Origin of the sequence: Paenibacillus sp. NPDC058898 (genome assembly GCF_049316025.1) — a bacterium.
Lineage (GTDB): Bacteria > Bacillota > Bacilli > Paenibacillales > Paenibacillaceae > Paenibacillus_AQ.
Window position 1 is genome coordinate 173,015 of the sequence record NZ_JBMOSM010000007.1, and the last position, 115,343, is coordinate 288,357.

Genomic DNA, 115,343 nt, shown 5'->3' on the forward strand with positions numbered 1-115,343 from the left:
TGTTCCATCATGGCGCCAATGACCTTTTTGTCCGGAAACCCCATATATTCGCAATGCAGCTCCAGGTTCTCCCGGGCCGACAGGCCGTCATAGAAAAACGGGTACTCGATCACGCTGCCCATGCGTTTCAGCACTTCGTATGAATGAGGCGTCAGCCTCTCTCCGAACAGTTCGATCTCGCCCGCGGTCGGTTTGACCAGGTTGGTCAGCATCCTCAACACCGTCGTTTTGCCCGCCCCGTTATGCCCGAGAAATCCGTAGATTTCCCCCTGCCTGATATTCATGCAGACGTTGGACACTACCTCCGTGCCCCCGTATGCCTTCGTTACTCCAATCGTTCGCGCTATGTATGTCATCGCCCCGTGCTCTCCTTTGCTATGCGGACTTTAGAACAACCGTGAACACGGTCCGCTCGTGGGGTACGCTGTGCAAGCTGATCGTGCCTCCCATGCGCTCAACCAGCCGCTTCGTAATTGTCAGGCCGAGGCCGCTGCCTTGGTAGAGGCGATTGCGCGAATCCTCCAGCGTGTACATTCGCTCGAAGACTCGGTGGTGCTCTTTCTCGGGGATGCCTTTGCCTTTATCCCACACCTGGATGGCAACCTTCCCTTTTTCCAACCGCTCCAGCGTCAATCCGAGCAGCTTGCCATCGGCCCCGTATTTCATCGCATTCGTGATCAAGTTATCCAGTAGGCGCGTTAGCGCCTCCTCATCGGCCATGACATACAGGTCTTCGCCCGGCATGGACAGCTCTAGCCTCATTCCCAGACTTTCAAGCATTTCGTAAAAGGACAACAACTTCAAGCGGCACAGCTCGCTGGCATTCACGCGGGTCAGCGCCATCTCGGTATCGCCCGCCTCCAGCTTGGCCAGGTCAAAGAAGGAATGCACGAGACGGAGCACCTCCTGCGCCTTGCCATGGATATTGGTCATCATCGCTTCCCGCTCGCGCTCAGCCAGACCGCGATCATGAAGAAGAATCTCGCTGTAGCCCAGCACCACCGTCAGCGGCGTCTTCAGGTCATGCGAGATGTTGGACAGCATGCGGCGAATCTCGATCTCCTGATTGGCGTAGCGCGCTCCCGCCCGATGCGCGTGGTCGAGCAGCCGGTTCATGTCGGTCAACAGTTGCCCTACCTGAGCGTCGCTGTCGAATATCAGCAGCCGCTCGTTCGTGCCTTTATCCAAAATAACGTTCAGCTTGCCGTGAATGTACGCGAACTGGCGGCTTCGTTTACGCTGCCTTGCCCAAAGCACGATCACCGCAATGCCGAGCAGCGCGGTGGACGTCACGAAGAACCAAATCATGACCCATTCACTTGCAGCTTGTACCCGAGGCCCCACAGCGTCTTGATGTATTGAGGGTCGGACGGGTCCGCTTCCAGCTTCTCGCGCAAACGGCGCATATGCACGTTAATGATGTTATCGTCTCCATAAAAGGTATCGTTCCAGACCGACGCGTAGATCTGGGCCTTCGTATACACCCGACCCGGATGCTCCGCGAGCAGCCTCAGGATGCCGAACTCCTTGGAAGTCAGCTTCACGTGCTGACCGTCCCGCTCGACGCCGTATGTCTCCAAATTCATGACGATACCCCCGGCCCGGATAATCTCGCCTTGTTCCGGCGAATCCGCAGCCTGGCGGGAGCCGGGTGGCACCGCATAATTCGAGCGGCGAATGGCCGCTCTCACGCGTGCGGTCAGTTCGATCAGCGAGAAGGGCTTGCTTACATAATCGTCGGCGCCCAATTCAAGGCCCAGCGCCTTGTCCACCTCACCATCCTTGGCCGACAGGATAAGAACAGGCACCAAGCTGGTGCTCCGGATCGCCCGCAGCACCTCTATGCCGCTTCGGCGCGGCAGCATGAGATCCAGAATGACCAGATCGTACCGGGGAGGCTCCACCGCGAACAGCCGCTCTGCCTCCATACCGTCGTATGCATACGAGACGCGGTAGCCCTCTTTTTCCAGATAAGGTCCCACCATTCCACTGATGGATCGATCATCCTCGACAAGCAGTATATGATTCCCCGACATGATTTCCCTCCGCGAACATTTTGAATCTATTAACTCACAGATTTAGACCGCTGGCAACCCGGCACCCTTCCACACTTCAACCGTAAGCTTTTTGTAAGAAAGGATTAATAAAAAAGCAGGATTCGGACGCTACAATCAAGTTATATCGGATGATAGCATTCATTTCTGCGAGGAGGACAAACAAGATGAGATTAACGAGGAAAATGCGCAGCTTCAGGAAATCCCTGTTAGGGTTCATGGTATTATTGATTGCGTTAGCGGGAGGTACAGGTATCGGTTATGCAAGCATTGAGCCCGCGACTAGGCAGACGCTGGTGCTTCAGCATGCGACGATCATAGACGTAAGGTCCGGAAAGTTAACCAACGATCAGACGATTATCATTAAAGATAATAAGATCAGTCACATTGGAAACAGCACACAAACGGCGATTCCCGATTACGCGCAAGTACGGGATGCTTCGGGCCAATACGTCATTCCCGGTCTATGGGACATGCACGTCCATCTGGAAGACAACTATAAAGACGCTTTCCCGCTACTACTGGCTAACGGAGTGACCGGAGTAAGGGAGATGGGGGTGGCGCTTGCCAACGTCGATCAGTGGAAAACGAGTATTCAAGCCGGTATGCCGGCCCCACGTCTGGTATATGCAGGTTCGACTCTAAATGGAGGTCCGGCTGACGAGGCCCCCCATATGTTCTACTTAAAAACAGAAGAACAAGCGCGCGAAGCTGTCCGTCTTAATGCGGCAAAGGGCGCGGATCATATCAAGGTATACTCTTGGTTGCCACGTCCACTGTTTCTGGCGGTCATGGATGAAGCCCAAAAGTACGGTTTGCCGGTGGTCGGTCATTTGCCGGTAGAGGTGCGGGCCAGCGAAGCCGCTCAACTGGGATTCAAGAGCATTGAACACCTGCACGGTTTGTTTATTGCCACCTCGAGCATCGAAGACGATATTTTCAAGAATGCCGACATGAGCGATTTGCTCGGTTATTCGCTGGCAGAGATCGAAGCCTCCGAATCCTATGATTCCGTAAAGGCCAATAAGCTGTTCCGCAAATTCAAAGAAAAGGGAGTCTGGCCTGTACCGACCATAGTTACCTATTTGAATTCGGCCAAAACCGAAATTGATCCTCGGTCCAAATACGTACCTACTGCCGTGCAGAAGCAATGGGCCGAAGTGATTCGCGCCATTCCCCCCGAACAAACGGAATTAATGGCGGCCATCAATTCCACAACGCCGGGCATGGTCAAAAAGTTGAACGATGCCGACGTGCCTATGCTTGCAGGCACCGATTCCAGCTTCGAAATGACGAACTTTATATACGGCGTTTCCTTGCACGATGAACTCGAACTTCTGGTTAAAAGCGGTCTTACCCCGTTGCAGGCCTTACAGGCGGCAACGCTGAATCCGGCGCGATATTTGGAGAGAGAGCAGGAACTGGGCACCGTAGAAAAAGGAAAGATCGCCGATCTCGTGCTCCTTGACAAGAACCCGCTCACGGACATTCGAAACACGACAAGCATTTCTGCAGTTGTGTTGGACGGGAAACTCATGGAGAAACAAACCTTGGACCGAGCGGTGAAAACATACCCCGTGATCAAGGTTGCCGATATGAAAGATGAACCGGAAGGATCCGGGCCATCTGCCAATAAACATCTCCTTCCTAATCATTAATGCGGCCAAGCCCTTCCCTTCCCGAATACGAAGCGGAGGGGCTTTGTTTATACTTCGGAACACCTACAGGGGAGCCGGCAATACGAAAAATCGTCAGGAACGCCCTGACGATTTTTTTGAGATAGAGGAATATCCAAGGATTGTATTTGTATTCCTGTCCGCGCATATTATTAGGCTCGTTATCTGTAGATTCCCTGAATCAATTCCACTTCACTTCCCTGCTTGTTCGTTCCCAATTAAAGGCTTATCCGTTCTTTCTCTTCTCTCGTCCATAGGAAGAGTTGTTCCCGCTAAGGTGAGTTTAAGCACGAGAAACATGCCGTACCCAAGCACACCTCCAGCCGTATTCAGGATTAAATCATCCACATCAAAACTTCCCATTGAAAAAAAGAGCTGGGAGCATTCCAGTCCCAGGCTCAACCCCAGGGATGTCGTGAAGGAGCCAATGAATCCGAGGAACTTGTTCCTAAGCATAAGACCGACGAATAGGCCATTGGGCATGAATATGGCGATATTGCCAAAGAGATTGACCACGTCATGCGTACTCGAAAGGTGCTTGATATTCATACGAATGGATTCAAAGGGCGTGAAATTGGCAAATTGCAATCGATTTTGTACATAATCCGGGATCTCGGTGGCTCGATGCAGTTGCTGCCACAGAACTGATATATCTACGGAACCGAACTTGAATAAAATCACCTTGAGTAAGACATAGAGATACAGCGCATATAGTAATACAAGCATCCATTTATACGATAATTTCATTCCTCATCATCCTTGTTCAGCAGTACCGTCACAATGATTCCGTCGATATTGTTTCCAGATATCTCATACTCGCTTCCTGCCGGTATCTCAATCTCCATGTCTTTGGATGTCACGGGTACATACTTTATTTCGTATTCCTTCCCCTCTACGGTTGTTGTATAGCTGGATTGTTCCTTCAGGTAATCCAAATATTCCTCCAATGTAAGATTCAGTTCCTTCATGATCATGCTGTGCGGCTGCCCAACATAACGAAAATGCCACGGTTCATACTGAATGCCTGTAATCTCTGTTTTGTCCTCAGGATATCGCAGAATGAATCCGTGCGCCCATGCATGCTCCTTCAGCCACTTCCCTTCGGGCGATCGATCAATCGACTGCTGCGTCGATCCGATATCCATCGAGAGCCCGAGATTATGTTCGCTGTAGCCTGGAGGCAAGGCGTAATCGGAACCTTTTTCACGATAAAGCTGTTCTTGCTCGCCCTCATCCCGATACCCGCTGCTGATCATGAAGCGATTGACTCCGTCTTCTCCGGCGGTTTCAACCATATCACCGAATTTCTCTGCCACACTGCGCGATAACCGGATCGTGTTGTCCAGAACCACATAACCATGCATTAAGTCTTTATTCTCAAACAATGTTACGATATCCTTCGGCACCGCTCCCTGATCAAGCGGATGATCCTTGTTGACCAGGACCAAATTTCCACGTGTCACTTGTTCATCTGTTACACGGATCGTTTGCACAGCTGATGGAGGATTCGATTGCGTATCGGAACCCGCTTTTGATTCCTGTCCATCTCTACTCTCTACCCTATCATTCACGTTAGGCGTCTCCGTCATTATCGACTCGCATCCGACTAACAGAAATATAACGAGCATGATCAAACCCTTTTTCAACTTCAACAACTCCCTCTAGCTTGGTTTATCCAGATTAATAAATAGAGTTTAAGGAAAAGTAGGGAAAAGATAAAGTTTATCTTAAGAGATGCAAGTTGCGCTTATCCCTTTTCCCTTTGACAAGGTTGAAGCCTATGGCTTAACTTGGTATTTAGACTAAAAAGAATAAAGAAGGTGCCATTATTCTTGCTCAAATTATTTCGTTATTTACGTCCCCACTGGGCAGCGGCCCTGCTTGCGCCGCTGCTCATGCTGCTGGAGGTCGCCATGGATTTGCTTCAGCCCATTCTCATGGCCAGCATTATTGATCAAGGTGTCCTGCAGAACGATACTTCACACATTCTCCATACAGGTCTTATCATGCTGGGTGCGGCTGCCATCGGGCTGCTTGGAGGTCTCGGATGTACGATCTATTCTTCCGTTGCCTCGCAGCGTTTCGGTGCCGACCTGCGCCGGGATTTATTCCGCAAGGTTCAAACTCTCTCGTTCCGAAATCTGGACGACATCTCGACCGGTTCACTTATCACCCGGCTGACGGGCGACATCGTTCAGCTTCAGACCATGGTCCAGATGCTGCTGCGCATCTTCGTTCGGTCTCCGTTTCTCGCGATTGGAAGCATTATTATGGCGGTGATCATTAGCCCGAAGCTTGCCATCATTCTGGCCGTTGCCGTTCCATTGTTGTTCGTGGTGATGTTCTTCCTGATCCGCGCCACCCTCCCCTTATTCGCCACCGTTCAGAAGAAACTCGATAAGGTGAATACGGTCCTGAAGGAGAATTTCGCTGGCATCCGGGTATCCAAAGCATTCGTGCGAGCCGGGTATGAGAAGGATCGATTCCATCAAGCGAATACCGACTTCACGCAAGTTTCGGTTAAAACACAACGGATCGTTGCGCTCAATATGCCCATCCTCACCATGATACTGAACATCAGTATCGTGGTTGTCCTATGGCTTGGCGGGAAGAACGCGATCGATGGCTCTTTCGAGGTGGGAAGCCTGGTAGCCTTTATCAACTATGTGACGCAGGTGCTATTCTCCGTATCCTCCGTCGCGATGATGCTGGTCCGAATCTCTACAGCTAAGGTTTCCGCTGATCGTATCCAGGAAGTCATGCATACGGAATCCGAGATTGTAAACGTTGCTCAGCCGACGATGAATGTATGCAAGCAGGGAGAAATCGTATTTGACCAGGTGACTTTTTCCTATAAACCGGAAATACAGAAGCCCGTTTTACATAATATCAGTTTCAACGTTCAGCCAGGGCAGACCGTCGCAATTATGGGAGCAACCGGTTCGGGAAAAACCTCGCTGGTATCCCTGCTCCCCCGCCTGTATGATGTAACATCCGGGCGGATATTCATCGATGGGACCGATGTGCGACAGATCGACTTATCGGCGTTACGCGAACGCATTGGCATCGTCCTTCAAGAATCCATCCTCTTCACAGGCACGATCCGGGACAATATCCGCTACGGGAAAGCGGATGCTTCCGATGAAGAAGTGGTGGCAGCAGCTAAGGCTGCGCAGGCGCATGAATTCATTTCGTCCATGCCGGAAGGGTACGACACCGTGCTTGGACAAAGAGGCGTGAACCTCTCCGGCGGCCAGAAGCAGCGGATCTCCATTGCACGGGCATTATTGCTTCGCCCCGCCATTCTTATTCTTGATGATAGCACAAGCGCCATCGATATGGGGACGGAGTCCAGGCTTCAGAAAGAGTTAGCCCAACTGATGAACGGTCGTACCTGCCTCATGATTGCCCAGCGGATCTCTTCCGTGATCGATGCCGATCTTATACTGGTGCTGGATGATGGAAAATTGGTAGCGGAGGGTACGCACAGCGAGCTGCTTGCTTCCTGTGAGTTATACCAGGATATTTATCAATCGCAATTCGGCAAGGAGGTGTCTTCCCATGGTTAAAGCGGATCAGGAAACCAAGCAAGGCCATGCGGACGCTCCGGACTTTAGCATGCGCGGCGGCAGCCCCATGCGTGGAATGACGATGGCCAAGGCGAAGCCCAAAAATACGATGGCAACGCTTCGCCGGATCTGGGGTTACCTTCGTCCATTTAAGAGCGGTATGATCGCGGTATTCTTATTCACGCTCATCGCGACGATTCTGTCCCTGGTGGCTCCTTTCCTGCTGGGAAATGCGGTGGATCATTACATCATTCCAAGAGATTTCGAGGGACTCATGGGGTTGTGTGCGGTGCTTCTTGCCGTTTACGCGGGTACCGCGCTCACGGCATGGCTGCAACAGCATGTCATGGTTAAGGTCTCCCAGCTGTCTATTCAGGCCATGCGGAGGGATATTTTTGCAAGACTTCAAATTCTTCCGCTGCGATTCTTCGACAGCAAGACGCACGGCGAATTGATGAGCCGCACGACCAATGATATCGAGAACGTCTCCGGGACATTGAATCAGAGCGTAACCCAGCTAATCTCAAGCGTATTGTCCCTGGTTGGATCACTCGCCATCATGCTGTACCTGAACATATGGCTGACGCTGCTCAGCATGGTGACCATTCCGCTTGTTATGCTGTTCACGAAGACGGTAGCAAGCCGGACAAGGAAGTATTTCTCCAAGCAGCAGAGCACGCTGGGGGAGCTTAATGGCTTTATCGAGGAAACCGTCTCGGGTCAGAAGGTTGTACAGGTATATCGCCGGGAGAGGCATGCCGCTGCGCAGTTCGATGTCATGAACAAGAAGCTGACCGATGCCAGTATTCAAGCTCAGATCTATTCGGGTACCGTCGGTCCGGTTATGAACGTGCTGAATAACGTCAGCTTTGCTTTAATTGCGGCGGTTGGCGGGTATATGGCATTCAAGGATTATACTACCGTGGGTGTTGTCGTTGCATTTCTAAACTACTCGAAGCAGTTTCAACGGCCGCTGAACGATCTGGCGAATCAATTCAACCTGGTGCAATCTGCTGTGGCCGGTGCTGAACGGGTCTTTGAGATTATCGATACCGAGTCCGAGTACCAAGACAACCAAGACGATAATACAACGGATGACATGTATGGCGAGGTACAATTTGACCGTGTCTGTTTCAGTTATAAGGAGGGCGTCCCGATTCTGGAGGATGTATCACTCACCGCTAGGCCGGGCGAGACCATTGCGCTCGTCGGTCCGACAGGTGCCGGCAAAACCACCATCATCAATCTGCTCACCCGTTTCTATGAGATCGATTCTGGCGTGATCACCATTGATGGGGTCGACATCCGACAGCTTGATAAGGACAATCTGCGGAGCAAGCTGGGAATCGTACTGCAGGATGCCTATGTATTCTCGGCATCGATTCGAGAGAACATCCGCTACGGCCGGCTTGATGCCTCGGACGAAGAGATAGAAACTGCCGCCAAGCTTGCCAATGCGCATGACTTCATCATGAAGCTGCCCGAAGGCTATGATACGCAGCTTCTCTCGGGCGGAGGCAACCTGAGCCAGGGCCAGCGGCAGCTCTTGACGATCGCGCGTGCGGTGCTTGCCGATCCGGTCATACTGATTCTGGACGAGGCTACCAGCAGCATCGATACGCGGACGGAGATGCATATTCAAACCGCCATGCGCACCCTGATGCAGGGCCGAACGAGCTTTGTCATCGCTCATCGTCTAAGCACGATCCGCGAGGCTGACCAGATTCTCGTCATGAATCAAGGCGGTATCGCGGAGCGTGGCACACACGAAGAACTGCTGGCCAAACGCGGCTTTTATTACGAGTTATACAACAGCCAGTTTAAGTTATCCAGTTAAGATGGCCTTCGACATTTTTCTTACAGGCCGCTGACAGAAAACAAGAGAGCGGGTTCCATGGAACCCGCTCTCTTGTTTTTCTGCTATAAGGATAAATGATCTGCGTAAGACGAACACGGATTATTCTTCCCATTTGGCACGACCGGACCCGAACGCCTTCATTTCCATCAAAATCGCTGAATTCGCCAATCGAGCGGACTCCAGGTCCGTTATTTCGTTCAGAATTGCTCATTTCGCGAATCGAACGGACACCAGATCCGTTATTTCAGTTAAAATAGGTCGATAATCACACTTTTACGGCGAATAACGTATCTCATGTCCGCTAAACTAGTTAAACTCATCTTTTTTAACTAAATAACGGATGCTCAGTCCGTTAGAAATGCAAATATAATAAAATGCAATTCGACGCAAAACAAATACAATGCAATGCAATACTACGCAATACAAATACAATGCAATGCCATACAATGCAATATAAATGCCTTTCAAATGCCTATCGCAATACTAACGCCCTTCCAATGCTCTTTAAACGCCCTCCCAACGCTCTTCAAACGCACTTCCATTGCAATACAAAGCAACCATCTCGCACGATTTCATCATTCCAACTCAACTCGACTGGCATTACTCACGATCCGTTTGACGGCACCGATAATCCATTCCATCTCCACATATTGGTTGTGCGGCGCATTGTATTCAACGCCCCAGTAACCCTTGTATCCGCCTGCGAGCAGGCTCCGTACCTTCTCCTCCGCATCGGGATGGACTGCTGTTTTTGCATCAAAATGAGTATGTACCGTCCATGGGGCAACCATCTCATCACCTTCAGCCTCATCTGCCTTCCATCTGCCAAGATGAAGCAGAAAACCAAAAGCCGGATGTTGGACTTCCTCGGCAAGCTGTTTCATTTCTCGCGGAAGCAGCGATGCGCCCATATGATTTTCCGGACCAATGGTATAACCGCCATCCGCTGCACGATCCGCATATTCCCGATAACGTTTAACGGTATACTCGAACTGTTCGTAAGTCATCGGCTCCGATTCCTTATAACTGCCGCCGGTGTCGATTCGCACGGTTTCGGCGCCCAGGATTTCAGCGGCATCCAGATGAACCAGCGCGTTCTCGTACAGCTTCTGCCGGATATCCGGGTCTGGATCCCATAGGTGCGCTCCATCCACAGCAAAGTTAACCACCCTCATCTCTTTCTCATCCAGTGCCTCTCTGATTTTCCGGATGTAACTCTTATCAGCAAGCTTATATACGCTATCGCTCCGATCGATGAAAAAACCGTTCCACAAATCAACCGCATCCATTCGGTACCGGTACTTCACCGTCTCCAAATAACCGAACACATCCATTTTTCCATCCAGAAACGTATTATAAAAAGAATAGCCGCCAATCGAAATATTCACCTGAATGCCCCCTTAGAGAATAGATCAAAGCACGATCTTCCGTTTATCACACTACCAAACACCCTGCGCAGCATATCTTACTCGATGGTGTATTTAAGATGATGATATTCCCCGCCGGAGAGAAAACCTTTCTTCCTATACAATTGCTCCGCTTGATTTCCCGCCGTTACAAAGAGTCGCAGCACAGGATAATCAGGCTCCAAGACGGTTAATGCCCTATCCAGCATCGCGCTCGCCAACCCCAGCCCTCGATGTTGGGGTAATACTGCGATGCTATAAACGAGTGGCAGGCCCTCCCATAAATAGATCAAACATACACCGACGATTTCTTCCGTTGTTCGGTCATATACTACTGAAGAGGCTTCCAACAGCTTGGGGTCCACTATGTCAAAATATCGGGCCGCATCATCCGCATAAACCTGGACTTCCCGCTCATCCGGGCCATTTGCATACGCTTCCCTAAACACCTCTACAATCTTAGACATATCTTCTATAGTGGGCCTTCTATCCATATAATGGAGATCCATCGATGTTTCCAGCTGTTCGGTAGGCCGCATCATGCATTGCCTGGATTCAACCTGAACGAAACCATTTTCACGAAAAGCGATCTCCTGCTCAACCAGAACATTATGAGCATGCAGAGACTCTGTCAAATTCCAGGATTTTAAGGTATAGCTCTTCACGTAATCAATCATCTTTGTGGTAATAGAATATGGGGGGATACCAAACACAAGTCCGATGGAATGGTCAGTCAAATAAACTCCCGCCACTTTATCGTCACCTAAGACAACCCAGTAACCGTCGTCCGAATCCGCTAGAACCTTGGTTGAATCACCCCAGCTCGGTCTAAACCAATTATTCTTATAATAGGTAGCAAAATATTTCGAGAACATCTTGGGATCCGCCTTTATTAATCTGTATTCCATAAGTCCCCCTCCTCATACCCTTTTGAATTAGGCCCATTATATAGGTTGGAAGAGGAGTGGGCAAAGGGATTTATCTTCTATAATAAAAAAATCACACATACCGTTTCGGCTAGGATAGAATCAGGCTAACCCCCAGATACCCCGCTGTTCCCCACATAATCAACGCCGATATTCGGTTCAACGTGGACAACCATTTCCCTGATGGATCCATTCTTCCCGCTGTCCTGCCCGCTATTCCAAGACCCAAGAACCACAACCACGAAACTGCGATACATACAACGGCAAAGACCACTTTGTCGATCCCTGTATATTGGAGCGAGCTTGTGCCAATGACCCCGATCGTGTCCAGAACAGCATGCGGATTTAACAAGGATACAGACATGGCAAATATAATTTGCTTTTTCGGCGTAAACGAACGAGTCTCTTCTTGCGCTTGACCCGAAGGTTTACTCTTCCAGGTTACCCTTCCCATATAGACCAGGAAACAGATCCCCAATGAAAACAGCACGGTTCGGATCCATTCATATTCCAGAACAACAACGGATACCCCCAGAACCGCTAATGAGATCAGCAGCGTATCACATAGCGATGCGGTAATCATGACGGGCAGTGCCTTGATGAAGCGGGGATGTACCGCTCCCTGATTAAATACAAACACGTTCTGCACGCCCAAAGGAAGAATAAGACCCAAAGCTAGAATGAATCCATGAACGATGACACCTATCATATGAAACCAAACCTCCAGCGAATATTTCCACCATTGTAAAGGAGGGTATCGGCTGCGTCTCCAACCAATTGGTTGGCACTTGACCCAACCAATGAGTTATACTGAGGCATATTCCTACATGAAAGCGGGTTTACCTATACCTATGGCTGAAGAATGGAAATTGAATAAGCACTCCAATGTGCCGCTTCATCAGCAAATTTATGATGTTATCAAGAGCAGAATCATGAACGGGGAATGGCCGGTCGGAACCCAAATTCCCACGCAGCGAGATCTGGCTGCCAAATTTCAAGTGAACCGCAGCACCATTGTGTATGCACTCGGGGAGCTCGCCGCAGACGGTTTAATCGAATCTCGCGTGGGACAAGGGACCGTAATTATTAACAATACATGGAGTTTACTTGCTGCCACACCTCCGCCTGATTGGAATCAATACGTGAAATCCGGCTCCTATCAGCCCAACATCCATTTGATCCAGCAAATCAATCGTGCGGAAGCCGATGCTAGCATGATCCGTCTCGGAACAGGCGAGCTCTCTCCTGATCTCCTTCCGACTAACCAAATGCGGGAGACGTTTAGCGGCAGGATATCCAGCCGCTTCACCTTGGGCTACTCGGAACCGAAAGGGAGCCTATACTTAAGGGAAATCATCAGCGATCATCTGAAAAAGAAAGGGATTATGGCCTCCCCTGCTTCCATACTCATCGTCTCCGGCGGGCTGCAAGGCTTACAGCTGATCTCGCTTGGACTGCTGCATCACGGTTCCTCCATTTTGGTAGAGAATCCCTCTTACCTGAACTCGATCCATGTGTTTCAATCCGCCGGCATGCATCTGCACGGCATCCCTATGGATGAGAACGGGATCCGAACGGAAGCCTTCGGGAGACTTAAGCGCCAACACAGGGCTGCTCTTCTGTATACCATCCCTGCCTTTCATAACCCTACCGGAACGCTAATGTCTTCCGACAGGCGGGCAGAACTGCTCCAGGTTTGTGCTCAAGAAAGGCTGCCCTTAATCGAGGATGACGTGTATGGGGATTTATGGTTAGACACCCCCTCACCCCTCCCTCTGAAAGCTTCGGATAAACAAGGCCTGGTGCTCTATATAGGCAGCATGTCCAAGACCCTGGGTCCCGGGCTGCGCATCGGATGGATCGTCGGGCCTGAGCCGGTCATCGATCGGCTGTCCGATATCAAAATGCAAACCGATTACGGCTCCAGCTCCCTTTCCCAGCATGCCGTCGCCGAATGGCTCTCCAGTGGGTTATATGAGAATCATCTCGCTCAGATCCGGGCAGAGCTGATGAGACGCCGAGACTTTACCCTGTCGTTACTGGAGCAATATTTTCACGATATTGCACTCTGGAATACACCCCAAGGGGGATTCTATATTTGGCTTTGCATCAAGAACCCCCTCTCCATTCGCCCTTTATTTGAACAAGCGCTGAGGGAGAGCATTTTGCTTAATCCCGGAAATATATATGATCGTAACGACCAGCAGCATCTGCGCCTATCCTATGCTTACGCCTCGTACGATCAGCTGGAGAGTGGGCTTATCCGGCTTGCGGAGCTTATCCACCTCCATGCGGTATCATAAGAAAAAGGGCCCTCCCCCGACTTTGATCCACAGGGAAGGCCCATTCCTATTGTCAGTGTGCCACTTCTGCTATCTTATTTCGGAGGTACGGCGATTTTCCGATTTCTACAAAACGACATTCTTCTTGCCGACGATCCTCTTTTACACATGACGCCGTTCCATCAGATTAATTCCTATGCCCATGCACAACACCCCGATGAGCAGCAATTTGGAAATTGGGAGCCAGAGATCCGCGATGCCGTAACCGTACACGGCTATTCCCGTCAATGCTTTCATGGCATGGGTCAGCGGAATGACCTCCGCGATGCCAAGCAGAATCGGATTCGTGATCGTGCCTGGCGGCATATATACCCCGCTGATGAGCGGCATGATTGGAATGATGGACGGAAACAACGTCCCAAATTGCTCAGGTGACTGCAATATGCCGACCAAGAGCATCGATAAAGCGACGATGGTAAATGTATAGATTACAATGACTAGCAGCAGCAAGCCATATTGGTCGCCTAAGTTGAAGCCGAAACCATAACGAAAGATGAGCAGCACCATGATGATCTGCAAGACGCCGATCAAAGAGCTGTACAGCAGGTGACCCATATACATCTCTGTTTTTCGGACAGGAGACAGAATGAGCCGGTTCCAAACGCCGGATGCTTTATCTTTCGTAATCGTATTCACCTTGAACCCAACGGTAAACATCACTAGGAATAACGAAAATCCAAACAGCAGCTGAAGTCCCATATCATGACGAACGAGTTCTCCCCCATCCTGCGACTCGGATTGGAGACGCAAGGGCGGTTTCTCCATATAAACATGTACGTGCTCGCGGAATTTCGTTTCATCTTGCACGTTCGCTGCTGCGGCCCGAAGCAACATCTCTCGTTCATAAACCGTACGGAGATGCTGATCAGCTAACTGGACATATGGGTTATCCATTGCGGCTATGATGCGATAATCGTCAGAAACCAGCTTCACGGCGAGATCTGCGCGTCCCTCGCGCACTTTTTTTCTTGCCGCCTGTTCATCCTGAATTCGAAATTCGAACGTATCGTTTTGATTCAGCAATTCGATCCACTTGGCCTCAGACTTTTCCACCGCCCCGTCTTCGGTGAAGATGTCAATCTTGATCTTGCTGTCAACGTTCGCTCCGAACATAAGCGTAGCTAATATGCTCAGACCGATGAACATGATGATCATCCATGGATTCCGTTTTTCTTTCATCCATTGCGATAATAAGATGGGAGCCATCAGATCCGCCCCCTTCTTGGAAAGATCCATAAACTCGCAGCTAGAATAACGACGAAGAATACCCCTTGGTACAGGATCGGCAGCCATAGCTCTTGAAACGGACTGCCCTGAATCCACTGAATCATGGACATTAAGGCCAAGCCGTTGGGGGTAACGCTGCCGATGTTCATTAGCCAATCCGGCAAAATATAGATCGGCACCAGATTCCCTCCGATGACGCCGAGCACAACAAGCAGTATGAATGAAATGCCGGTTGCGACATCAGCGTCCTTCATTCGGAATAGCATGGCTGTATAAAGCGCGGATAACGCCGCGACCGTTAGGCACAGCATGAAGATGATGAAGGTCAGACCGATCCAGAAGATCAGGGACTTGCCCGGAAAAAGCTGAAACAGAAAGTGTGAGATCATGATCAGTACCGAAGATTGAAGCAGAGACATACACAAGGTCGACCCAACCTTGCCGGACAAGTAGCGAAATGGATGGGTTCCGGCAAGAAGAAGACGCATAAACACCATCTCTCGCTTTTCCGTGATCGATTTGGACGCCGTCGTTGTGGAGACGGACAGCGCAAAAAATATACTGACCGCCAGTGCGTAATATTGGAACGAGGTGATCATGTCCACACCTTCGATTTGTTCCAATCCGCCGACAGGGCTGTTCGCCAGCGCAAGCTCGCCTTCACCCTTGCTTTCCTGTCCTTCCATTCCGCTGTCCAGAGCAGCCTGATAATTAACGGTACCCAAAAATCCATCCAGCATATTTTGCAGAATATTCACTTGCATTGAATTCTCTAGCGCCGTTAAAGTCAGAACCGCGCCGTCCCCCTCATGCAGGAGAAGCTTGTTAAGTGCAGCCAGCGTGTATGCCTCAGGAACTGTTATGATGGCCTCCACTTTCTCTTCCTTCAGCTGTACTTGGGCAGTCTGGTCATCCAATGCAGCAACTTGAAGGAATTCTTCAACCTCATCGTCCCCGAACATATTCATTAATAGGGCTTCCAGTTGGAAATTTGCGGCTGCTTTACTCAGTTCGTTCTTCTGTTCCGTACTGATTGACATACTCTTTAGGCTTTCTTGAAAGGCATGGACTCCCTCTTCATGTCGGTCCTTCACGACCAATGCGACTCTCATCTCAAGAGACTCATTCGAATTCTCTACCCAATTCGGCAAGGCAAATCCGAGAACCAGGATTAGCGCTAATGGCATAAACAAAGCAATCAGCATCTCTTTCCGGTCTCTCCAATAGACGAGAAAGTCTTTTTTGAAAAATACGCCCAAGCGTCCGTCCCTCCTCTCAATCCCGAAGCTTGCGGCCGGTCAAATGAAGAAATACATCCTCAAGACTTGGCGACTGGATATGAATATTCTGAATCTGTACCCCAAGGCGTTCCGCAGTCTGCACGATCCCGGACAGAATGTAACTGTTCTTCATGACAATGAGCTTCAAGCCATGATCCGTCTCCTCAACCTGCCTGACGCTTTCTATGGATCGAAGCTCCTCGGCCAGCTCCGGATTCGGGCGATTCAGCTGGATGATCAGCGTATCCTCACCGGATAAGATGTGCTGCAGCTCCTCCTTGGTGCCCGAAGCGATAATCCGCCCGTGATCCATGATGTACATCCGGCTGCACAGCTGCTCCACCTCTTCCATGTAATGGCTTGTGTACAGTACCGTTGTCCCTTTGTCCCGGTTTAAGCGCCGGACTGTTTCAAGAATATGATTGCGGGACTGCGGATCAATGCCCACGGTCGGTTCATCCATGATGACGATTTGCGGATCATGCAGCAGAGCAGCTGCGATATTGATCCTTCTCTTCATGCCTCCGGAATAGGTTCGAATTAACTCCTTCTGGCGATCCCGAAGGCCGACCGTCTCAAGCAGCTCCTGAATTTTTATCTCCAATTCCTTTCCGTTCAATCCATATACGCGCCCGAAAAATTTAAGGTTCTCATACGAGGTCAATTCCTCATATAAGGCAATTTCCTGAGGCACCACGCCTAATACGGTGCGAATGTCCTGCGGATGCTTGAGCACGCTTTTGCCGTTCAGGCGTACATCGCCGCCGGTCGGTTTCAGCAAAGATGATATCATGGAGATGGTTGTCGATTTCCCGGCGCCGTTCGGACCGATCAATCCGACGGATTCCCCCCGGTCCAGATACAGGCTGACTTCCTCCACAGCAGTCTTGCCCTTAAACACTTTTCGAAGTTCTACGGTTTCCAGCATCATGTCTCCCCCCATTCTCGAAATGAAACCTAAGCTGCCTTGGCGCCCTTCGTTCATATCGTCCACAGCTACAAGTGTATATGCAAAAAGGCAGTGCCATCACTGCCCTCGGTCATTGCTTTGATTCCGAACCATGACTTCAGTCATGTTAGATTCGGATTTAACGGGTCATCGCCTTTTCTCGCGAATCAAACCACATTGTGCCGTATGGCATAAATCGCCAGCTGTGTCCGGTCTCTTAGATCAAGTTTGTCCATAATCTGGCTGACGTGATTCTTGACCGTTCCGATCGACAAACCCAGCTCGTCTGCGATTTCGCGGTTGCTTCGCCCTTCCCCTACCAGACGTATGATGGACAGCTCCCGCGGGGTAATCGAAGCATCAACGACGGGCGCTTTCTTCTCTTCCAGCAGTTTGGGGATCACCTTGGCCGCCACATCCTCCTGGAGCGACAATCCGCCGCTTAAGCAGCTTCGAATCGAGCGGATCAGGGCCTCTGGCTCGGCCTCCTTCAGCATGTACCCGCTTGCCCCGCTCTTTAACGCCTCGACCGCATACTGGTCGTCGTTAAACGTCGTCAGCATCAGCACTTTGGTTTTCGGCCATCGTGAACGTATAATGCGGGCAGCCTCCAATCCGTTCATCTCCGGCATTCGGATATCGAGCACAACGACATCAAAGATATGGTTTTCGCATAAAGCCACAGCCTCTTTGCCGTTACCAGCTTCACCGGCAACCAGCATATCCGAATCGCTTTCGATCATCATTTTCAGACCTTGACGAACCATGGCCTGATCCTCTGCCAATAATAAACGTATCAGCGGACTCCCTCCTCTATGAACTTGGACATGAATAGCGTTCCGCGAACGATAAATTGGTTGTCGTACTGGGAGATTTGAAGCTCGCCCCCAGCCTCTTCCATTCGTTCTCGCATCGCTTTTAAACCATAACCATCCCGGTATGTATCGCGTTTCCGGTGATACGGATTGCTTACCTCAAAACGGAATATCCCGCCTCCCGGCGCTTCGAAGATGATATGCACTTCTCGGGTGCTCCCATGCTTCATCGCATTGGTCATAGCTTCCTGAACCGCTCGGTATACCGCAATGGATTGGATATTGTTTAAAGGTACGGTAAGTGCTCCATGCCGCGCCGTTAGCGTTACGCGCATAAAGCTCTCGGATTCCAAGCGCCGGAGAAGTCCAATGATCGCAGGCAATCCGCTGGTCTCCTGCTGTTTCATGGATTTCACCGCGTTCCTGGTCTCCTCCAGACTTTCTTTGGCCAGGGCTTTAAGCCCCTTCAGAACTTCAGCGGTTTCCCCGTCCGCCTGCATCCGGTGCATCTCAAGCTGCATGAGCAGTGCCGTTAATTTATGCCCGACGGAGTCATGGATATCCCGACCGACTTGAGCCCGCTCCTCCTGCCTGGCATGCTGCTCATCCGTAATCAGGCGGCGTTTCATATTACGATACTCACTGAGCAGCGTTTCATATCGAACCGTTGACTCTTGATTACGGGACCAGACCGTGCGAAATAAGGCAAGACCCATCGCGAGCATAACCGAGTATAGAACGAGGAAGAACCATGGAAACTCGGCGTATCCGAACAAACCTGGCACCATGGCACCTGCGGCCAGAACAAGACCTATGCAGGCAGCATGGATGAACGGAAGCCGATATACGGCTTTTCCTGCCAGAATGGAATAAACCAGTAGTATGTATGGGTTTGATGCACTTGTGCTGGTTGGCCATAAGGAGATCATGGAGAATAAAGACGCAACGAGCAGTGTGACAAATAGCATTGCGGGCTTGGCGCGGTATAACGGCGATAGAAAAAAGGCCGTGAAGAAAATGGCGCTGCTCCCCAATCTCCAAGGCAATTGGTCAGGATTGCCATGTTGGATCACAGGGAGGAAGGCAAAAATCCAGCTCAAACCAAGAAATATAAACCATATCCAGAACGACCGCACATCGTCCCCTCTCTTTCCACTCAAGCAAACTCAAGGCTCCCAGTATAAAATAACGTTCCAAATTTTAGTTATATCATATCACAAGCCTCTTCGGTACTTTTGGGGAAATAAGTAAACTGGAAATAAAAAAATCGCATCGATATTATTGTGAAAAAATATACATACACACTTAAACCCTTATCAATACTGGGATTTATTCGGCAAGCCCAGAAGGGAAATACAGCGAAAAACAGGCCCGGAATTGTGACGAAACTGGTAACTCTCGTGAATGTTTGAACAAAGTATGAACTGCCCCAGAACCGCGCCACTACAATGATTTCGCTCACAACCCTCCCCTTTTGTAACAAATTGAACACATAAAATTACATACATTGACACGAATGTGGGTTTATCTGTTAATTATACAAATTTATGTGTTTTGCAAAGCCGACCGGAACTTTCTACTATAGATGTGTTAGTAACATTGAATCGAACGAACGTTTCAAGGAAAGGGGTACATCATGAACAAAAGAGGGCCGTTATTTGCATTGTTTTTATGCTTTACCTTGCTCTTATCGGGCTGCAGCTCGATCACGGTATTAGATCCGAAAGGACCGGCTGCGAGAACCCTATCCGATACAATCATATTCTCCATTCTCATGATGGTCGGAATACTAGCGGTTGTTTACGCGCTCTATATCTACATGCTTACCAAATATCGAGCTAAGAAATCCAACGAAGGTTACGAACCGCCTCATGAAGAGGGCAACAAATGGCTGGAAATTCTGTGGACTGCCATTCCGATTCTGATCGTTGCCGTGCTCTCTGTGGTAACCGTCAAAACGACGGTCGCCGTCGAGAACGTTCCTGAAGGATACGAAAACCAAAAGCCTTTGGTCATTTACGCTTCCTCTTCGAACTGGAAATGGCACTTCAGCTATCCGGAAGAAGGAATTGAGACCGTCAATTACGTCAACATTCCAACCAACCGTCCGATCGAATTCCGTCTCTACTCTTTCGGTCCGATCACAAGCTTCTGGATCCCTCAGCTTCACGGGCAGAAATATGCGATGAGCGACATGATCACCAAGCTGAACATGGTTGCCGACGTACCAGGTTCGATGATGGGCCGTAACGCGAACTTCAACGGCGAAGGTTTTGCCCATATGGAGTTCGAAGCCCTTGCCATGACCTCTGCCGAGTACGATGAGTGGGTTCAGGATGTAAAGGATACCGCGCCTGAACTGAAGGAAGATGAGTTCAAGAAGCTTCTGGATACCGCGCATGTCGGACGAATGACCTTCTCCAACACGCATTTGGAATTCAGCCCGCCGCCATCCGAAGACCATCACCATGGCGGTGATGTCAACGGCAATGAGGAGCATCAGGACCATAAAGACGATGATCCGAATGAACAACTGCCGGACTCCCCGGCTGAAGAAAGTCCAAATCATCAACATGAAGGACATTAAATCGGTGAGGAAAACGTTCTTCACCCGATCTACTTCATACATCCAGAAAGGAGCTAGGCCTTTATGAAATGGGACGAATTTTTCGTTACCGGTGATCCGTTAATTTACGGTGCCATGGTGAGTATTGTTCTCGTCTCGCTTGCAATCCTCTTCGGTTTAACCTTTTACAAGAAGTGGGGTTATCTCTGGCGGGAATGGCTCACAACCGTGGATCACAAAAGAATTGGGGTCATGTACATCATCTGTGCATTGATCATGCTGTTCCGCGGAGGCGTGGACGCGATCATGATGCGTGCGCAAACCGCTGCGCCGGACATGAAGTTTCTGAACGGTCAGCATTATAATGAAGTATTCACGACTCACGGGGTCATCATGATCCTCTTTATGGCGATGCCGTTTATCTTCGGTCTGATGAACGTCATCATTCCGCTTCAGATCGGTGCCCGTGACGTAGCTTTCCCTAAACTGAACGCAATCAGCTTCTGGCTGTTCTTTGCCGGCGCGATGCTGTTCAACATTTCCTTCGTTATCGGAGGCTCGCCGGATGCCGGCTGGTCCGCCTATTTCCCGCTGGCCAGTATCGAATTCAGTCCGACGGTCGGCAATAACTACTACTCGCTGGCGCTTCAGATTTCAGGGATTGGTACCTTGCTGACAGGTCTGAACTTTATCGTGACGATTCTGAAGATGCGTGCTCCGGGCATGACCCTGATGCGCATGCCGATGTTTACGTGGTCTGTATTGATCACTTGCGTCATTATTATCTTTGCTTTCCCTGTACTTACGATTGCGCTCTTGCTTATGATGTTCGACCGCGTCTTTGGTTCGCAATTCTTTACGATGGCCAACGGCGGCATGGATATGCTATGGGCCAACCTGTTCTGGGTATGGGGACACCCTGAGGTATACATTGTCATTCTGCCAGCTTTCGGTATTTTCAGTGAGATCATCTCGACTTTCTCCAGAAAAAACTTGTACGGTTACAGCTCCATGGTATTGAGTATGGTGATTATCTCCGGGTTGTCCTTCCTGGTATGGGCCCACCATTTCTATACGATGGGTCAAGGGGCTATGGTTAACGGCTTCTTCTCCATCACGACGATGGCGATTGCCGTACCGACCGGAATCAAAATATTCAACTGGCTCTTCACGCTTCGAAAGGGTCGAATCAGTTTTACGACGCCGATGCTCTACTCGCTTGCCTTTATTCCGATCTTCACGATCGGTGGCGTTACCGGCGTCATGCTGGCGATGGCCAGTGCCGACTATCAGTATCACAATACGATGTTCCTGGTTGCCCACTTCCACTATGTGCTTATTCCAGGCGCCGTATTCGCCGTCATTGCCGGTTTCCATTACTGGTTCCCTAAAGTGTTCGGCTTCCGTCTGAACGAAAAGCTTGGCAAAATCGCATTCTGGTTCATTGCCATCTCATTTAACGTTACGTTCTTCCCGATGTTCTTCCTGGGACTTATGGGGATGACCCGTCGTACGTACACCTATTCGGCTGAAACCGGCTTTGGCCCGCTGAATATGCTGTCGATGGTCGGCGCAATTGGCCTCGCGATCGGATTCATCATTCTGGTATACAACATCTACTGGAGTACACGTTACGAGCCGCGCGACAAAACAGGAGATCCATGGGATGCACGTGCACTGGAATGGTCTACGCCAAGTCCGGTTCCTGTATACAACTTTGCGGTAACGCCGAAAGTCAAAGGCCGCGACGCCTACTGGTTCTCGAAGAAAAACAACGAGCCGCTTTCGGATGAGAAAATCACGAAGATTCACATGCCAAGCAACACCGGAAAACCATTTATACTGGGTATCGCCTTCTTCTTCCTTGGCTTCTTCCTGGTATTCAGCTGGTGGATTCCATCCATCGTTGCCGGTATTGCGGTATTGATTATTTTGGCAACCATGTCCTTTGACCGTGATCACGGATACTACATCCCGGTTGAAGAGATTGTTCAAACCGAACAGAAACTGCGGGGTGATACGGTATGAAAATAGATGCCACTCAGCCGCTGGAATATGGAACAGAGGAAAACCGTAATCGTATATTTGGCTTCTGGCTGTTCCTTGGAGCTGAAATTGCGCTCTTTGCAACCTTGTTTACCGTCTACTTCGTTCTCGTGAACCGCTTTGCCAGTGGTCCGAGCGGAGCAGAAATCTTTGAAATTACACCAGTATTACTTGAAACGTTCCTGCTCTTAACGAGTAGCTTCACCATTGGTTTGGCTGTTCATGCGATGCGTCTGGGACTGAAAAAGCAGATGATGATCTTTATGGTCATCACCCTGCTGCTCGGTGCAGGATTCCTTGGGATCGAGATCTTCGAATTCTTCACCTATGTGCATGAAGGAGTAACGCTCTCTACCAGCGCCTTCTCCTCCAGCTTGTTCACATTGCTTGGCACCCACGGAGCTCACGTTACCTTCGGTCTCCTGTGGGGAACTGGCATTCTGCTTCAAATTAAAAAGCATGGACTGGATCATTCCACAGCCAACAAGTCCTTCATCTTCTCGCTCTACTGGCACTTCCTGGACGTTGTGTGGATCTTCATCTTCAGCTTTGTATACTTGAAAGGACTGATGTGACATGTTAAAACAGCTATTTCCAATTAAGCATGTAGCGGGTTATATATCGTCTCTCGTCCTTTCAGCGGTTGCACTCGTCGTTCTGCTGGATATGCCAGCAGCTTCGAAATTGGCCGTTCTGCTGGTTACCGCTATCCTGCAGGCAACCGTTCAGCTCATGCTGTTCATGCACGTCGGGGAAAGTGATGACAAAAAATCCGTTTACATCAACATTGCCTACGCTCTGTTCGTTGGCCTTGTCACGATCTTCGGAACGCTGTTCATCTTCGTATGGGGCTGGTATGCTTAATCCCTGCGAATATCTTTGAATTTAAAATATGGCGATGAATGTTCGCATGCTGAACCTATCATCCAATATCAAAGAGGGTATCCCAAAAGATCGTAGATCTAGCGGGATGCCCTCTTTCTTTTATACGACGCTTCGTGTACGAATCGTTCCTCCCATCGCTGTTGTCCCCAAATTTTCTTGGAACGGTTTTAAGCAAGGAAGAAATTCGGGGACAAAGGTGACCGCTCTCTTCACATTCAATACACGATAGATCAACTTTACCAGCCACTGGACTTGGAGGACGACATTAGTCACGCCCTGCATCCATGTCTAGAATTTCATCAATCTCACTTTGGAGCTTCGTAGTCAGGGTCTGTTCGTCTCCAATAATCCAGGCGTGATTATAAGGAGCTTCCTTAGGGGACGTGCCGCTCTGACGCCGTATCGAGTCTACATACTTCGTAATGGAGCGTGGCACCCCGTCGCGGTCCGTAAACAATAAAGGTGCATGCTTACCCATATGGGACAATGGAGCGGCTGCAATGGACAATACGGGCGAATCTGGGGTTGAGAACGAGAGGCTGTAACCCGGCGATTGAACGCCCCAACCAAAGCCTGTAACGGGATCATTGAACTGAGCAAAATGTAAGGCATTCTCGAACGGGTCATCCCCGGATATCCGCGTCACCTTCCCATATTGCCGCAGCTTGTCCTCGACTGCCCGGGATACCACCTTTTCGGGACCGATGATATAGATATTCGCTTTCCCTTTCCGCTTATGAAGCGCCTGTGCCGTCACTTCAGGCACATTCTTCTCGCGAACATACAGCATCGTTTCCGGCATATGGGCAATCCAGCTTACTGCAGGAAGCGTATAATCCGGACGATCCATCGATCCGACAATAACCGAGGTGGGTACAGATCCGGATACCTTAGCAGCGTATTCATCAATAGCGGCGGCTGCTTCTGCTGGCTCCCCGGCAGCAATGTGATCGGTCTTATATTCAAGCCCATGTAGCTCCTTCATCACCCTATCCGAAATCGGGCCGACAGTAATAATCTCAATGCCCTTGTTATGCTCCGCTCCCCTCGGCTTCAGCCGTCGCAGCTCTTCCAGTGTCTCCTTGGGAATCCCCTCTTCTTCCACAAACAGTAGAGGTCCTTCGCTAAGCTGGGTCAGATCGACGCTAACAGCCGCAATGGACCATTGAGCCAAATCCACCAGAATCACCGCCTGCGGACGACTATGCTCATTCGTGGACTGCCACAGCGTCTTGGAGGTCAGTACAGCCGCACTTACTGGATCGGATGTATTCAATCGAATGGTGTTCTTCGTAGCGGACCAAGGTACATGAACATCCTTCAGCAGCTCCTTGCTGTGAACAGCCGAGGGAATGGAGGGCTCGGAATGACTTTGAGTCTGACTCCATGCGAGGATGCCTGCCGTTAACAGGGCAAGAGCCCAGCCGGCGATCATTTTTTTCACCGTATATTCCTCCTGTCTCACAATAAAGCGTCTCTAGGATAGATCTCCTCCACCCTTGATGCTGTTAATTCTACAGATCTTCCATTAACTTCTCCTCATCCATATCCGGCGGCAGTCCCGGCCGGTCATTGGAACGGTTTCTCCTCCATTGCTCCTTCAGCATCTTCACAAACACGTCATCCCTGGAGAGCCAGGCGCCATACTGCCGCTTCATGTGCCGCTCCGCCTCCTCGAACGATCTGAACCGGAATGGGAGGGGGTCCCCGTTCCACTCGACAATCCATTCCCCGGCGTGGGCATAAACAAACAACAGATCCTCACTCCAGCTTTCGTATAGAACACCGGACTCCGTCCCCTTTATGTTGAATTGATTCCGTGAAGCGTCGAACCGGATCGGTTCCAGCTCAAACGAGTCAGCAGCAAATAATTGATACACTTCCTCGTTAATCGTGCACCCCGCTGCTTTGGGATGACCGCCTCCCCCATATCGCATCGCCACTTCGGACACATCCACGTGATCATGAATCGTACGAAGGCTCATTTTCCTTCCCCCCATGTTCAAGATAGAAATGTAATCCAGGTGAGGATATGTCGTTCCCAGCTCGCTGGCAAGCTCAGAATGATAGGATTCGGCATATACAATGCCTACGCAGTGCTCCCCCACGAAGGTCTGAATGAGTTCCCGCTGCTTACGGCGGATGTAACGATCGATTTTATTCTCTTCCATGTCCAATATTTTCTCTTCAAACTCATCAAAGAAGAAGCCCCCCTGCTCCCGCAGACGCTGCGTCATCTTGCTCTCAAATTCGTCAAGGGACAACATATAGAACAAATCATTCAGACGTTTAGCCTCAATCTTCTGATTCTCTTCCCATTCCCATGTATCATAGAGGCGGACCAGCTCTACGAATTCGTCCAGTGCCTCGCTTCTGCCCAGATGTCCATGCTCAATTAAATATTCATAGAATAGTGAGGTTGCCGATGCTGGGCGGCCGTCCCGATGCGTGACATCCACTTGCCCCCAGCTATATTCATTCAAGTGAAGAGCCGTTTTGTGGTGATCAATAAGCTGCACCTGCCCTCCCTCTTCGACAAACACGTTCAGTTCCTTCTCCATATCCGGAGCGACGGACAAATCCGTAATAAACAACACATCATACGGATTCTCCTGCACGGAATTCCGGTTCAGATACCTTGCGACTTGCTGATTCAAACCGTGAATGGAGTTGTAACGGACATCAATTCCTTCGGCGAAAGCGCATTTGGCGATAATGCCGCATCCGACACCATCCAGATCATTATGGCTGTATAGATGATACATTGGTGACTTCCTCCAAACAGTAGGTGGAATGATTAGCTGATCCTGTCTTTCATCCATTTACGGTTCCCTAAAATCTATCGCTTTAACCCCTGATAGCCCCATCCGACGTTACAATGGGACAAAAAAAGAAGCGGCTTTAGCAGCCGCTTCTTTTTGGGATAATAAAATATTATGCCTGTTGAACAGGTCTCGGTCCTTTGGATGCCATAACCTCATACATGCCGTGGCTGGAGCTAATCACATGCTCAGGCTGCGGCTTGCCGCGTTTATCACGATGTCCTTGAATATGTGCGGGACTGGTTTCCCAGCGTTTCCAAGCCCCCTTGGATTCCCAGCGAATCATGACGATGACTTCTTCCGTTTCGTCGGTACGCTTTGCATTCTTAACAAGGACATTCAGATCGATGAAACCTTCAATTTCTTCAATGGGTCCCGGCTTGCTAAAACGCTCAACAACCAAATTGGATGTGCCTGCTTTAACAATAATCGTTTTCGTCTCAATCAACATATTGAACGAACACTCCCTTAGCGAAAATAACCGTAAAATGAACGATATTCTTTCATTCTAAATGATAACGATTATCATTGTCAAATCTTATCCTTTCACCGGAAAAACAAAAAAAATCTGACCAGCATCAGCCTGCTGATCAGATCATTATTAATTCAGTGAAACATGTTGCATGGAATTACAAGCCGTGCAATCCTCCTGTAAATAAAAAAGCGAAGTAAAGCCAGCCTTCTTCAGCTTGCGCGCAGCCAAGATTCCATCCGAACGCTTAGGTGTTACAATGACCACGGAGTCATCGGGTCTGAGCTCCTGCTCCCACACATACGGCAATCTTCCGAGAGAGATGTTAATCGTCTCTTTCTGCGGACAGGCCATATATTCGGTTACATCGCGTACATCAAGCACTTTCAGATTCGGACATTCCTTCTGAGCCTGTCGAAGTTCACTGCACTTCATGAACCGCAGGCCAGTTATAGGTACATACCTCCGGTAATATATACTGAATATAAATATAATCAGAGCGGCAGATGCAATCAGCACGCAGCATTCCCCCATCATTGTCATGTGCATCAGCTTGATGCTTGGTGGAAAGAGCATGGGACATTCAACCCCATTCCCTACCCCTACGGGTATATAGTATGTGCTTCATGTTTAAATGTCAATACATCATGACAAAGCGCATTCTTCAATTTCAAAGCCCAGGTCTTCAATCAATCCCCAGTCTGCGGTATGCGCCTGGCCTTCTGTCGTTAAATAATCGCCGATGAAAATCGAGTTGGCTGCGTATAATCCCAGCGGCTGCAAGGAACGCAGATTGACTTCGCGTCCCCCTGCAATTCGAATCTCCTTCGTGGGGTTAACAAACCGCATCATGGCAAGAATCTTCAAACACATCGTCGGGGTCAATTCCTTGCGCCCTTCAAGAGGAGTGCCCTCAATCGCATTCAAAAAATTGCAAGGAATCGAATCCGCTCCAAGCGATTTCAGAGCAAACGCAATCTCCACCCGTTCTTCCAGGCTCTCGCCCATCCCGAAGATAGCTCCGGAACAAGGGGACATTCCGGAAGAGCTTGCCTGCTTCACGGTATCTAACCGATCATCGTATGTATGCGTGGTCGTAATCTGTTCATAGTTATCTTTGGAAGTATTCAAATTATGGTTATATCGATGTACACCGGCATCGGCGAGCTTACGCGCGTGGTCCTCATTCAGGAAGCCCAGACAACAGCACACCTTCAGCTGAGTAGTCTGTGTAATCTCCTTCACCGCTGCGACTACATGATCAATCTCTCGATTGGTAGGACGGCGACCGGAAGCCACGATGCAGTAGGTGCCCGCCTTTCGGCGAATCGACTCACGCGCGCCTTCGAGAATTTTGTCTTTGGTAAGCCATGCATATTTATCGATAGGCGCTTCCGAAACGATGGACTGGGAACAGTATCCGCAATCTTCAGGACACAAACCGGATTTAGCGTTTACAATCATGTTCAGCTTGACCTTATTCCCGTAGTACTCGCGGCGGATGCGATATGCAGCCTGCATAACCGTCAGCAGTTCCTGATCCTCGCTGTTTAGAATTGCCAAGGCCTCAATCGGCGTAATATCATGCCCTTGCACAACATGGTCAGCCAGCGTCGCCCAATCATAATGGATTTGAGTCGTCATATCATCATTCTCCCTCTCTTTTTAATGTCAACCACATTTATATATAATCAGGTTAACAATATGGGTAATAATAGCATAGATGACGAAACAGAGGCAATCCTCCAGCGCAGCTTTTGCAAGAAAAAAAGGACTGCTTCATCCATGCCTGCGTCAGGCTTGATGAAACAATCCTCATCCTCGTTAACTACTCGTTGGCTTTACGGCGCTCGCTTGGGCAGCATTTTCACATATTCATCGGACAGCTTCATCAACTGCAGAATATAGTCATAATCGCTGCGATACTGCGAAATGTCCGTTACGGGCTCGAGTGTCTTCAAGGAAACCGCCGTGCCGTCCTCAAACCCGTCCCCAGGCACAAACAGAATGTCATTATTAAAGAAAGACCCTGTCGGTAAATAATATCTCATCCCGATTACATTACGGTCCACATTCAGCAGGTCATGGCCAAATGCGTTAAAACCTTCATTGTCCAGCGATACACCTAAAAGGTTAGCAACGGTTGGCAGAATATCGACCTGCCCCCCCACCTGCTCGATGACCTTTCCTTCCTTCATCCCGGGTACATGAATGACAAGCGGGATGTTAAATCGGCTGACCCGCTCATGGTAAGGAATCCCTAGCGTTGACGAGATCATATTGGCGTCGGCTTCTGCCGGATTAATGCCGAAGTGATCCCCGTACACAACCAGTACGGTATCCTCCCACAACCCGTTCTGCTTCAGACGGTCAACCAGTGTTCCGAGTGCATAATCAGAATAGTTCACCGACTTCAGGTAATTCCCCAGATGGGTCCCTTCCAGCTCAGCCGGCAGGGTGATCTTCGCGAATTCATCCTTCACATGGTATGGAGAATGGTTGGATACCGTGATGTAATGGGCATAGGTAGGCTTGTTCTGCTGTTGATTCTCCAGCAGCTTGTCCACGCCGACACGGAACAGCTCTTCATCGGAAGGTCCAAATTCATTGAAGTTGTCATTCGTGAAGTAAGGCTTGTCGTAATAATGCTGAAAATCAAGGGCCGGGTACAGTTTGCTTCGATCCCAGAACTTCACATCATTCACGTGGAATGTCGTAGTAATATACCCGTGCTTGTTCAAGAGCCGCGGCAGACCCGGCAGCTCTTTATTGCCGAACCCGGTGGACATCGCCACCGTTCCGGTCGGATAAATCGATGTATTGACCGCAAACTCGGCATCCGATGTGTTGCCTTGCCCGATCTGTTGGAAGATGTGCGGGAAATACAGGCCGCCATCCGCAAGCTGGTTCATCACCGGTGTCAGCTCCTGGCCATTCAGGGATTGACCCACCGGAAAGTTCTGCAGCGATTCCATCTGAACGATGATCAGATTTTTTCCTTTGGCAGCGCCGAAGTAGTCCGGCTTATCCTTTGCTTCCTTAACGTAAGGATAGGTCGCCAGCAGCTGCTGGGAGCGCAGAATGGTGTCCTGCAGACTCCCTTCGGCCAGCGCACGGTTCTCCTGCGAATTCCGGATCACGGCCGATACCTGATAATTCATAAAGCCCATCTGCTCCGCACGCACGATTTCATTCTCGATTCCCCATTCTTTCCGGATGATAAGTCCGGACAGAACACCCGTAATGACCATCACAACCGTCATGGAGATGCGCCACTTCATTCCAGGTCTGCGCGAATAGGATGCGGAATAACTCGAACGGACTCCACCAAAATGCAATCCTCTTCGGGAGCGCGAACGAATTTTTCGAACCGCCCATATGATCAACAGGACCAGCAGGTCCAGAAAGAAGAGAAAGTGCTCCGGCTCTAATAAAGCCGTAATGCTGGCTCTCACCTGGTTTACTTGACCGATACCCGCAAGCGCGGTATACGTCGGTATGGAGCCAAAATGAACGTTATAAACCGCGGACGCAAACATGATAAAAGATAATACGACATCTAGGATCACATAGACCATCTTTTTCCCTCTTACCGGCAGGATCAGCTCCAGTAAGCTAATCAGGACCAACAGGGATAGCGCGTCAGTAAGCACCTTACCCCATAAGACCCCATTAAACAGAAACACTCTTAGAAGAATCAACTTCAATAAGAGCGTCAAAAAAACGAGTATGCTTAATTTCAACCTTTGTTCAAGGTAGCGTTCCATTTTCCATTCCCTCTTTTGTGTAAATATAATGTTAAATTGCAGCTTCCATTATAACAGGAATGTAAACATCAATCTAATCTGCCCATTCCTTCGCCCCCCTGGTCAATTGTCCAATGCATGATCCTTACGTATCACGTAGGATAAAGCATCCCAATATAAAAGGCTGGAGGGTTTAAGACATGAAGATGGTTGTAACCGGCGGAGCTGGCTTTATCGGCTCCCATCTGGTGAACGGACTCGTTAATCAAGGCTATGAAGTCCATGTGATCGATAACCTGACAACCGGAGATCCAGGTCGCCTGCACAGCGAGGCGATTTTACATGTAGCCGATGTAAGCAGTCAGCAGACAACTGCGTATATCTCCGTGCTGAAGCCGGATGTCGTGTTCCACTTGGCCGCACAGGCCGACGTGCAGCGATCGATCAAGGATCCTCGACTTGATGCGGATGCGAATGTTATGGGCACCATCAATATACTCGAAGCATGTCGTAAGTCTGGGGTCCGTAAGATTGTGTTTGCTTCGACGTCAGGCGTATATGGGGACCTGGAGAAATCTCAGCTGACGGAGGATGATCCAGTTAATCCGATCTCCTTCTATGCACTTTCCAAAGTGGCTGGTGAGCAATATATCCGTTTATACCACCGCTTCTTCGGCCTGCAGTATACCATTCTTCGTTATGGGAATGTCTACGGACCGGGTCAGACTGCGAAGGGGGAAGGCGGTGTTGTGGCGGTATTTGGTGATCGCCTGCGTCAAGGTGCTCCGTTTCATATATACGGCGATGGCGAACAAACCCGGGATTTTATTTATGTTAAGGATGTGGTTGAAGCGAACCTCGCCTCCATCCAACACGGGGATGAGAGCGTTCTTCATGTTAGCACCGGCACCGACCATACCGTCAATTCACTCGTCGATCACATCAGCAGGCTGCATCCTGACCGCATTGATGTCAACTATCTGCCTGCGAAGAACGGTGATATTCTGCACAGCTGCCTGAATAATGAGAAAACTCGGGCATTGCTGCAGTGGAGCCCGTTATTTAGCCTGGAAGAAGGAGTGGAAGAAACCTACCGCCACTGGCTTGGCACATCCTAGGTTCCCAAATGAACGGTAGCAAATGAACATAAAAACAGCCTTATTCCTCGTCATTCCAAGGGATATGGCTGTTTTTAAGCGTTCCGGTTAGGGACACGAAAAACATCCCAAACACAGCGCTTCGTTTTGTCAGAAAAACAAGCGGAGTCCCACCAAAGTCAGGATCCCGACGATGACGGTGGCAAACAGGCTTTTCGTGAGAAAAGCGGTTAGGAAAGCGGGCACGGCTGCAATCAATTCGAGTGTATGCCCACCTGGATCTACATGTCCATCCGATAGGAGCAGCTCCTGGGCTAGCAGCGCTCCCATGACGGCAATCGGCACATGATTGAGCCACCGGATCATCGTCTCCGGAATGCGGAGCTTGCTCAGAATCATAAGCGGCAAAACCCTTGGAATGAGAGTTACGACAGCACAACCGATAATCAGTAAGGCGATATGCCATCTTATTTCCATCGTTCGATCACCATCCCTGCAGTAGCCGCAACCATTATCGCAACAATGACCGCCGCGCTTCCCGGCATAACTGTACTGACAGCTACCACTGAAACGGCTGCAATCATAACCACCATGAAGTCGAGTTTATACTTCTTCCGGCTGATCCATTGCAGAGCAAGCAATCCGATAAACATCCCCGGTAATGCGAAATCAAGGCCAAACTTCTCGGGCTCGGGAATCCATTCCCCGACTAAACCGCCTGCTACGTTGGCTGCGCACCAGAACAGATACGCCGTAATATTCAAGCCGACCATCCATTGATAGCCGAGTCTCTTCTGCTCGGTGGCCTTGGCTGCCGCAACACCAAATGTCTCGTCGGTTAACAGGGACCCGATAAAGAAGCTTTTTCCGGAGGAAAGCCCTTTAAAGTACGGGGCAATCGCGGCGCTTAACAGCAGATGCCTGGCATTAACAAAAAATATCGTAATAATGATCGATAGGATCGGGCTAGCAGCCGCTATCATCCCTGCAGCAATAAATTGCCCGGAGCCCGCATAGAGCAGCAGCGAAATGAGCGCAATCTCGAGCAGGCTGAAACCTGCGGTGCGCTCGACAACACCTGCCGCAAAACCGATGCTCAGGTAGCCCAGAAGGGTTGGAATACAATCTTTGAAGCCTTGAAGGTAGGTGTTTCCCTGGTTTCTCTCTAGACCTGCGGGAAGCTGTTCTGTCTTGTTGCTCATCTGTGTTCGATTCCTCTCTTACTCTACAATTCTATTTTTAATTACTATGAATTCTTCCTGCTGCCTTGTCAACGCTGTTACACCGTTTTTTCATCAAAAAAAGCGTCCCGGGAATGCTCCTCATTCGCCAAGAACGCTTCTTCATTCGGTTTATTTAGCTGCTTAAGGCTTCAGGATGACTTTGATACAGCCATCCTTTCGTTCATTGAAGATATCGTAGCCATGGGCAGCCTTCTCCATCGGGAGGCGGTGTGTGATGATATCCGAAGGATCTATAGTCCCCTCTTTCAACATTTGATATAGGTGCGACATGTAATGAATGACGGGTGCCAGCCCCATTTTTAACGTAATATTGCGTTCGAACAGCTCTCCAAGCGGAAATGCATGATAAACAAGCCCATACACGCCGGTTAGCTGGATGGTCCCGTATTTACGAACCATACTCACAGCCATGCGGAAAGCACCCAGTGAGCCTCCCTGGAGCCTCAGCATGCTGGCCAGCATTTCAGCAGGGGTCCGTTTGGCGTCCAGACCTACACAATCAATGACAACATCTGCGCCTCCCTTGGTGATCTCTCGGACATAATGCTCGATTTCGGGGATTTTCTCAAAATTGTAAGTTTCCACAAGATTGGTCCGTTTCGCATGCGCCAGCCTGTAATCCACATGATCAATCGCAATCACCCGCTTCGCACCTTTTAGCCAGGCAAACTTCTGCGTCAGCAATCCAATCGGACCGCAGCCCAGAACAATCACGACATCACCCGGTTTAACCCCTCCGTTCTCCACGCTCCAGATGGCTGTGGGGAGCGCATCGGAGAGCATGAGCAGCTTCTCATCTTCCATCTCGGCGTCCTCAGGAATAACAAAGGGCATGGAATTTCCGTAAGGGACGCGCAAAAGCTCTGCTTGCGCACCTTGAAAACCGCCGAACGCCTCACTATAACCAAAAAAACCGCCGGTATTCTTGGCTTCATTCGCATAATCGCATTGGCTCTCCATGTGGTTCTGGCAGAAGAGGCATTTTCCGCAAGATATGATAAAAGGAATAATGACACGGTCACCCACTTTGACCCTGCTTACTGCCGGACCTGCATCCACAACGATTCCTAAAGGCTCATGGCCGATAATGTAATCATCGGTCAGCTGTTTTAATCCACCGTTATATAAATGCAAATCCGATCCGCAGATGGCCGTGGTGGTGACTCGGATCAGAATATCCTCGCTGTGCTGAAGAACGGCGTCCTTCATCTCCTTCACTTGGATCCGATGTCTGCCTTGATAGGTGACTGCTTTCACGAACGAAACTCCTTTTCGAGTCAATATCCATTTTTGTAAGGATTTGACTTTTTAGGATCAGTCTACGCAAATTCAGTCATAACTACTCCGCCAGGGCAAAAATAAAGAAGTTCAGCCCAGCGCTTCGGGTTGAATGTCTACTGGCTGCTTTTTTGATTTCCCGACTTTCAAGAATAATACCAGCCCTAACAGCACAAGCGCTCCCCCTGCCGCCTGCAGGGAATTCATCGACTCATTCAACAGGAGAAAAGCCAGCACACTCGCTCCAACCGGCTCTCCGAGAACACTCATTGATACGGTTGAGGCTGTGGCATACTTCATCAACCAATTAAATAGCAGATGACCGAATACCGTTGGCACGACAGCCAATAAGGCAAATATCCCCCACTCTCGTCCGGAATACCCTGTCATTGGAATGTTCATACCCACGTTATACACCGCCAATACGGACGCTGCTATCGCAAAGACAAGCCAGCTGTACAGGAAAGAAGGCAGACGGCGCAGCAGCAATTGACCCAGCAGCATATGGACGGCGACCGCAGCCGTCCCCAGCAAAGACATGATATCCCCTGTCAAATGTCCCTTGCTCCCACTAAGCCCACTGCTTCCAATGAGAAGAAAGACGCCGAGGAAGGCGATGGCCATGCCTCCGATTGCCGCCAGCGATGTTTTCTCCTTAAACCAGAAGTAAGCACCCATCATCACGAATACCGGCTGAAGGGCAAGGATAATCGTGGAGCTGGCTACGCTCGTCCACTTCAAGGAGCCCATCCATAACAAAAAATGCAGAGCCAGCATCGTTCCGGATAGAAGAAGCAGCAGCAGATCTGTTCGCTTCAGCGATTTGATATCCGGCACGTATTTTACCGCGAAGGGCAGCATGATCAGGAACGTGATCACCAGTCTGTACATCGCTTGAATGGATACGGGGCTGCTGGACCATTTTACGAAAATCGAGGAAAAAGAAATAGCTATGATGCCGATAAATAGAGGAATAAATACGGGAATCGGTGCTCGGTTCGAATTCATGATGGTTAAATGATTCACCTTTCGTGTTATATTAGAGAATGATTTTAAAATTATAACATTCGGAAAAGGATAATTGGCATGAAAAAGAAAGACCTTCGCAACCAAATGACCCCTCCCAAATTTCTGGCGATCGGCTTTGCCTCGATTACACTGATCGGGACATTCCTGCTTAAACTTCCCATCGCTACGGCGGACGGGAGTTCTACCTCGATTGTAGATGCTCTCTTCACAGCGGTTTCCGCCATCAGTGTAACGGGTTTAACCGTTGTGGATACAGGGACTCATTGGTCCATGTTTGGACAAATTGTTATGCTCATGCTCGTTCAGCTTGGCGGATTGGGTTTTATGACCTCAGCCACCTGGATTGCATTGATGTTCAATCGCAGAATCTCGCTTCGCGAGCGCATGATCCTTCAGGCGGCGATGGGACAATACCAAATTCAAGGGATTGTGGATCTCATCCGCAGAGTGCTCATATACGCTCTGATCATTGAGGGTGCAGGCGCCTTGCTGCTGACGCTCAGGTTCTCTGCCATTATGCCGCTTGCAGATGCGGCATACTTCGGCATATTCCAGAGCATTTCCATATTCAACAATGCAGGCTTTGACCTCTTTGGCCAAATTCACGGCCCCTTTTCGGGGTTTGCAACCTATGTAGCGGATCCATTTGTCAATATTATCTTAATGCTCTTAATTTTTCTTGGAGGAATCGGCTTCATTGTCATCTTTGATCTTATCGAGTATCCGAAGTGCAAGAAACTGTCTCTTCACTCCAAGGTTGTATTAACCGTGACATCACTGTTAATCGTAGTTGGGGCTGTCATGATCTTTATTCTGGAGCACGGCAATCCCAAAACATTAGGGCCGCTCTCGTACCCGGTAAAAATCATGGCCTCTCTATTCCAATCGATCACTCCGCGTTCCGGCGGCATCAGCACCTTGGACATCTCGAGCCTGGAGCAATCCTCCCAGTTCTTCATGATCCTCCTGATGTTCATCGGCGCAGCTCCCGGATCAACAGGAGGCGGAATTAAGGTAACCACTTTCGCCGTGCTCATCGGTGCTGTCGTTACGATGATCCAGGGAAAACGTGATGTTGTTCTCTATCGCAATCGAATCTCCCAAGCCTTGGTTTACCGTTCCATTACGCTGACGATTCTATCGCTGCTGCTATTGGTGGGAGCTTCCATGTTTCTGTCCGTTACGGAATCTGGTGAATTCTTAAGAATTCTGTTCGAAGCCGTATCCGCGTTCGGTACAGCCGGGTTATCCATGGGACTTACAACCGAGCTATCCGGAGTTGGCAAGGTCACCGTTGCCCTGCTCATGTTCCTTGGCCGGTTAGGTCCGCTAACCCTTGCTTACGCGCTTAGCCGCAAGAATAATAAAGAACTGTATCGCCATCCGGAAGGCCGAATTACGATAGGGTAAGTTGTTCTTCTCCGCTGAAAACTTATAGATTCTATAATCTTAAACAAACCGTACCCTTCCCTTCCATGGGAGGTGTACGGTTTGTTTTCATTGGAATCCATTTCTGATTCGTCTTTTATTCGCCAAACTCGCTGGCATCGATGGCTGCATCCAGCAAATCATCAAACAGCTCGTTGTCGGCTTCAATCCGCTCGTCAATCTGAAGAAACTGCTCCTCAATTCCCGGCTCGCCGGCGAAGTTCAGGCTGTAGTCCCAGTCCCGGCCATTCTTGCTCAGGAATGTGATCTCGTAGGCTGATGCATGTCCATCTATAGAAAATACGGTATATCCTACGAACTGATCGCTATCATCCCGCTTCATATCCGCACGCTCGATTCGGACTTCTGACACGTTTCCACGCTCCTTCATTACGTTGTAAAGCACTCACAAGACTCAGTATATCACTTTTCTTGGCAGCTGATTATTGTTTTTCTTATACGGCTTGATCTAGTATAATATGGGTTGGTAAATTAAATTGCATTGGAGGGTACCAAATGTCCGATTTCAATACATACTTGGACAAATATGCCGAGTTGGCTGTAAAGGTTGGAGTTAACATACAGGAAGGACAAACTTTAGTGGTTCATGCTCCTGTTGATTCCGCCGAGTTCACTCGCTTGATTGCCAAAAAGGCATACGAAGCGGGTGCCCGCCTGGTTAAGATCCTGTGGACCGACGAAATGATAACAAGACTTCAATTTGAAAAGGCTGCGGATGATGTCTTTACCGAAGCCCCAAAATGGTATGCCGGCGAAATGACGGAATTGGTGGAGAACGGCGCAGCCATTCTGCATGTGCTTGCCGAAAATCCCGATTTGCTCAGCGGCATTGATTCCGAGCGTATCGGAAACTTCTACAAAGCGCGCGGCGAGGCATTGAAGCAATACCGTGCCTATCAGCAGTCCGACAAGTTTAGCTGGTGTCTGATCGCAGTTCCTTCGGCATCTTGGGCTGCAAAGGTATTCCCGGATGCGCCGGAGTCCGAGCAGGTTGGCAAATTGTGGGATGCCATTTTCCACACTGTGCGCGTGGACCAGGATAACCCGGTGGAAGCCTGGAACAAGCACCTCAAAGTGCTTGAAGCGAAATCCTCCGTGCTGAACGCTAAGAAATACAAGAAACTCCACTATATCGCACCGGGAACCGATCTTACCATCGAGCTGCCGGAAGGGCATATTTGGGCACAAGGTGACAGCATTAACGAGCGAGGACATTCCTTTGTGGCGAACATGCCAACAGAAGAAGTATTTACCGCTCCTCTCAAAACAGGCGTCAACGGAACCGTGCACAGTACGAAGCCATTGAGTTATGCCGGTAACATCGTGAACAATTTCTCCCTTACTTTTGAAGAAGGTAAAGTGGTCAGCTTCACGGCAGAGCAAGGTTATGAGACCCTTGAGCGTCTCCTGAACATGGATGAAGGTGCCCGTTATCTTGGAGAAGTGGCGCTTGTGCCGCATCAATCCCCGATCTCGGAGTCAAACATCCTGTATTACAATACGTTGTTTGACGAGAACGCTTCTAACCACCTTGCCCTCGGAAGTGCATATGCTTTCTGCTTAGAAGGCGGAAAAGATATGAATCAGGAGCAATTAATTCAGAACGGTCTTAATACGAGCGTAACCCATGTCGATTTCATGATCGGCTCCGGCGAAATGGATATTTACGGAGTGACGGCAGATGGCAAGGAAGAACCGGTATTCCTGAAAGGAAACTGGGCATTTTAAGAAACGATACAGAATAAGCAGCTATTTCTTATGAAGTAGCTGCTTTCTTGAACTTTTCCGGCCTTTAATTGACCTGAGGTTGATTTACAAACAGAATAATTGTGCGATAATCAAGAAAGCGAACGAAGATACTTAAAATGCGTGTTCAAACGACAACTTTTTGAACAACCTTTAATGGTAGCATAAAAGAAATGGAGGGTCTGTCATGTCCAGCTTTGAACAAAAATTGGAACGCTATGCGGAGCTTGCAGTCAAGGTGGGTGCCAATGTGCAGCCGGGACAAACGCTTGTTGTTAACGCAATGATCGATGCCGCGCCGCTAGTACGTCTTATCGTGAAAAAAGCTTATGAAACGGGCGCCAAGCAAGTTAAGGTGAATTACAGTGATGAGGTTGTGAACCGCATACGGTATGATCTGGCACCAGACGAAGCTTTTCTGGAGCCGCCGACATATTATGCGGAGGAAGTGACCGAGCTTGCCGAGCAAGGAGCTGCTTTCTTGACGATTCTCTCTTCGAACCCGGACCTGCTTAAAGACGTGGATCCGGAGCGCATTTCTAATTACCAGCGTACATATGGCGCAGCCATGGCGAAATACCGGCAGTATCAGCAAGCCGATAAAATGAGCTGGACCGGCATTGCCTACGCTTCCCCTGATTGGGCTGCCAAGGTCTTCCCTGACGTTCCGGCCGACCAGCAGGTGGACAAAATGTGGGACGCGATTTTCCACGCCGTTCGCGCGGATCTCGAAGATCCCATTGGTGCATGGGAGGAGCATATCACGACCCTCCAGCACAAATCGGATGAGCTCAATGCCAAGAAGTATCATAAGCTCCGCTTCACATCACCGGGTACGGATCTTACGATCGAGCTTCCGGAGGGGCATATTTGGGCCCAGGCGGGCAGCCACAACGAGAAAGGTGAGCGGTTCGTTGCCAACATTCCGACGGAGGAAGTATTCACCGCTCCGCTCAAAACCGGCGTGAACGGCACGGTACGCAGCACGAAGCCTTTGAGCTACGGCGGCAACATCATCGACAATTTCTCGATTACGTTCGAGAAGGGTCGCATCGTTGATTTCTCCGCGGAACAAGGCGAGGATACCTTAACCCGCCTGATCTCCATGGATGAAGGCTCGCATTATCTTGGCGAAGTTGCGCTTGTGCCTTATCGCTCTCCGATCTCGGAAAGCGGCATCTTGTATTACAACACGCTGTTTGACGAGAATGCCTCCTGTCACCTGGCCATCGGCAGCGCGTATGCCTTTAACCTTGAAGGCGGCAAGACCATGACGTCCGAACAGCTTCAAGCAAGCGGTCTGAACACCAGCATTACCCACGTCGACTTCATGATGGGCTCCAAAGAGCTTAATATTACCGGAATCACTCATGATGGCACGGAGGAACCCGTATTCATCGACGGGAATTGGGCTTAAACCGCTACAATTCCGCTATGTGCACGACAAGCACATCGTAATGAGATCGGAACTATACTACAGAGCAGCCCTTTAAACAGAGGCTGCTCTGTTTTTTATCATAATGGACTTTCTACGCCCTTCCTGATACAACTTCAATCCCATTTCGATTAATACCGATAGGTTGCCGAGCATATGATGAAGAGATGGACGCATGTCTATGACTTGCCATTTTAACTCATAAGCTAAAGCGCTTCAAACACATGACTTCATAAGGATAGACCCATTTTCCGGAAACAGTCTTCAGAGCTGGCTGTTATTAGAATTAATAGGGCTTTTTTACCCGAGATGTTGTAAAATGATGAGAGAAATAGGATGGTTACACCAGAGAGGGGATTATCGCGTGTCCAACCGATTACAGCTCCTCCTTGCAGCAGATTTCGCTGATCTGAGCGAACCTATTCAGGAAGAAATCTATTATGAATTTTATGACCTCGTTTATGGACAGATACTGTATGTCGTACGGGATCATGCTGCTGTTGAGGATATCATTCAGGAGTCCTTTATAAAAGTGATCACAAGTAAGCCGAATTTTGAAACGGAAAGCAAGATGCGGGGATGGCTCCGAGTCGTCGCCAAAAACTCAACCATGAATTATTTAAGAAAAAATAAAAAATACCGTAACCAAGTGGATGTTGAGAGTGTTTTTATTAATGAAGAGGACGTGGCAGTTTCTTCCACAAACGTGGAACATCAGGTGGAGTCGAATATGCTGGAGGAATCCATCGAGCATTACCTCGACCAATTGAAACCTGAATACAAGCTATTGATTGAGTACCGTTGGAAGCATAGTCTGACGTACAGGGAAATCGCGGAGCTGCTGAATACTCGTGAAGAGATCGTGAAGCAACGCTTGTTTCGAGCCAGAGAATCCGTAAAAAAAATGCTGTATAGAGAGTGGGGTGAATTGGATGAGCAACGAAAAATACGATGATTGGTTTGATGAAGCCTTTGACGAAGCCTTTGATCGTTCAGCATCACGCTCCTCTCTCCCGACTGACAACGAATCCAAACGTCAATCCTGGCAGCAGGTGCAGCAGCAAATCAAACAGGTAAACAAAAAGAAACAGCGTCGACGCAGATTTCAGTTAGCCGGAGTCATCGCCGCATCGATGGCCTTTGGTGCGTTGATATTCTCTCCATCCTCGGTAACTCAAGCGGTAACACCGGTTTATCAGGAGATCAAGGATTGGGGAAATGGTGTGGTTACTCAAATATTCGGCATGCGAGAGCCTGTTGATGAGGGCAAGGCATTAACTGCCCCCCCACCGGAACAAGGAATAGAGCCAGAAGAGTATGTACCGCCAGCTGAATTAGTGGACACCGAATATGTTCCTTTCACAGATACCGATGAATCTCTGACAGAGTCACAAAAGCGTGCCGTATTTAAAATACCAAAAATCAATTATCTTCCGGAAGATTACAAATTCCATGAGGCTACCGCATTAACAAAGGATGAAAATGCAGATTTTGACGAGCTTCATCTTCAATATAAAAATTCGGACGATAAGTTTTTCTATATTGATCTCATCGGGATGCAACTTGGCAAAATGATTAATCTCAATGGAGATATCAAGAAGACGATTGTTCTTGAATCCGGAGCGAAAGCCTATTTAACCGAGAATAACCTGCGCTTCTTATACGATAATGATCAAGTGGTTGTATCCATTAGCGGCTTCTTCACGGAAGAAGAATTCATTAAAATCGCAAACAGCATACAATGATTTTTAGATGATCTGAAAAAAGAACTGGCTGCCCCCAAAGTATATGGTTTCTTTGAAAAACAGCCTGGATTTTCACTCATGCACCGTAAAAAGGTCAAAGACAGGCTCAAATTGAGGGCTGGTCTTCGACCTTTTTATTTTATGATTGTCCCCATGAGCAGATGATAAGCCATCGATGGGTGAGACAATTCTTCACGGAGCGTCTTTCAACGAAAAAAAGAAAATGTCCCGCAAGATCTATGATCTTTTGGGACATTCCTTCATAAATCCGTATTCGAATTATAGCTCCACTAAAACCGAATTCGTGTGATAAGTCCCTTCTTCATATGTACCGCTCTCATTGACCCAGTGAATCGTCTTAGCTCGGTAATAATAACCCGCCTGCACATTGAAAGTTTTGCTTCCGCTCAGCGAGGCCTTATTCGTTCCGTTGTCGTATGAAGCTCCCGCATCAACCCAAGCAGAGCCCGTCCAGCGTTGAAGAACATAATTGATTCCCAGAGAATCAACAGCTTGAGAAGCACTGGTAGTACCGCTTATGCCTACTTGAGTACTGCTTACTTTCCCAATTGAAGAAAAATAATTCATCAAATATTTATTGGCTAAAATATGGATAGAAGAATTCAGATTCAATTCCACTGGAGGCGGAGTTGTTAAAGCACCGGGTGCAATGTCTGCAGCGGAATCCGCGTATGCCCCTCCCGCTAGAGATAAACTTAATAGAACACTGACTGCAAGCGCTGAAGCTATACGTTTAGGACTGCGTACTTTTGACATCATATCACCTTTCTTTCAATATATTAGGAACATCCATATTTTAACACATGGTTTCGACATAAAAGTATCTAATTTTTCACAGTTTGATATAATTATTGAAACCTCTTTGCAAATAAAAAGAAGTAGCGGCATAATATGTCGCTACTTCTTCTAATATCCAATTTACGCGCCTGCTTCTTCCTGAATCAGCTGCTGCTGCTGCCTGATCAGACGAATCCGCGAGATCCGTTTATTCTCGGTCTCCTCAATCACAAAGCGATAATCCTCATACATGACAGATTGACCTTTGTGTGGGAGCAGCACCTCAAGACGTGAGGACAGCCATCCACCGATAGTATCATAGTCTTCTGTATCCACGTTCAGACCAAATTGGTCATTAATTTCATCGATCAGCATCAATCCATCAATGGAGTATTCATCCTCCCCCACCTTTTCAATGCCCGGGCGCTCTTCGTCAAACTCATCTTGAATTTCACCGACGATTTCTTCCATAATGTCCTCCAGGGTTACGAGTCCTGAAGTCCCGCCGTATTCATCAATAAGAATGGCAATTTGCGTCTTGCTCCGCTGCATTCTTCGCAGCAGATCACTGATCTTGATCGACTCAGGAACAGCAATGATCGGGCGAATCAAGGAAAGCTGGTCATGAACGAATCCGCGCATCAGATCTTTAATGTGAATAAAGCCAATGATATGATCCTTGTCTTCGTCACAGATTGGATAACGGGTTCGCATCCCCTCGCTTGCGATCTTCAGATTTTCTTCCAATGAGAGATTGTTGTATAAGCAGATCATTTCTGTTCTGGGGATCATAATCTCCCTTGCCGTCGTATCGGCAAATTCAAAAATGTTGTCTACCAATACCATATCCGTGCTATCCATCAGACCGCTCTCACTGCTCTCTTTCATCATATCCCGCAGTTCTTCCTCGGTATGAACATTCCGCTCAACCACCGGTTGCATCCGGAATAGGCGGAGAACGTTATTGGAGAGCCCATTGGCAAACCAGATAAACGGGAACATGATGGTGTAAAATACCCGCAGTGGACCTGCTGATAACAGCGTTATTTGTTCCGCTTTACGAACGGCCACCGTCTTAGGCGCCAATGCACCAAATACAATGTGCATGAGTGCAATCAAGATGAAGGCTAATACCAAGGACATGGCATGAACAGCTGTATTGTTCCAGCCAATGCCATTAAACCAAGGTGTAATCATGGCGGATATCGTTCTCTCGCCGATCCATCCGAGTCCAATGGACACGATGGTAATACCTAACTGGCATGCGGATATATATCCGTCCAGGTTCTTCAGTATGTTCTGCGCAAATTTTGCACGTCTATGTCCTTCTTCGACCAGAGCGTCAATGCGGCTGCTTTTCACTTTAACGAAAGCTAATTCAGCCGATACAAAAAATCCATTTAACAGGACGAGAATCAATACCAAGGTTAAACTTATCAAACTCGGTAAGGGGTCACTCAATCGATCTCCTACCCGCCATACAGCATGCTATGACGAATAGGAACACCTCCTTCGGTTATTAAAAATGTGTGGTGCCATCAAGCATAACAACGTGTTCGGACTACGCATCAACTTCCCAATGGTCTCATCTCCTTATCTTATTCCGACTTCATCAAGCTATATAAGTAATTATATAGTACTACGATACACAGTCAAACGTTGTCTTATGACATTAATCAGCGTTGTTATAAGCTTTAATTTGATTCTCAGCCGTTAGCACTCGTTTTTCGATGAATTGATATATTCTATGAATAAACATTCAAAATGTTAATAGAATTCGATGGTTTTACGCACCTTTGTGGAAAAAAACGCACAAAATTGAATATTTTCCATCTAAAACATAATGAAATAACCCCCGTCTACGCCTAAGTAAACGAAGGTTATTATGCATATGCAGGCTGCTAGAAGTTATCTTCCAGTCGGAGGCGGGTTGCCGATAACACCCGGATATTGATAATGAAGCGGCTCGTCGAACACGACATAATCCAGGTTTACCATCAGCAGGATGATACGGCGTCCTGTCGTCCGTTCGCTGATAATGATATGATCGCGTCCAGCGGCTTCGACCACGCCTGTGAACACCTTGGCATTCCATTGCGAATTGTTTTCATATGTCATGTAGAAGGTTCCCTGTTTGCCCAGGTTCAGTCGAAGAATATTCTCAACGTAAGATTGTTCGAATTGCGGGGCCGGAACAACGGTGCCTCCTGGAGTCATTGGGCTTCCGCTAGGCACCTGCGGTGGAACATTCGCCATATAACCAGCCGTCCCGCGGCCCGGCACTCCCGGATAACGGACTCCATTCATGAAGTTCACAGGCGGCACACCTTGATTGTACATAAGTAATTTCCTCCTTTAATTTATATCTCCCGCCTAAGCGGTTGTATAACATGAATCAAAAAACTGACGGGCAATCGGCATATGTCGGAGTGAAGAAACAGTGTGCTTTGAATCGGCCTGTGTTCTGCTGATTGTACCAGGTTGCCGGGCAATCCCCGGCCGGGCGGAAAAACCAAAGCGCATTGCTTGCCGGCCATATGCGCTCCCCGCCAATAACTCTTCGGGCAAGCTGACGATCCCGATCCCTGGCCCGTTGATAAAAATAGCCCTTTTGTGTTGCTTCAAACCCTCCTGGGCTCTGGAACACCATATCATTCATATTCCGGACGTTTCGAAAATCCAGGCAGTTGCCCAGTATCCGATTCACGCCGACATTCCCGACCATGAGCATGCCCTGCTCGCCTTCACCTTCTGCCTCTGCGCGGATCAATCTTGCCAGAAGATCCACATCACTCGAATTCGTTTTGATGACTGCCACAGAGTTCCCCTCGCTTCCTTAAGATCACTTTGTATTTGTATGTGCATTCGCCCATAAATGTGACTATGTAAGAAGAAAAAAAGTTCCTTGCCGTATTCACCACGGTAAGGAACTTTAGCTCCCTGCATACTCATTACTTCACTGCGTGATAGGAATAAATATATCTAAACGCATACTCTCCTGAGCCCACTTGAATCATAACTCCTGCCTCCCCATCACACACAGAATGAATCCCGCTCGCTTGGTCTAGAGCTACCGCCTCTCCTTCTGTAACGCTTGAGGCATCAGAAGCGCCCGGCAGACGGATTTCCGCCGTTGTATTTGGCGGGATGGATACCTCCAGTTGAAACGCTCCACCACTTTCCATTCTCCAACTTGACCGGACGGTTCCGTACAGCGTATCGATTTTGCCTGCAGCCCACGTCAATCCTTCGCCCGGCACAGGCGCAATCACAATATGTTTATAACCCGGCGCTTCCTCTACGGTCTGGATACCGGCAACCGTACGATACAGCCACTCGCCAATGGCTCCGTATGCATAATGATTAAACGAATTCATGTCACGGCTCCAGAAGCTGCCGTCTTCCTTAATACCGTCCCAATGCTCCCATATCGTGGTAGCGCCTTTCGTAACCGGATACAGCCAAGATGGATAGTCCCGTTGCAGCAGCAGCTTATATGCCGCGTCATGCATGCCATGCTGGCTTAATACATGGTTCATATAGGGTGTGCCCACAAAGCCTGTCGTTAGATGAAATCTACTCTCCTCCAGCAGCGAATAGAGACGTTTCGCTGCCCGTTTTTCTGCCTCTTCATCCAGCAACCCAAACATAAGGGCAAGCACATGCGCGGTCTGAGTCGAAGCCGCTAGCCTTCCGGACGGGGTCACAAATTCATTACGAAATGCAGCAACAACCTTTTCTTTAAGCTCAGTATACAGGGCAGCATCTTTTTCTTGTCCCAATACGACAGCTGTTTTCTTAAGCAGCTCTACCGAATAACAATAGAACGCCGACGCTATTAAATCCCGTTCCGTAGCACCCACGTAGTCGCCTGATTTTGCATCCAGCCCCAGCCAATCGCCGAAATGGAAACCGGTATTCCACAAATACTCATTCTCTCCCTGAGCCTGAATGTAGGAGACCCAGCTCTTCATGCTCCTATATTGACGCTCCAATATCCGTCGATCGCCATAATTGACATATACCGTCCACGGGCATATGACTGCCGCATCTCCCCATGCGGCCGAAGCATATGCTTCATCGCCAAGCACATGCGGGACAACGAATGGAACGGCTCCGTCATCACGCTGTTCTGCAGCCAGATCCGATAACCATTTTGTGAAGAAAGGTGCCACATTGGCAAGATAGGCCGCCGTACCAATAAACATCTGTGCATCACCGGTCCAGCCAAGCCGCTCATCACGCTGCGGGCAATCCGTGGGCACATCCAGGAAATTCCCCTTGAGTCCCCACCGAATGTTGCTCTGCAATTGATTCACCATGGGTTCCGAGCATTGGAATGTTCCGGTCTCTTCAAAATCCGAATGAAGCACAACCGCTTCGAAAGCCCCCGGGTACAGCTGCTCCTCCGTGAAACCGTCTAAACGGACATATCGGAAGCCTTGGAATGAAAAATGAGGCTCATAAGTTTCTTTCCCGCCGCCTTTTAACGTGTACTGAATCGTTTGTTTAGCGGTTCTGAGGTTCTCCGTATAAAAGTTACCATCGGAATCCAGTATCTCCGCATGCTGCAGCGTCACCATGGTGCCCTTCGCACCGGACACGCTAAATCGGACCCAGCCCACCAAATTCTGTCCGAAGTCGATGACGGTTTCACCTTTTGGCGTGATCCGACATTCAACGGGCCGCACCGTTTGAACGGCTCTCACGGGCTCGTTAATCTGAGGCTTCAGCATGTCAAACCCGTGATCTATCGTTTCGACGCCATGCCATTCACTTGAGTTATATTCTCCCGAACTGAACCCTTCCAGCTCCAACCGTGCATCGTAGGTTTCTCCATGATAGAGTTCCGACATCTGGATCGGGCCTTTGGCCGACTGCCAGCTTGAATCGGTTGCAATGACTTCTTCGCTCCCGTCTGCATACGTAATGTGCAGCTCCAGCAGTAACGCTAAACGATCCCCATAGATCGCACTCCGTTCCTCCCATCCCAATTGTCCCTTGTACCATCCATTTCCGAGCCATGCGCCGATTGCGTTTAGGTCAGTGCTCAGCATATCCGTCACGTCATAGCTTTGCGTCTGAATCGTATGTTCGTAACTCGTCCAACCGGGTGTGAAATAACCATCTCCCACCCGCTGCCCGTTCAGCTCCAGTTCATAAAGCCCTAAGGCCGAGGCATATATTCTTGCCTTCGCAATGGGCGACTTTAAACTGAAGCTCCTGCGAAGCAGCGGTAGATGAGCAGAGTCAGCAGGCAGCAAAGACCTAGGTGCCGAAATCCATTTCCCTGCCCATTTCTCCCCTTGCAGTTTCCCCGTCTCCCAATAGGCTGCATCCGACCATTCCGATAGTTCCCCGGCTTGATTCCATGCGCGGACTCGATAAGTATAGCGCTTACAAGACGATACACTCCATTCGCTTAATTCCACATGAACCGATTGCGTTGAAGCCACTTTCCCTGAGGTCCAAAGGGGCTTGGCAAAGGTATCATCATTCGAAACCTCAATCTCATAGGCCGTTTGACTGACTGCTCTTTCGTCCGAGACCAACTTCCAACAAAAACGCGGGTGCTTCTCGCCGATTCCTATCGGATTATGCTGATACTCACATCGTAGATCCGTTACGCTGAACATAGAACATTCCTCCGTTCACCTTCATTAAGGGTTAACTCAACAATCAAGTTTTATAGGTCGCAATCCCGGATATGCGCTTCCCTAACCGTGCCTATTTCAACTATTATTATAAGTGAACCTGAACGTGGAATTATGGGGATAACGGACAAATCGATGTGGCATAACGGACATCTATCCTACGATTAACGATAAGGAGCATGTACGATGAAACGACCGATGGAAACCTATTACGGAGATACCTTTTTCCAGGACGACACCTTGATGTATGTGAATCGCAACGTGGAGAATTTTACAGGCTCTTACCATAACCATGATTTTCTGGAGATTGCTTATATTGCGGAGGGTGAAGGCTTTCATCACCTGGAGAACTCGGTACAGCGCGTACGCAAAGGTCAAATGTTCTATATACCGCTCGGAATGCCTCACGTATTTAGACCCACCGCTGCGAACGGGAAACCGCTTATTGTGAACAATTGCATATTCTCCGTACAGCTGCTGCCCAAACTGATTGCTTTTGCATCAGGTTCGGAAACGGCAGCCTTTTTGGAACGTATGGAAGATGGATCCCTTGGATACCACGCGATTATGGACCGTCATGATCGCTTTGAGAGGCTCTTTGGCTCCCTTTATGAGCAAAATGCCATGCCAGGCAGCGGTTCTGCCATTTATCTGCACACGCTGCTGCTACAGCTGATCATAGAGTTCAACCGGGCCATTGAACATTCGCAACCCATGACATCAGAGCCTCAACACCACTCCTTTCATGATGTTCTTCAATACGTGGAGGGGCAGTACATGCAAGAGCTCACTTTGACGCAGCTTGCACAGATCAGCGGATTCAGCGAACGCCACTTGCAGCGGTTATTCCGCCGGTATACAGGCCAGAGCTGGCATCACTATCTGCAGACCGTACGCATTCGAATGAGCCGCGAGCTGCTGCGCACCACCCCCGACAAAATCAGTACAATTGCCGAGAAGGTCGGTTATAAGGACATGCATTCTTTCCATTCGGTGTTTAAGAGAAATACAGGGCTCACGCCTGGTCAATACCGGAGCGATGTTCATCATCCTGAGTAAAGCGATCAGATATTCCAGCAAATAAAGAAAGCATGATGATCCTGATGTAAGCTAGGGTCAACATGCTTAAGATGGATAAAATCCATAATTTCACAGTCGTGCATCATTTTACTCCAGCTCTTTCTCCAGAAACACTTCATCCTCCCGCTTATAACCCGATTTCTCATAAACTCCAATGGCCGCATGATTATCATGACCCGTAAGCACCTTTACGGTCTTAACCCCACGCGCAATTAATTGTTCTTCCAGGAAAGCGATCAGCAAGCCCGCCAGCCCCTGCCTTCTCGCCCGCTCTTGAATATACATTTCCGTAATCTCACCGATCAACTCCCGGTAACAGAAGGATTGAAAAGACTGGGCACTTTTAACAATAAAAAAGATCCCGCTGCATAAACAGCAAGGACCTTGTTAACTTCCAAAATATTAAACAGCGGTAACCGAGAACATCAGGCCGCAATAGATCAACACAACTGCGCCTAAGCCGCTTAACAGTCCGACGGCAGCTGCCCGGTTTCTGCGAAATACGTTCACGACATTCCACAGAAGAGCAAGTCCGAGACACAGACTAAGAATTCCTATCCAGCTCCACGTAAATGCCAGTTCACCAATCGTAAACCCGGGATGGAACCAAACAAAGGTTGCAGCAGGACCATAGGAGGCCAATGTATCGATTACCTCATGCGGAGCCGGCTGCTGGTTCATATATCCGGTGACGATATAGATCAACCAGATCAGAATTCCTTCACTTCGTGCCCATGCCGCTGGACGATAACCGGAATCCCGGCGCAGCTTGCGCTTTACGAGATAACCATTAACAAAGGCAAACACCAATAGCGGCAGAATAAGAATATGCTTAACCAGCAGAGCTTGCCCATAGGACAGCGTCCAGCTGTTTATGGGCTCCGGCGTCACCGCCGTCATCAGGAACAGACCCGATCCGATCACAACGATGACGCAGGTGACCGCTAATGGATGAAACCATCTGAGAAACGCGCTCCAGCGCTCCTGATCCGCGCTGAACCATCCTGTAAGCAGCAACGTCCCCGTCCATATCGCCATCGCGGTGAAATGGCCGAAGAAGGCAAGCTGCCCAACGCCATCGAACAGGGATGCCGCATGGTTAAACGAGGACATGGCCACCGCAATGCCCAGCAAGGCAATAGGCATGAGCCAGCGTAATACAGAACCGGGTTTCCGGCGGACGATTAGGGTCAGAATCGCCAATAGGATCGAGAGAACCAGAATCCAGGCGTAACGCTCGCCCTCACTGAACTTGAACATGATGCTGTTAAAGGACTTCCAGAACCCGATATCATCCTTGAAAAACATGATGATTTGCAGCAGCGGCACAAATCCGAATACGATGATGGCTGCTGCTGCCACTGGACCAAGCCAGGCCGGAACTGAAATTTCCGGCTTATATGCTTTCGGTACGAGGGACAATACCGTGATGCCTGCCAGCATGGCGTAGGCTAGATATAGAAACGGCTCACCTAACCAATAGTAAGACATTTATTTTTTCTTCCGTGATGCTCTAATTCCAAAGTATCCTGCAACAACCGCTACAATCACGATGACGACGATCCACACGGTTGACCCACTGCCTGCCGATTGTTCGGTATCGGTAGCAGAAGTGTTGTCTGCCTGCTGATTCTGGTCAGCCGTCTGATCCGTGTTGTCCGCAGCGGCGTTATCTGCTGGTGCTGTTTCATCCTGTGTATTTCCTGTATCCGCAGGCGTTTCTTCAGTACCTGCTGGTGTCTCCGGGGTAACTTCCGCTTCCGGGGCATCTACCTCGAAGGCGTATGTTCCATCCACGGGATGTCCATCGCCGCCCACGATTTTCCATTCGACCGTATATGAGCCGGATGGAAGCGGTGCAGCCAGTGTGCCCAGCATGGTATTCTGGTTGATCTTGACCTCCGCTACTTCAACCGATTCGCCTTGCGCATTTTTAATCTTGAGCGTGCTCAAGTTTTCATCGATATTTTCATTAAATGACAGGCTTACTTCCTGCACGCTTTCCGTCAGCTTGGCATCTGCCGCGGGCGTACTGGTTTCCAGCTTGGAATGGGCCCACGTTGCAGTCGGGAACACCAGTATTAGCAGCAGACCCAAGGTCAGCAAGACTGAAGCTTTCACATGTTTCAACACACATATCTCCTCCAAACCATTTATCTCAAATTTGAATCTTCCTCATCATAACAAAGACATTCGGACAATGCTAATGAGTATATTGTGAACAATGATCCTCTGATATTTCACACAAAAAAGGGAGTGCCGCATAGCGCACGGCATCCCCAATATGTTTTACAGATTCAATTATACTAACCTCTCTCATACCAATAGCCGGGTATCCCTTTGGTCAGTCGCAGCAAGGCTTCGAGGTAATAGTAATCGCCCCAGATCATATAATCATCAGGCCCCGCACCACCTCTGACGTAATAGGAACCATGCTTGATCAAGCCTTCCTCACCCTCCTCACCGATGGTAGAATATCGGTTTACCAGAGATATCATCGACTTCTCAACGGCTTCTGTCAATAGCCCTTTATTGTCATCTTCTCCGTGCAGGTGCTCCAATATCTCCAGCATGCCGCACGCCGCAATGGCGGAAGCGGAGCTATCGCGAGGCGTCCCCTCTTCAATCGGAACGTCAAAATCCCAATACGCGACATGATCCTCCGGCAGGTATTCGATAAAGAAACGGGCAGCACGTAAAGCCGTATCCAAATATTTCGGATCACGGGTATAGCGGTATGAGAGCGCAAATCCGTAGATGGCCCATGCCTGGCCGCGCGTCCATGTTGAGCCGTCATGATATCCTTGATGCGTTCCTCCTCGGATGGGCGTTCCATCTGTCGGATTGAAATAAAAGGTATGATACGACGAATCATCCCCCCGCATTAAGTAGCGTAGACTCTTATCCGCGTGCGCCACGGCCACGCGCTTGTATCGCTCATCCCCCGTCTGATCATAGGCCCAGTAGAGCAGCGGTATGTTCATCATGCAATCGATGATAATGCGACCGCCGTTCTTCTCGTCGCCCTTCCGGCCCCAGGCCTGAATATACTGTCCCTCTTCCCGCCAGCGCAGCATCAGATGATCCGCAGCTTTCAAAGCGAGCTGTTTGCCATCTTCATGTTCATCCACAATCCACGCTGCCAAGGCAGAGGGCAGATACAGAAATCCGATGTCGTGATGATCCAGATGTCGCTTCTCCTCAAGACGCAGCTTGTAATCCTGCAATTGGGCTATTGCTGTTTCCTTAAACAGCGGGTCCTTCGTATATTCATAGCACAGCCAGATCATTCCGGTATAGAACCCTTCAATCCAGTCATTGCTTTCTCCCCACTCGTAACGCTTCTCTTCCGTAATATGAGGAAACTTCATCGGGAATTGTTCAATATTCCTCTTTGTTTTTTCTACCGCATCCATAATGGCTTGCTCCCACATGAGTCAACTACCTCCTTATTCTTTAATGGCTCCGATCATGACGCCTTTCACGAAATATTTCTGCAAAAATGGATATAGAAACAAAATCGGCAGCGTAGCCACCATAATCGTTGCATACTTAATCGTCTCGCCAACCGGCATCCGGTCTCCCCCGCCTACCGAGGTCATCATGCTGCTGGTATCGTTCTGGATCAGAATCTCGCGCAGGATCAGCTGCAGCGGAAACAGGTCCCGATCCCTTAAATAGATGAGGGCATCAAACCATTTATTCCAGTGCCATACCCCGTAAAAGAGAACCATGACCGCAATGACCGGCAGCGATAGCGGGATGATGATCCGAAACAAAATGGTCCAGTCGCTGGCTCCGTCGATCCGAGCGGATTCCTCGAGCGCATCCGGTACGCCTTGAAATGCCGTTCGCATAATAATCAAGTTCCATGTCGTCATCGCGCTTGGAATAATCAAAGCCCAGTACGTATCAATCAGACCCATATTTTTCACGAGCAGGTATTTCGGGATAAGCCCACCGTCGAAAAACATCGTCATGACGATCAGCATCATGATGGTGCTCTTCCACATCACGTTTTTCCTGGATAAGCCATAAGCCCCGAGAGCCGTCATCAGAATGTTCAAGGTCGTGCCGACCACCACATAAAATATCGTGTTCATGTAACTACGGATGATATTGGGGTTCTCAAATACCATACGATAAGAATCCAGCGAGAAGCCCTTGGGCCACAACAGGATACCCCGGTGCTGAACAAATTCGGCCGGTGTACTGATTGAAGCAAACAATACGTAGAGAAACGGGTATAACGTGACAATCGAGAGCAAGCACAAGAGAATGACATTCGCAGAATCAAACAGGACTTCACTGACAGATTTTGAAGTACGCATGAGATGCCCCCTTTCTACCACAGCTTCGTGTCGGTAAACCGCTTGCTGAGATAATTGGCTCCAATGAGCAGCGTAAAGTTAATTAGGGAATTAAACATGCCGACAGCAGCACTATAGCTGTAACTCGCTTCCAGTATCCCCTTGCGGTAGACATAGGTACCGATAACATCCGCCGTCTCATAGATAACCGGATTGTACATGATCAGGATCTTCTCATCCTGCAGAGCCATAAAGGAACCAATCCGCAAGATGAGCAGTATGATGACCGTTGGCAAAATGCCGGGCAGCGTAATTTGAAGCATCTGCTTCCAGCGGCCGGCACCGTCCACTTTAGCCGCTTCATAAAGGGATGGATCGATATTGGAAATGGCCGCGAGGTAAATGATAGATCCCCATCCAATCCCTTGCCAGATGGCAGATGAGGTATATATGGTGCGGAACCATTCCGGCAGCCGCATGAACGAAATCGGTTTTCCGCCGAAGTAGGTGATGATGTGATTGATCAAACCATCTACCGACAAAAAATCCACCAGCATCCCGACAACCACGACAACGGATATGAAATGGGGAATATACGTAATGGATTGGACCGTCCGCTTAAATATGCGATGCCGAACCTCGTTCAGCATTAACGCCAGCACAATCGAGGCGGGAAAAACAAATATGAGATCGTACGCACCCAGGATGATGGTATTGGAAACCACCCGCTCAAAGAAAAATCCGTTAAAGAAATCGCTGAAGTGTTGAAATCCAACCCATGGGCTGTTCCATATGCCGAGCCCTGCCGAGAAGTTTTTGAACGCAATTTGCAGGCCATATAAAGGTCCGTAGTGAAACACGGCATAAAACGCTACCACCGGCAGCAGCATCAGGTAGATCGTGGAATTTCGGCGAAAGTCCTTCGCAACTCTTGTACTGAAGCTCTCTGGCTTGCTCTGTAACGTAACGTGGTTTGTCTCTTCCTTAAGCTGCACCCTATGCCCTCCTCTGACAAAAAAATCATTCACAGTTAGAGGGAGAATCCTGAAGTCTTCTCCCTCTTCATGCACCTACAACTTAACGGCTGTTGAACCGGTCCAGCGCGGCTTGCTGAATCTGAAGCGCTTCCTCAATGCCCATACCTTGAACCGTTTGGACAAATTGATCAAACCCGCTAATCGGCTCCACGCCCATAATGAATTTGTTGACCATCTCTTCGTAGTAGGTATTAATATCGTTCATGATCGAGGCATAACGCGTGCTTTCCTCAGCCGTTGGTGAAATAATAGGCATCAAACGGTCATTCTCCGCCTTCATCCATGTCTCAATGGCAGCTTTTTGCTGGGGAAGCGCGGAATACTGCTCGATGTAACGGCGATCCTGGACAAAAGGTCCCGAATAACTGGCCAGATTGTATTTCGACAACGCTTGGGTGATCGATAGGCCATCCGGATTTTTCATCACTTCATCTGTGTAAGTCGGGTATCCATCCTTCATATCGTAGCTGACTCCCTCGACCCCAAAATTAAACAGCATATGCCCTTCTTCACCGTATTTATAATCAAGCCATTTCACCGTCTCCGCTGGAAACTTGTTCGCTTTTGTAATGGCCGCGCCAAATCCGTTGAATGGCGAATCCTTCTGTCCAAGGATTGGAGTGTCTCCCTTTTTCAATACAACATTCGGAGCACCTACCAGATCTACGTTCGGATTGCTTTTTAGCATGAGCTCAGAATAACGGCCGAGGCTGCTGCCCATGTAACCGGAGAAGGCACCCACTTGATTGTTGGTCACTTTGGCGTCTTTTAGCGTAGAGTCCGTTGCCGCGTAATCCTGATCAATGAGACCTTCGGCGTACCATTTGCTCATCGTCTCCAAATATGATTTAAATTCCGGTTGGATCGGACCATACTTCACCTTCCCGTCCACCTGATAAAAACCAGTCGTAATCCCCCACGCACCGACAAACGCATGATTGATTGCCGTCATATCCATATCAAGCAGGAGCGGGATTTCATCCGCCTGCCCGTTTCCATTGGGATCCTTGGTTTTGAATGCCTTTAATACTTCATACCATTCATCTATCGTCTCCGGCACGGATAACTTTAGCTGATCAAGCCAATCCTGGCGGATAATGAGGCCGTTAAAGGTCAGCAAATACTCGTCCCCGCGGATAAACGGAAATACGTAAATGTTGCCTCCGTCTGTCGTAATCAGCTTTTTGTATTCCGGATGCTCGTTCAACAATTTCGATACATTTGGAGCATGCTCTTCAATCAGCTCATTCAGGCGAATAATCGAACCGTCCGAAATTGCTTTATCCGGTCCTCCTGATACGTTAGCCCATCCGTACTCCACAACATCCGGCAAATTGCCTGACGAGACCATGATATTGAAGGCGTCTGCCTCCTGACCGGCCGGTGGATGCTGGAACTTCACTTTGGTGCCCGTCGTTTTCTCCAATTCCTGATATGCGGCAATTCCGTTCATATCCTGCATTGTTGCTGAAGCGTTTCCATTTAGCGATACCCAATAGGTAAGCTGCCCAGGATATCCCGTTTCACCGCTAGCAGCCACGCCTGTTCCTTCCTTACCTTTTTCGCCGGCAGGCTTCTCGGCCCCCGAGCCTTTTCCGCTGCATCCGGCAATCATAGCCACAATCAGCATAAAAATCGCAAGTCTCGCAACACGTTTCCGGTTTGTTTTCAATTCACGACGCCTCCCTTTTTTCCTAAAGAATGATCATCCGAGATAAGACCAGGCTTAGAAGATTCCAACCAGCCCTGCCCCAAATATTAATGCTGAAACGCTTACATCGTATACCGTACAGTTTCAACATGCATAAACAGGGATTAAGAATTGAGATGATCATTTCTTAAGGTCGATGATAGGGAATGCAGGGTATCCTTGTATTTTCCCGGGGTGATCCCTTCGTATTTCTTAAATACCCGAATAAAACCGACGTCACTGGTATAACCGACGGACCGGGCAATGTGCGAAATCGTATTTTTAGCATCCCGCATCATTTCCTTGGAGCGTTCGATCCGAATCTTGGCCAGATAATCCGTGAGATTGGTGCCGCTGTTTTTCTTGAAGAAAGCCGACAGATACGGCGGTGTAATATCAAATTGCTCGGCAATGGAAGCCAAACTGATCATGGAATCGTCGTGATGATCCTCAATGTAGCTCTTGATCTTCTCAAGCAGCAGCGAAGAGGAATCGCCCCTTTGATCTTTTACGTAGAGACAAACCATGCCGAACATCCATTTCACCTCCCGGTAGAGCTCCTCTACCGTACTCCCCTCCGTAATTTCCTCAAGCGATTTGCCTGACTCGCCGAATATATCCTCGTACTTCAAATTCAAAGCATTCAGCAGCTTAAACATGGTGCTGAGCAAGTTAGCGAACATGAGTCTGCCGAGCTCAGGCGAGATGGATTGTCCGTTGAAGTTATTGTGGTACAGACACTGGATGATATCCTGCGCCTTATCCGTATCCCCGCTTTTCATAGCGTTAATGAGCTGGATTTCCGTCTCAATGGGAAAATCATAATACACCCCCGTTTTCTGTTTCATTTCTTCGTACAATAAAATCGGTTTATACGCAGTAAAAATGGAATATTCCAAAGCCTTCAAGCTTTCGGTGTAGCCGCTCGCCAAGCATCCAAGACCTGTACGGATATCGCTGATCCCGATCGTTATTTCGGATTTAAAGCGCTGTTCAAGCACCTGCTTCACTTGCTCTGCCCAATCGTACAGTTGGCCTGCCTTGTCATGCAGCGGCTCTGGGATGTTTAGAATAATCGCAACCAGGTTCTTCTCCAGCTCCACGGAATATGCGGTAAAGGGATGAATTTCTTCCGCCACCTTCCCGGTGACAAAACGGATCAGGGCCCATTCTCTTTCCCGCTCATTATGTATGAACCCACTGGCATCCCTCAACTCGATCAAGGCAACGGCAAAACTGGAATACGGGAACGAGATCCCCATGAAGTCCAGAGCATGATCGGACATATCCGCCGTATCCACGTTTCCCTTCAATAATCGCTGCAAAAAGTTGGACTGAATCACAGGGGTTTGCCTGGACAATTGCTCCTTCATCTCTGTCTGCTTACCGAAGGAATCAGCCATCGTCGATTTGATAAAATCATATTCGTTACGTACCTTCCCCTCCTTAGCCGGATGGGATTGCCGGATGAAGCGGATGATGTCGCGCAAAGGGAAATACGCGCGGTAGGTCATGAAGGCACAGGCCGCAATCCCAGCGACAAGACAGATAGCCATAACACCAACGGCCATTCGTTTGACCATATTGACCTTTTCCATAAACACTTTTTCCGGTACGGCCGATACGTACTCCCACCCGCTCCTCGCAGATCTTGTCGATACTGTCAACACACGCGGATGATCCGCGGTTTTACCCATATTGCGAACCTCTGATTCACCGGCACTAAGAATCACTTGGCCGCTGGCATCCTTGATATAAATGGTTCCGTGGTTTGTTTTCACAATCTCATCAAGCAATCCTGCGATCTGCCTCTCCTCAATCAGCATAACAAGCGCGCCTTTGGGATTGGCCTTCTCTCCAAATGGAAGCGTTTGCATATATGTGAGCATGCGTTTCTGATTTAATCCTTTACCAACTTCGGTCACGGGCAAATACCGGTTAAAGTGGATGCCGTGCAGAATATCTGTTTGATACTGTTGATAGGTTAATTTTTCATATCCGTAAATATCGGAGAACAAGACACTGGACGTTGTCTTTAAGGTGGGACTGAGAACCGTATCGCTCTCCCGTAGATATACATAAAAATCGGTGATAAAACTGCTGCTGTTGCGGTATCGCTGCATCTCCTGCATGAAAGTGTAGTAATTGTAGTTCTCGGTTCCACTTTGAGGGGATTTTGCCTTTAGCAACCCATCCAGTCGCGGATGTGAAGTGATGTTCCGGGAAATCAGATGCATTTCATCCAATCGGCTGTCCACCACCTGCTTCGCCTGCTCAATCAGTGCCATGTTGGAGTTGTTGGCATTTTCGATCATAATCCGCTCGATTTGCGTATACAGTCCCCAGAACACGATGACCGGGATCAGCAGTATCACAAGATAGGACATGAGCAGCGTAACGAACACGGACACTCGATTGGAACGCTCATTTTTTGTGCTGGTTGTCGTCAATTTCCCCATACCCTCATTCCTTCCTATTCTTTAGATGTGGCTTTTTCGTACTTACATTAATTACATCATACTGTTTTTATTTATCATGAACAGGTTTTCTTCAAAAATGTTAATGCATCACGAATTTGTATCATATGGTAGACTCTGGCCCTATGACCATCAAGAAAAAGAGCGTCTTCCATGGGAAGACGCTCTTCATATTCAGATAACTAAGGCTCATATATCATTTTGCGGGTCATGCCGCCATCCACAACGAGATGGGCCCCCGTCACGAAATCATTATCCGGATCGGTAAAATAGAAGCAGGCTTTGGCGATATCAGCTGGGGTCCCTACCCGCCCGGCTGGGTGCTGTTTATGGTCAACTGAACGGAGCTCATCGTAGTTTCCAGTTTCAATCCAGCCAGGACTTATACAATTCACCCGAATCCCATCAGGTCCCAGGCTGACGGCCATAGCATGGCTCAACGCGACAATAGCTCCTTTGGAAGCTGCATAAGCCTCCGAGTTCGGCTCGGACATAATCGAACGCGTGGATGACATATTGACAACAGCCCCGCCATTTCCAGCCTTTTTCATATGTACCGCCGCTTCACGCGTAGCCAAAAAACAGCTTCGGGCATTCGTGTTGATTACATCGTCCCAGTCTTCAACCGTAAGCTCATATGGCGATTTCCAACGGGAAACCCCGGCATTATTAATCAAAATATCGAGGGTGCCGGCATATTGAACGGCTTGGTTCATCAGGCGTTTAATATCTTCTTCCTTCCTCACATCGCAAGGGACGAAGATAGCGTTCAATCCTTGTTCTTTCAAGGCGTTTGCCGCCAGGTTGCCCTGTTCTTCATGAACATCGCTTAATATCACTCGAGCTCCGCTTAGAGCGTAAGCCTCTGCCACTCCGCGGCCAATCCCATTGGCAGAGCCCGTGATTACAACCGTTTTATCCTGAAATTTCATATGCTGTCCCTCCTTCTCCTTCATATATACCACAAGAGAAGGTGCATATAAAAATCAAATCCGTCTCTTATTTCGGATGATCATAACCTCGAACCACGCTAAGATGCGCTCTGGGGTGCCTAACGAAACCGTAATACCGGGTTCCCTGAAAACGCAGCAGTCCCTCGTCTCCTTCTGCGCACATGCCGAATTCCTCGCCATTTACTACAAACTCCATGCGGTCTCCGCTCTCTACTTCAAATGTCAGATAATAGGTGGTACGAGTACGGCTCGACATCGTATCATCTGTCTGCTGCGTGTGTTTCACTTCCGTTCGCTTGCTCACAATCTTGGAATCGACCGATAGCAAAGGCTGTCGGTTATTCTGACTCCATTGCAAGATTCCCTTACCGGCCGACAGCAAAATGATCCCGATGACGACGATGAAAAACACGGGCATAACGCTGCCGAAAAAATCGAACATCCATACTGACCCCGATCCCATACGGCTCCCCCCTCCACCTTGTCTTGAAATATGTATATGCTTTAATTCGGACAATTTAACTCATCCTTATGGAAAGTTTGATTGAAATTTTAAAGAACTTGTCCCTTTCTGGGAGCACCAAAAAAAGCTGATGTCTGCATTTTGCCAGTCATCAGCTTCTTCCCGGGACTAGAACGTCCTGTTTCATTCATTCTTTTTATTGTCTTCATTGTCTTCATGTCCATTCAATCGTAAGCCAATCTCATCCATTTCATCGTTTCTTCTTGTCCTGTCATTTCATGCTCCTGCGGTGTCATTTCCTGCTCATTCCAGCAGGCCAGACACTGCTCCTCGGTGTCGCATAAACAAGCATCATCACAATGGTAGCAAAGGCGGAGGAAATTTATCGTCATTTGATCGGTATGCATGAGGATCGTCCCCTTCTAAACAATTTGGAGTATCTGATTACACCTTTATAGTAGCATACGTGGAGGTTATTGTTTGTGATTCATTTCACAATATATGCCGAAAAAAAACTTTATCCGAACTGATGGTCACATTCGATAAAGCTTTTTCAATCTGCTTTTTTTATCGGCATATTCAGATCATATATTCTCCTCGAAAACTATAGACCCTGCCAGGTTGCCCCGCCGTCACTGCTCTTCATCAGACGAGATCGATTCTTGTCCGATGTTTCAATCAGCATCCAACCGACATCAGAAGAAGTAAACTGCAGTTTTACCACGTTCGGATATTTGGCAAGATTATCGTTCAGCAGCTTACTCATTGGAAATGGCTTCCAGGTCTTGCCCATATCATTCGTATGATAAACAATACCGTTCACCATTCTCCACCCATCATGAAGCCGCCGGAAAACAGGCTGAATAGACCCCTGACCGGTATCACCCGAAATGGGGAATGACACCAGATTCCATGATTTCCCCGTGTCGGCAGTAAAGTATCCCAAATAGCTCGCCTGATCCTCCTTCACGCAGGTAATCGGTATATAAACCTCACTTCCACTACTGCCTCTGCCCAGAAACTTGGGGGCACCTGCAAAGACCGAACCGCACTGATCCAGCAGTTTGCTCTTGAATATCTGTCCGGAGGACTTCCACTTCTGACCTCCATCACGGGTAATATACAATTTGGAGGATTGCATTTCACGGATGGTCGCAAATCCAACAAGCGAATCCGTGAAGGTTAAGCCAATAATGGACCCTGTTCGTGGGATCACGCTGCCGGGAACGCGAGATGTAGGATACTCTGTATTCTGCATGACCTCTTCCCATAATCCGCCATTATTGCTGGTTCGAAATAGCGACTTCTCCTCAGAGCCCCGGGAAAGGTCGCCTTTTGCCATAATCCATCCCTGCTGAGATGATACGAAGGACATGGCCGTGACGATACCTGTCTCCGGCAGCGAAGAAAGCTTCCAGGAGTCTCCTCCATCCGTCGTATTGAGCAGGATCGTTTCAGCTGATCTCTGCTTGTTGCGTATAATCCAACCATGTTTCTTATCCGTGAACACGATGTCTTTCCCATACTCCAGTTTATCAACGAACTGTACATTCGAGGATGGAGAGATATCAACCCACGTTTCGCCATAATCCTGCGTCTGGTAAAGACGCAGCTCCGTGTTCGTTATCCCCCAAGCAATCCCTGTTGACTCATTTATGAGTTGGAAATCCGTCAACCGTGTATGTATCTGATATTTACTTTTTTCCTCGGGCGCTTTCATCGCCGTATCCGGCGTTACTAGTGTAATGGTCTGACCTTCTTCTTCTTCAACCGATTCAGGAGGGTCTTCTACTGTAGAAGTTTGCTGTTGTTTTATCGGTTCTGAGGTACAGGCTGCTAACATCAATGCCATCATCATTAGCATACTGAGCCAGAATATAAAACGACTTGATTTCAAGAATTCTTCCTCCTCTTATTTCGATGTCATGCTTGCAAGTCTGCTTTTTCGACATTATAACATATTCCGTCGGGCGGATATGTAAAGATGTGACTTGCAATATTTACAATACTGTAGCTTTTTTGATAGTGTCACCCTCCTATGAATAAGGATGTTTTTATTATGGAAAACTCTTGAGGTGTGAAATTTTAGCAAGGCAGTTGAATTTAAGGAGGTGACAACTCATGGCTAAACCCGATAATCGCGAAGACAATGTAGAACATTTGCAACAGGCCGTCCAAAACACGATTGAGAACTACCGTGAAGCCGAAGATTATCTCGAGGAGTTCGGGGATGAGATTCCAGCAAGCGAGAAAGAACAGATCCAAGATCGTAATGCTCGTCGCGAAAAGAGTATTTCCGGCTTCCGAGAAGAGATCAAAGACGAAGCTGCCCATCAGCAAGGAGAATAATCCGTAGATCACATAGAAACAGGAGGAGCGCATGGCGCTCCTCCTGTTTTGCACATATCTCCTACCAATCCGGGGAATCGTCAGGGTCACTGTGAACGAAGGTAACATATTGATTTTTAGTTCAGTACCGGTTCACGAAATTCTATTTGACGATAACTCCCTTATAATCCTTTAAATACTCGGGCGCATCCGTAATAAAGTGTCTGATCGCCTTCACCCTGGATTCCAAATCCATAGTATCGTTCGGACCCACCTGTACAACCGATGCAGATGCAGTGGCTATAATATCGACGCATCCCACATGAATCTTTTTATAATCTTGTATAATATTTAGTTCTACGTCTGAGTACGGCGGCCATGTGGGTATCGACCTGGAGAATATCGGGTAATCCTCATATTGTCCCTCGTCTTCAAAGAACACCGGCACCTGCCTCTGAACCGCCAATGCACGCGTATCGGCATCGATATGTCCCGATTCACCGCATACAAATACGGAGCTATTGGAAATATTGATGATATACATGTTATCAACGTGTGAATGACGCTTCATGATGCGGCACCCGGAGATAACGGAACAAGCGGGGTGATTTGCAGTGATTCGGAAGGCGTATCATACATGGAGGAGCAATTCATGACATGGGTATCTCCAATCAACAGTACCGATGAACTTGAGATCGCTGTAATGCGGATCGAACCAACCTGAAGCTCTTTATTGACGACTGTCATTTTCATTTGAATTCCACTTCCCTCGTTGCAAATTAAGAAGGTGCTGCTCAACTGCCGTAACGATCTCACTCTTCACTTGTTTGATGATCGATTGCTCAACATCTTGCGGGTTCATAGATTCCCTATTCGTTTGATATTGCCTCAGATAAACTGTTATACGGTCTCCGAGTTGTTTACGAATATCCTCGATAATAACCCCAGCATATTCATCACCAACTACAAGCTTGGATTCGGGAAGCATGCGCTCGATCTGCTTAGGTACGATATCTTCTAGATAACGTGATACATTCTGATATATGTTCGAGTGTAGTTCGCCGCCTGTATTTCCCGTCTGAGACTGTTCTAACGGCTGACCATTCACGGTAATATCGTCCAGGGATTGCCCAGTCTTAGGCATCAATCCAATATTTAAGGTGCCTTCCAATTTTTCAATCTTCAATAAATCAAAATTATATTGCACCCGATCTATCGTTTTCTCGCTTCCCGGTTTTAATTGATCTATTTGACTGCGCATTTCCTTCAGCATTTGTTCCATTCTACTCAGCTGCTCTGACTGGGTTTGAAGAATATAGAACAATTGCTGTATATAATAATCATACATGGAACCGCCTCCCCTGCTCCTTATACAATCTATGCACAGGTGATTCACCTCATTCTTGCCTATACAGTCCTTCAATTGGCGCAGGTAATGGGACCAAGGGGTTATTGCTATTATTCTGAGGCTCGAATTCCGGAGCAGGGCCTGTAAACCCACCTGTGTTATATAGATTGGATAATGCCCGGATCTCTCCGGCGGTTCCAATCTGCAGCACCGAAGAATTAGTCACCGCTCCCACCCGAAGCTGCTGTATATTAATACATTGATGTACTGTTAGATTCACAGTGGATCACAACCTTAATTAAGCATTAGGTGAATCAATCAAGTCCGGATCGAATGTATTCGTGCTGCTGGCCTGGTTGTTTGCAATATTCGTACCAATACTATCACCAGTGGTGAACGAGTTGGCGCCGGAATAAGCTTTTGAGGTACTGTTTAAATCAATGACGCCTGTATTTCCAACCAAGACCGTAGAACTGGGGCCCACGTTTACAATCTTCATATTGCCGATAATCGAAACCACAATTCCACCTCTTCATTCAAAATCATACGCTTGGATTTATTCTATGTAGTTGGAAGCCCAGATGTCACTCTAACATTCATTCGCCCATATAATGAATTTACAGAACGAGGGAGGGATATAGAATGAACTCAAGATCCAAACGGCCTGACTGGTTGTCAAAGGACTCTTTTTTCAACAACAATTCGTTTCCATTCAAAGATCTTAATGATCTCAATGAGGATTTCCAGCTGGATCCAACCGTAATTGAGGATTATGTAAAGGATACGATAAAACAAGCAACCGCCGGAAATGAAATACTGCCTAACCCTAATACACTTCGATATGAAACTTTTGATACCCATAACTTTCTGGTTGTAAAATGTTATATCCCCAAACGTGTCCATCCGGAAAACTTATGGATTAAGCTAAATCGGACACAGATTAAAATCCAAGGTTTGCCAAAAGATCAAAGCCAGACCATCGTCTTACCCATCCCGATTCTTCCTGCACAAAGCATTGCGACCTATAAACAGCCTACTCTTCAAATTAAGATGCCAAAAATGTCTACAGGCCGATTTCGTGATATCAATATTCGTTTCTTATGAACACCTATATCTTGCGATGTTTCGTCACAAACCAAAAACGGTTCCTACTGTGTTTACTCCGGTTCAGCCTGCGTATAACCAATGTTGTATGCAGGTCACTGGATGATGCAACATACGCATAACTTATACATTTTAACAGAATGAAGAACATTTCCTATAATATGTATATTTACCTCCCCGCCATTTTCACTTTTGTGAAGGGACTATACAGGAGGTTGGGGTGTATTAGATCGAAGTTAGCTAGATAAATTGAAGTTATTCGATTATTATGAATTTTTCATATGATGTATTATTCACTTATTAAGGCCGCTTTCCCACATTAAAATAAGCTGATTTCATCATGAAATCAGCTTATTCAAAAATCTATATGATGGTCGTTGCCGGGTTTATTAAGCCTCGGATACTACCGTATAACGCTCATTGATATGCTTCGGCTGTTCAAGTTCATCCAATACCGCAATCGCGTAATCCGCGTAGCTGACATAGCTTTGACCGCTCGAATTGACAATGACATGGTCCTTGCCTTCCTGATAACTGCCAGTGCGTTGACCTTTCGGATTAAAGAAGGCTGCCGGACTAAGAAACGTCCATTTCACATCAGAAGTTTGCTCCAGGTCTTTCAAATTCTCACCGGCGTGGAATGCTGTCGGATAATATTCCTTAGGAAAATCAGGAGTTTCCATGAGTCGCAAGGTTTTGGCTTCATCAACAAACAAGCTTCCGGCACCGCCCATCACAAACAGTCTGGTATTCGTGCCTTTCAGAGCTTCTATCAATACTCGGCCTACTTCCACATATTGAGTTTCCTGCCCAGGCGCCGCCGCAAAAGCATTCACGACAACATCGAAGCCTTGAAGATCGGCATTAGTCAAATCCAGCACGTTCTTCTCCAAAATGTTAATACTGGAATCGGAGACCTTGGATGCATTACGTACAATTGCCGTTACTTCATGACCGCGTGCTTGTGCTTCCTTGAGAATCAGACTTCCCGCTTTCCCTGTTGCACCGATAATACCAATCTTCATGATGAATCTCTCCTTTATCAATTGTATATACAAATGAGGGGTGAAAAAGAGGCTTTATATTCCCTTTTTCAATATTTCACTGGATTCATGGAGAAGTTTAGTTAATTGTTCGCTATGTTCCTTCCCCAAGAGGGAAACATACTGTCCATACAGCTGTTCAAAATATTGGTTCAGCTCCTGATATAACAACTTCCCTTCATCCGTTAAAAAAATATGCGTTTCTTTCCATTCGGATTGGCGCAGTACCAACTGCTTCTCCTCCAGCTTATCAATGAACCGGGTGCTTGTGGATGGAGCAATCGATAACTTATCGCTTAGCTCTTTCTGCGTTATGCCGGGATATTGATGGATTACCACTAGAACATAGGAATATGTTGGCGATAAACCAGCTTTGGCAAAAGCTTCCTCCGCCATCTTGGTCATCGAACGAGCAAACCGATTCGATGTAAAAAACAAGCATGAGCTTAGTATGGAATCATCGATGTTCATAACCAGTCACCTCTCATTTGTATATACAAACTAACACGACACTAATATTTTGTCAACTTCTTTCTTTTAGTTAGTATGATGATTGATTTTATCCTTTTCGTCGTAACTAGGTACGGGTGAAACCGTATATAGTTTGCTATAGTTTGCCTGAGAGATAGGGAGCGCTTTTCTTCATTGTTATGAATTTTTCATATGTTGAAATAATCACCTTATTTTTATAATTAAAAAAACCTATATCGCACAAGATGTGGATCAAGTCGTCTACCCTGGCGAGGGCACAACTCTCATCTCCAACATGACAAGTATGGAGCATATCATCCACGTGTCCGAACATCACGGCATCGATAGCAGCATCTTAAACGCAGCAAAAGCGATTGCCCAAAGAGCAATTCATGCCGGTTATGGAGAAATGGCTTCTCACGCTTAATCGAATTTAATCACCCATCTGCTTAAAATGCTAATCCGACTATGATCCAGATTTAAAGACCAAATGGGATATAACAACGAATAGGCAAGTCAAACAGGTGACGAAAGCGTCCCCTCTTGACTTGCCTATTCGTTGAATTCGCTGTCTCCTTAACCCTTGACGGCTCCTTCGGTCAAACCTTTTTGAATATACTTTGAGATAAACAGGTACACAATCAGCACCGGAATAACGGTCAACGATACTGCCGTAGCCATCAGGCCAAAGTCTGTTCCGTATTGGGAACTGATCTCATTAAGCAATGCAACGATCGGACGGACATTCTCTTTGTTTACAAAGATCAACGCTGAGAACAAGTCATTGTACGACCACATAAATACAAAAATACTTGTCGATGCAAATACAGGCTGCGAGATCGGAACGAATATCTTAACAAACATCTGCCATCGGTTGCATCCGTCCATAAAAGAAGCTTCTTCAAGCTCTTTCGGTATCGTTGCCATATAACCGGCAATAACCAAGGTCGCAAACGTCAGATTGCCTGCCGTTTGCGGGAAGATTAGGCCCCAGTATGTATTGACCAGGCTGGTTTTGATAAGAAGCTCATATACCGGAACTACGGTAGCAAACGCCGGGATCAAAAGTGTCGCATACAGAATGGAATAAATCGCGCGCTTGCCTTTAAAGTTGAATCTGGACAGCACATAAGCCGCTAGTCCTCCGAGCAATAACACCAACAATACGGTACTGAAGGACATCACCAAGCTATTGATATAACTTCTTCCGATATTGATGCGGTCAAATGCGTTCTGATAGTTAACAAACACCGGTTCCCATGCGATACCAAAGGAATTATTCATCACATCGCGAGAAACCTTGAACGAGTTATTCACGATCCAGAATAACGGATAGATGGTTGTTAAGGACCACGCTGTCAAAATCACGTACATCAACGTGGTGCCTAAACTAAACCGACTTTTCCTAACGCGCTGAGTTTTGTGTTCAACGACGATGGTTGGCTCCATAACAGTACACCCCTATAATGCTTAGTATGTAATCTCGTCTCTTTTCATCAAACGGTTGGCAATCAATGCAAGCAGTACGCCAAAGATCACCATGTATATAGCAACCGCCGATCCGTAACCAAAGTTCTGATCCACCATGGCCTTTTTGTACATATACGTTCCCAGTACTTCCGTTCCATTCTGGCCGCTTGTAATGACCCAGATGAACTCGAACACCTTCAACGTTCCCGTAATGGCAAGGGTGATAACAACCTTAATGTCACTCATGATGAGCGGAATTGTAAGCATCGTTGTTTTCTTGAACCCGGTGATTCCTTCCAATTTTGCAGCCTCATAATAATCCGCGGGTATTTTGGACATGGCGGTCAAGAACAGGACGAAATAAAAGCCCACATAATGCCATACCGTTGGAATCGATACTGCCTTAAGCGCATTCTTCGCGTCCAGCCACAAAATCTTCTCAATGTTGAAATTCGCCAGCAAATTGTTCAGCAAACCGAAGTTGTAATTGTAGAACAATACAAATAATAAGGAAATGGCCGTACCGGATATGACAACCGGGAAGAAAAAGACAGTTCGATAAAACCCTTTGAGCTTGGAAATGTTATCTACCAGGACGGCCAACACAAGTGCGATCCCAACCTGAAACACGATAACATAGAGCATGATTTCCAGCGTGTGCAATGTTGCAGCGCCAAGCAGTTTATCCGTAACGAGTCTCTCATAGTTAGCCCATCCCACAAACTTTTTATCGAAAAAGCCGCTTGTGCGATAAAAGCTAAGATACAAACTCTTGAAGAACGGATAATATAGAAAGATTGTCATGATGGCTGCTGCGGGTAATAAAAACATCACAATGTACTTGCGATCACCCTTCATATTAATCACCCTTGATGTTTATTTTTCTTCATCGTCCTTGCCGAAATGACTACGCCGCCCAAATGAAAGCAGAGGGGCGGCGTAACGTCACTTTTAATTCTACCGTTTCTGATGAAAACTATTTTTTGTTGGCATCCTCGGTTTTCTTCGCTTCTTCGATAGCTTGAGTAGGAGTCTTCTTACCTTCCACTACAGGCTGAACATTAGCACGAAGATTACCAAACGTTTCTTGCGAAACTTTACTGTCAACCGGTGCAACGATGGTAGCTGCTTTAGCTGCCATAGCGAAACCGTCAAGAGCTACTTGCGGCAATCCAGTCACTTCAACGTCAGCAGCTGGTGTACCACCGTTCGCTGAAGCGATTTTTTGAATAGATGCCGGGGAAGTCAGGTGTTTCAGCAAAGCGATTGCCGCTTCTTTTTTGGCTGCATCATCATAAGTGGCTTTGGAGAGGTAGAAACCGGAACCGAAACCGCCTACGATGTCATTACCGCTACCAGCGCCACCAGGAACCGTAGGGAATGGCAGAACTGTCGAGTTGTCACGAGTATCATCGCTCCAACCGCCAACTGCCCAAGATCCTTCGATGGTCATAGCAGCCAGGCCTTCACTATAGTAGTTGCCGGACATGCTCAGGTCGATCGTTGCTGCATCTTTAGGGAATGCGCCCAGGTCATACAATTCTTTCATAGCCGCATACGCTTTTTCCCAGTTTGGATCGATGCCATCAAGCAGACCTTTGCTTTGGCTTTCAGGACCGGCTGCAGACAAAATCGTATGCTCGATCAGGTAGTGGGATTGGTCAAATGGTACGGACAAAGGAATAATGCCTTTGTCAGATAACGTTTTCACAGCTGTGGTCAATTTCGCCCAGTCTGTTGGAAGCTCCAGACCATTTTCTTCGAAGATCTTTTTGTTAACAAACAAGCCTTCATAGAAACCGGTCAATGGTGCAGCGTAAATGTTACCGTCTTTTTGCTTGGCAAGCTCAAGCGCATCAGGAATGAAGCCGTTCTTCCATTCAGCATCAGCGTCGAGAACCTCGTTCAGCGGCACAACTTTACCGGCATTGACGAATCCTTCTGCGTCAGCCCCGATGAAGTAGAACAGCAAGTCAGGCTCGTTGCCGCTGTTCATGTCGGTGTTAACTTTCGTTCTGAAACCGTCATCATTTGCGGACATGGTATCGTTGTCTATCTTCACGTTTGGATGCTCCTTCGTGAATTCATCCAACGCTGCCTGGAAGGCTTCGCGAGCTGCGTCAGTTCCTCCGAAAGTCGAGAACACGCGGAGTGAAACCGGAGCGGCTTCATCCTTCTTCTCATCTGCCGGCGGAGTCGTTTCCGTCTTCGGAGTATCTCCTTCAGCAGCAGGAGTGTTGGTGCCACTGCTGTTACCGCATGCTGCTAGGAACATGGAGAGCAACAACATGACACTCATGAGTAACATGGAAGTCCTTTTCATTTCTAATCCCCCTAAGTATTTTTTCACAACCTTATGTAAATACTTGCTGTCTACCAGAATTTTATTCCAAGCCCTACTGGTTTCAAAGGGGGACATTCATCTTTTGCAGGGGGAAATTTTTCCATGTCAACTTTTTTCGCTTCATGCCTCCCTTTTTAAACTAGGAAAATGTGCTAGGTATAGAGGAAGCCAGATGAAAATAATGCAGTGGTTAGATCAGGAAATGGATGGGCATTTCTCTATTATGAATTTTTCATATGTTGAAATAACATCATCATTTACAGTCATGGTTTGCAATCTTTTAAGCAGGAAAAAAGAGCCCGTCGAGATCTCTCGACAGGCTCTTTTTTATACACCTATACCTTGCCCACCCAATCCGCACCGGCAACCTCTCGCCAGCGATTGCGGATCGACTCGTAAAAATCCTCCGGCAGCTGCCCTTTTTCCAATAATGCGGCATTTTGCTCCCAGCGGTCCGGATTTGCCGTACCGACGATGGCAGTTGCTGCGCCCGGCGTGCTTAAGGTGAATCTTAATGCCATTGCAACGCCTTGCTGAACTTCCGCTTCCCTTCCAGATGAAAACTCGGTAAATACATTCAAATTCCTCCTAAGCATCGACCTGTATCAAATTCTATCATCAAAATATGAAACACTCCTTCGATCCATGTAAAAATACTAGGAATTAAAATATTGCGAAGGATTATGACGAACCGGATCAATATATTCCTCATATCGACCGCCCGTATAAGATTCAATAACTTTTCGCCAAAACGCCTGCGCAGGTATATTGCTGCTCACTTGCGTCACCTTCCAGCGTCCCTGGAACTGATCGAACAGACAGGTCGCCGCCCAAGTCCCCAATCCCGTTCGCCGATATTTTTGCATAACAAAAAATTCCGTCATGTAATAGTCCGCTTCTGCGGCGTCATCCATTCGCTCGATCAAAGCAAACCCGGCTGGCCGTTGATCAAACGTAATCAGATAAGGGTATTTCCGTTCCCGCTTTTTCCAGAACTCATCCAGATCCGGATAGGGTAAAAACAACCCTTGATCATTTACCGAAATATCCAGATACTTGGTAAAATCATATAGGTACAATTGCATTAAGTTTACGATAACGGCTTGTTTCCGCTTCGGAACCAGCTCAATTCCCATGCGTTCCGCTCGTTCTGAAATCATGCTGCCGCCTCCCTGGCATATCATCTATCATTTTAACGCGTCATATCTTCATCATAGTATCCGCTCATAGTGAAACACAAGCGCAATAACGGATCAGTGAGCACGGTGATCTGACACCTGCAAGCACGATAGACTTTCCATATGTTACACTAGTAATTAATGACACAGGTCATCGCTATAAAGACAATTATTCGAGGTGGAACATGAATATACAAAAAGATATCGACCGTGCAAGACTCGATGAGAAATCACCGGACATGCCTTGGTTCGTACAGCAATTTATCGACTACAAGCTCCCGGATCTCTCCCCCTCCACCCTGCTCGAATATGTAAGGGATTATGAAACGTTTTTTAACTGGCTCCGGTCGGAGGGGCTGTCCCAAGCAACCTCTAACCGAGAGGTGACGCTGCTCGAGCTGGAGACGCTGCGCATGGACAGCATCACCAGTTATCGATTATATCTGACTACGCGCCGGGAAGGGACCAACTCCAGAATCACGGTTTCCCGCAAGCTCTCATCGCTGCGCTCCCTGTTTCATTATTTAAGCCAGATTGCAGAGGACGAGGACTTTTACCCGCTTCTCAAGCGTAACATCATGGCTAAAGTGGAAATTAAGCGAATTCATAAACCCAAAGATACGGCTGCCAAGTTAAAAGGAAAAATACTGGAAGAAGAAGAGCTTCAGGATTTCATTACTTACATTCACGAAGGTTATGGGCTGGATGTGGAGGAGAACAAACAGGCGCTCTATGCGCATGAGCAAAATAAAGTCAGAGACGCCTGTATCGCCAGCCTCATATTAAATTCCGGCCTTCGTGTATCCGAAGTGGTCAATTTGAACCTGGCAGACATCGACCTGAACAATAAAATGCTCCATGTCTATCGTAAAGGTAATAACGACGAAACCTTTAAAACCCCGGTCTACTTCCGTGCGCAAGCCAAAGACGATCTTGAATATTACCTGCAGCTTCGGCAGGCCCGTTACAAGGTGCCGAAAAAAGAAAAGGCTCTGTTCGTTGCACTGCGTAACGGCCACAATGAAGGGCAGCGCATGACCAAGCGGGCAATTCAGGCGATGATCATCAAATACGCCAAGCGTTTTGGCAAGCCAGCCCTAACCGTGCATAAGCTGCGGCATTCGTTTGCAACCGACTATTATCTGCAAAATGATATTTACAAAACCAAAGAACAACTGGGTCACGCATCCACCGAGACAACCGAAGTGTACGCCCACTTAACGGACAAAACGATGTCCGAGGCGATTGAACGCCGCTCCGATGATTAACCACAACTTCTTTATAATGACAGCAGCACCGACATAATCCGCTCTGTGTCATTCCAAGTAAATAGGGGAACCGCTAGCCGCTGCTGTATCTCATGCAGGGCTGACGGTTCCTTCAGCATTTCAGGACGCACCACAATACCCCTGATCTCTTCAACTTGATCCACTAGCCCAATATCCTCCGTTCCTCGCAGCAGTACGAGCTTCGGATAAGGCTGCATCTTATAGCCCTCAACAAGCACCAGCTCAAAATCGCTGTACAAATGGACTAACGACGCAAGTTCCAGCTCCGTTTCCATCAGCATTGCCGTACGCCCTGGCGAAGCGATAGCGATCCCCTCGGCTCCCGCCTCACGGAATTTGTACGTATCTGTCCCTTCGTGGTCCATTTCGAATCCGTGCCCGTCATGCTTGATGATGGCTGTCCGAATGCCATGCCGTTTCAACAGTGGAATCAAGGCGGTTATCAACGTGGTTTTGCCGCTGTTCTTATAACCGCATACCTGGAAAACCTTCATGTCCAGGTTCCTGGCAGAACGAGGACTTGTACGGCTTGGCCTTTAACTGCACTTCGAAGCTCTGGCGGGATCACGATTAAACAGTCACTGTCTTTGATCGTGATCATGACACTCGATTCATCAAGGGATGCAGGTGTGGCTACAAGCTTGCCGTTTGACACCTTAAGGCTCCCCCGAACGAAACGGGTAAAGTTGTTCACTTTCGAGTAATCCGAACCCAATTCTGCCGTCCATTCGGTTAAGAACAACTGCTCCATGCCAAGCATCTTGCGGATCGCAGGTCTGACAAACAACAGAAATCCCACATAACATGCGCCCGGATTACCCGATAGCGCGAAGAGCAGTTTACCATCCTTAACAGCCGCGGTTGTAACACTTCCGGGACGCATCGTGACTTTATTAAACAGCATGTCCAGACCGCCGGATGTCACCAGCTCCCCCATAATATCGTAGTCGCCTACTGAAACGCCGCCTGTCGTAACCACGATATCATACACCTGCAGCGCTTCCTCCACCTTCTGGCGGGCAAGCTCGATATCATCCGGGATCGCCTCCATAATCACTGGCACACCACCGGCTTCCCGAATTTGCGATGCGAGCATATAGGTATTGCTGTTTCGGATTTTACCGGGTTCAAGCGGCTCGGTGATGTCCAGTAGTTCGGTGCCCGTCGAGAAAATTCCTACCACTGGCTGACGATACACTTCAACCTGATGTATGCCGAAGGTAGCCAGAACTGAAATTTCTCCAGGCCCGATGAGAGTTCCTCGGCGGAGGATCAAATCACCTTCCTGAAGCTCGAATCCGAGGGGAGTGATATTCTTCCCCTTCCCGATGGACCTCTTGAAGCCCACATGGGTTAAGCCATCCTCCATTCGAAGCTCCGTCGCTTCAAGCATAACGACAGCGTCCGCCCCTTCCGGGACTTGAGCGCCTGTCATGATGCGGGAAGCCTTCCCTTGCTCGATCGGGATTGAAGACACATATCCGCACGGGATCTGGTCAACAACCTCGAGCCACACCTTTCCCCCTAGATCGCATGCTGCCAAATCCGCTGAGCCAACAGCATAACCGTCCATGCCCGAACGTGCAAAAGCCGGAAACGGGTGAGGGGCGATGACATCGGAAGCAAGCACACGTCCATCACTATCCTGCAGCCGAATGAACTCCTCCTGACCAAGCCCTGCATATGAAGCGGCAAGCGCTTGCGCGTCCGCTACCTGTAAAGCGCGCCGATCAAATTTATGATTTTGTTTCTTAGGCGATATCGAATGATTATCCTTCACAACGCATTCCTCACTTTCTGACTCAAAGAAACCTGACATTCTTACTGTACTACATTCTGAGCAATCTTCAAACCGAGCCTTCGGCTCATATGAAACCTTTCTGCTCGTACAAAAAAAGCGCATGGTCACCAGACCATGCGCTTATATACTCCTTGCTTTACCTTCGTCCCCTTCGGGAGATCTTGCCAGATCCGATTCGGGTCTTCGGCTTCTTGTACGATTTCTTAGGCGAATCGAACAGTCCCCCGCCGCTTTCGCCGCGCTTAATCGTGCCGCGGTCTCCGCTTGTATCCGGATTTCGTCGGAACAGGCCTCCACCGGTACCGGCAGAATCCTGACCGCGCCGAGTAATCTTCCCGCTCCGGTCCACCGTCAACGGCGGAGCGATCTTCTTATCCTTGCTTGTCGGCTTCTTATAGTTACCTTGTGCCGGTTTATACACATCTTTACTTGTATACCCCCGGTAACCTCCGCCGCCCATCGAATCAAATAAATTTCCGATCAGAACTGCCGTTAAGTAACCTTGCAGAAAACTTGAATCATAATTGCGCTGAACATACTCCCTGGAATCGATCTCGATCAGCGTATCGGTTGGCTTCTGGGGGTCCTGCTGCAAATGGTAATACTCATCCCCATACACCAGAAACATCCGCTCGGTATCCGCAGGAGACGATTGATCCGGCGTGTTTGCCGCCGTGAGCTCGTTTGCAACATCGGGAACGCTTTTATCAGCTGCCCGGTATACATAGGACGTTGCATTTCCGTCTCGATTGACGGATTCCAGCGGATAGGTATCCTTGATATTCGGCGCTCCGCATCCACTCAATAATGATACGAATAAACTCAGCACCAATATGATTTTTATAGATATAAAAGAGCGTTCCTTCATGCCACCACTCCTAAGTCGCCCGGATAACTCGAACGTCCCCCGGTATCACTTTCTCGCCTTCATACAACATAAACCGCCCGTTCTGCCATTCAATTCGCAGCAGCTTGTAATCATCCGATTGGTATTGCCATACATGCTGCTCCCCACTTTGCGTAAACGCAGTACGACCCGTAATCGATACATGTCCCCCGTATTCCTCTTCCAAATGAAAGACATGATCGTCCAAATCGATGATGGACGGTACCTCATCCGGAGAGTCCAGCCGTCCATCGATCGGAGCGTATAACGCATACTGAACCGTCTCGCGTTCCTCAATATGCAGATAAGCAATGGTACTGCCATCCTGAAGCGTCAAGACGACCGCATTACGACCGCGATTGTGCACACGACCCGTGACTTCATAAGTGACTAGAGACACTTCACAAATATCGCCGGGAGCCAGCTGCAGCATGCTTTTCTCTACCTTGGGCGGCTCCGGCTTACTAAATAAATTGCTGATTCTTTTCCACATACTCATCTTTCCTGTCCCCTATCTCCATTATGCGTTCTATAGGCAAGCGGTAATAATTAACGCTCCAACCACATGCAGCGAACCTGCAAATAAACCGTATCCCGTCTTTCCCTCGCGGGTTCCTTTGTCAAGGTTCAGCTTGCCGAAGTTACGCAGCATGAGCTCTGTCAACGATTCGAGAATCAGCAATATGATAAACGAAATGATTGATACCACTATCGCCTCAAGTAGATGATATGACGTACCAATCGACACGGATAAAATATACCCTTGTGCGAACAGTTTCAATATCAGTCTTGTGGTTACCGCCATGTTACCCGCTTTCACTTCTTCAAGATCGTTATATTTCGTGAACAGGGAATCCACAAACATCAAAACAAACAACAGCAGCCCACCGACAGCTGTCCATAGCAATACACGCAAGATCATATCAAAATCCATCTCTAAGCCTCCACATTCAACATACAAAAAACTCCCTTAAGCGCGTCTAATAAAAGGCTCTTCCCTTATATCTACGATCAAACAAAAGCGAAGGAGAAGCTCAGCTGCATTCAGCTCTGCTGTTTCTCCCTCGCCCCCTGAACAATATAACTGTTAGACCGCTAAAATCCGCTATTACTTGTTCTCGTATTGTTTCATCAAGGCTGCAAGCTCATCCTCAACGACTTTGTCCTTGCCAAGGTTCTCAAACTCTTCATCAAGGGATTTCTCACGTGACGACATTTCATTGCTTGCTTCCGCACGAGCTTCCATAGCCAGCATCTTCTCTTCCATTCGTTTCAATCCGGCCGATGCTGTATCAGTCCCAAACCCGTTCATCGCTTTGTTGATCTCGGTTTGCGCTTTAGCGGCATTATAACGAGCGACCAAAGTTTCACGTTTGTTCTTCATCGCTGTAAGCTGCTTGCGCATTTCTTCCAGCTTGCCGCGCAGATTGTCGGCTGCCAGTTTGTTCTGATCGTAGCTGGCTTTGTACTCATCACGCTTGGCCTCGGCGGCCTTCTTCTCTTCCAGCGCGCGGCGGGCAAGATCAACGTTTTGAGCTTGTGCTGCGGTATGCGCTTGCTGCGTGCGTTTTTCCACAAGCGCAGCTTGCTCTTCATAAAGTGCTTTAAAGCGTTTCTCAATGGCAATTTGTGAAGCTACCGCTTTCTCAGCATCCTCAAGATCTTCCGTCATATCTCGAATGTACTGATCCGTCATTTTAATCGGGTCTTCCGCCTTGTCGATAATGGCGTTAATATTGGACATGGTCAAATCGCGCAATCTTTTAAATATGGACATCGTTCTCTTCCTCTCGCTTTCACTTTAAAATACTGGTATATGATTAATATTTACGTTGCATGTTCCCAAACGTTTCAAAAATTTTTTAGAAGTTGTTCAAAACTCACAATTTGGGAACACGCACTTTTTAATATGCTCGTTCATATTGCTTGGGGACTTTCTGTCCTCCATCAAGCGCCTTGGCTGCATGAACAGCCCAGTAGGGATCGCGGAGCATGCCCCGGCCAATCGCCACCAGATCCGCTTTGCCTGACAAAATCACCTCTTGCGCGGCATGGTAATCATCCAGCAATCCTACCGCAATAACAGGCACCTTTAACAGCTGTTTGAACTCTGCTGCCAGATCCACCTGATAACCGGGCTTTGCTTCCGGACCTCCATTGGCGCCGACCTGGCCTTCTCCCCCCGAGGAGATATGAAAAATATCGACGCCGGCATCGCGGTAACGTTTGCAAATCTCCGCACAGTATTGCACATCATAGCCGCCGTCCACATATTCTTTTGCAGATACCCTCATTATGATCGGCATGCCTTCGGGCAGGACTTCCTTAACGGCTTGAACAACCCGCTCACCGAACAGAGGAAGGTCTTGACCATATTCATCACTGCGCTGGTTCGTTAGCGGCGAGTGAAACTGATGAATGAGGTAACCATGGGCGCCATGAATCTCAACGGTATCGAACCCGGCCTCAACAGCTCGACGCGCGCCTTCCTTGAAGGCTTGAATGAGCTCTTCCACTTCCGCCCCGGAAAGCATCTTGGGCATTTTGTAATGGGAACTGAACGGAATCGCAGAAGGGGCTACTGACGGTTCTGCATCCTGCGCTTTTCTTCCGGCATGCCCAAGCTGGATACCAATCTTGGTTCCATAAGAATGCACACTCTCCACAATACGGCGATAGGCTGGGATCTGATTATCGTCCCATATCCCCGTGTCCTGATTCGTTATGCGTCCATCAGGATGGACACCTGTCATTTCTACAATAATGAAGCCAGTACCTCCAACGGCACGGCTGACGTAATGAACAAAATGCCAATCATTCGGAATCCCGTCCTCAGCTTGAACGGAATATTGACACATCGGTGGCATAACAATGCGGTTCTTGAGGGTCAAATTCTTGAAATTGTAAGGTGTAAACAAGTCTGCCAAGCGATTATCTCCTTCCATATCCAAATGATCAAGATGTAATAACCAATCTGTTACCGGTTATTATACACCTTTCTGAGGGAAAACTAAAAAACATCGCATTCCCATATTGAGGATAATCGCACGATCAACTGGGCATACCATATTAAAAAGCGAAAGGGGTCGATCGTGATGTTCAATCGATACCGTGCAGGAAGCTGCCTGTTGTGTATCCTGTTATTCTTATTCATGGTGCCGTACATCTCGGCACACGCGTCCGATATACATAGTTTGTCACTTCAACCCCAGGACACTTCCGTCATGTCGGAATCCGGTCAAATCTTGGATCATGCCAAGCGCAATAAGACTCAAAATTCAGACGATGCGCCTTCTTTAAGTCAATTACTGAGAAAATATCCGGATACCTTTCGCTCCAGCGGACCCCGGATCAAACAGATCGCTCTGACCTTTGATGATGTCCCGGATCCCCGATTTACCGGAAAAGTACTGGACGTCCTCAAAAAGTTTCAGGTAAAAGCCACGTTCTTTGCAGTGGGGGAACGGGCCAAAAAACATCCCGATCTCGCGAAACGAATCCATGATGAAGGTCACGCCATTGGTAATCACTCCTATAATCACGCCCAGTTGAACAAGCTGAGCCTGGAGAAATTCAAAGGCCAAATCGGACGTACCAACACGATCTTGAAATCCCTAACCGGAGTGGACCCTCGGCTAATCCGTCCGCCTTATGGTGATATCAATGAAGAGCAGCTTCAGTGGGCACGCAAAAACGGATACAAAGTCGTGAATTGGAATGTCGACTCCCTCGATTGGAAAGGGCTGAGTAAGGAAGAGGTGAAAAGCAACATTTTATCAACGGTCGGGCCAGGCTCGATCGTACTCCAACATGCCGGAGGTGGCGTGGGATCCAACCTAACCGGAACGATCGAAGCGCTCCCGGACATTATTGCCGAGCTGCGGAGTAAGGGATATAGCTTCGTCACACTCCCGGAGATGTTAGGCGTGTCAGAGTCGAGATAGATCTGAATAACAAAAAAAGACGGCTAACTGGAGTTTGGATCCAGTCTAGCCGTCTTCTGTATTAGAATGATTATTTCATGAGGATGAATTAACTTATTCGATAATGAACAATTTGATATCCTGAATGCCGAATTGATTCACGGATGATTTTGAACCTGGGATAAAAATATCAATCCTATTCCCTTTAATAGCTCCACCAATATCACGAGCTTCTGCCACAAATGCCTTTTTCGGCAGTCCTGGATGCTCATGTCCTGTTACAAGCACCTTGGTACCGAGCGGAATGATCTTGGGATCGACAGCGATGGTGCCGAGCTCAAGGGAATTTCCGAAGTAATCAACCGCGCCCCAACCACCGTTCTCGCTTGCTGCAGAAGAATAGGCAGTTGCCTTGACCGACAATGCTTTGCTGTAATTAAACGTCTTGCCCCATGCTTCCACCACGTTCTTCTCTGGGGAAATGCTTAAGCTGGGCGTAAATCCGGAGGTTCCTGGAGCGATCGGTGCAGCAGATGCCGTCGAGTTCATCGATACCGTCCCTGGAATGGTGATTTTGAGTCCCTGGTATATATTCGTTGCCTTAATCGTAGGGTTAGCCTTTATCAGCTTGTCCATATTAACGCCGTACTGTTTAGATAAGAAGTAGAAGGTGTCGCCGTTCTTCGCGACATGCACGGAGCTTGCATGGGCTTGCAGGCCGCCTCCGGCGAAAGTCAGGCCAAGTACAACGGCTGTAACGGTAAGCCATTTTGCTGTTTTTCCAGCGATCTTATTATTTTTGTTAAGTCCATAATTTCTAGTCCATGATTTCATTTGTTGTAACATCTAAAGATGCCTCCTTTTATGTAGCCTGGTAATTCGGATGTAATATGTCAACGAACATCAATATATCACAATTTTGTAACCTATACTGCAAGCAATTGTTACCAATAAACAAACAAAAACAGCGCCAATTCCTGAAACGATCAGGTATGGCGCTGTTTTTGTTTGTTACAATGTAGAAATAAAAGTTACAAAACCTTACTTAAAAACTCTTGCGTACGAGGATGAGTCGGATTGCCAAACAACTGGTCCGGCGTGCCTTCCTCTACGATTTTACCGCCATCCATGAACAGGATCCGATCTCCCACTTCCCGGGCGAAGCCCATCTCATGGGTGACGATAACCATCGTCATACCGCCTTCGGCAAGTTTCTTCATTACTTCCAGTACCTCACCCACCATCTCAGGGTCCAGTGCGGAGGTTGGCTCGTCAAACAGCATGACATGCGGCTGCATCGCGAGTGCGCGGGCAATGGCAATTCTCTGCTTCTGTCCACCGGACAGCTGGGAAGGATAAGACTCCTTCTTATCCTGCAGGCCAACCGATTTCAGCAGCTCGTCTGCAGTAGCCTCGGCTTCCTTTGCCGAGACACCCTTCACCTGAATTGGAGCAAGCGTAATATTATCGATGACCTTCTTGTGAGGAAACAGATTAAACTGCTGAAATACCATGCCCATTTTCTCACGGGTTCCATTGATATTGTGATTCTTGGCGGTGATCAGCTCACCCTCGAACGAAATTTCGCCGCTGGTCGGCACTTCAAGCAAATTGAGACATCGTAAAAAGGTGCTTTTACCGGAGCCGCTCGGCCCGATGACAACCACTACTTCTCCTTTTGCAATCTCAATGTCAATGCCCTTCAAGATTTCCAGCTTGCCAAACGATTTATGAAGATCCTTAACGGTTATCACTTGCACTCAACTTCCTTTCCCAGACACCCAGAAGCTTCGAAAGAACGAATGTCAGTATAAAGTAGATCAGGGCAGCCACAAGCAGCGGATTCAATGCCGCAAACGTCATGCCGCGCAAAATCTGGGCTTGATACATAATGTCCACCACACCGATGAAGGAGACGATGGAGGATTCCTTAATGATGACAACAAACTCATTACCGATGGCAGGCAAAACGCCTTTTAGCGCTTGCGGCAAAATGATGTGGCGCATCGCTTTGCCCTTGGTCATTCCGAGGGAGCGTGCAGCCTCCAATTGGCCGCGGTCCACGCCCTGAATGCCGGCACGGAATATTTCAGCTAGATAGGCAGCGCTGTTGATAGAAAGCGTCAAAATCCCCGACTGGATCGGTGAGAATTTAATATCAAACGCCGCCAAGCTGTAATGAATAATAAACAACTGGACCAGCATCGGCGTACCGCGGATGATCTCAATATAAGCGGTAGCCAAAAACTTAAGGATTTTGACACCCGACATCCGCATTAAAGCGATAATTAAACCGAGGATAAAGCCGAAAAATACGCCAAGTGCCGAAATAAGCAACGTAAACTGGATTCCCTTTGCATAATAATCGCGGTACTTCCAAAAGAATTCAAATGTGTTCAGATTCTCTGCTTTACGGCCTGCAGCCAGGTCGCTGGCCTCGTCGACAAACTTCTGGATCTGGTCATTCTCCTTCAAACGCTCAAGTGTAGCATTAATGCTCTTCAGCAGCTCTTCGTTCCCTTTACGAACCCCAATGGCATAAGCGTCGTTCTCAGCCGTCGGTTTAGCGTCCGTGATCACCATCGTCGCTTCATTCATATTGGTCTTCGCGATTGGATACTCAGCGAGAACAACATCCACGCGCTCGGATTCCAGCTGCAGCAGCAAGTCCGGGATTTTATCCAGTGATACCACGTTGGCTTTCGGAATTGTCTTTGCAATGGACTCCTGAATGGAGCTCTTCTGAACCCCAATGCGAGCTCCCTCCAGGCTCTCAAGCGTGTTGAACTTGAGTGCATCTTCCTTACGAACGACAACCGATTGTTCCGCAGCATAATAAGGCTCGGAGAAATCGATGCTCTTTCGGCGCTCTTCTGTCGGATTCATGCCCGATATGACAAAATCCACGCGTCCGCTCGTCAGCTCCGGCAAGAGAGCATCAAAGGAGGTGTCCTTAATAATGAGCTCGGCGCCAAGATCCTTGGCAATTTCCTTCGCAATATCGATATCAAATCCGACGATGGTATCCACGCCATCTATCGTTTTATGGAACTCATAAGGTGCATAATCGGCACTCGTGCCGAGAATCACCGTTTTCTTCTCACCCTCCGCATGAACGATACTGCCAAAAGACAGCACGACCACCATGAACAGGGTCATCCACGCTGTAAATTTACGTTTCATATGTCTCGTTTCTCCCCTAACTGTTACAAATAAATTCAACCACAGAAAAAATGCAACTGAGTCATTATAAAACAGGATGCATGAATATGCAATGAAAATTCATGGGTTCTCATGAACAGCACCCTTATATCAAACCCTACATATAGCGTCTACTCCACTATTTTAATACAACGGTCAATTCATCATACCCTTAGGATTATGTTACTCATGATTCTTTTAATCATTTAAACAAATAAATTAGAGGGGTGAATCGATTGAGAGTCCATATTGTGGAAATCACTTCGCTATGTTAACCATTACGGGCCGTTCAATTTTTCCTACATATAAATGTAAATACAGGACTTTAGCACCATCCATAAAGTGATACGAGGATCTATGGTAAGCAATCTTTCGACGATGCATAATCTCTCCGTCCCCTTCCCATCTTATAATTGCGCATAACATGCAGTACTTGATAAATAGGAAGGCTAGCCGGGCGGTCTCTTTCACTCCATGATTCATGCAAGCCAGCAGTTGGTTATTAATTAGCTATAGCTTTACTCATATAGGAGGTGTAACCATGCTGTTAGAAGCACTGTATCATGTTCCAAGAGATAAATGGGCTTATGCATATGATACGAAAACCATTCATCTTCGGATTCGAACCAAGAAAAACGACATTGATTCTGTTGTTGCCATGACCGGCGACAAATACGATTGGGACCGTACGTACTTCGAGATCACCATGGAAAAGGCCGCCTCGGATGACATGTTTGACTACTGGGAATGCGGAGTTAGGCCGAAATACAAAAGACTGTCCTACGGCTTTCGAATTCATGCCGGAGATGAAACGGTTTATATGGTGGACAGTGGAATCGGATGGGACTATCCTTATCCGCCTGCAGGTTACTTTGAATTTCCGTACATACATGAAGTCGATGTATTCAAAGTACCGGAATGGGCCAAGGAAGCCGTGTTTTATCAAATTATGACGGAGCGCTTTGCTAACGGAAACGCAGCCACCAATCCAGAAAAAACCGAGACCTGGGGCGGCAAGCCGGAGGTGGATAATTTCTTCGGCGGTGACCTGCAGGGCGTACTGGATCATCTCGATGATCTCGTTGACCTGGGTATCAACGCCATTTATTTTACTCCTCTCTTCCTCTCCCCCTCCAATCATAAATATGACACGGTTGATTATAAACAGGTGGATCCGCACTTTGGCGATAATGAGTTGTTGAAAAAAGTAGTAGATACTTGTCACGCAAAAGGCATCCGAGTGGTTCTCGATGCGGTATTCAATCACTGCAGCGAGGAGTTCCCGCCCTTTCAGGACGTACTGAAGCACGGCGAGAAATCCAAATATGCGAAATGGTTTCATGTGAACCAGTTTCCCTGCGAGGTCAAGGATGGCATTCCCAGCTACGATACCTTCGGTTTTTTCGGAAATATGCCGAAATTCAATACCGCCAATCCCGAAGTGAAGGCGTATTTGCTGGGTGTAGCCGAATACTGGATCAAGGAGATCAATCTCGACGGCTGGCGCCTGGACGTTGCCAATGAAATTGATCATCACTTCTGGCGGGATTTCAGACAGGTCGTCAAGAAGGCCAACCCTGAGGCTTATATCGTGGGCGAGGTCTGGTCGGACTCCTTAATCTGGCTGCAAGGTGACCAGTTTGATTCCGTAATGAATTATCCTTTTGCCGATAAGGTGCTGGAGTTCTTTAACGGCAACATGGACGGGCTCACGTTCGCCAACCGTATCGGCTCGATCCTGATGCGATATCCGCAGCAGACCAACGAAGTGGTCTTTAATCTGCTGTGCAGCCACGATACGCCGAGGCTGCTTACCCGTGTGGGAGAAGATATCCGGCGCATGAAACTCACGGTTGTATTTCTATTTACATTCATGGGTACGCCGTGCATCTTTTATGGCGACGAAATCGGATTGACCGGTGACGGAGATCCCGATTGCCGCAAATGCATGGAATGGGATCCAAAGAAACGAAACCAAGAGCTGTATACGTTTTATCAAGGGATGATCGCGCTTCGGAAAAAGCATAAGGCGCTGAGACAAGGACGCTTCCGCTTCCTGCAAGCGAATCTCCATGATCCTTGCATTGTGTACGAGCGTGCGGACGAAACCATGCATTTTATCGTCTGGATGAACAACAGCAACTCGGCACGCACCATATCGCATCCTATCGTCACGACCGATTGGATTGATGCCGAGACAAAAGAGCCCGTAAAACCAGTAAACGGGACAATGCATATCGATTTAGAGCCTTATGCATATCGAATTTTATGCCGGCGATTGAAACATTAGTAAACTCATCTTATGTGATACAAACTTCCATATTAAGGAATATGAAGCATCAGACCAACTGGCGCCATACATCTATACCAAACTTTAACGAGCACAGGGGTGCAAGGACAGCGCATAATTTGGCTATCCTTGCACCCCTGTGCCTTGTTATGGTTCAAGCCTGAGATTGGGTGATTTGATGGTATATCTCCTGATATTCCTTGGCCGAAACGTTCCAACTATAATCCCCGCCCAATGCGTTCTTAGTGACTTTACGCCAGTGCTCAGGCATGCGGTAAAGCGAGGTCGCGCGCCGGATCGTGTTCATCATATCATGGGCATTGTAATCCTTGAAAGAGAATCCATTCCCTTCTCCCGTATACTCGTTATATGCATGAACCGTATCATTCAGTCCGCCTGTTTCGCGGACAATCGGCACACTGCCGTAACGCATGGCGATGAGTTGGCTGATACCGCACGGTTCAAATTTGGAAGGCATCAGGAACAGATCGCTGCCAGCGTAGAAGCGCCGCGATAACGGTTCATTGAACCGAATCTGGGCCGACATTTTATTGGGATACCGATTCGCCGCTTCCTTGAACCAATGTTCATAAGACGGATCACCCGTTCCCAGAACGACAAATTGAATCTCATCATAGTAGAGCAGCTCATCCAGAATCCGGATGAGCAGATCGAGCCCCTTCGAATCGACCAGCCGCGTCACCATCGACATCAACGGAATATGCGGTGCTACCGGAAGGTTCAACTCTTCTTGCAAGGCAATTTTGTTCTGGGTTTTCTTACTCAGACCGCTCCGGTACTTCATCGCGATGTGCGGATCGGTCGCCGGGTTGTAGCTCTTAGTATCTATACCATTCACAATGCCGCTCAATCTCGAACCTTGGGCTGACAAAAGCCCGTCGAGTCCGTATCCGTAATAACCGGTCTGGATCTCCGAAGCATAAGTCGGGCTAACCGTCGTTACATGATCTGCATACACGATTCCCGCTTTCATGAAATTCACGTTTCCGTAATATTCTACGCCCTCCGCTGTAAAATGACGGCTGTGGATTCCGAGCAGATCGACCAGCACCTCGTACGGATATACGCCTTGATACAACAAATTGTGGATTGTAAATACGGTTCGAATTCCCGCATAGTAAGGATCATGTCGGTAGACATCTTCAAGGAGCAGCGGAATCATCGCCGTATGCCAATCATGGCAGTGAAGCACGTCCGGCTGAAAGCCGATTACCGGCAAGATCTCGAGAACGGCGCGATTGAAGAACGAAAAGCGTTCGCCATCGTCCATGTAGCCGTAAATACCTTCGCGGCCAAAATAATATTCATTGTCTACAAAATAAATCGTGACTCCGTCCTCAACCAGGGACTCGATGCCGCAATACTGCTCGCGCCAGCCTACCCGTACCCGGGTTTCCCCGACATGCGCCATGCGCTCCCGGTAGTCGTCAGGAATGCCGCGATATTTGGGCAGAACCACCCGAATATCCTCGCCCATGCCGCGAAGGGATTTCGGCAAAGCAGCGATCACATCCGCCAATCCGCCTGTCTTGATGTATGGTCCACATTCTGAAGCTGCAAATAACAATTTCAATCCTGCTTCCCCCTTTGGATTCGTTTGGTTTTCCGTGCCGTTTTCTCTTTTACTACTGATGCCTTCAGTGAAACGTCCTCTTGTGCCTGCAACTTTCTGGAACGCGGCTTTTTCTTTATCACCACCATGCCTAGTGGAGGAAGCTTGATCTCCAGGCTGTGGGTTTGACCATGCCAGGCCTTCTTCTCTGCTTTTAAGTCTTCGTTGTTAACCAGTCCGGAGCCGCCATAATCGGTATGATCGGAATTCAATATTTCCACGTACTGTCCCGCTCTCGGTAAGCCGATCCGATATTGGTCATATGCCCAGGGCTGAAAATTAATGACGATGATTAGTGTATCGCTAGGTTTTGTGCCCATTCTCATGTACGATAAGACACTCTGCTCATGATCATCAGCGCTAAGCCACTCAAAGCCTTCCCACCTGTGATCCTGCTCCCATAGCGCCTTCTCCTCCACATACATGCGGTTTAACGCTGCCGTATAAGCCAACTGCTTCCGGTGGCTTTCGTAATCAAGCAGCAGCCAATCCAGCTGCTCCTGATCCTTCCATTCAATGAATTGGCCGAACTCTCCCCCCATAAACAGCAGCTTCTTGCCAGGCTGGGTGATCTGATATCCAAGCAAAATGCGGAGTCCTGCAAACTTTTGTTCATAGCTCCCCGGCATTTTATTAAGCAGTGATTTCTTCCCGTGGACAACTTCATCATGTGACAGCGGTAATGTAAAATTTTCTGAATAGGCATAACAAATGGGAAATGTTAGTAAATTATGATGGGTAGGCCGCTGATCGAATTCTTGCTCCACATAGGACAGCGTGTCATTCATCCAGCCCATGTTCCACTTGTAATTGAACCCAAGGCCCCCTTCGTGCACAGGTGCGGTAACTCCTGCCCATGCGCTGGATTCCTCGGCCATCATCAAGGCATTCGGGTAATATCGAAACACAGCTTTATTCAATTCCTGCAGAAAGGATATCGCTTCGAGATTTTCCAAGCCACCATGTTCATTAGGTTTATACTGACCTTCGCGCTTCTCAAAATCGAGCCGGATCATGCTTGTCACAGCGTCCACACGAAGACCATCAATATGATACATATCCATCCAAAATAAGGCATTGGAGATGAGGAATGAAATCACCTCAGGCTTGGCATAATCGAAAGACAGTGTTCCCCAGCCCGGTTTCTCTGCTTTTTGCGAATCTGCGTACTCATAAAGAGGCGCCCCGTCAAACAGTCGAAGCCCGTGGGCATCCTTGGCAAAATGTGCGGGCACCCAGTCGAGCAGCACGCCGATACCAGCTTGATGCAGCTGATCAACAAGGTACATGAAATCATGGGGACTTCCGTATCTGCTGGTCAGCGCAAAGAATCCGGTTCCCTGATACCCCCATGAAAGGTCGTACGGATGCTCAGCCAAGGGCATGAATTCCACGTGGGTATAACTCATCTCCAGCAAGTAGGGGATCAGCTGGTCCGCCAGTTCGCGATATGTATAGAACGAACCGTCCTCTTTTTGCCGCCAGGTTCCAACGTGCATCTCATATATGTTCATCGGCTTGGTGTAGGGGGATCTGTTCTTTCTTCTCCATGTTGCGTCGTTCCAATGATATCCAGAGAGATCGGTCACAATCGATGCGGTTGCAGGTCGAACTTCGGCGTGAAACGCGTACGGATCGGCCTTCAAGAACGTTTCTCCATACGGTCCCGTGATATGATATTTGTAAAAAGTTCCAGTCTTCATCCCAGGGAAAAACCGACTCCAAATTCCCGAATCGGGTATCCTATATAACGTGTCCTGGGAACCGTCCCAGCCGTTCCAGTCTCCGGCAAGACCCACCTGCCTTGCATTCGGAGCCCAAACCGTAAAACGCACGCCTTCAACTCCATCTTCCGTAGCACGGTGTGCACCCATGGATTGGTAACTGTGAAACCAGGTTCCTTCATGAAATAAATTCAATTGTTCCGGAGTCATGTTTCCTTCCCTAACTGCTTGGTTCAATCATCGTCACCCGCTTTTTCTTTATAAATCCAAATATTATTAGTGCTATTACCCCATTCTAACCATGTTGAAAATAAAAAATGTCCCTGAAAAATAATTTTGTAATTTTCATTTCACTTTTTCAATATAATCGTTTCAAACCCCGGGAATGTCGTTTATGTAATGTACAACGTGAAAATACATTGGGAGGGAAACGTGATGAAGAGAAAAGACTGTATTGCTATGCTTCTGGCCGGTGGAGAGGGTAAACGATTAGCTCCCCTTACGTCCAAGCTGGCAAAACCCGCCGTTCCATTTGGCGGACATTATCGTATAATCGATTTTCCTCTCAGCAATTGTGTGAACTCCGGAATCGATACGGTTGGAGTCCTAACACAATATGAGGCAGAATCATTACACGAACATATCGGTGAAGGTGAACCCTGGGGACTAACACATACAGGACGTGAAGGCATCGCTCTGCTTCCATCCAACAGCACACACCAAGATGGATACTTGGGTACAGCAGACGCCATTTATAAAAACATTCCATACATCGATGATCAAAATCCCGAACATGTCCTTATTCTATCCGGGGACCATATTTATCAAATGGATTACCGCGAAATGCTTGAAGCCCACATACAGCAGGAGGCACCTGCCACGATCTCCGTGATGGAAGTGCCTTGGGAAGACGCCAGCCGGTTTGGCGTCATGAGCGTTGACGACAATCTCAATATCATTGAATTTGCCGAAAAACCGGCAGAACCGCAAAGCAACCTCGCCTCGATGGGCATATATTTGTTCCGTTGGGACTATCTGAAGCGGCACCTCATTGAGGATGCGGCTGATCCCAACTCCAGCCATGACTTCGGGAAGGATGTCATCCCTAAGATGCTGTCCGGAGAAGAGTCGCTGCTAGCGTATCGCTTCCAGGGCTACTGGCGCGATGTGGGTACTGTAGAAAGCCTCTGGGAAGCCCATATGGATGTGCTTAGCCAAAACGAGCTTGTTCTGGAAAGATCCGATTGGCCCATGTATACCCGTGCATGGAAGACCAAACTTTCGGCAGCGCGGAACCGGAATACGGAACACACAGACTGCTTGATTCATGACCAATGCACCTTCGAAGGAAAAGCCAAGAGCTCCGTTATATTCTGCGGTGCGGAGATCGGCAAATACTCCATCGTTAAAGACAGTGTGGTCATGCCGAATGTCAAAATCGGCAAGGGCGCTCATATCGAGCATGCCATTATCGGTGAGGGAGCAATCATCAAGGATGGAGCGATTGTAAAAGGAACTCCCGGCAACGTAGTGGTTGTTGGACCTTATGAGACCGTACTTCCGAAGCCAACCATTCGTACCCAGCCGTCCCGACTGCTTCAGGATGTATACGAAAAAGGACGCTTGCGGGCTAATGTCTCTTCATCCTAAACGAGTTCTTCAACAACATATTAGCTCTGAGATCAATTTCTTCAGACTTTTATACAAAAAAGCGATCCGTCACGGATCGCTTTTTCTCATGTATCGTGCCCTGCTGACTGTGTTTCAAGCGCATGCGACTTACGTTTTATAAAACTGTAAAATTATGAAATAAATCTCTTCTCATATAAATTCACGACACGACCACCCATATCCTGCTCAGCCACGAACTGAAATCCTTGGCGCTGATAAAATTGATTCAGCGTTGGCAGATGAGTTACGCAATCCAGTCTGAAACCCTGTTTACCCATGGATAACAAATACGATTCCGCAAAGGAAATCATCTTGGTTCCAAGCTCCAGTCCCCGATAGGAGGCGCGTACGGTCAGCCGATGCAGATAACCATATGCCGGATCATCCCGCTCTCCCCAATAAGCTGGATCCCCATACTGTAACGTGAACATGCCGACGGCGACATCTTTATGCCAGAGGATAAACACCTCACGCTCCGCCAGGTACTGCTCCATCAAGTCGAAGGAGAAGATAGAAGGACTCCACTGTTGGCGCCCTTGCTGTTCCATCACCTCTGCCGCTTCCTTGAGAAGCGACAGCATCACTCCTGCCTGTTCTGCCTCAGCCACTTTTAATTCAAACAGACCTTGCTCAGTAGAAAACGTTGCTGCTGTGTGTCCCAATTCCGCACTCCCCCTTACACATCAGCCCCACAAAGTGGAGCCTATACCTCGATGCTTCATCCGAATACTTTGCGGGGACCCCAAAACACTGCCCCACAACATATAATTGCGAATACAGTACCTTCGCTGAAAACTTAACAATTCTGTACTCTTGAGAAAAGCTTTGCCGGTAACCCGGCAAAGCTTATACGGTCGGTCCGGCTACGTCATCCTCACCGTTCTCTAATCCGCCGGCCATCGGTATTTTCCCTTCAGGCAGCGGCAGCTTGACGATAACGGATGTTCCGTGCCCGAGTTCGCTTTCCATCTCCATCGTGCCCCCATGGAGCTCAATGAGCTGCTGCGTAATCGCAAGGCCCAATCCCGTTCCCCCATTAAGCGGATTAACCTGGAAGAATCGATCCTTTACCCGCCGCAGATGCTCGTCCGATATGCCAATACCGTGATCTTCCACGGTTACGATCACAAACTTGTCTTCCATAGCGAAGGACAGGTTGATCACGCCGTTCTCATGCGAGAATTTAATCGCATTATCCACAATGTTCAGAAACACCTGCTTCAAGCGGTTGGCATCCCCATAGATAATCGGCTTTTCATCGGTCTCCAGTTTGATTTGGACGCCCTTCTTCTCGGCCTTGGTCCACAGATTGAGCATAATCTCTTGCAGAAGCTCCCGTAAATTCACGATACCCTTCACAAGCTTCATCTCATTCTGCTGGAGCTTGGAGAAGTCGAGCAACTCTTCAACAAGACCGATCAAACGATCGGTTTCCTTAGAAATAATCTGCATCCCAATCTTCGTTTCTTCCGGATCATAGCCACCGGAGTCGAGCGTTTCACTCCAGCCCTTAATGCTTGTGAGCGGAGTCCGCAGCTCATGCGAAATGGATGAAACAAAATCATCCTTCACCTGATTGCTTCGTACAATCTCCTGCGCCATGTAGTTCAGGGTTGACGACAGCTCACCAAGCTCGTATTTATAATCGCCTTTGATTCTCACGTTAAACCTGCCCTTGGCCATCTGCGCAGATACCGTGGTAATGTTGTTGAGCGGCTTTACGATGGAGTTGGCCAGCCCAATGCTGAAGGCAAGCACGAGCGCTAGCACGGCCCCACCGATGCTGATGGCAAACAGCGTGATTTTCATCAGCTTGTCGTTAATGAACTCAAGCGAAGTCACATAGCGAAGAATGTACGTTTTCTCAAATCCGTTCGAAACGGTTTGAGATACAGCCATTACGATCTGCCCCGTACCTTGCTGCTTACCAATCCAACGGCCCGTATTTCCTGCAAGCGCTTGGGTGACATCACTGGTCTTGATGGTCTGCTCTATTTCGAAACCGGTGGATGTGGAGAGAACTTGACCACCCGGATTCAAAATTTGAAGCTCCGTTGTATACAATTCAAAATGGCGAACCATCTCGCTCAACTGGTTAGCGTTCTCCGACGAGGTTAATCGGAAGGGCTGATAAAAGGCGTTGGCGGTATTAATGTGATTCAAAATATGATTGTATACCGTATCGTAATAATACGATCGTAAAGCGATTAGAAAAATAACCTCAATCAGCAGCAAGGCGATGAACACTACCAGGAAGTAGTGCAGCACGATTTGCCGCCGAATGCCTTTTTTGATGATCATTGTCCCTGACCCTTCCATTTATAGCCGTGTCCCCATACCGTCTGGAGGTATTCCGGCTCGGAAGGATTGCCTTCGATTTTTTGGCGCAGTCTCCGAATGTTCACGTCCACGATTTTGGGGTCACCCATATATTCTTTGCCCCATACATGATCGAGCAGCACATCACGACTAAGCGGCGTGTTTTCTTTCTCCAGGAAAAACTGCACCAGCGAAAATTCTGTTGGCGTCAGCTCCACCGGCTGCCCGTTCTTCTTAAACTGCTTGGAGATCAGATCCAGCGTAAAGGGACCTGATTGAAACGATACCTTAGCGGTTCCCGCACGCTGGACATTCACCCTCCGCAGTAAAGATTGCAGCCTGGCGATTAACTCCGTCGGACTGAACGGTTTGCTTACGTGGTCATCTGCACCAACGGAGAGGGCATACACTTTATCCTGCTCCTGAACTTTTGCCGTCAGGAAAATAATACCGATCCGCTCGTTCGTTTCCCGAATTCTGCGGCAAACTTCAAATCCGTCAATCCCTGGTACCATGACATCAAGCAAGGCGATATCGATATCTGGCGTCGTTTGCAGCAAACGAAGGGCTTCGTTGCCATCCCCAGTCTCCAGGACGTCAAAGCCGTTTCGTTTCAGATTAATTACGATAAAACTGCGGATAGATTCTTCATCTTCTAATATGAGCACTTTACTCAAGGTCTAGTTCCCCTTTCTTTCGATAGGAGCCACATTATTGCTGTTTGGCTTTTTATCTTTTTTACTCAATTTCAGATCGCCATGACTGCGATAAGCAATTACGCGGTTTTTCTCCTTCACCAGAATCTCCCAATCGGATTCGGCTTTTCCCCACTGGGCCTTTGAAAAGAATTTAATCTCGGCAACGGACTCTCCCGTGTCGGTCGTCACAAAATTCAAATAAGCATTTTTGTCGGATTCCGGCGTGATGGTAATCTTATTATACATGTCTGGCGGAAAGTCCAGATAGAATCGATTGTTCATATCGTAGTACCTTTGGAGCACGAATTGAAGCCCTTCTTTTTCGTTGTTCTCCCGTACCACTCCGTCCCACTGGAAGTACGTGGTGAAGAACGGGATCTCTTCCAGAATAAGCCGATCCTCCCAGCCGCTCGGTCTCGTAAGAACACCAAACTCTAAAATACCGTCATCATTCACATCTTCGCTCTCTACAGGCAGTTCCTTGTAGGTAAGCAATTCATCCTGAAGGACGTCAATAAACTGGTTATCCTCCATAATGATGAGTTTGGAATAAGAAGAGTTGGATACAACCGAAGCGTCCAAGATGATACCTTCTTTGTCCTTGGCCACTTTACCTGCGACAACATTGTAATAACTTTCGATATTCGGTCCCAGATCCAGCTTGTTCAGCTCGACAAAGGCGTCCTCGTATTTATCGTATTGATAGGTGCTGATATACGAGAGCTCTTTCTGTTGAAGATAGACAACCGTAATATCGTTGATCTTATCCCCGTTCATATCTCCGATATTAAAGTGTGTGTATGGCAAAGCCGGTATTTTTTCGAGCGAATTCCCGGAGAATGAATACACGGCCAGCAGGTTCTGAAGATTCTCTTCTCCGCGTGAGAAGCCGGCTACGATGTCGACCTTGCCGTCATTCGTAAAATCAACGAAATCAAACGACTCCAATACCGTCCCTTCTCCGTCGAAATCAAGATTCTTCACCCATGTGTCGCCTTGCTGCTGCATGATCATGCCATGGATTTTCACTTCATCGTCCGGCGTCTGATAGAAGACGACAGCTTCCAAAATTCCGTCATTGTCCAGGTCCTGAATACGGATGGAACTGCTATCCACGTCACTTCGCGGCCGGATAATGGCGGCATTATCCAGCTTATTCTTCAGAAGCGCAGATTGGATGGCGCCATTCAGCGTCGCTTTATCCGTCGGCAAATCCGGTTTCTTCATTAAAGAGACCGGGTCCTGAATAAAGGTGCAGCCGCTTATGATCCATAGTAACAAGCCTGCCAAGAGGGCTTGCATCACTCTATATTTCAATAAGTATCAACTCATTTCTATACATTCACCTGGCGTCTTTGGTGATCGATAATTACAGTCTTGACTTCTCGCCATGGGTTAAACGTCTTCCGGTCACATCCACGGCCAGTTCTCCGCCGGATAGACCCATGATCCGTGTGCAATACTTCTCGGCTAGCTCCAAGGGTATAACGGTAAATACGGTTAAACGTTCTTCCTCGCATAAGGATTTGAGCGTCCTCAATACATGCTCGGCCGAGGCCGGATCGAGTCCCGTGACCGGCTCGTCCGCCAAAATCACCTTGGCACCATGAACAAGTGCACGGGCAATAGCAATCCGCTGCTTCTCGCCGCCGCTTAACTCGCCGGCTTTTCGTTTGGCCTTGTCCAACAACCCAAGGTGCTCGATCGTGTCCATAGCTCCCATATAATCATCAGACCGGACCATCCCGGTTACCATCCGCCACAGCGGTGTTTGGCTGGATTGTCCGATCAATACATTCTTAAGTGCCGTTCGATTCACATTCAAGGACGGGTTCTGCTCAAGATAAGCCCATTCCCGGCGAATTCTCCGTTTTCCCGCAGGATTCATCATATCTTCGCCATCAATCGTTAATTTGCCGCCGTCCCATTTTTGCTGCATGGATAGACAGCTCATTAACAAGCTTTTCCCGCTTCCGCTAGCACCGATCAGACCGATCATTTCCCCGTGCTCCATCTGAAAAGTGATATCCTTTAACACCGGTGTGCGTTCAGGACCCATCGTTTTCTTCAGCCGATCCACTTTAATCATGTTATCGTCTCTCCCGTCAAGTGCATATTCCTACTCTCTAGTTTAGAAGAAAGCGAAAGCAATTGCCATGAGAACGCATGTTCCTATCCTTGTGTTGATGTGGTTTTGACTTTAAACCATAATCCCGTACAGGCAAACAGAATATACAATCCACCAAGCAGTACGAAGATCCCTCCGTTCCACCCCGTTTCCATGATGGCGCCCCCGGCATTCGGACCTGCTATGCTGCCCGCATTAAAATGGAAGGAAGCCACGACGTTGGCCGCCGGCAGCAGCACTCTGGGAAGGATATCCGCCGCATAAGCCAAACCGAGGGAGAAGAAAGAACCAACCAGGCCACCGGCCAGCGTTAATAATACTAAGGTTGCCCAGAAATTCGTTCCTGCTGCAGGAATGAGCAAGAAACAGCATCCGCCCACAATACCGGCGATCGTCAGCACCCGTTTGCGTCCGAATTTATCACTCCACATGCCGAGGGGAAGCTGCAGCACCAGACCGCCGATGCCAACAAAAGGAAGCAACGCCGAAATTTCGCCCAATGTAAATCCGCTTCTTAACCCGTAGACCGGGAAGTTGCTGTTAATTCCTGCTTCCATATAGCCGTAGAGAAACGCGGGAATCAACGCAAACCAGGCCAGGCGGTAGCTTTTGAGATAGCGTCCAGCTGGCTGCTGATCCCCATTCTCGCTTTTTTCCGGCTTCAAGTTCGGAAGTTTGAAGAGCACGATCAACAGAATGAACAAGAACAGCACGGCCAGAATTATAAATGGTACCGCCTCGCCATACTTCAGCAGCGGAATGCCCAGCGGCCCTATGCTGAATCCTAAGCCGTAGGACATGCCATAAAAGGATATGCTTCGCCCCCGGTTCTTAACCGTTGACATCATCAGCACCCATAGCTGGGCGGCATAATGAAGTGCGCTATCGCCTATACCGACGAGCACGCGCAGTACAAACCAGACGGCCACGCTTGGAATCAACGGAAAAGCAACCAGCGACAGCATCACGAGCACCAGTCCCGAAATGATCAGTTTTTTGAAACCGACCCAGCCGAGAAGTCTTTCCGCAACAAGTGTCATGGCAAATGAGCCTACATATAAGGCAGCCGCGTTCAATCCGTTCATGGAGGATGAAATGCCCATCCGTTCCAAAAATATAGCCAGCACCGGCAATAACAGTCCCTGGCTTAAACCAGCCGCAACGACGACGGCAATTAAAATGAAATAATGAGTTCTCCCCTGACGGGGGGTTACAGCTTCTGTCACTGAAATATAGTCCTCCTCTAATGTGAAAAAACGATGAATTTAAACAGTCAGATGAACATTATAGTGGACAAGCCCAATCCATACAAGCCATAATAATAACAATGCCATCAATTGGGAGGGTATCCGTTAATGAAATATAAAGTTAGTATCGATGTATCTATGGTCTACGAGCTGCTGGGCAGCTTCATGATATATGCAACAAGGAAATGGACCGATAACCTGGATATCGGAAAACAGCTGATAACAGAGATGGACGAGCGTTTACCTCAGCCTGTTCGCGTCCAGTTCAGCCGAGCCCGATCATGGCCGCTCGCGGATTATGATGTGTTATACGCCTTAATCATGCTTCGAGGAGAACACCTTGAAATCCCGGATTTTCTGAATTGGATTGAAACTTCCGCCGTGGAAGAGCTGCATGACCTGCTTCAGCCTCACTTGCCCTCCCTCTCGCGGGATGAAACATCTAGAATTCGAGAAAACTACACACCGCTGATGAAGCTGTGGCATGAGCACTACTTCTCGGAAGTGGAGCCTGACCTATATCAGCTCCTGGAAGACGATGCCGAAGAGAAACGAATGCTCCTTCCGAAAATGGATGACGAAAATTTGATCGAATATGCCTCAAGCGGGGTTATACTGGACGATGTGCCTCAAGAAAACGTCGTTTTGTTCCCGGGCACGCATTTCCGGCCGATCAATACCTATTGCTTCTATGAGAACGTACTCCTGCTCCAGTATCCTATCGATATCCCGGAAGAAGAGGAAGATGAGCCGCCCGTCGTTCTCCTCCGCATGACCGAGGCTCTCGCCGACCCGAAACGCCTGCGTCTCCTGCGTTATATTGCAGATGAGCCGAAGGCCGTGTCCGAAATGGCGTCCGAGTTGGGTCAGCCCTATGAGGAATTGATGCACCACTTGATGATATTGAGAGCAGCGGGCTTGCTGCGCTCCCATCTGAAGTCCGAGAATAACGAAAGATTCAGTCTGCGGCCGGATGGGGCTGCCGAGCTTCAAATGTTTCTGGAAACTTACATTCGACTTTCATAGCAAGAAGGAGTATACCATGAGTAAAACATCGCAACATATTATCTTCGACATGGACGACACATTAATACATTGCAACAAATACTTCAATCTGATTCTCGGCGATTACTTCGAGTGTATGACCGAATGGTTTCAACATGTTGGCTTGACTACTGAAGAAGTCCGGGCCAAGCAGATGGAAATCGACGTAGCCGGCGTAGATAAGCTGGGATTTGCAAGTGCGAACTTCCCGCAATCCCTAATTGATACGTACCATTATTTCGGCCGCATTCATGGAAGAGAAAGCTCGCGCAAGGAAGAAGAGCTTCTCTACGAGTTAGGGCTCAGTGTATATGAGCAGGAAATCGAAGCCTACCCCGGCATGGTCGAGACGCTCGAGAAGCTTCAGGAAGATGGACACTGCCTCCACCTCTACACAGGAGGCGAGACTAAAATTCAGAAGCGGAAAATCAAACAGATGAAGCTGGCCGATTACTTCAATGACCGAATCTACATTCGCCAGCATAAAAATATTACGGCATTGGAAGAAATCCTCACGTTGGGGACATTCTCCCGCTCCGATACATGGATGATCGGCAACTCGCTTCGCACGGATGTCATTCCGGCGCTGACGGCCGGCATCAACAGCATCTATATCAAGCAGCAGCGCGAATGGCAATATAATCTGGTCGAGTTGAAGCAAGAGCCGCATAATGTGCTGTATACCGTTTCGGCGCTGACCGAAGTGCCCGAGGTCATAGAAGATCACTTAGATTAATCAAAACAGACCGAGCCGATCAAGGAGGGTATCCCTGGTTGGCTCGGTTTTTTTTATTTAACGGTGTCGCCTCACGATTTCACGGCTTCATTCGAGTCCTCTGCCTGAACGGCAAGCTTTCCGTTCCCTTCAGCAGCTAGGACAATCCTGGCTTTATACGTGCTGCCGTCCTCGTTTTTAAAGGATAATAGCTGGGTCTTTCCTTGAAGCAGCAAGGATTTCAGCATCGCATGCGAAACTTGTTTACCGGCAAATTCCTTCCAGATGACATAGTTGCAGCCGGTTTTGAAATTTGCGCAGCCATAGCCTTTGCGTCCTTCAATAATATGCCCTTCACATCCGGGTCTAGGGCATCGGCCTAATGAAGAGCGTACGGACGGTGCTTCACTTGAAGTGGAGGCATCCGACTTCGGAGTCCGCTTAGCCGTACGTTCTTCCTTGTCGCGTGGGGCTGCGGCAACTTTTCCCGTGCTTCGCTTCCCTCTGCCTTTGGACTTGTCCTCGTCCCCGCCGAATAATGACGAAGGGGCCTGACGCTGCGAGGATACCTTATTGATGATCGAAATGGTAAACTTCTGCACGTTTTGCATGAACACGTCAGCGGAAGCCTCGCCCTTGGATATTTGGTGAAGACGCCGTTCCCATTGACCCGTCATCTCAGGCGAAGCGAGTAATTCTACGCCAGCATGCCGGATCAACTCCACCGCCGTCCTTCCCTTTTGGGTAACGGTGATTCTTTTGCCCTGCATCGTAATATATCCGACCTTCTTCAAGCGTTCAATGGTCGCTGCCCGGGTTGCCGGCGTTCCCAGACCGCTGTCTTTCATCGCATCCCGAAGCGCTTCATCCTCAATGGATTTTCCGGCACTCTCCATCGCCTTCAGCAAGGTACCTTCCGTATAACTCTTTGGCGGCTGGGTTGCCTTTTCTTTCACTTCGGATTTTTTGCAGTGTACCGGCTCATCGGGAGACAGATCGAAGGAACGGTCGTTCCATTCCTGAGTTTCTTCTTCCTCGTCCTCTTTCCCCTTCTTGGAAGACTTGGCTTTCTTCTGCTCTTTGTCCTGGGCAATCAGCACTTTCCAGCCTAGCGACAGCAATTCCTTGATTCCCGTCTTAAACGTTTCGCCCTCGACCTCGGTGAGCACTGTATGCTGCTTATACATCGCCGGCGGGTAGAAATGGGACAGAAATCGGAGGATGACCAGATCGTAAATATGCTGCTCTTCCTTGCTGAGTGTGCCCGGACGCTTTAACGTCGGCAAGATGGCATGGTGATCCTCAACCCGCTGCGGATTGCAAACCGCTTTATTATTTATGTGCACCCGGCTAGGATCCGCTCCTTCAGCCATCGATGCATAGGAGGTCGATTTCAACATATGAAGTGCCTTGTGCATGCCCTCGATGTTCTGTTCATTCACATAATTGGAGTTGGTACGCGGATATGAAATCACCTTGTGACGCTCATACAACGCTTGCGCAAGATCCAGCGTTTTTTTGGCAGAATATCCGTATTTGGCATTGGCTTCACGCTGAAGCAGGGTCAAATCATACAATTTGAACGGATATTCTTTCGTTTCTTTGACTTCATATTTAGTGATGACCCCATTCTTCCCATTGACCTTGGATGCGATCGTCTCTGCTTTCTCTTGCGAGGTCAGCCGCTCTCCCTGCCATGTTCCGGTATACTCCAACTGCTCTTGTTTGAACACGGCCTTTACATCATAAAACGTTTGCGATTCGAAGGCTTCGATTTCCTTCTGCCGGTCATAGATCAGAGCCAGAACCGGCGTCTGGACCCGCCCAACCGACAGTAATGTCTGATGACGGGTCGTAAAGGCACGCGATGCATTCATACCGATCAACCAATCAGCTTCACTGCGTGCGCGCGCAGCCTGCGTTAAATTCTCGAATTCAACCCCATCCTTCAGTTCCGCGAAGCCACGGGCAATGCTTTCCGCCGTTAAATCCGAAATCCATAGTCTTTTTACAGGCTGTTTCAATTTTAATTGCTGTTGGATAAGAGCAAAAATATATTGTCCTTCTCGTCCCGCATCACATGCATTTACGATATGGCTGCAGCGTTTGGCGACCTCTCCAATGACCTTCAGCTGATCTTTGGTTTTCGGATTCGGGATGATTTTGAATTGCTCCGGAATGATAGGCAGGTCCCGTAAATTCCAGCGTTTGTATTTCGGATCATATGCATCCGGCTCCGCTAGCCCAACCAGATGTCCGATAGCCCAAGTTATGATATATTGCTCACCTTCAAGATATGTACGGTTATTCTTGGCCCTCGGCTCGATGACCGCAGCGATGTTCCGTCCCATATCCGGCTTTTCGGCAATGACCAACGTTTTCAAATGACATTCTCCTCCCCGATGAGTCACCATGGCGCGGTGGCTAACTCCAAAAAGGACTTCGCTCTCGCGAAGTCCTTTTAACTACTATTAGTATGATAGCATATTTAGGAGAAGGATTAAACCAGTACGGTCGCACCCATCAAATATTTGTCTACCTCGCGTGCCACCTCGCGTCCTTCGTTGATGGCCCATACCACGAGGCTTTGACCGCGACGCATATCTCCGGCGGCAAATACTTTATCCACATTGGTCGTATATTTGCCATACGGTGCTTTCACATTGGAACGGCGATCCGTTTCAAGCCCAAGCTGCTCGACCAGCGTCTGCTCCGGTCCGTCAAAACCGATGGCGATGAACGCCATTTGAGCAGGAAATGCCTTTTCTGTGCCCGGAATCGGTTGATACACTTTACGACCGGTTTCATCTACAATACGCTCGATTTGAACGGTATGAAGCTCTTTCAGATTGCCCTCTTCATCTCCGACAAATTTCGTAGTCATAATGGAGAATTCGCGTGGATCGTTGCCAAACAGCGCTTTGGCTTCCTCGTGTGCGTAATCAAGCGTGTACACGTTCGGAAACTGTGGCCAAGGGTTCGCAACCGGATCACGCTGCAGCGGAGCCTGCTTATGTGTACCGAACTGAGTGACGCTGGTGCAGCCGTGACGAAGCGCTGTCGCGACGCAGTCGGAGCCGGTATCGCCGCCGCCAATGACGATAACGTCCTTGTCTTTTGCCGACAAGTAATTGCCGTCTTCAAGACCGGAATCCAGCAGGCTCTTGATGGTTCCGTTCAGATAATCCATCGCGTAATGAATGCCCTTGAGATCACTGCCCTCAATGTTGAATTCGCGCGGCTTTGTTGCACCGCCGCACAGTACGACGGCATCGTAGTCTTCCATCAGCTGCTTAGCGGGAATGTCCTTGCCGATCTCCGTGTTGACAACGAATTCAACGCCTTCAGCCGCGAGCAGATCGACACGGCGCTGAACAATGCCCTTGTCCAGCTTCATGGATGGGATTCCGTATGTCAACAGGCCGCCGATGCGGTCGGCACGTTCAAAGACGGTTACGGAATGGCCTGCTTTGTTCAGTTGAGCAGCAGCAGCCAGCCCTGCCGGACCAGAACCGACAACGGCTACGCGACGTCCCGTGCGCTTTGCCGGCGGCTCGGGAACGACCCAGCCTTCTTCAAAGCCCTTATCGATGATCGCTTGCTCGATGGATTTAATCGTGACCGGCTCCCCAATCAAACCGACGGTACAGGAACCCTCACAAGGGGCAGGACATACGCGTCCGGTAAACTCAGGGAAGTTGTTTGTTTTATGGAGACGCTCCAAGGCTTCTCTCCACAAGCCCCGATACACAAGATTGTTCCATTCCGGAATCAGATTGTGGATCGGGCAGCCCGAAGTGCCGCCGAGCATATCGATTCCTGTATGGCAGTATGGCGTACCGCAGTCCATGCAGCGTGCTCCCTGGGTTTGGAACTCTTCTTCTTCTAAATGTTTATGAAACTCTTCCCAGTCTTTAACTCGTTCTGCCGGGCTCCGATCTGCCGGAAGCTGGCGCTGATATTCCATAAATCCTGTTGGTGTAGACATACTGCTTTACCCCCATCCGTTCTATCCATGCTGGTTACCATGTACAATTTATCATATCATAAATCATCCGACATCGATCTTCAGATGACCCAAGAAACAGGTTTCAGCCTGATTTATTTTTTCTATTTATGCTAAAAAAATTTTTATCAGAGCATGAATCCCCACGATTAGCGGCTATTTAAGCTGCGATTTGAATAAACATTAAAAATATAGTAGCATTTCGCTTTTCTCCTGTTAAATGGACTATATGCATGATCATTTGTACTATCCTACTATCAAAGTATTGTCAACATGAATGGATTGGAGGATGTCTATCCCGTTTAAGCTCACCAACAAGCTCTTTATTTTCGTTCAAATGTAACAAACCGGTAGGCATATGGATTTTTCTCATCTGTTATGCCGGGAACTTCTTCAATAATCCTCCATTCATCCCAGTTCACTTCAGGGAAGAACGTATCCCCCTCAAAAGTCTCATCAATAAATGTGCAGTACAGACGATCCGCTTTCGGCAGCATCAATTCATAGATCTGCGATCCGCCGATCACCATCAGTTCTCCGTTCTCCGCGTAGGGAAGGGCTTCATCGATATCATGGATCACGATGCCTTGATCCTCTGTCAGCGTGAAGCTTTTGTCTCTCGTAAGCACGATGTTCTTTCGGTGAGGCAGCGGTTTACTGCCAAAGGAATCCCAGGTCTTGCGCCCCATCAGAATCGTTTTGTGCAGGGTCGTCTCCTTAAAAAAGGCCATATCCCGCGGCAAACGCCACGGCATCGTACCATTCAGCCCGATCACCTGATCCTTGCCCATTGCCCATATCATGGATATCATGACTCCAGTCTCTCCTTCCTATATATGTGATGTCACTGCAAACCCGCTTGAACTCTATTTATACAGCTACGGTTGCTTTAATGGTTGGATGATACTGGTAACCCTCAAATTCAAAATCTTCGAATGTATAATCAAAGATGCTCTCCGGCTTGCGCTTGATGACCAGCTTCGGCAACTCATAAGGCTCACGTTCAAGCTGCGTTCTGACCTGTTCCATATGATTGGAATAGATATGGACATCGCCTCCGGACCAGATGAATTCACCCGGCTCTAGGCCGCACTGCTGGGCAACCATATGGGTGAGCAGCGCATAACTCGCAATGTTGAACGGCAGCCCAAGGAAGCTGTCCACAGAACGCATGGTAAGCATACAGGAGAGTTTCCCGCCCGCCACGTAGAATTGGAATACAAAATGGCATGGAGGCAGCTTCATGTTATCGATCTCTGCCACGTTCCAGGCACTGACGATATGCCGCCGGGAGTCGGGATTGTTTTTAATCGAATCGATGACATTGGCAATCTGGTCGATATAGCGTCCATCCGGCGTTTCCCATGCTCGCCACTGCGAGCCATAAACCGGTCCCAAATTGCCGTCCTCATCCGCCCATTCGTCCCATATCCGCACGCCGTTTTCTTTCAGATACCGGATGTTCGTTTCCCCGCTTAAGAACCACAGAAGCTCATGGATCACCGATTTCAGGTGAATCCGCTTGGTTGTCATCAGAGGGAAGCCTTTGGAAAGGTCAAAACGCAGCTGTCTTCCAAATACGGATAACGTTCCCGTCCCCGTACGGTCCCCTTTCTCTACTCCATGATCAAGAATGTCTTGCAGCAGCTCCAAGTATTGTTTCATGTATAGTCACCTCACTAGAATCTCATATCAACAGTCTACCATGTTCGATATCCACACACAAAAACAGGAGGCAGAAACCGCCTGCGCGTTCTCTGCCTCCTGGCCGAATATATGATGACTCGAAAAACGTCGTTTGGATTAACGGGCAATGATGTGGATCGGATGACCCATAACCAATTCCGCAGCTTCCATTACGATTTCGCCAAGCGTCGGATGCGCATGGATCGTCAAGGCTACATCTTCAAGCGTAGCACCCATTTCAATCGCAAGACCGAGCTCTGCAATCAGGTTGGAAGCTTCCAGACCTACGATTTGCGCTCCAAGAATAAGTCCTGTTCCTTCTTCAGCCACGATCTTCACGAAGCCTTCAGGATGGTTCAAGGATACGGAACGTCCGTTACCAGCGTAAGGGAATTTGCCAGCTTTCACTTTATGGCCTTTTTCCTTCGCTTGAGCTTCGGTGTAACCTACGCTGGAGCATTCTGGATCTGTAAACACAACCGCTGGAATACACTTGTAATCCACGACGGAAGGCATTCCGGAAATGGCCTCAGCAGCCACTTTACCTTCATAGGAAGCTTTGTGTGCAAGCGCCAGACCAGACACGATATCCCCGATTGCGAAGATATGAGGAATGCTTGTGCGTCCTTGATGGTCAACTTTCACGAATCCGCGCTCATCCATATCGAGGCCGATCAGGTCCAGACCGAGCTCTCCGTCCGTGTTCGGACGACGGCCAACTGTAACCAGCAGGTAATCTGCTGTTACTTCTTTGGTTTCGCCATTCACGGAGTATTTCACGGTAACTTCTTTATCGTTTTGCTCAGCACTTTCAGCTTTAGCACCTGTGATAATTTCGATACCGGTTTTCTTCATGTTTTTCGTAACGAGGCTTGTCATGTCTTTGTCAAAGCCAGCCAGAACGCTGTCCAGACCTTCGATGATTGTTACTTTCGAACCGAATTTGGAGTACATTTGACCAAGCTCGGCACCGATGTAGCCGCCACCGATTACGATCATGCTCTTCGGTACTTCAGGCAGGTTCAATGCTTCGGTAGAAGACAAGATGCGTCCGCCAAACGGGAATGGCTTCAGTTCGATTGGACGGGAACCTGTAGCAATGATGCAGTTCTTGAAGCGGTAACGCGGAGATTCATGATCATTGAATACACGCGCTTCGTTTTCGTTGATGAACATGCACTCGCCGTTGAAAACTTCCACTTTGTTGCCTTTCAGCAAACCGGCTACGCCGCCAGTCATTTTTTTGACAACGCCGTTTTTGAATTCCTGTGTTTTCGCGAAATCAACCGTTACGTTCTCCACGGAAATACCGAATGCATCGGCATGCTTAGCGGATTCGAACTGATGAGCTGCAGCGATCAAAGCCTTGGAAGGAATACAACCACGGTTCAAACAAACACCGCCGAGTTCCGATTTATCAACGATCAGAACCTTTTGACCCAGTTGGGCGGCACGAATCGCCGCCACATAACCACCAGGACCAGCACCAATGACTAGAGTATCAATATCTAAAGAAGCATCTCCAACTACCATTAGTTACACCTCCATAACAAGCAGCTCAGGGTTAGCGAGCAGTTGTTTAATATAGTTCATAAAGTTTTGAGCCGTTGCGCCGTCGATGATACGGTGGTCAAAGCTCAAGGACAATGCCATAACAGGTGCTGCTACAATCTCGCCGTTCTTCACAACCGCTTTTTCGCTGATGCGGCCAGTACCGAGAATAGCAACCTCTGGGAAGTTAATGATTGGTGTAAAGAACATACCGCCTGCGGATCCGATGTTTGTGATGGAAATCGTGCTGCCCTTCATTTCGTTAGGAGACAGTTTACCTTCACGGCCGCGAGCAGCCAGGTCACGGATGCTGTCAGCGATCATCCAGATGCTCTTACGATCCGCATCTTTGATAACCGGTACGATCAGACCGTTGTCTGTATCTGTAGCGATACCGATGTTGTAGTATTTTTTGTACACGATTTCGTTCGCTTCTTCGTCGATCATCGCATTCAAAGCAGGGAATTGACGGCTAGCCGCAACGAGTGCTTTAACGATGAATGGAAGATAGGTAACTTTCGTGCCTTTCTTCTCCGCGATCGGTTTCATGCGAGTACGGAACGCTACCAGCTCGGTTACGTCAACTTCGTCCATGATCGTAACGTGAGGAGCTGTGTAAGCCGATTTAACCATGGCGTTCGAGATCGCTTTACGAATACCTTTGAATGGTACGCGCTCTTCTTCTGCACGAGTATCCACCGCTGCGGATGCTGCTGCAGGAGCTGCTTTCGTTTCGGAAGCCGCTTCTTGCGCTGGAGCTGCTGCTTGGCCTCCACCGTTTTTGAAGGCTTCAACATCTTCGCGAGTCACTTTACCGTTGTTGCCGGAGCCTTGCACTTGTGCAATGTCTACGCCTTGCTCACGAGCGAATTTACGCACGCTAGGTGTAGCCAGAACTTCACGGTTAGGTGCTGCTGGCGCTGCTGCTTCACCGTTTCCGCCTTGTTTAGCGTCAGCCGGAGCATTTTGAGCTGGTGAAGAAGTTGTATCTGCACTGCCTTTCGCTGCGTCAGCTTCTTGCGCCGACTGCTCTTCAGCAGGAGCTTCTTGCTCAGGAATGTCGCCTTCAGCATCGATGATAGCTACCACTTCACCGACACGGCACACTTGACCATCCTTGGCAAACACTTCTTGAACCGTACCGTTCACGGGACAAGGAACTTCTACGACTGCCTTGTCGTTCTGTACTTCCATGATGATGTCGTCGTCTGTTACTTTGTCGCCTGGCTTGATATGCATTTTGATGATTTCACCTTCATGCAGACCTTCACCCAGCTCTGGAAAACGATATTCAAATTTTGCCAACTGAAAAACCTCCCTAGATATTGCTGCTATTAGAAATTCAATACTTTATTGACGGCATCCACGATACGTGCTGGAGTAGGCAACCAAGTGTCCTCGATTTGCGCGAATGGATACACCGTGTCCGGCGGAGTCACGCGAAGCACTGGAGCTTCCAAGTGCAGAATCGCTTTCTCGTTGATTTGAGCGATAACTTCTGCAGCTACGCCAGCCGATTTTTGTGCTTCTTGAACCACGATGGCACGGTTGGTTTTCTTAACCGAAGCAAGCACAGTATCGATGTCGATTGGAGAAATGGTGCGCAAGTCGATGATTTCCGCTTTGATTCCGTTCTTCTCAAGTTCGTCCGCCGCTTTCGTTGCGGTATGAACCATCAGGCCGTAAGCGATGATCGTAACGTCTGTTCCTTCGCGAACCACGTTAGCTTTACCAAGCTCAATGGTGTAGTCGCCTTCAGGAACTTCAGCGCGGAACGCATGATACAGGTTCAAGTGCTCCATGAAGAACACAGGGTCATTATCGCGAATCGCTGCGATCATGAGTCCTTTTGCATCATAAGGATTGGAAGGTACTACAACTTTAATACCCGGGGTTTGTGTAATCAAACCTTCGAGTGCATCCGTATGCAGCTCAGCTGCTTTAACCCCGCCGCCGAATGGCGTACGGAATACGATTGGGGAGTTGTAACGTCCACCGGAACGGTAACGCATACGCGCTGCTTGAACGACGATTTGATCAAGCGCCTCAAAGATAAATCCAACGAATTGAATTTCAGCGATCGGACGGAAGCCTTGAATACCGAGACCTACTGCCAAACCGCCAATAGCGGACTCAGCCAGCGGCGTATCGAATACGCGCTCTTCCCCGAATTCTTTTTGAAGGCCTTCCGTTACCCGGAAAACACCGCCGACATTACCTACGTCTTCACCGAAGATGACAACGTTAGGGTCACGGCTCAATTCAACGCGCATGGCGTCGCGAATCGCTTCTTTCATGTTCATTTGTGCCATTGCTTCATTTCCTCCTTAAGAAATACAGTTCACTAAAATTCCAGTGTTATGCCTTGCGGCTATATATCGATGTCAAAACGTAATTTAAAACAGACCTGATGCATACAGCCATGACAAACCGGATGATTATCCAGGATCAACCTTCGACAATCATCGGCCCGTCATTTTTATTGAAAATCGGCTTTCTGCTCTTCCAGATGCTTCGGTGTTTGTTCGAACATGCTGTCGATCAAACCAGGTACCGTCATTTTTTCCGTTTGTTCTGCTTTTTTAATTTGCTCGTTGACTTTCGCTTTCGCTTCTTCTCTCACGCGAGCTGTATCTTCCTCTGTCCAGAGGCCTTTTGCTTCCAGGTACTTCGCAAGACGTGCGATCGGATCCTTCTCGTTCCACTCGCCCTCTTCTTCCTTCGTACGATATTTCGTAGCGTCGTCAGACAGGGAATGCGGACGGAAACGGTATGTCACAGCTTCGATAAGCGTTGCGCCTTCGCCATTACGGCCGCGTTCTGCAGCATCACGAACGGCCTTGATCACAGCGAGAACATCCATGCCGTCAACTTTAACACCCTTGATACCAGCTGCTACAGCTTTATGTGCGATAGACAATGCTGCAGTCTGCTTGGAGAATGGAGTCGTGATTGCATAGCCGTTGTTTTGCACGAAGAAGATAACTGGCAATTTGTACACGCCTGCATAGTTCAAGCCTTCGTAGAAGTCGCCTTCGGAAGAACCACCGTCACCGGTATACGTAATAGCAACTTGTTTTTGCTTCTTCAATTTGTAACCCATAGCGATACCCATAGCATGCAAGATTTGCGCGCCAATGATGATCTGAGGCATCAATACGTTAACACCCTCCGGAATTTGTCCGCCATGCTGATGTCCGCGGGAGTAGAGGAATGCTTGATAAAGTGGAAGTCCATGCCATACGATTTGCGGCATATCACGGTAGCCCGGGCAGACAAAGTCGTCTTTCTCAAGCGCGAATTCGCTACCTACCATTGTTGCTTCTTGACCGGATACAGGAGCATAGAAACCGAGACGTCCTTGACGGCCGAGATTTACGGCGCGGTCGTCCCAAGTACGGGTAAATACCATACGGTACATAATTTCTTTCAGTTGATCATCTGACAATTCAGGCAAAAGATCTTTGTTTACGATTTTGCCATCCGGGGAAAGTACAGATAGAGTATCGACTTCCTCGGTATATACTTCATAAGGAACCTTGGTCATTTTTTTCACCTCAATAAATATTTGAATATCAAGTTCCGCTGTTATAGAATTATTATACACCTGTTTCACTCCATTCGTCAAAGAAATACGAGATAAAATTTCATATTTCTTAACGTTTGTATGTATAACAGATAATAGATAATACTATAACAGTATGACAAACATCATAGAACAGCAGCCAACTTAGACATGTCAGGGTAATTTTAACTTATTGTTTACCGCATTTCAAAAACTAACCCGAAAAAGGTGACGAATGATGACGAATGAACGTTTATTGAAGCGAACCATTGTAAAAGAAGTAATTGAAAGCAAGTTTCTGCAGGAGAATCGAACGCTGCGCATTTACCTTCCTCCCGGATACAATGAAATTCTCAGCTATCCTGTCGTTTACTGTCAGGATGGAGAGGAATTTTTCAATTTTGGTCGCATCGCGACTTGGGCCAACCAGCTCATACTCGAAGAAGGCGTGGAGCCGTTCATCATTGTAGGCGTGGAAGTGAACACCAAAGTTCGCACCGAGGAGTATGCGCCATTCGGCAATCGTTTCGATGCTTACCTATCCTGCTTCGCCGAAGAGATTATTCCCTTCGTTGAACAAAAATATCCTGTGCGCAAAGAGCCTGCCGAAAGAGTACTCGCCGGCGACTCCCTTGGCGGAAGCGTCTCCGTGCATCTGGCCTTGCGTTACCCGCATCTCTTTACCCGAATCATCAGCTTGTCCGGCGCCTTCTATGAGAAGTCTCAGAACATGATTAGGGAAGAACAGGATTTATCCTGGCTCGACATCTATATGATTGTAGGCTTGCAAGAAGACAACTTCGCAACCGATACAGGTGTCTATAACTTCGTTGAACTGAATCGTTCAACAAAGGCATTGCTGGAAGAACGGGGTGCCACCCTATCCTATCTTGAAAAAGACGGCCGTCACCTTTGGGGATTCTGGCAAAAAGAGCTCCCTGCTGCTCTTATGTACTTCCTTGATTAATCGATTGATTGGCAAAATCCATTGGCTATATAAATGACCTGTTACAGCGAAATTCATTGCCTGTCCCACCAGGGACTTCACGTGTTACGCTTTAAAGCAGTTAGCAAAAAAGAATACCTTTGAAGCAATAGTTACCACAAGTTATGCCACTCCTGTTGCTTCACTTCAAAAAAAGATGAACAACCGCGCATTTTTTATGGAATGTGCATTGTTCATCTTTTATGTTCGGCAGCCCGTTCTTCTTGGTATCGCTTTCAATGATTTTCGTCAAAAAAGCGGTGTACTCACCGCTTGTTCGAATCGATTATAGCTTTTCTTTCATGATTTTGTCCAGTAAGATGTCACACCCCGCATCAATAAGCCGGTACACCTCATCAAAATTTCCAGTGAAATACGGATCCGGCACCTCGCGCAGCTTTTCATCGGGCAGCAAATCCATAAACTTAAGAATCGCAGCCTGTTCGCCGCCCGCTAACTTGCGCATATTTGCCACATTCGAATCATCCATGCCGATGACGTAATCGAACTTGACGAGGTCCTCGCTTACCACTTTGCGAGCAACCATTCCTTCGTAGCTGATTTGCCAGCTGTCCAGCAGCTTTCGGGTTCCTTCATGGGGAACATTCCCGATATGCCAATCTCCTGTGCCGGCAGAATCCACGCTGATCTTTTCCTGCAGCCCACGCTGTACAATTTTATGTCGCAGCACCGCTTCCGCCATTGGCGAGCGGCAGATATTGCCCAAACATACAAACAAGACGGATACCATGGTCCTCTCTCCTTCACGCTATAATAAATCGTCATTTTACGAGAAATCTAACTTAATGAGTATTGTTGCCTATCTTCCATTAACCCGAACTGACTTTCTTTCCATTGGCTGCCGCAGGATGACCCTCGTGCAGCGACCTTCTGGGCAATCTCCATTTATAAAGCACGGACAGCATCCGGAATACGATCACCACAACAAACAAAGCCAGCAGTTCCCATGTCTTGGTGGCGACACCAAGGCCGATGGCGACTCCTGCTATCATGGCCCAGACCGCATAGATCTCATCACGCAGCACCAGCGGTTTCCGCCCTGCCAATAAATCGCGGACCATTCCCCCGCCGCTTCCGGTAAGCACAGCAGCCACAATCACCGCGCTCATGGGGTGATTCATTTGTGTAGCATATAAAGCCCCTTGAATCGCAAAGGCAGATAATCCGATCGCATCGAACAGTGCCTCCGTTTTCTTCCAGTGCTGAATCAAACCGAGCGGCAGCACAAACGCTACAAATACCGAAATCATCGCGAGCATGATTAAATCCCCCTGGCTCCACAGGGTGGTAACCGGCACGCCGATCAATACGTTTCTTATAATACCCCCGCCGAAGGCTGTGACTAAACCCAGAACCACAACCCCCAGAATATCGTATTCCTCTTCCATAGCTACAAAAGCTCCGGACATGGCAAACGCAATGGTGCCAATGATACTGAATACGTCAAACAGATGCATGTCCAAAATTCAGTTCCCCCGCTCCCCCGTCAATTTACATACTACATTGTAGCCGTGCCTATTAAAATTGTGCAAGCATGAAAACTGCTCTATACTAGAATACAATGACAATTCTCTCGAAAAAGGAGGAATTTATATAATGAGCCATACTCGCGTCCTGATCTTTACAGGTGGGGAGTTGTCACCACGTTTCCTGGATGAAGTTCAAAACGGGGACTTCATTATAGGGGCTGATCGCGGAGCCCTCTACCTGATTGAACATGGGATCAAGCCGCACCTATCCGTTGGAGATTTTGACTCCATTCCGCCCGGCCAAATGGATCGAGTACGATCTGTGAGCGGTAAGGTAATCGACTGTGATCCGATCGATAAAAATTTGACCGACACCGAGCTTGCCTTCGAAATGGCACTGGAGCATTCCCCCGAATCCATCCTGATTCTAGGAGCTACGGGAACGCGCCTGGATCACACGCTGGCTAATATCCATATGCTGATTCGTGGACTCCAACATCATATTCCGTGTTCTATATTAGATGAGAACAATTTTATTACCCTGACGGGCTCCAGCTGCATAGTTGAGAACAAAGGGTTTACATATGTCTCCCTACTGCCGCTGACTACGGAAGTAACCGGGATCAATCTCGAAGGATTTGAGTACCCACTTCACGATGCCACATTGCGATTGGGGCAGTCTCTCGGAGTTAGCAATAAGCTGGCCGAGGACAAAGGGACGGTCCGGATCGAAGGCGGCCTGCTCCTTATTATTCAGAGTAAAGACCACTAATCATTACTATTTTGTCATCTTTGATGCAGCAATGTTAACAATCGAAATTATTGTCAAAAACCCTTGTATATCAAGGGTTTTTTCTCGTTTTCAAGTCATCGTTTGCATCTAATTCTTAATATTTTGTAACTTTTAATGATATTTTAATAATTCGCTTTCATTTCATGTGGCCCAAGGGTTTGCGCCGATTATACAAAATATAGTTGGTTTCAAATCTGATATACTCGGTTCATCGCAAAAAACAAAAACTGCTTGGAGGTAATAACAACATGAATCGACAACATTGGATTAAGAAGGCCGTAGTAATCAGCTTGAGCGCAACTTTGGGTGTAGGAGCAGTTCTTACTGTTGCACCACCGGCTCCTGTAGAAGCAGCATCGGTAAGCAAAGGATCTCAAGTCGTTAACTTTGGTAAACAATATATGGGTACACCTTATAAATTCGGAGCATCCACGTCCACGACAAGAGTGTTTGATTGCTCTTCCTTTATGAAGCATATCTTTAAAAAATACGGCGTAAATCTGCCACGCACATCCGCTGCCCAATCCAAAGTCGGTCAGGCTGTATCAAAATCGAACCTGAGAGCCGGCGATTTGATATTCTTCTCGAGCGGAAGCCGCGCAAATGGTAGAAACGTAACACACGTTGCCGTTTATATGGGCAACAACAAAATCCTGCACACTTACGGCAAGCCTGGCGTAACAATCTCCAGCCTGTCAGGCAACTGGAGCAAGACTTACCTGAAAGCCCGCCGCGTGCTGTAGTTCAATACTCCACTTGTTACTAACGAATGAAATCAAAGACCGTCTTCCACTCACGGAAGGCGGTCTTTTTTGCTTGCAGCATTGATTTCTTCCTGCGATACCAGTTTATATCCGGTTCCCCGAATCGTACGCAGCAGCTTTTGTTTGCGCCCTCTATCGATTTTCTCTCTTAGATGAAGAATATAGACATCCACCACGTTGGTACCCGTATGAAAATCGTAATCCCACACCTGTTTTAAAATATCCTCACGGGTGCATACTTGTCCCTGCCTTCTAGCCAAAAACAGCAGCAGATCATATTCGCGATGAGTCAGCTCGATGGCTTCTTCTTCCCGGGATACATTCCGGCTCAGAGGATCGATCACCAGATCTCCGATTCGGATGACTTCCTCCTGCTCCATGCGACCAGTCTGAAAAAGTTTCAGCAAATTGGCAATTCTCGCCAACAGTTCCCTTGTATCTCTGTCATCAGGGATATAGTCATGGGCACCTGCCTCCAATGCCTGAATGGCTTCATCAGAACCGTCATTTCCGATGACGATGATCGGGATCTGTTCCTTTTTGCCCGTCAGCCGTTCCACGAGATTAAAATGGTTCATACCCGGCAGTCTGCTGTCGATGAGCAGCAAGTCTGCGCCTGAGCGCTGTAAAATGGCGACCACTTCCGAATAACTCATGGCATGCCTAACCTCATAGCCCGCTTGTTTTAAAATCTCCATAACGGCCTGGGTCCGATCTTGATTGTCTGCCGCGATCAGAATTACTTTCTCCACGGGTTCCCCCCCGCTTTCAACACTTAATAATGTAAGTATGGCTGATTCATCCTGCTTTCACTCCAAAAGATGCTGGGATCACATACGATTTCCGTAGAAATACATCTTATCTCTGCAGCGGCGCTATTTTTATAATGGGATGTAGGATTAGGAAAGGGGGATATCTTCACCGATTAGCTCATGTTTAATGGGAAAGTATGTGAACACTTTGGAGGAGGAAAATAATATGCGCAACAAACTCGTGGTATGGCCACTTGTCATGGCTATGCTGATATCTATCGTATGCACGGCCGCAGGGCCGCCCGCACCGGTTTCAGCCGCAGGCGAAACAAACCTCTCGCTCGGCAAAGCCGTAACAGCAAGTGGTCAATCCCAAACCTACGAGCCGGCTAACGTTAACGATGGAAATCAAGGTTCGTACTGGGAAAGCACCAATCATGCCTTTCCGCAGTGGATTCAAGTCGATCTCGGTGATGACACCAGCATCAACCGGATCGTCCTTAAACTACCTGCCACTTGGGAATCACGGACACAAACGTTAATGGTACAAGGCAGCTCGAACGGTTCAACATTCTCAAATATCGTGGATTCGGCCGAATATGAATTCAGCCCGTCCACAGCAGGAAACTCGGTGACTATCCGTTTTGACGAAGCGAGCACGCGATTTGTTCGCCTGACCGTAACGAGTAACACGACTTGGCCGGCAGCGCAGCTGTCTGAGTTTGAAATTTATGGACCATCGGTCTCCCCGCCAACACCTCCTACGGGTAACAATATCGCGAGCGGCAAACCGATTACCGCCTCCTCAAGCACCTTCACGTATGCAGCAACCCATGCTAACGACAATGACATCCAAACCTACTGGGAAGGCGGAAGCAACCCAAGTTCCTTGACGCTCGACTTGGGAACCGATCACGATATCACCTCCATCGTGCTGAAGCTGAATCCGTCTCCAGCGTGGAGTACGCGCACCCAAACCATACAAGTGCTCGGGCATGACCAGAGTTCAACAAATTTTAGTGATTTGGTACCGGCTCAGTCTTATACATTCAATCCCGCGTCCGGCAACTTCATAATAATTCCGGTAGCGGCGACCGTGAAACGTCTACAATTGAACATAACGTCCAATTCCGGTGCACCGGCAGGGCAGATTGCCGAATTCGAAGTTTACGGCACACCCGCACAGAATCCGGACCTGACCATTACGAATATGTCCTGGACTCCAGTTTCCCCGAATGAAAACGATAACATTACACTGAGTGCTACAGTTAAAAACATTGGGGACTTGGAAGCTGGGGCTACGTCGGTCAATTTTTACTTAAATGACACGAAAGCAGGCTCCTCCCCGGTAGGTCCGCTTGCGGCAGGAACATCCTCCACGGTAACGCTTCATGCCGGAATCAAGACGGCTGGATCCTATTCCGTCAGTGCCAAGGTCGATGAGGATAATGAAATCATGGAACAGAATAACGATAACAACAGCTATTCGCATCCAGCCCCTCTGGTTATTGACGCGCTCGAAAGTTCTGATTTGATAGGAACGGTACAATGGACGCCCGCCACTCCTGTCGCAGGGAATGCAGTAGCATTTACCGTTAATCTTAAGAACCAGGGCAACAAAGCCACGGCAAGCGGATCCCACGCGATTTCCGTCGCTCTGAAAAATCCGGCCGGTTCAACGATTCAAACCTTCACCGGTGGTTATGATGGCGCGCTTGCTGCAGGTTCCTCCGCCGCTGTCCATATTCCGGGCACATGGACAGCGGAAAATG

The 115,343-nt window shown here is 48.3% G+C and carries 110 protein-coding genes and 1 pseudogene (2 of these 111 running past the window's edge); 28 read left to right on the forward strand and 83 right to left on the reverse strand.

Annotated features, from left to right (window positions below; genetic code table 11):
- The 3 genes in view from ACOZB4_RS19980 to ACOZB4_RS19990 are tightly spaced (at most 19 nt apart) and all read right to left on the reverse strand, a layout consistent with a single transcriptional unit that may run on beyond the window.
- Positions 1-356, reverse strand: the beginning of a protein-coding gene (locus ACOZB4_RS19980) for an ATP-binding cassette domain-containing protein (RefSeq protein ID WP_379416649.1). The gene continues 568 nt to the left of window position 1, outside the view; 356 of the gene's 924 nt are visible here — the first part of the coding sequence; its start codon is at positions 354-356; the stop codon falls past the left edge of the window.
- A gap of 19 nt (positions 357-375) precedes the next feature.
- Positions 376-1,308, reverse strand: coding sequence for a sensor histidine kinase (locus ACOZB4_RS19985; RefSeq protein ID WP_379416647.1), 933 nt, complete (start codon positions 1,306-1,308; stop codon positions 376-378).
- On the reverse strand, positions 1,305-2,036 hold the full coding sequence (locus ACOZB4_RS19990) for a response regulator transcription factor (protein ID WP_379416645.1): 732 nt from the start codon (positions 2,034-2,036) through the stop codon (positions 1,305-1,307). Before ACOZB4_RS19990 ends, ACOZB4_RS19985 begins: the two co-directional genes overlap by 4 nt.
- A 185-nt stretch (positions 2,037-2,221) precedes the next feature.
- On the opposite strand from ACOZB4_RS19990, the gene ACOZB4_RS19995 reads away from it, so the two are divergent.
- On the forward strand, positions 2,222-3,712 hold the full coding sequence (locus ACOZB4_RS19995) for an amidohydrolase family protein (RefSeq protein WP_379416642.1): 1,491 nt from the start codon (positions 2,222-2,224) through the stop codon (positions 3,710-3,712).
- On the opposite strand, the gene ACOZB4_RS20000 is transcribed toward ACOZB4_RS19995, so the two are convergent.
- From ACOZB4_RS20000 to ACOZB4_RS20010, 3 genes are read right to left on the reverse strand one after another with little or no spacing between them, the layout of a single operon-like run.
- Positions 3,702-3,878 (reverse strand): hypothetical protein, encoded by a 177-nt coding sequence (locus tag ACOZB4_RS20000; RefSeq protein WP_379416640.1) that lies wholly within the window; start codon positions 3,876-3,878, stop codon positions 3,702-3,704. The two genes, ACOZB4_RS19995 and ACOZB4_RS20000, sit on opposite strands and share 11 nt — an antisense overlap.
- Before the next feature lie 44 nt (positions 3,879-3,922).
- On the reverse strand, positions 3,923-4,477 hold the full coding sequence (locus tag ACOZB4_RS20005) for a VanZ family protein (protein WP_379416638.1): 555 nt from the start codon (positions 4,475-4,477) through the stop codon (positions 3,923-3,925).
- Positions 4,474-5,376: a M15 family metallopeptidase gene (locus ACOZB4_RS20010; RefSeq protein ID WP_422759614.1), complete on the reverse strand. Its 903-nt coding sequence runs from the start codon at positions 5,374-5,376 to the stop codon at positions 4,474-4,476. Before ACOZB4_RS20010 ends, ACOZB4_RS20005 begins: the two co-directional genes overlap by 4 nt.
- Before the next feature lie 186 nt (positions 5,377-5,562).
- Between ACOZB4_RS20010 and ACOZB4_RS20015 the strand changes: the two genes are divergently transcribed.
- Together ACOZB4_RS20015 and ACOZB4_RS20020 are read left to right on the forward strand one after the other, a co-directional pair.
- Positions 5,563-7,299 carry an ABC transporter ATP-binding protein gene (locus tag ACOZB4_RS20015; RefSeq protein WP_379416636.1) on the forward strand — a complete coding sequence of 579 codons (1,737 nt, stop codon included), beginning with the start codon at positions 5,563-5,565 and terminating at the stop codon, positions 7,297-7,299.
- Complete coding sequence (locus ACOZB4_RS20020; protein ID WP_379416633.1) at positions 7,292-9,136, forward strand: ABC transporter ATP-binding protein; 1,845 nt, start codon at positions 7,292-7,294, stop codon at positions 9,134-9,136. The genes ACOZB4_RS20015 and ACOZB4_RS20020 overlap by 8 nt, the downstream gene beginning before the upstream one ends.
- A 596-nt stretch (positions 9,137-9,732) precedes the next feature.
- Here the strand turns inward: ACOZB4_RS20020 and ACOZB4_RS20025 are convergent.
- The 3 genes from ACOZB4_RS20025 to ACOZB4_RS20035 all read right to left on the reverse strand — a co-directional run bounded on the left by ACOZB4_RS20025 (position 9,733) and on the right by ACOZB4_RS20035 (position 12,198).
- Positions 9,733-10,545, reverse strand: a complete 813-nt coding sequence (locus ACOZB4_RS20025; RefSeq protein ID WP_379407006.1) for a sugar phosphate isomerase/epimerase family protein — start codon at positions 10,543-10,545, stop codon at positions 9,733-9,735.
- A 77-nt stretch (positions 10,546-10,622) separates the two neighbouring features.
- Positions 10,623-11,471: a GNAT family N-acetyltransferase gene (locus ACOZB4_RS20030; RefSeq protein ID WP_379407005.1), complete on the reverse strand. Its 849-nt coding sequence runs from the start codon at positions 11,469-11,471 to the stop codon at positions 10,623-10,625.
- 109 nt (positions 11,472-11,580) lie between these two features.
- Positions 11,581-12,198 carry a LysE/ArgO family amino acid transporter gene (locus ACOZB4_RS20035; RefSeq protein ID WP_379407004.1) on the reverse strand — a complete coding sequence of 206 codons (618 nt, stop codon included), beginning with the start codon at positions 12,196-12,198 and terminating at the stop codon, positions 11,581-11,583.
- A gap of 142 nt (positions 12,199-12,340) precedes the next feature.
- Between ACOZB4_RS20035 and ACOZB4_RS20040 the strand changes: the two genes are divergently transcribed.
- Positions 12,341-13,792 carry a PLP-dependent aminotransferase family protein gene (locus tag ACOZB4_RS20040; RefSeq protein ID WP_379407003.1) on the forward strand — a complete coding sequence of 484 codons (1,452 nt, stop codon included), beginning with the start codon at positions 12,341-12,343 and terminating at the stop codon, positions 13,790-13,792.
- Between the two features lie 141 nt (positions 13,793-13,933).
- On the opposite strand, the gene ACOZB4_RS20045 is transcribed toward ACOZB4_RS20040, so the two are convergent.
- The 5 genes from ACOZB4_RS20045 to ACOZB4_RS20065 all read right to left on the reverse strand — a co-directional run bounded on the left by ACOZB4_RS20045 (position 13,934) and on the right by ACOZB4_RS20065 (position 19,262).
- The gene (locus ACOZB4_RS20045) at positions 13,934-15,037 is read right to left on the reverse strand and encodes an ABC transporter permease (RefSeq protein WP_379407002.1); all 1,104 of its coding nucleotides are present in this window, start codon (positions 15,035-15,037) and stop codon (positions 13,934-13,936) included.
- Positions 15,037-16,317: an ABC transporter permease gene (locus ACOZB4_RS20050; protein WP_379407001.1), complete on the reverse strand. Its 1,281-nt coding sequence runs from the start codon at positions 16,315-16,317 to the stop codon at positions 15,037-15,039. The genes ACOZB4_RS20045 and ACOZB4_RS20050 overlap by 1 nt, the downstream gene beginning before the upstream one ends.
- Before the next feature lie 16 nt (positions 16,318-16,333).
- Complete coding sequence (locus ACOZB4_RS20055; RefSeq protein ID WP_379407018.1) at positions 16,334-17,266, reverse strand: ABC transporter ATP-binding protein; 933 nt, start codon at positions 17,264-17,266, stop codon at positions 16,334-16,336.
- 188 nt (positions 17,267-17,454) lie between these two features.
- Positions 17,455-18,087, reverse strand: coding sequence for a response regulator (locus ACOZB4_RS20060; protein WP_076321255.1), 633 nt, complete (start codon positions 18,085-18,087; stop codon positions 17,455-17,457).
- On the reverse strand, positions 18,084-19,262 hold the full coding sequence (locus ACOZB4_RS20065) for a sensor histidine kinase (protein ID WP_379407000.1): 1,179 nt from the start codon (positions 19,260-19,262) through the stop codon (positions 18,084-18,086). Before ACOZB4_RS20065 ends, ACOZB4_RS20060 begins: the two co-directional genes overlap by 4 nt.
- 476 nt (positions 19,263-19,738) lie before the next feature.
- Between ACOZB4_RS20065 and qoxA the strand changes: the two genes are divergently transcribed.
- The 4 genes from qoxA to qoxD all read left to right on the forward strand — a co-directional run bounded on the left by qoxA (position 19,739) and on the right by qoxD (position 23,578).
- Positions 19,739-20,689 carry a cytochrome aa3 quinol oxidase subunit II gene (qoxA, locus tag ACOZB4_RS20070; RefSeq protein WP_076321254.1) on the forward strand — a complete coding sequence of 317 codons (951 nt, stop codon included), beginning with the start codon at positions 19,739-19,741 and terminating at the stop codon, positions 20,687-20,689.
- Positions 20,690-20,752: 63 nt separating this feature from the next.
- Complete coding sequence (gene qoxB / locus ACOZB4_RS20075) at positions 20,753-22,696, forward strand: cytochrome aa3 quinol oxidase subunit I (protein ID WP_379406999.1); 1,944 nt, start codon at positions 20,753-20,755, stop codon at positions 22,694-22,696.
- Complete coding sequence (gene qoxC / locus ACOZB4_RS20080) at positions 22,693-23,289, forward strand: cytochrome aa3 quinol oxidase subunit III (protein ID WP_076321252.1); 597 nt, start codon at positions 22,693-22,695, stop codon at positions 23,287-23,289. Before qoxB ends, qoxC begins: the two co-directional genes overlap by 4 nt.
- Position 23,290: 1 nt before the next feature.
- Entirely contained in the window at positions 23,291-23,578 is a 288-nt protein-coding gene (qoxD, locus tag ACOZB4_RS20085; protein ID WP_098743425.1) for a cytochrome aa3 quinol oxidase subunit IV, read from the forward strand.
- Positions 23,579-23,864: 286 nt separating this feature from the next.
- Here the strand turns inward: qoxD and ACOZB4_RS20090 are convergent, their stop codons facing one another.
- The 6 genes from ACOZB4_RS20090 to ACOZB4_RS20115 form a co-directional block, all read right to left on the reverse strand.
- Complete coding sequence (locus ACOZB4_RS20090; protein WP_379407017.1) at positions 23,865-25,034, reverse strand: cell wall-binding repeat-containing protein; 1,170 nt, start codon at positions 25,032-25,034, stop codon at positions 23,865-23,867.
- Positions 25,035-25,113: 79 nt separating this feature from the next.
- Entirely contained in the window at positions 25,114-26,364 is a 1,251-nt protein-coding gene (locus tag ACOZB4_RS20095) for a DHH family phosphoesterase (RefSeq protein WP_379406998.1), read from the reverse strand.
- A gap of 169 nt (positions 26,365-26,533) precedes the next feature.
- A complete protein-coding gene (locus tag ACOZB4_RS20100) occupies positions 26,534-26,872 on the reverse strand; it encodes an antibiotic biosynthesis monooxygenase (RefSeq protein WP_379406997.1) in 339 nt (112 codons plus the stop codon).
- 150 nt (positions 26,873-27,022) lie between these two features.
- Positions 27,023-27,328, reverse strand: coding sequence for a rhodanese-like domain-containing protein (locus tag ACOZB4_RS20105; protein ID WP_379406996.1), 306 nt, complete (start codon positions 27,326-27,328; stop codon positions 27,023-27,025).
- A gap of 210 nt (positions 27,329-27,538) precedes the next feature.
- Positions 27,539-28,537, reverse strand: coding sequence for a biotin synthase BioB (gene bioB, locus ACOZB4_RS20110; protein ID WP_379406995.1), 999 nt, complete (start codon positions 28,535-28,537; stop codon positions 27,539-27,541).
- Positions 28,538-28,734: 197 nt separating this feature from the next.
- Entirely contained in the window at positions 28,735-30,660 is a 1,926-nt protein-coding gene (locus ACOZB4_RS20115) for an LTA synthase family protein (protein WP_379406994.1), read from the reverse strand.
- Positions 30,661-30,839: 179 nt separating this feature from the next.
- Here ACOZB4_RS20115 and ACOZB4_RS20120 point away from each other — a divergent pair, with 179 nt between their 5' ends.
- Positions 30,840-31,757 (forward strand): NAD-dependent epimerase/dehydratase family protein, encoded by a 918-nt coding sequence (locus ACOZB4_RS20120; RefSeq protein ID WP_379406993.1) that lies wholly within the window; start codon positions 30,840-30,842, stop codon positions 31,755-31,757.
- A 129-nt stretch (positions 31,758-31,886) separates the two neighbouring features.
- Here ACOZB4_RS20120 and ACOZB4_RS20125 read toward each other — a convergent pair whose 3' ends face one another.
- The 4 genes from ACOZB4_RS20125 to ACOZB4_RS20140 form a co-directional block, all read right to left on the reverse strand.
- The gene (locus tag ACOZB4_RS20125) at positions 31,887-32,213 is read right to left on the reverse strand and encodes an AzlD domain-containing protein (protein WP_379406992.1); all 327 of its coding nucleotides are present in this window, start codon (positions 32,211-32,213) and stop codon (positions 31,887-31,889) included.
- Positions 32,204-32,938: an AzlC family ABC transporter permease gene (locus ACOZB4_RS20130; protein WP_379406991.1), complete on the reverse strand. Its 735-nt coding sequence runs from the start codon at positions 32,936-32,938 to the stop codon at positions 32,204-32,206. The genes ACOZB4_RS20125 and ACOZB4_RS20130 overlap by 10 nt, the downstream gene beginning before the upstream one ends.
- 162 nt (positions 32,939-33,100) lie before the next feature.
- Entirely contained in the window at positions 33,101-34,237 is a 1,137-nt protein-coding gene (locus tag ACOZB4_RS20135) for an alcohol dehydrogenase catalytic domain-containing protein (RefSeq protein WP_379406990.1), read from the reverse strand.
- 111 nt (positions 34,238-34,348) lie between these two features.
- Positions 34,349-35,266 (reverse strand): DMT family transporter, encoded by a 918-nt coding sequence (locus ACOZB4_RS20140; RefSeq protein ID WP_379406989.1) that lies wholly within the window; start codon positions 35,264-35,266, stop codon positions 34,349-34,351.
- Between the two features lie 78 nt (positions 35,267-35,344).
- Here ACOZB4_RS20140 and ACOZB4_RS20145 point away from each other — a divergent pair, with 78 nt between their 5' ends.
- Positions 35,345-36,697, forward strand: coding sequence for a TrkH family potassium uptake protein (locus ACOZB4_RS20145; protein WP_379406988.1), 1,353 nt, complete (start codon positions 35,345-35,347; stop codon positions 36,695-36,697).
- A 115-nt stretch (positions 36,698-36,812) separates the two neighbouring features.
- On the opposite strand, the gene ACOZB4_RS20150 is transcribed toward ACOZB4_RS20145, so the two are convergent.
- A complete protein-coding gene (locus ACOZB4_RS20150) occupies positions 36,813-37,088 on the reverse strand; it encodes a hypothetical protein (RefSeq protein WP_071224350.1) in 276 nt (91 codons plus the stop codon).
- 143 nt (positions 37,089-37,231) lie between these two features.
- On the opposite strand from ACOZB4_RS20150, the gene ACOZB4_RS20155 reads away from it, so the two are divergent.
- The 4 genes from ACOZB4_RS20155 (at position 37,232) to ACOZB4_RS20170 (ending at position 41,662) form a co-directional block, all read left to right on the forward strand.
- The gene (locus ACOZB4_RS20155) at positions 37,232-38,464 is read left to right on the forward strand and encodes an aminopeptidase (RefSeq protein WP_379406987.1); all 1,233 of its coding nucleotides are present in this window, start codon (positions 37,232-37,234) and stop codon (positions 38,462-38,464) included.
- Between the two features lie 205 nt (positions 38,465-38,669).
- Complete coding sequence (locus ACOZB4_RS20160) at positions 38,670-39,899, forward strand: aminopeptidase (RefSeq protein ID WP_379406986.1); 1,230 nt, start codon at positions 38,670-38,672, stop codon at positions 39,897-39,899.
- Positions 39,900-40,281: 382 nt separating this feature from the next.
- Positions 40,282-40,872: an RNA polymerase sigma factor gene (locus ACOZB4_RS20165; RefSeq protein ID WP_098743387.1), complete on the forward strand. Its 591-nt coding sequence runs from the start codon at positions 40,282-40,284 to the stop codon at positions 40,870-40,872.
- Positions 40,850-41,662, forward strand: coding sequence for a DUF4367 domain-containing protein (locus tag ACOZB4_RS20170; protein ID WP_379406985.1), 813 nt, complete (start codon positions 40,850-40,852; stop codon positions 41,660-41,662). The genes ACOZB4_RS20165 and ACOZB4_RS20170 overlap by 23 nt, the downstream gene beginning before the upstream one ends.
- 279 nt (positions 41,663-41,941) lie before the next feature.
- On the opposite strand, the gene ACOZB4_RS20175 is transcribed toward ACOZB4_RS20170, so the two are convergent.
- The 5 genes from ACOZB4_RS20175 to ACOZB4_RS20195 all read right to left on the reverse strand — a co-directional run bounded on the left by ACOZB4_RS20175 (position 41,942) and on the right by ACOZB4_RS20195 (position 48,096).
- A complete protein-coding gene (locus ACOZB4_RS20175) occupies positions 41,942-42,439 on the reverse strand; it encodes a hypothetical protein (RefSeq protein WP_422759615.1) in 498 nt (165 codons plus the stop codon).
- Between the two features lie 162 nt (positions 42,440-42,601).
- Entirely contained in the window at positions 42,602-43,921 is a 1,320-nt protein-coding gene (locus ACOZB4_RS20180; protein ID WP_379406983.1) for a hemolysin family protein, read from the reverse strand.
- 447 nt (positions 43,922-44,368) lie between these two features.
- Positions 44,369-44,767 carry a spore coat protein GerQ gene (gene gerQ, locus ACOZB4_RS20185; RefSeq protein WP_379407016.1) on the reverse strand — a complete coding sequence of 133 codons (399 nt, stop codon included), beginning with the start codon at positions 44,765-44,767 and terminating at the stop codon, positions 44,369-44,371.
- 88 nt (positions 44,768-44,855) lie between these two features.
- The gene (locus tag ACOZB4_RS20190; RefSeq protein WP_379406982.1) at positions 44,856-45,278 is read right to left on the reverse strand and encodes a cell wall hydrolase; all 423 of its coding nucleotides are present in this window, start codon (positions 45,276-45,278) and stop codon (positions 44,856-44,858) included.
- A gap of 133 nt (positions 45,279-45,411) precedes the next feature.
- Positions 45,412-48,096, reverse strand: a complete 2,685-nt coding sequence (locus ACOZB4_RS20195) for a family 78 glycoside hydrolase catalytic domain (protein WP_379406981.1) — start codon at positions 48,094-48,096, stop codon at positions 45,412-45,414.
- 204 nt (positions 48,097-48,300) lie between these two features.
- Here ACOZB4_RS20195 and ACOZB4_RS20200 point away from each other — a divergent pair, with 204 nt between their 5' ends.
- Positions 48,301-49,173, forward strand: coding sequence for an AraC family transcriptional regulator (locus ACOZB4_RS20200; RefSeq protein WP_379406980.1), 873 nt, complete (start codon positions 48,301-48,303; stop codon positions 49,171-49,173).
- Positions 49,174-49,281: 108 nt separating this feature from the next.
- Here ACOZB4_RS20200 and ACOZB4_RS20205 read toward each other — a convergent pair whose 3' ends face one another.
- The 12 genes from ACOZB4_RS20205 to ACOZB4_RS20260 all read right to left on the reverse strand — a co-directional run bounded on the left by ACOZB4_RS20205 (position 49,282) and on the right by ACOZB4_RS20260 (position 62,021).
- The gene (locus ACOZB4_RS20205; RefSeq protein WP_422759632.1) at positions 49,282-49,554 is read right to left on the reverse strand and encodes a GNAT family N-acetyltransferase; all 273 of its coding nucleotides are present in this window, start codon (positions 49,552-49,554) and stop codon (positions 49,282-49,284) included.
- 42 nt (positions 49,555-49,596) lie between these two features.
- Positions 49,597-50,685: a copper resistance D family protein gene (locus tag ACOZB4_RS20210; protein WP_379406979.1), complete on the reverse strand. Its 1,089-nt coding sequence runs from the start codon at positions 50,683-50,685 to the stop codon at positions 49,597-49,599.
- A complete protein-coding gene (locus ACOZB4_RS20215; RefSeq protein ID WP_379406978.1) occupies positions 50,686-51,327 on the reverse strand; it encodes a copper resistance CopC family protein in 642 nt (213 codons plus the stop codon).
- A gap of 173 nt (positions 51,328-51,500) precedes the next feature.
- On the reverse strand, positions 51,501-52,628 hold the full coding sequence (locus ACOZB4_RS20220; protein ID WP_379406977.1) for a glycoside hydrolase family 88 protein: 1,128 nt from the start codon (positions 52,626-52,628) through the stop codon (positions 51,501-51,503).
- 15 nt (positions 52,629-52,643) lie between these two features.
- Positions 52,644-53,525 carry a carbohydrate ABC transporter permease gene (locus ACOZB4_RS20225; protein WP_098743349.1) on the reverse strand — a complete coding sequence of 294 codons (882 nt, stop codon included), beginning with the start codon at positions 53,523-53,525 and terminating at the stop codon, positions 52,644-52,646.
- Positions 53,526-53,539: 14 nt separating this feature from the next.
- On the reverse strand, positions 53,540-54,499 hold the full coding sequence (locus tag ACOZB4_RS20230) for an ABC transporter permease (protein ID WP_379406976.1): 960 nt from the start codon (positions 54,497-54,499) through the stop codon (positions 53,540-53,542).
- Between the two features lie 82 nt (positions 54,500-54,581).
- Entirely contained in the window at positions 54,582-56,213 is a 1,632-nt protein-coding gene (locus ACOZB4_RS20235; protein WP_339293116.1) for an ABC transporter substrate-binding protein, read from the reverse strand.
- A gap of 143 nt (positions 56,214-56,356) precedes the next feature.
- Positions 56,357-58,690 (reverse strand): AraC family transcriptional regulator, encoded by a 2,334-nt coding sequence (locus ACOZB4_RS20240; RefSeq protein ID WP_379406975.1) that lies wholly within the window; start codon positions 58,688-58,690, stop codon positions 56,357-56,359.
- A gap of 200 nt (positions 58,691-58,890) precedes the next feature.
- On the reverse strand, positions 58,891-59,640 hold the full coding sequence (locus tag ACOZB4_RS20245; RefSeq protein ID WP_379406973.1) for an SDR family NAD(P)-dependent oxidoreductase: 750 nt from the start codon (positions 59,638-59,640) through the stop codon (positions 58,891-58,893).
- A 67-nt stretch (positions 59,641-59,707) separates the two neighbouring features.
- Positions 59,708-60,124 (reverse strand): DUF2500 domain-containing protein, encoded by a 417-nt coding sequence (locus ACOZB4_RS20250; RefSeq protein ID WP_076321219.1) that lies wholly within the window; start codon positions 60,122-60,124, stop codon positions 59,708-59,710.
- Between the two features lie 224 nt (positions 60,125-60,348).
- A complete protein-coding gene (locus ACOZB4_RS20255; protein WP_076321218.1) occupies positions 60,349-60,531 on the reverse strand; it encodes a hypothetical protein in 183 nt (60 codons plus the stop codon).
- 197 nt (positions 60,532-60,728) lie between these two features.
- Complete coding sequence (locus ACOZB4_RS20260) at positions 60,729-62,021, reverse strand: WD40/YVTN/BNR-like repeat-containing protein (protein WP_379406972.1); 1,293 nt, start codon at positions 62,019-62,021, stop codon at positions 60,729-60,731.
- 224 nt (positions 62,022-62,245) lie between these two features.
- Here ACOZB4_RS20260 and tlp point away from each other — a divergent pair, with 224 nt between their 5' ends.
- Positions 62,246-62,473 (forward strand): small acid-soluble spore protein Tlp, encoded by a 228-nt coding sequence (gene tlp / locus ACOZB4_RS20265; RefSeq protein WP_071218157.1) that lies wholly within the window; start codon positions 62,246-62,248, stop codon positions 62,471-62,473.
- Positions 62,474-62,615: 142 nt separating this feature from the next.
- Here tlp and ACOZB4_RS20270 read toward each other — a convergent pair whose 3' ends face one another.
- Genes ACOZB4_RS20270 through ACOZB4_RS20290 form a run of 5 tightly spaced genes read right to left on the reverse strand, consistent with a single transcriptional unit; the run spans position 62,616 to position 64,320 of the window.
- Positions 62,616-63,023 (reverse strand): spore germination protein GerPE, encoded by a 408-nt coding sequence (locus ACOZB4_RS20270; protein ID WP_379406971.1) that lies wholly within the window; start codon positions 63,021-63,023, stop codon positions 62,616-62,618.
- Positions 63,020-63,205, reverse strand: a complete 186-nt coding sequence (locus ACOZB4_RS20275; protein ID WP_339293111.1) for a spore gernimation protein GerPD — start codon at positions 63,203-63,205, stop codon at positions 63,020-63,022. The genes ACOZB4_RS20270 and ACOZB4_RS20275 overlap by 4 nt, the downstream gene beginning before the upstream one ends.
- Positions 63,183-63,800, reverse strand: coding sequence for a spore germination protein GerPC (gerPC, locus tag ACOZB4_RS20280; RefSeq protein WP_379406970.1), 618 nt, complete (start codon positions 63,798-63,800; stop codon positions 63,183-63,185). The genes ACOZB4_RS20275 and gerPC overlap by 23 nt, the downstream gene beginning before the upstream one ends.
- A gap of 49 nt (positions 63,801-63,849) precedes the next feature.
- On the reverse strand, positions 63,850-64,080 hold the full coding sequence (locus ACOZB4_RS20285) for a spore germination protein GerPB (RefSeq protein ID WP_379406969.1): 231 nt from the start codon (positions 64,078-64,080) through the stop codon (positions 63,850-63,852).
- Positions 64,081-64,098: 18 nt separating this feature from the next.
- A complete protein-coding gene (locus ACOZB4_RS20290; RefSeq protein ID WP_213644964.1) occupies positions 64,099-64,320 on the reverse strand; it encodes a spore germination protein in 222 nt (73 codons plus the stop codon).
- 122 nt (positions 64,321-64,442) lie between these two features.
- On the opposite strand from ACOZB4_RS20290, the gene ACOZB4_RS20295 reads away from it, so the two are divergent.
- A complete protein-coding gene (locus ACOZB4_RS20295; RefSeq protein ID WP_379406968.1) occupies positions 64,443-64,904 on the forward strand; it encodes an Hsp20/alpha crystallin family protein in 462 nt (153 codons plus the stop codon).
- A gap of 389 nt (positions 64,905-65,293) precedes the next feature.
- On the opposite strand, the gene ACOZB4_RS20300 is transcribed toward ACOZB4_RS20295, so the two are convergent.
- Positions 65,294-65,929 (reverse strand): NAD(P)-dependent oxidoreductase, encoded by a 636-nt coding sequence (locus ACOZB4_RS20300; RefSeq protein ID WP_076321210.1) that lies wholly within the window; start codon positions 65,927-65,929, stop codon positions 65,294-65,296.
- A 54-nt stretch (positions 65,930-65,983) separates the two neighbouring features.
- On the reverse strand, positions 65,984-66,418 hold the full coding sequence (locus tag ACOZB4_RS20305) for a MarR family winged helix-turn-helix transcriptional regulator (RefSeq protein WP_076321209.1): 435 nt from the start codon (positions 66,416-66,418) through the stop codon (positions 65,984-65,986).
- 247 nt (positions 66,419-66,665) lie between these two features.
- Between ACOZB4_RS20305 and ACOZB4_RS20310 the strand changes: the two genes are divergently transcribed.
- A complete protein-coding gene (locus ACOZB4_RS20310; RefSeq protein ID WP_379406967.1) occupies positions 66,666-66,845 on the forward strand; it encodes a hypothetical protein in 180 nt (59 codons plus the stop codon).
- Positions 66,846-66,994: 149 nt separating this feature from the next.
- Here ACOZB4_RS20310 and ACOZB4_RS20315 read toward each other — a convergent pair whose 3' ends face one another.
- From ACOZB4_RS20315 to ACOZB4_RS20335, 5 genes and pseudogenes are all read right to left on the reverse strand, one after another.
- On the reverse strand, positions 66,995-67,867 hold the full coding sequence (locus ACOZB4_RS20315; protein ID WP_379406966.1) for a carbohydrate ABC transporter permease: 873 nt from the start codon (positions 67,865-67,867) through the stop codon (positions 66,995-66,997).
- 21 nt (positions 67,868-67,888) lie between these two features.
- The gene (locus ACOZB4_RS20320; RefSeq protein ID WP_076321207.1) at positions 67,889-68,746 is read right to left on the reverse strand and encodes a carbohydrate ABC transporter permease; all 858 of its coding nucleotides are present in this window, start codon (positions 68,744-68,746) and stop codon (positions 67,889-67,891) included.
- 118 nt (positions 68,747-68,864) lie between these two features.
- Positions 68,865-70,211, reverse strand: coding sequence for an ABC transporter substrate-binding protein (locus tag ACOZB4_RS20325; protein ID WP_422759616.1), 1,347 nt, complete (start codon positions 70,209-70,211; stop codon positions 68,865-68,867).
- 356 nt (positions 70,212-70,567) lie between these two features.
- Positions 70,568-70,777: pseudogene (locus tag ACOZB4_RS20330) on the reverse strand (aldo/keto reductase); the annotation flags it as partial.
- A 111-nt stretch (positions 70,778-70,888) separates the two neighbouring features.
- A complete protein-coding gene (locus ACOZB4_RS20335) occupies positions 70,889-71,392 on the reverse strand; it encodes a GNAT family N-acetyltransferase (protein ID WP_339293103.1) in 504 nt (167 codons plus the stop codon).
- A 203-nt stretch (positions 71,393-71,595) separates the two neighbouring features.
- Here ACOZB4_RS20335 and xerS point away from each other — a divergent pair, with 203 nt between their 5' ends.
- Positions 71,596-72,678 carry a tyrosine recombinase XerS gene (xerS, locus tag ACOZB4_RS20340; RefSeq protein ID WP_379406964.1) on the forward strand — a complete coding sequence of 361 codons (1,083 nt, stop codon included), beginning with the start codon at positions 71,596-71,598 and terminating at the stop codon, positions 72,676-72,678.
- An 11-nt stretch (positions 72,679-72,689) separates the two neighbouring features.
- Here xerS and mobB read toward each other — a convergent pair whose 3' ends face one another.
- The 7 genes from mobB to ACOZB4_RS20375 all read right to left on the reverse strand — a co-directional run bounded on the left by mobB (position 72,690) and on the right by ACOZB4_RS20375 (position 78,313).
- Positions 72,690-73,193, reverse strand: coding sequence for a molybdopterin-guanine dinucleotide biosynthesis protein B (gene mobB / locus ACOZB4_RS20345; protein ID WP_379406963.1), 504 nt, complete (start codon positions 73,191-73,193; stop codon positions 72,690-72,692).
- The gene (gene glp, locus ACOZB4_RS20350) at positions 73,190-74,479 is read right to left on the reverse strand and encodes a gephyrin-like molybdotransferase Glp (RefSeq protein ID WP_379406962.1); all 1,290 of its coding nucleotides are present in this window, start codon (positions 74,477-74,479) and stop codon (positions 73,190-73,192) included. Before glp ends, mobB begins: the two co-directional genes overlap by 4 nt.
- Before the next feature lie 157 nt (positions 74,480-74,636).
- On the reverse strand, positions 74,637-75,368 hold the full coding sequence (locus ACOZB4_RS20355; RefSeq protein WP_076321200.1) for a DUF4247 domain-containing protein: 732 nt from the start codon (positions 75,366-75,368) through the stop codon (positions 74,637-74,639).
- A gap of 10 nt (positions 75,369-75,378) precedes the next feature.
- Positions 75,379-75,885 (reverse strand): DUF4178 domain-containing protein, encoded by a 507-nt coding sequence (locus ACOZB4_RS20360; RefSeq protein WP_076321199.1) that lies wholly within the window; start codon positions 75,883-75,885, stop codon positions 75,379-75,381.
- A gap of 30 nt (positions 75,886-75,915) precedes the next feature.
- Positions 75,916-76,320 carry a DUF350 domain-containing protein gene (locus ACOZB4_RS20365; RefSeq protein WP_076321198.1) on the reverse strand — a complete coding sequence of 135 codons (405 nt, stop codon included), beginning with the start codon at positions 76,318-76,320 and terminating at the stop codon, positions 75,916-75,918.
- Between the two features lie 174 nt (positions 76,321-76,494).
- Positions 76,495-77,163 carry a PspA/IM30 family protein gene (locus tag ACOZB4_RS20370; RefSeq protein ID WP_076321197.1) on the reverse strand — a complete coding sequence of 223 codons (669 nt, stop codon included), beginning with the start codon at positions 77,161-77,163 and terminating at the stop codon, positions 76,495-76,497.
- A 127-nt stretch (positions 77,164-77,290) separates the two neighbouring features.
- The gene (locus ACOZB4_RS20375; protein WP_076321196.1) at positions 77,291-78,313 is read right to left on the reverse strand and encodes an NADH:flavin oxidoreductase/NADH oxidase; all 1,023 of its coding nucleotides are present in this window, start codon (positions 78,311-78,313) and stop codon (positions 77,291-77,293) included.
- A gap of 168 nt (positions 78,314-78,481) precedes the next feature.
- On the opposite strand from ACOZB4_RS20375, the gene ACOZB4_RS20380 reads away from it, so the two are divergent.
- Positions 78,482-79,330, forward strand: coding sequence for a polysaccharide deacetylase family protein (locus ACOZB4_RS20380; protein WP_379406961.1), 849 nt, complete (start codon positions 78,482-78,484; stop codon positions 79,328-79,330).
- 93 nt (positions 79,331-79,423) lie between these two features.
- Here the strand turns inward: ACOZB4_RS20380 and ACOZB4_RS20385 are convergent, their stop codons facing one another.
- From ACOZB4_RS20385 to ACOZB4_RS20395, 3 genes are all read right to left on the reverse strand, one after another.
- A complete protein-coding gene (locus ACOZB4_RS20385; RefSeq protein WP_379406960.1) occupies positions 79,424-80,155 on the reverse strand; it encodes a 3D domain-containing protein in 732 nt (243 codons plus the stop codon).
- Between the two features lie 185 nt (positions 80,156-80,340).
- A complete protein-coding gene (locus ACOZB4_RS20390) occupies positions 80,341-81,063 on the reverse strand; it encodes an amino acid ABC transporter ATP-binding protein (protein WP_076321193.1) in 723 nt (240 codons plus the stop codon).
- Entirely contained in the window at positions 81,050-82,492 is a 1,443-nt protein-coding gene (locus ACOZB4_RS20395; protein WP_098743311.1) for an ABC transporter substrate-binding protein/permease, read from the reverse strand. Before ACOZB4_RS20395 ends, ACOZB4_RS20390 begins: the two co-directional genes overlap by 14 nt.
- Positions 82,493-83,051: 559 nt before the next feature.
- On the opposite strand from ACOZB4_RS20395, the gene ACOZB4_RS20400 reads away from it, so the two are divergent.
- Positions 83,052-84,800, forward strand: a complete 1,749-nt coding sequence (locus ACOZB4_RS20400) for an alpha-glycosidase (protein ID WP_339272434.1) — start codon at positions 83,052-83,054, stop codon at positions 84,798-84,800.
- A 154-nt stretch (positions 84,801-84,954) separates the two neighbouring features.
- Here ACOZB4_RS20400 and glgA read toward each other — a convergent pair whose 3' ends face one another.
- The gene (glgA, locus tag ACOZB4_RS20405; RefSeq protein WP_339293094.1) at positions 84,955-86,394 is read right to left on the reverse strand and encodes a glycogen synthase GlgA; all 1,440 of its coding nucleotides are present in this window, start codon (positions 86,392-86,394) and stop codon (positions 84,955-84,957) included.
- Positions 86,391-88,367, reverse strand: coding sequence for a 1,4-alpha-glucan branching protein GlgB (glgB, locus tag ACOZB4_RS20410; protein WP_379406958.1), 1,977 nt, complete (start codon positions 88,365-88,367; stop codon positions 86,391-86,393). The genes glgA and glgB overlap by 4 nt, the downstream gene beginning before the upstream one ends.
- Positions 88,368-88,592: 225 nt before the next feature.
- Here glgB and ACOZB4_RS20415 point away from each other — a divergent pair, with 225 nt between their 5' ends.
- Positions 88,593-89,807, forward strand: coding sequence for a glucose-1-phosphate adenylyltransferase (locus ACOZB4_RS20415; RefSeq protein ID WP_339272431.1), 1,215 nt, complete (start codon positions 88,593-88,595; stop codon positions 89,805-89,807).
- 152 nt (positions 89,808-89,959) lie between these two features.
- Here the strand turns inward: ACOZB4_RS20415 and ACOZB4_RS20420 are convergent, their stop codons facing one another.
- The 6 genes from ACOZB4_RS20420 to ACOZB4_RS20445 form a co-directional block, all read right to left on the reverse strand.
- Entirely contained in the window at positions 89,960-90,490 is a 531-nt protein-coding gene (locus ACOZB4_RS20420) for a GNAT family N-acetyltransferase (RefSeq protein WP_379406957.1), read from the reverse strand.
- Positions 90,491-90,674: 184 nt separating this feature from the next.
- Positions 90,675-92,129, reverse strand: coding sequence for a sensor histidine kinase (locus ACOZB4_RS20425; protein ID WP_379406956.1), 1,455 nt, complete (start codon positions 92,127-92,129; stop codon positions 90,675-90,677).
- Complete coding sequence (locus ACOZB4_RS20430) at positions 92,126-92,824, reverse strand: response regulator transcription factor (RefSeq protein ID WP_076321185.1); 699 nt, start codon at positions 92,822-92,824, stop codon at positions 92,126-92,128. Before ACOZB4_RS20430 ends, ACOZB4_RS20425 begins: the two co-directional genes overlap by 4 nt.
- Before the next feature lie 3 nt (positions 92,825-92,827).
- Complete coding sequence (locus ACOZB4_RS20435; RefSeq protein WP_422759617.1) at positions 92,828-94,135, reverse strand: hypothetical protein; 1,308 nt, start codon at positions 94,133-94,135, stop codon at positions 92,828-92,830.
- A gap of 79 nt (positions 94,136-94,214) precedes the next feature.
- Positions 94,215-94,934 carry a phosphonate ABC transporter ATP-binding protein gene (locus ACOZB4_RS20440; protein WP_379406954.1) on the reverse strand — a complete coding sequence of 240 codons (720 nt, stop codon included), beginning with the start codon at positions 94,932-94,934 and terminating at the stop codon, positions 94,215-94,217.
- A gap of 83 nt (positions 94,935-95,017) precedes the next feature.
- Complete coding sequence (locus ACOZB4_RS20445; RefSeq protein WP_379406953.1) at positions 95,018-96,199, reverse strand: MFS transporter; 1,182 nt, start codon at positions 96,197-96,199, stop codon at positions 95,018-95,020.
- A gap of 129 nt (positions 96,200-96,328) precedes the next feature.
- On the opposite strand from ACOZB4_RS20445, the gene ACOZB4_RS20450 reads away from it, so the two are divergent.
- Positions 96,329-97,246 carry an ArsR/SmtB family transcription factor gene (locus ACOZB4_RS20450; protein WP_076321182.1) on the forward strand — a complete coding sequence of 306 codons (918 nt, stop codon included), beginning with the start codon at positions 96,329-96,331 and terminating at the stop codon, positions 97,244-97,246.
- 16 nt (positions 97,247-97,262) lie between these two features.
- Positions 97,263-98,000 carry an HAD family hydrolase gene (locus ACOZB4_RS20455; RefSeq protein WP_379406952.1) on the forward strand — a complete coding sequence of 246 codons (738 nt, stop codon included), beginning with the start codon at positions 97,263-97,265 and terminating at the stop codon, positions 97,998-98,000.
- Positions 98,001-98,071: 71 nt separating this feature from the next.
- On the opposite strand, the gene ACOZB4_RS20460 is transcribed toward ACOZB4_RS20455, so the two are convergent.
- From ACOZB4_RS20460 to pdhA, 8 genes are all read right to left on the reverse strand, one after another.
- A complete protein-coding gene (locus ACOZB4_RS20460; RefSeq protein ID WP_379406951.1) occupies positions 98,072-100,363 on the reverse strand; it encodes a type IA DNA topoisomerase in 2,292 nt (763 codons plus the stop codon).
- A 116-nt stretch (positions 100,364-100,479) separates the two neighbouring features.
- Positions 100,480-101,967, reverse strand: coding sequence for a glutamate synthase subunit beta (locus ACOZB4_RS20465; RefSeq protein WP_379406950.1), 1,488 nt, complete (start codon positions 101,965-101,967; stop codon positions 100,480-100,482).
- Between the two features lie 341 nt (positions 101,968-102,308).
- The gene (locus ACOZB4_RS20470; RefSeq protein WP_076321178.1) at positions 102,309-102,797 is read right to left on the reverse strand and encodes a dihydrofolate reductase; all 489 of its coding nucleotides are present in this window, start codon (positions 102,795-102,797) and stop codon (positions 102,309-102,311) included.
- Positions 102,798-102,855: 58 nt separating this feature from the next.
- Positions 102,856-103,650: a thymidylate synthase gene (gene thyA / locus ACOZB4_RS20475; RefSeq protein ID WP_215154970.1), complete on the reverse strand. Its 795-nt coding sequence runs from the start codon at positions 103,648-103,650 to the stop codon at positions 102,856-102,858.
- 138 nt (positions 103,651-103,788) lie between these two features.
- Entirely contained in the window at positions 103,789-105,204 is a 1,416-nt protein-coding gene (gene lpdA / locus ACOZB4_RS20480; RefSeq protein ID WP_009589200.1) for a dihydrolipoyl dehydrogenase, read from the reverse strand.
- A 3-nt stretch (positions 105,205-105,207) separates the two neighbouring features.
- Positions 105,208-106,527, reverse strand: a complete 1,320-nt coding sequence (locus ACOZB4_RS20485) for a dihydrolipoamide acetyltransferase family protein (protein WP_076321176.1) — start codon at positions 106,525-106,527, stop codon at positions 105,208-105,210.
- A 29-nt stretch (positions 106,528-106,556) separates the two neighbouring features.
- Positions 106,557-107,534, reverse strand: coding sequence for an alpha-ketoacid dehydrogenase subunit beta (locus ACOZB4_RS20490; RefSeq protein WP_076321175.1), 978 nt, complete (start codon positions 107,532-107,534; stop codon positions 106,557-106,559).
- 167 nt (positions 107,535-107,701) lie between these two features.
- Entirely contained in the window at positions 107,702-108,769 is a 1,068-nt protein-coding gene (gene pdhA, locus ACOZB4_RS20495; protein ID WP_076321344.1) for a pyruvate dehydrogenase (acetyl-transferring) E1 component subunit alpha, read from the reverse strand.
- A gap of 256 nt (positions 108,770-109,025) precedes the next feature.
- On the opposite strand from pdhA, the gene ACOZB4_RS20500 reads away from it, so the two are divergent.
- Positions 109,026-109,754, forward strand: coding sequence for an alpha/beta hydrolase (locus tag ACOZB4_RS20500; RefSeq protein ID WP_379407014.1), 729 nt, complete (start codon positions 109,026-109,028; stop codon positions 109,752-109,754).
- A 304-nt stretch (positions 109,755-110,058) separates the two neighbouring features.
- On the opposite strand, the gene ACOZB4_RS20505 is transcribed toward ACOZB4_RS20500, so the two are convergent.
- Positions 110,059-110,523 carry a low molecular weight protein-tyrosine-phosphatase gene (locus ACOZB4_RS20505; protein WP_339272414.1) on the reverse strand — a complete coding sequence of 155 codons (465 nt, stop codon included), beginning with the start codon at positions 110,521-110,523 and terminating at the stop codon, positions 110,059-110,061.
- Between the two features lie 79 nt (positions 110,524-110,602).
- Complete coding sequence (locus ACOZB4_RS20510) at positions 110,603-111,250, reverse strand: trimeric intracellular cation channel family protein (RefSeq protein WP_076321343.1); 648 nt, start codon at positions 111,248-111,250, stop codon at positions 110,603-110,605.
- Between the two features lie 139 nt (positions 111,251-111,389).
- Here ACOZB4_RS20510 and ACOZB4_RS20515 point away from each other — a divergent pair, with 139 nt between their 5' ends.
- On the forward strand, positions 111,390-112,034 hold the full coding sequence (locus ACOZB4_RS20515) for a thiamine diphosphokinase (RefSeq protein WP_379406949.1): 645 nt from the start codon (positions 111,390-111,392) through the stop codon (positions 112,032-112,034).
- A gap of 269 nt (positions 112,035-112,303) precedes the next feature.
- Complete coding sequence (locus tag ACOZB4_RS20520; protein ID WP_379406948.1) at positions 112,304-112,798, forward strand: C40 family peptidase; 495 nt, start codon at positions 112,304-112,306, stop codon at positions 112,796-112,798.
- A gap of 50 nt (positions 112,799-112,848) precedes the next feature.
- Here ACOZB4_RS20520 and ACOZB4_RS20525 read toward each other — a convergent pair whose 3' ends face one another.
- Positions 112,849-113,571, reverse strand: coding sequence for a response regulator transcription factor (locus ACOZB4_RS20525; RefSeq protein WP_379406947.1), 723 nt, complete (start codon positions 113,569-113,571; stop codon positions 112,849-112,851).
- 226 nt (positions 113,572-113,797) lie between these two features.
- Between ACOZB4_RS20525 and ACOZB4_RS20530 the strand changes: the two genes are divergently transcribed.
- Positions 113,798-115,343: the 5' portion of a discoidin domain-containing protein gene (locus tag ACOZB4_RS20530; protein WP_379406946.1), read on the forward strand. 1,805 nt of this gene lie beyond the right edge of the window; the window shows 1,546 of its 3,351 coding nt (coding positions 1-1,546); its start codon is at positions 113,798-113,800; the stop codon falls past the right edge of the window.

Bases quoted from the DNA above. Each gene is read 5' to 3' on its own strand.
- ACOZB4_RS19985 (WP_379416647.1), bottom strand. From the start codon at position 1,308: ATGATTTGGTTCTTCGTGACGTCCACCGCGCTGCTCGGCATTGCGGTG.
- ACOZB4_RS19990 (WP_379416645.1), bottom strand. From the start codon at position 2,036: ATGTCGGGGAATCATATACTGCTTGTCGAGGATGATCGATCCATCAGT.
- ACOZB4_RS19995 (WP_379416642.1), top strand. From the start codon at position 2,222: ATGAGATTAACGAGGAAAATGCGCAGCTTCAGGAAATCCCTGTTAGGG.
- ACOZB4_RS20000 (WP_379416640.1), bottom strand. From the start codon at position 3,878: ATGCGCGGACAGGAATACAAATACAATCCTTGGATATTCCTCTATCTC.
- ACOZB4_RS20005 (WP_379416638.1), bottom strand. From the start codon at position 4,477: ATGAAATTATCGTATAAATGGATGCTTGTATTACTATATGCGCTGTAT.
- ACOZB4_RS20020 (WP_379416633.1), top strand. From the start codon at position 7,292: ATGGTTAAAGCGGATCAGGAAACCAAGCAAGGCCATGCGGACGCTCCG.
- ACOZB4_RS20030 (WP_379407005.1), bottom strand. From the start codon at position 11,471: ATGGAATACAGATTAATAAAGGCGGATCCCAAGATGTTCTCGAAATAT.
- ACOZB4_RS20035 (WP_379407004.1), bottom strand. From the start codon at position 12,198: ATGATAGGTGTCATCGTTCATGGATTCATTCTAGCTTTGGGTCTTATT.
- ACOZB4_RS20040 (WP_379407003.1), top strand. From the start codon at position 12,341: ATGGCTGAAGAATGGAAATTGAATAAGCACTCCAATGTGCCGCTTCAT.
- ACOZB4_RS20045 (WP_379407002.1), bottom strand. From the start codon at position 15,037: ATGGCTCCCATCTTATTATCGCAATGGATGAAAGAAAAACGGAATCCA.
- ACOZB4_RS20055 (WP_379407018.1), bottom strand. From the start codon at position 17,266: ATGCTGGAAACCGTAGAACTTCGAAAAGTGTTTAAGGGCAAGACTGCT.
- qoxA (WP_076321254.1), top strand. From the start codon at position 19,739: ATGAACAAAAGAGGGCCGTTATTTGCATTGTTTTTATGCTTTACCTTG.
- qoxB (WP_379406999.1), top strand. From the start codon at position 20,753: ATGAAATGGGACGAATTTTTCGTTACCGGTGATCCGTTAATTTACGGT.
- qoxC (WP_076321252.1), top strand. From the start codon at position 22,693: ATGAAAATAGATGCCACTCAGCCGCTGGAATATGGAACAGAGGAAAAC.
- qoxD (WP_098743425.1), top strand. From the start codon at position 23,291: ATGTTAAAACAGCTATTTCCAATTAAGCATGTAGCGGGTTATATATCG.
- ACOZB4_RS20090 (WP_379407017.1), bottom strand. From the start codon at position 25,034: ATGATCGCCGGCTGGGCTCTTGCCCTGTTAACGGCAGGCATCCTCGCA.
- ACOZB4_RS20095 (WP_379406998.1), bottom strand. From the start codon at position 26,364: ATGTATCATCTATACAGCCATAATGATCTGGATGGTGTCGGATGCGGC.
- ACOZB4_RS20100 (WP_379406997.1), bottom strand. From the start codon at position 26,872: ATGTTGATTGAGACGAAAACGATTATTGTTAAAGCAGGCACATCCAAT.
- ACOZB4_RS20105 (WP_379406996.1), bottom strand. From the start codon at position 27,328: ATGAAGTGCAGTGAACTTCGACAGGCTCAGAAGGAATGTCCGAATCTG.
- bioB (WP_379406995.1), bottom strand. From the start codon at position 28,537: ATGACGACTCAAATCCATTATGATTGGGCGACGCTGGCTGACCATGTT.
- ACOZB4_RS20115 (WP_379406994.1), bottom strand. From the start codon at position 30,660: ATGGAACGCTACCTTGAACAAAGGTTGAAATTAAGCATACTCGTTTTT.
- ACOZB4_RS20120 (WP_379406993.1), top strand. From the start codon at position 30,840: ATGAAGATGGTTGTAACCGGCGGAGCTGGCTTTATCGGCTCCCATCTG.
- ACOZB4_RS20125 (WP_379406992.1), bottom strand. From the start codon at position 32,213: ATGGAAATAAGATGGCATATCGCCTTACTGATTATCGGTTGTGCTGTC.
- ACOZB4_RS20130 (WP_379406991.1), bottom strand. From the start codon at position 32,938: ATGAGCAACAAGACAGAACAGCTTCCCGCAGGTCTAGAGAGAAACCAG.
- ACOZB4_RS20140 (WP_379406989.1), bottom strand. From the start codon at position 35,266: ATGAATTCGAACCGAGCACCGATTCCCGTATTTATTCCTCTATTTATC.
- ACOZB4_RS20145 (WP_379406988.1), top strand. From the start codon at position 35,345: ATGAAAAAGAAAGACCTTCGCAACCAAATGACCCCTCCCAAATTTCTG.
- ACOZB4_RS20155 (WP_379406987.1), top strand. From the start codon at position 37,232: ATGTCCGATTTCAATACATACTTGGACAAATATGCCGAGTTGGCTGTA.
- ACOZB4_RS20160 (WP_379406986.1), top strand. From the start codon at position 38,670: ATGTCCAGCTTTGAACAAAAATTGGAACGCTATGCGGAGCTTGCAGTC.
- ACOZB4_RS20170 (WP_379406985.1), top strand. From the start codon at position 40,850: ATGAGCAACGAAAAATACGATGATTGGTTTGATGAAGCCTTTGACGAA.
- ACOZB4_RS20175 (WP_422759615.1), bottom strand. From the start codon at position 42,439: ATGTCAAAAGTACGCAGTCCTAAACGTATAGCTTCAGCGCTTGCAGTC.
- gerQ (WP_379407016.1), bottom strand. From the start codon at position 44,767: ATGAATGGAGTCCGTTATCCGGGAGTGCCGGGCCGCGGGACGGCTGGT.
- ACOZB4_RS20195 (WP_379406981.1), bottom strand. From the start codon at position 48,096: ATGTTCAGCGTAACGGATCTACGATGTGAGTATCAGCATAATCCGATA.
- ACOZB4_RS20200 (WP_379406980.1), top strand. From the start codon at position 48,301: ATGAAACGACCGATGGAAACCTATTACGGAGATACCTTTTTCCAGGAC.
- ACOZB4_RS20210 (WP_379406979.1), bottom strand. From the start codon at position 50,685: ATGTCTTACTATTGGTTAGGTGAGCCGTTTCTATATCTAGCCTACGCC.
- ACOZB4_RS20220 (WP_379406977.1), bottom strand. From the start codon at position 52,628: ATGTGGGAGCAAGCCATTATGGATGCGGTAGAAAAAACAAAGAGGAAT.
- ACOZB4_RS20225 (WP_098743349.1), bottom strand. From the start codon at position 53,525: ATGCGTACTTCAAAATCTGTCAGTGAAGTCCTGTTTGATTCTGCGAAT.
- ACOZB4_RS20240 (WP_379406975.1), bottom strand. From the start codon at position 58,690: ATGGGGAAATTGACGACAACCAGCACAAAAAATGAGCGTTCCAATCGA.
- ACOZB4_RS20245 (WP_379406973.1), bottom strand. From the start codon at position 59,640: ATGAAATTTCAGGATAAAACGGTTGTAATCACGGGCTCTGCCAATGGG.
- ACOZB4_RS20250 (WP_076321219.1), bottom strand. From the start codon at position 60,124: ATGGGATCGGGGTCAGTATGGATGTTCGATTTTTTCGGCAGCGTTATG.
- ACOZB4_RS20255 (WP_076321218.1), bottom strand. From the start codon at position 60,531: ATGCATACCGATCAAATGACGATAAATTTCCTCCGCCTTTGCTACCAT.
- tlp (WP_071218157.1), top strand. From the start codon at position 62,246: ATGGCTAAACCCGATAATCGCGAAGACAATGTAGAACATTTGCAACAG.
- ACOZB4_RS20270 (WP_379406971.1), bottom strand. From the start codon at position 63,023: ATGAAGCGTCATTCACACGTTGATAACATGTATATCATCAATATTTCC.
- ACOZB4_RS20275 (WP_339293111.1), bottom strand. From the start codon at position 63,205: ATGAAAATGACAGTCGTCAATAAAGAGCTTCAGGTTGGTTCGATCCGC.
- gerPC (WP_379406970.1), bottom strand. From the start codon at position 63,800: ATGTATGATTATTATATACAGCAATTGTTCTATATTCTTCAAACCCAG.
- ACOZB4_RS20295 (WP_379406968.1), top strand. From the start codon at position 64,443: ATGAACTCAAGATCCAAACGGCCTGACTGGTTGTCAAAGGACTCTTTT.
- ACOZB4_RS20300 (WP_076321210.1), bottom strand. From the start codon at position 65,929: ATGAAGATTGGTATTATCGGTGCAACAGGGAAAGCGGGAAGTCTGATT.
- ACOZB4_RS20305 (WP_076321209.1), bottom strand. From the start codon at position 66,418: ATGAACATCGATGATTCCATACTAAGCTCATGCTTGTTTTTTACATCG.
- ACOZB4_RS20315 (WP_379406966.1), bottom strand. From the start codon at position 67,867: ATGGAGCCAACCATCGTCGTTGAACACAAAACTCAGCGCGTTAGGAAA.
- ACOZB4_RS20320 (WP_076321207.1), bottom strand. From the start codon at position 68,746: ATGAAGGGTGATCGCAAGTACATTGTGATGTTTTTATTACCCGCAGCA.
- ACOZB4_RS20325 (WP_422759616.1), bottom strand. From the start codon at position 70,211: ATGAAAAGGACTTCCATGTTACTCATGAGTGTCATGTTGTTGCTCTCC.
- ACOZB4_RS20335 (WP_339293103.1), bottom strand. From the start codon at position 71,392: ATGATTTCAGAACGAGCGGAACGCATGGGAATTGAGCTGGTTCCGAAG.
- xerS (WP_379406964.1), top strand. From the start codon at position 71,596: ATGAATATACAAAAAGATATCGACCGTGCAAGACTCGATGAGAAATCA.
- mobB (WP_379406963.1), bottom strand. From the start codon at position 73,193: ATGAAGGTTTTCCAGGTATGCGGTTATAAGAACAGCGGCAAAACCACG.
- ACOZB4_RS20355 (WP_076321200.1), bottom strand. From the start codon at position 75,368: ATGAAGGAACGCTCTTTTATATCTATAAAAATCATATTGGTGCTGAGT.
- ACOZB4_RS20360 (WP_076321199.1), bottom strand. From the start codon at position 75,885: ATGAGTATGTGGAAAAGAATCAGCAATTTATTTAGTAAGCCGGAGCCG.
- ACOZB4_RS20365 (WP_076321198.1), bottom strand. From the start codon at position 76,320: ATGGATTTTGATATGATCTTGCGTGTATTGCTATGGACAGCTGTCGGT.
- ACOZB4_RS20370 (WP_076321197.1), bottom strand. From the start codon at position 77,163: ATGTCCATATTTAAAAGATTGCGCGATTTGACCATGTCCAATATTAAC.
- ACOZB4_RS20380 (WP_379406961.1), top strand. From the start codon at position 78,482: ATGTTCAATCGATACCGTGCAGGAAGCTGCCTGTTGTGTATCCTGTTA.
- ACOZB4_RS20385 (WP_379406960.1), bottom strand. From the start codon at position 80,155: ATGTTACAACAAATGAAATCATGGACTAGAAATTATGGACTTAACAAA.
- ACOZB4_RS20395 (WP_098743311.1), bottom strand. From the start codon at position 82,492: ATGAAACGTAAATTTACAGCGTGGATGACCCTGTTCATGGTGGTCGTG.
- ACOZB4_RS20400 (WP_339272434.1), top strand. From the start codon at position 83,052: ATGCTGTTAGAAGCACTGTATCATGTTCCAAGAGATAAATGGGCTTAT.
- glgB (WP_379406958.1), bottom strand. From the start codon at position 88,367: ATGACTCCGGAACAATTGAATTTATTTCATGAAGGAACCTGGTTTCAC.
- ACOZB4_RS20415 (WP_339272431.1), top strand. From the start codon at position 88,593: ATGAAGAGAAAAGACTGTATTGCTATGCTTCTGGCCGGTGGAGAGGGT.
- ACOZB4_RS20425 (WP_379406956.1), bottom strand. From the start codon at position 92,129: ATGATCATCAAAAAAGGCATTCGGCGGCAAATCGTGCTGCACTACTTC.
- ACOZB4_RS20440 (WP_379406954.1), bottom strand. From the start codon at position 94,934: ATGATTAAAGTGGATCGGCTGAAGAAAACGATGGGTCCTGAACGCACA.
- ACOZB4_RS20450 (WP_076321182.1), top strand. From the start codon at position 96,329: ATGAAATATAAAGTTAGTATCGATGTATCTATGGTCTACGAGCTGCTG.
- ACOZB4_RS20455 (WP_379406952.1), top strand. From the start codon at position 97,263: ATGAGTAAAACATCGCAACATATTATCTTCGACATGGACGACACATTA.
- ACOZB4_RS20465 (WP_379406950.1), bottom strand. From the start codon at position 101,967: ATGTCTACACCAACAGGATTTATGGAATATCAGCGCCAGCTTCCGGCA.
- ACOZB4_RS20470 (WP_076321178.1), bottom strand. From the start codon at position 102,797: ATGATATCCATGATATGGGCAATGGGCAAGGATCAGGTGATCGGGCTG.
- thyA (WP_215154970.1), bottom strand. From the start codon at position 103,650: ATGAAACAATACTTGGAGCTGCTGCAAGACATTCTTGATCATGGAGTA.
- lpdA (WP_009589200.1), bottom strand. From the start codon at position 105,204: ATGGTAGTTGGAGATGCTTCTTTAGATATTGATACTCTAGTCATTGGT.
- ACOZB4_RS20490 (WP_076321175.1), bottom strand. From the start codon at position 107,534: ATGGCACAAATGAACATGAAAGAAGCGATTCGCGACGCCATGCGCGTT.
- pdhA (WP_076321344.1), bottom strand. From the start codon at position 108,769: ATGACCAAGGTTCCTTATGAAGTATATACCGAGGAAGTCGATACTCTA.
- ACOZB4_RS20500 (WP_379407014.1), top strand. From the start codon at position 109,026: ATGACGAATGAACGTTTATTGAAGCGAACCATTGTAAAAGAAGTAATT.
- ACOZB4_RS20505 (WP_339272414.1), bottom strand. From the start codon at position 110,523: ATGGTATCCGTCTTGTTTGTATGTTTGGGCAATATCTGCCGCTCGCCA.
- ACOZB4_RS20510 (WP_076321343.1), bottom strand. From the start codon at position 111,250: ATGCATCTGTTTGACGTATTCAGTATCATTGGCACCATTGCGTTTGCC.
- ACOZB4_RS20515 (WP_379406949.1), top strand. From the start codon at position 111,390: ATGAGCCATACTCGCGTCCTGATCTTTACAGGTGGGGAGTTGTCACCA.
- ACOZB4_RS20520 (WP_379406948.1), top strand. From the start codon at position 112,304: ATGAATCGACAACATTGGATTAAGAAGGCCGTAGTAATCAGCTTGAGC.